Below are 115343 nucleotides of genomic sequence, written 5' to 3'. Positions count from 1 at the left end.
ATTGAAAAAATTCTTTTGAAAGGCAATAATTTAAAATTGCATTTCGTTTCATCAGAAGCTCATCAAAATCTAACCAATAACATCGTTGCGAAGGTGATTGGGTTCGTTAATAAAAGAAAAAATCAATGTCAATTGAGGGAAAAATCAGGGAAATTGATTTTACAAATTGAAAAAATTTATAGTATTCAAGAATTAAATACTATTTTAGTGGATATTTTGGGCTAATTTTGAGCAATTATATCAAATGCCTACCTTTGTTTTTAGAATAAGATCGTAAAGAAAATATAAATGATTGCTAAAATTAAATTGGGTTGCGTTATCATCGCAAGTTTATTCCTACTAACTTCTTGCCCAAGTGGATTAAAGAATAGTAAGCCAAGTAGCGTTAAAATTGGTGGAAAATCGACAACCACCGGAATTGCCTACAATCAAAAAGGCGGATTTCAAGTAGATAAAAAATTCAGTGGACAGTTAATTGGCCCGAATCTCGTATTCATTGAAGGTGGAAGATTTACCATGGGTTCATTGGAAGAAGATGTTTTAGGCATGCATGATAATATTGAGAGAACGGTTTCTGTTCAATCTTTTTACATGGATGAAACGGAAATTGCGAATGTTCATTATTTGGAATATTTGTATTCGGTTCAAAAAGATTCTACACAAGATTTTTATGAATCAGCTCTTCCTGATACCACAGTTTGGCGAAATGATTTGGCATTTAATGATCCTTACGTAGAGCAATATTTGAGATTCCCAGGATTTCGTATGTACCCTGTCGTAGGGGTTTCTTGGAAACAAGCCAATGACTTTTGTACATGGAGAACTGCTGTAGTCAATAAACAAATGGCTGGCGGAGACAAACCTGTTAAATTAAGTAAAGCGGCAGCTAAAAAAGCAGCAGCGACTGGCACCAGAACAAATACTCCAACTCGTATAACCATTGAATCTGGCAGAATTTTACCATCCTATCGTTTAGCTACGGAGGCGGAATGGGAATATGCGGCGAAGGCCATGATTGGTACCCAACAAGAGGATGAAAATCAAGGCAATCAACGTATTTACCCTTGGGACGGTCCTTCTTTACGTCAACCAAATGGAAAAGGTCAAGGTAGCATGCTTGCCAATTTTAAAAGAGGAAGAGGTGATTATGCGGGTATAGCTGGTAAATCGAACGATGGTGCAATCATCACAACGGAAGTTTACAAATACGCTCCGAATGATTTTGGTTTATATCAAATGGCTGGAAATGTTAACGAATGGGTTCAAGATTTGTATCGTCCATTGTCTTTCCAAGATTTCAATGATTTAAATCCTGTTCGTAGAAACGATGTGTTGGATAGACAATCACTTTACGACAAAAAGAATAACAATTCATTGATCGATAATAAAGTTCGTGTATACAAAGGAGGTTCATGGGCCGATGTGGCTTATTGGTTAGCTCCAGGAACTAGACGTTACTTAAACGAAGATTCTTCTACAGCAACCATCGGTTTCCGTTGTGCCATGATTGCGGCAGGTACCAATAAATAGGAATTAGATTTTTGAATAATGGGTTATGAAATAAATTTTTCATAACCCATTTTTTATTTCAATGCAGCCAAAGCTAAAAATGAAATTTTGGCGGCTCCTGCTTCAAGCAATTTTTCTCCTGCAGCAATAAAAGTGGCTCCCGTAGTTAAGGTATCGTCCACTAGTAAAATATGTTTTTCCTTCATTAAATGACTATTTTGAACTTCAAAAACCGAGTTCAATGTCTGAAAACGATCTTGCCTTGATTGGCTAGTCAAGGATTCTGTAAAGGAATTTTTTTTTATGACGTTAGATTCCACAGGAATACCAGTACTCTTTGAAATTCCATCTGCAATACAGGCTGCTTGGTTATAACCCCGTATTTTCAATCTTTTTTCATGGAGAGGGATCGGAATAATTATATCGTAATCAAAGAGATGTTGATATTTATTTAATTCACTTCCACACCATTCCCCCAAAAAATTACCCAAATCTTTTCGACCCTTGTATTTAATTTGATGCATGACGTTTTGTACTTTAGCCCCTTCCGAAAAAATAAAAAAACTGTGAACATCTTGATAATCAATCATTCCACCAAACTTATCCGATAGCCAATTAGGTTTTAAAAGGAACAATCCAGGCCTTGGAAGCTTTAAAATACAGCATGTGCAAATCTTTTTTTCAGCCAAAAGTAAAGGCTCTGCGCACGCTAAACACAATCTTGGATAAATCAAATGTAAAAAGCTTGTAAACATTGATAAAAAACTTTTGTATTTAATTAAGATTCAGTAATTTTGCACCCCTAAATAAGAACCTAAAACGAACAGAGTAAAATTTGTTGTCCAAGTTCTTGATTATTTAGCTTGAGTTTAAAAAAACATATTTATAATCAACCTTTTAAAATGGCACGCGATTTAAAATTTACTAGAAACATCGGTATTGCTGCGCATATTGATGCGGGGAAAACCACCACAACGGAACGTATCCTATATTATGCTGGGGTTAGCCACAAAATCGGTGAAGTTCATGATGGAGCCGCTACAATGGACTGGATGGAGCAAGAACAAGAGCGTGGTATCACGATCACTTCTGCTGCAACAACTGTAGGCTGGAAGTACCGTAATAATGATTACCATGTAAACATCATTGATACCCCAGGTCACGTTGACTTTACTGTTGAAGTAAACCGTTCTCTACGTGTATTAGATGGTCTAGTATTCTTATTTTCTGCAGTTGATGGTGTAGAGCCTCAATCTGAAACTAACTGGCGTTTAGCGGACAACTACAATGTTGCTCGTATTGGTTTTGTTAACAAAATGGACCGTTCAGGTGCTGATTTCTTAAACGTGTGTAAGCAAGTAAAAGAAATGTTAGGTAGCTATGCAGTTCCTCTTCAATTGCCAATCGGTGCTGAAGATACATTTGAAGGTGTAGTTGACTTAGTTAACTTCCGTGGTATCAAATGGAATGAGCATGATAAGGGTATGACATTCACTGAAGTACCTATTCCAGATGATATGATGGAAGAAGCTACGGAATATCGTGAAAAATTATTAGAAGCTGTGGCAGAATTTGACGAATCTTTGATGGAGAAATACTTCGAAGATCCGAATTCAATCACGGAAGATGAAATTTTGGCTGCTTTACGTGCTGCTACCATTTCAATGAAAATTGTTCCAATGCTTTGTGGTTCTTCTTTCAAAAACAAAGGAGTTCAAACAATGTTGGATTATGTAATGGCTATTTTACCTTCTCCAATGGATAAAGAAGGTGTTAGAGGTACTGATCCAAATACAGGAAACGAAGTTTTGAGAAAACCAAGCGAATCAGAGCCATTCTCTGCTTTAGCATTTAAAATTGCAACTGACCCTTATGTAGGTCGTCTTTGCTTTATCCGTGCTTATTCAGGAGGTTTAGATGCAGGTTCTTATGTGTTGAACAACCGTTCAGGCAACAAAGAACGTATCTCTCGTATTTTCCAAATGCATGCTAACAAACAAAACTCGATCGAGCGTTTAGGTGCTGGTGATATTGGTGCGGTTGTTGGTTTCAAAGATATCAAAACAGGAGATACTCTTTCTGATGAGAAAAATCCTATTATCCTTGAGGCAATGGATTTCCCAGAACCAGTAATCGGATACGCTATTGAGCCTAAGAAAACAGCTGATGCTGATAACTTCTCAAAAGCAATCACCAAGTTAATTGAAGAAGATCCAACTTTACAAGTTGAATCAAACGAAGAAACTGGTCAAACGATTATCAAAGGTATGGGTGAGCTTCACTTAGAAATCATCATTGACCGTATGCGTCGTGAGTTTAAAGTTGAAGTGAATCAAGGAGCTCCTCAAGTAGCTTACAAAGAGTCATTAACCAAAACAACGGAACACCGCGAGGTTTACAAGAAACAATCAGGTGGTCGTGGTAAATTTGCTGATATCGTATTTGAAATCGGACCAAGAGATGATGACAAACCAGGTTTGGAGTTTGTTAACAATATCGTAGGTGGTGTTATTCCTCGTGAATTTATCCCTGCTGTTCAAAAAGGTTTCGAAGAAGCAATGAAAACAGGTGCTTTGGCTGGATACCCAATGGATTCAATGAAAGTACGTTTATTCCACGGTTCATACCATGATGTCGATTCAGATTCATTATCATTTGAATTAGCAGCTCGTATGGGTTATAAAGATGCAGCAAAAAGTGCAGGTGCTAAATTGATGGAACCAATCATGGCCGTTGATGTAGTTACTCCAGATGAATATACAGGTCCAATTACAGGCGACTTAAACCGCCGTCGTGGTATCATGAAAGGTATGGATTCACGTCAAGGAGCTGTTATCTTGAAAGCTGATGTACCATTATCTGAATTATTTGGTTATGTAACTGATTTACGTACCATGTCTTCTGGTCGTGCTACTGCTTCATTGACATTCTCTCATTACGAATTCGTTCCACAAAATATTGCTGACGAAGTAGTGAAAAAAGCGAAAGGATTATAATTCTTAATTCGTTCAAATAACAAAAGGCCTTCAAGAAATGGAAGGCCTTTTTTATTGGCAAATTTTACCTATCCACCCATCAGTCCATAGACCAACTCATCCCCCAGAAAGCTCTTTGATAGAAAAATAATCATTTTCTCAATAATTGGATTTAAATTTGAACTTCAGAATTTCTCTGAAAATTAATACCAATTAGACGATGACGAAAATTATTGAAACAATCAATATATCTAAACGCTACGTGATGGGCGAAGAAGTGATAGATGCATTGAAAGACATTAATATTTCCGTAAATAAAGGTGAATACGTAGCTTTTATGGGGCCTTCTGGATCAGGAAAATCCACCTTAATGAATATTGTAGGATGCCTAGATACGCCAACCACCGGCAAATACATTCTTAACAATCAGGATGTAAGTGAAATGTCTGAAAATGAACTTGCAGCCGTTCGAAACAAAGAAATTGGTTTTGTCTTTCAAACATTTAACCTTTTACCTCGACAATCTTCTTTGGACAATGTAGCCTTACCTTTAATTTATGCAGGCTATTCCAAAAAAGATCGAATCGAAAAAGCCATGGAAGCTCTGAGAGGCGTAGGACTAGAAAACAGAGCTTTACATAAACCCAATGAACTTTCTGGTGGACAAAGACAAAGGGTGGCCGTTGCTAGAGCTTTGGTAAATGATCCATCCATTCTACTTGCCGATGAACCAACAGGTAATTTGGACTCAAAAACTTCCTATGAAATCATGGATTTATTTGATCAATTACACAAAAAAGGAAATACAATTGTCATGGTAACCCACGAAGACGATATTGCACAATACGCCCATCGAATAATACGCCTGAGAGATGGCTTGATTGAATCGGATACGATAAATAAAAATGTCAGAAAAGTGGAAAAATCAATTTAGTTTTTTTTAACTGTTTCATTTTTAAAAACATTTTTCTTATCTTTGCAACCCAAATCAGTTTACTTATGTACAAAATGGACCGCTAAGTGCTGATAATCACCAAAGTTGTACTTTACAAAATATATTAAAATGAGTGATTTAATTAAATTAGTAGAAGCAGAAAATGCCGCTCGTAGAGCTGAGCATCCTGAATTCGCAGCTGGAGACACCATCAATGTTCACGTAAAAATTCGTGAAGGTAATAAAGAGCGTATCCAGGTATTCCAAGGATTAGTAATCCAACGTAAAAATTCTGGAGCAGGTGAGTCATTCACTGTTCGTAAAATTTCTAACGGTATTGGTGTAGAGCGTATCTTCCCAATCTTATCACCAAACATCGATAAAATCGAAGTATTACGTCGTGGTAAAGTACGTAGAGCTCGTTTATTCTACATGAGAGGCAAACAAGGTAAAGCTGCTCGTGTTAAAGAAAAGAAAAAATAGGTTTGAAATTTATTTGATAAAAAAGGCCAGCTCGAGAGAGTTGGCTTTTTTGTTTGTGAGAAGATAGTTAAGAGAAATAATTTACCTTACTCTCCTCTCTTCCTAGGGATTCGGTACTAGCCAATTTGAACCATCCTCGTAAAATTCATTTTTCCAAATGGGCACTTCTTTTTTCAAATGATCGATCAGCCATTGGCAAGAAGCAAATGCTTCCGGACGATGAACCGAGGAAACACCAATTAACACCGCAACATCACCGATATTCAAAGCACCTGTACGATGAATTACGACCACATTTTTCAAGGGCCATTGCTCTCTTGCTTCATCAATTAATCGCTCAATTTGCTTGACTGCCATTGGAGAATATGCTTCAAAATCCAATGCTTTTACTTCTTTATCCAGGTTTTTATTTCGGATTGTTCCAATAAATAGACATATACCACCTGCTTCATCATTTTGCAATAAATGGTAATAATCATCTATTCTTATGGGTTCAGAAGAGAGAGCTATTTGGTTCATGAGAGCTTCCGTTGGTAGGTGATAAAACTATATTGATATGGATTTTTCTCATCCGTCTCCCCTTTGACCTTTTCTATAATCTCCCAATTTTCATCCTCAATCTTGGGAAAAAATGCATCTCCCTCAAAAATATCATGCAATTGAGTTAATAAAATTTGATCCGCCATATCCATTGCTAAATGATAAATTTCCGCACCTCCAATCACAAAAATATCGTCCTTGCGCAAACTCTTGGCTTTTAAAATAGCTTCCTCCAATGAATGAACTACTTCTACCCCTTCTACGGCATAATCCTTTTGCCGAGTAATTACAATATTAATTCGATTAGGCAAAGCTTTTCCGATGGAATCGAAGGTCTTACGACCCATAATAATCACATTGTCCGTTGTTAAGGCTTTAAATCTTTTTAAATCAGCAGGTAAATGCCAAATCAAGGCATTATCTTTTCCAATAACCCTATTTTCATCACAAGCAACCAAAATTTTTACCACAGCATTTATTTTTATTGTCAAAAATAAAGGATTTTTTGCAATGCTCTTAGAAGTTTTTTGTCAAGTGAAAAAAGAAGAATTTTATTTTCAATATTCCTTCCCAATTCAAGCTTGATGAACTAACTTTGTACAATTTTTGAGCCTAAGCCAATTAGCTGCAAAAATCACAAGACTTTTTATCATATTTAATTCAACACTGTGCCAAAAGATTCTTCCATAAAATCCGTTCTCATTATCGGTTCTGGTCCTATTGTTATTGGTCAAGCTTGCGAGTTTGATTATTCTGGTTCTCAAGCTGCTCGTTCCTTACGAGAAGAAGGAATTGAAGTAATTTTAATTAACTCGAATCCTGCGACCATTATGACTGATCCCATGAATGCGGATCATGTCTATTTGAAACCTTTGGAACGTGCATCCATCATCCATATACTTGAAAGACATCAAATTGATGCAGTATTACCAACCATGGGTGGGCAAACAGCATTGAATTTAGCCATCGATTGTGATGCGGCTGGTGTATGGGAAAAATATGGTGTAAAAATCATTGGTGTGGACATTAAAGCCATCGAAACAACGGAGGATCGTGAGAAATTTCGTTTGAAAATGATTGAAATTGGTGTAGGTGTTTGTAAAGGTAGAACTGCACGATCTTTCCTAGAAGGAAAAGAGATTGCACAAGAAACGGGTTTTCCTTTAGTCATTCGTCCATCTTTCACTTTGGGAGGAACCGGAGGAGGATTTGTGAATGATCCCAAAGATTTTGATGCAGCTTTAAACAAAGGTTTACACGCTTCTCCTACCCATGAAGTATTGGTAGAACAATCCATCATGGGATGGAAAGAATATGAATTAGAGCTTTTAAGAGACAATCTAGGCAACGTTATTATCATCTGTTCCATCGAGAACTTTGACCCAATGGGTATTCATACAGGTGATTCCATAACGGTTGCTCCAGCCATGACATTACCGGATACCGTTTACCAACGAATGAGAGATATGGCCATCAATATGATGAATGCCATTGGTAAATTTGCGGGAGGTTGTAATGTTCAATTTGCTTTACAACCTGAAACGGATGAAATCATTGCAATTGAAATCAATCCTCGTGTTTCACGATCATCTGCTTTAGCATCTAAAGCAACTGGATACCCCATAGCAAAAATTGCTGCTAAAATGGCTATTGGTTATAATTTAGATGAATTAACCAATGCAATCACAGGGACTACTTCGGCGTATTTTGAGCCTGCCTTAGATTACGTCATTGTTAAGGTTCCAAGATGGAATTTTGATAAATTCAAAGGAGCAGATCGTTCTTTGGGATTACAAATGAAATCGGTTGGAGAAACAATGGGTATTGGTAGAAATTTCCAAGAAGCCTTGCAAAAAGCTTGTCAATCCTTAGAAATTAAAAGAAATGGTTTAGGTGCAGACGGCAAAGAATTGAGAGATCAAGATGCAATTATGCATTCTTTGGCCAATCCATCTTGGAACCGACTTTTCCATGTGTATGATGCCTTCAAAATGGGTATTTCATTTAAAACCATTCAACAATTAACCAAAATCGACAAATGGTTCTTAAATCAAATTGAAGATTTAGTTCGTGTTGAAAAAGAAATTGAAAAATGCACTTTGACGTCTATTTCAAAGGAATTATTAGAAGAAGCCAAACATAAAGGATTTGCTGATCGGCAAATTGCTCATGCTTTGAGATGTTTAGAATCTGAAGTTTATGACAAACGAAACAACTTAGGTATTCAACGCGTTTACAAATGCGTAGATACCTGCGCCGCCGAATTTGAAGCGAAAACTCCTTATTATTACTCCACTTTTGGGCAAAGTGATGGGATAGTTGATAATGAATCCGTGGTTACTACCAAGAAAAAGGTAGTTGTCTTGGGTTCTGGTCCTAATCGAATTGGACAAGGTATTGAATTCGATTATTCATGTGTGCATGGTGTTCTAGCAGCTAAAGAAGCTGGTTATGAAACCATTATGATCAACTCAAACCCTGAAACGGTTTCTACCGATTTTGATATAGCTGATAAATTGTATTTTGAACCCGTTTTTTGGGAACATGTCTATGATATCATTCAACATGAAAAACCAGAAGGTGTTATCGTTCAATTAGGTGGACAAACAGCTTTAAAATTAGCTGAAAAACTGTCTAAATATGGTATCAAAATTATTGGTACATCTTACGAAGCATTGGATTTAGCAGAAGATAGAGGCGCTTTTTCAAGCTTATTAAAAGATTTGGGAATTCCGTATCCTAAATTCGGAGTTTGTGAAGATGCTGACAATGCCGTATTATTAGGCCGCGAATTAGGGTATCCTTTATTGGTTCGTCCAAGTTATGTTCTAGGTGGGCAATCCATGAAAATCGTTATTAACGAACAAGAATTGGAACAACATGTGGTGGATATTTTACGTGATATTCCTGGAAATAAAATTTTGCTGGATCACTTCCTTGAAAATGCCATTGAAGCTGAGGCAGATGCAATCTGCGATGGAGAAGATGTGTACATTATTGGTGTCATGGAACACATTGAACCAGCTGGGATACATTCTGGAGACTCCCATTCGGTTTTACCACCATTCGACTTATCGGAAAATGTCATCAAACAAATTGAAGACCATACCAAAAAAATTGCAGTTGCCTTACGCACCAAAGGATTATTGAACATCCAATTTGCGGTAAAAGATGAAGTAGTATACATCATTGAAGCCAATCCAAGAGCCTCCCGTACGGTTCCATTTATTTGCAAAGCCTACCAAGAGCCATATGTAAATTATGCGACCAAAGTAATGCTAGGTGATAAGAAAGTAAAGGACTTTAATTTCAACCCTACAAAGAAAGGTTATGCAATAAAAATTCCCGTTTTCTCTTTCAACAAATTCCCGAACGTAAATATGGAATTAGGGCCAGAAATGAAATCAACAGGAGAAGCTATTTATTTCATTGATGATCTGAAAGATGAATTCTTCCGAAAAGTATATGGTGAACGAAATTTGTATTTGAGTCGTTAATTCTAAAAACAACGATATGCTAAAAATATTAGGTTTAATTTTCTTGTTCATTTACGTAATAAGGCCATTACTTAAATTTTTATTTAAAGGTTATATTGTTACTCAAGTGCATAAATACCAATCGGAAAATATGTTCCGAGAAAAGGAAAGAGCCAAAAAGGAGGGAACCATCGATGTAGATTATGTTCCACCTAAAAAGAAAACAAATAATTCAAGTAAACCATCAAATGATGGCGATTATGTACCTTACGAAGAAATTAAGTAAAACAATTTACTAACAAAAGCGTTTAAGAGTCATGAAAAAACTCATTGCATTTTATATTTTGACATTCAGCTTCCTTCTTATCCAAGATGGATTAATGCTTAATGTCAAAAAAAATGTAATGAAATGGGATGATTCAACTTCACTTTCCATCATAGATTTGGAAGATGAAACCACCGACAAAGATGATACTGTAAATGAGGATATCAAGGACGTATTTTACTCCGACAATTCCTTTCATTTTTCTAACGAAAAACTTTTAAAAAATTTACAGCATTCCAATTTTGCATTTTTTATTAAGGATATTCATTTAGAGCTCCTTTCACCCCCTCCCCAATTATCTTAATTTTTCAAAAGATAATTTAAGAAACAAAATCAATCATTTCTCGCCAAAAGAATACAACAACTATTGACTTAGTTGTTACTATTCTTCTATAAACATTTACGAAGATGAAAATCAGAAAATTCCTGATTTGCATGCTCCTATTGGTGTTTGAAAACTCTTATGGGCAACATGCAAATTATAAAGCACAATTAAATAGAAAATTACACAGCGATATATATTTAAAAAAAGAAATTAAATACGACAAAAAAGAAGATACAAATCAATTACAAAGTCCAAAATACAGAAAAAGAAAAACTCGAATAATTTGGACGGATAGCTCTAAAATAAAACATCAGTCCTATAAACAACAAACTAGACCTAAGTAAAATGACGAAATTCAATAGACTTCTAATAGGAATTGTGATTCTATCCTTCGCAATTTCCTGTTCAACCGAGAGTTCAAATAGCAATACAGAGGTTCACACCTTAAAAACCAGTACTCCTATACAAATCGATACTGTCATTGATCAAAATTATGTAGCCGATATACATGCCATTCAAAACATTGAAATAAGAGCACGAGTAAAAGGGTATTTGGATAAAATATATGTGGATGAGGGGAAATTTGTCAAAAAAGGGCAAATCATGTTTTCCATCAATAATCAAGATTATCTCTCGGAATTAGCCAGAGCAAAGGCTGTATATAATCAAAGCATTGCAGAGCTTAAAGCAGAAGATTTAAGTTTGATTAATACTAAACTTTTGGTAGAGAAAAATGTCATCTCCCCTAATCAATTAGCCATTGCCTTAACCAAAGTGGATGGATTAAGAGCAAAAAAAGAAGAAGCATTCTCTCATGTCAGAAGTGCAGAATTAAAAGTAGAATATTCAAATATTAGAGCCCCTTTTGATGGTGTGGTGGATCGATTACCGTTTAAAAGAGGAAGTTTAATCGACGAAGGAACATTATTAACCACTCTTTCCGATACGAAGGAAGTATATGCGTATTTCAATGTTTCCGAAAAAGAATATTTGTCGTTTTCCGAAGACACGGAAGATATAAATAAAAAATCACGAGTAGAATTGGTGTTGGCCAATGGTGAAAAATATCTGCATAAAGGTTTAGTGGAGACCATTGAAGGAGAATTTGATAAAAATACAGGAAGCATTGCCTTTCGGGCAAGATTTTCCAATACAGAGTTTTTATTAAGACACGGATCCTCAGGGAAAATTTTATTGCCTAAAAAAATCCAAAAACATTGGATAATTCCTCAAAAATCAGTTTTTGAAATTCAAGAAAAAAACTACGTTTTTGTTAAAGATGAAAATGGTCAAGTAAAAATGAAAAGCATCATCCCGACCATCCGAATCCCCCATTTTTATTTAATAAAATCAGGATTTGGCTTAAAAGATTCCATCCTAATTGAGGGCATACAACTTGTGAAGCAAGGAGACAAAATTAAAAGTCAATTTGTACCCATGAAATCGATTATTCAAGAATTAAAAGGAGAATAAATATGATACAGAAATTAGTTTCAAGACCGGTTTTATCCATTGTAATTTCCATATTTATTGTTTTGCTTGGAATTATCGCTGGTAATCAACTTCCAATTACTCAATTTCCCGAGATAGTCCCTCCTGCTGTAACTGTTACCACCAAATATACGGGCGCAAATGCCGAAGTATGTGCCAAAGCTGTGGTCACACCACTTGAAAGGGCGATTAATGGTGTGGCCGGAATGACTTATATGACCTCTGTTTCAGGAAACGATGGAACAAGTATCATACAAGTATATTTTCAAGTGGGAACAGACCCTGATGTAGCGGCGGTTAATGTACAAACGCGTGTTCAAACCGTTTTAGATGAATTACCAGAGGAAGTTATAAAAGCAGGTGTCATTACCGAAAAAGAAGTGAATAGTATGCTTTTATACGTGAACTTATTAAGTGATGATAAAGAAATCGATGAGAAATTTATCTATAATTTTGCTGACATTAATGTACTGCCTGAATTAAAAAGGATTGATGGTGTCGGTTTCGCCGATATCATGGGACAAAGGGAATATGCCATGCGGATTTGGTTACACCCTGATAGACTTTTCGCCTATAAATTATCAGCTGAAGATATCGTTAATGCTTTAAAGAATCAAAATGTGGAAGCAGCACCAGGTAAAATTGGTGAGAGTTCAGGCAAAAATCCACAATCCATGCAGTATGTATTACGCTATACAGGAAAGTTTACCCAAGTAGATCAATATGAAAAATTGATTATTAAATCCACAGAAGATGGAAAAATTTTACGCCTAAAAGACGTGGCAGATGTCGAATTTGGATCACTAGATTATGATGTATTATCCAAAGAAAATGGTCAACCATCAGCAGCCATATTATTAAAGCAAAGGCCAGGTTCCAATGCCGCTGAAGTTATAACCAACATTAAAAACCGCTTAGATGAATTAAAAACTACATCGTTTCCTCCAGGCATGAAATATACCATCAGCTATGATGTATCAAGATTTTTAGATGCTTCGATTGAGGAGGTAATAAAGACCTTAATTGAGGCATTTATCTTAGTCGCTTTAGTCGTTTTTTTATTTTTACAAGATTGGCGCGCCACTTTGGTACCCGTCATTGCAGTACCTGTCTCCTTAATTGGGACATTTACATTTATGTTAGCATTTGGGTTTTCCATCAACCTATTAACATTGTTCTCATTGGTTTTAGCCATTGGTATCGTCGTTGACAATGCTATCGTAGTTGTAGAAGCAGTTTATGCTAAAATGGAAGAAAAAGATATGCCCGTTTTAGCCGCGACGCAAGAGGCCATGCACGAGATTTCTGGAGCTATCATGGCAATTACCCTGGTTATGGGCGCCGTTTTTGTCCCTGTTGCATTTTTAAGTGGACCTATTGGCGTATTTTTCAGACAATTCTCTGTAACCATGGCCATTTCAATCGCATTATCTGGATTAACTGCACTAACATTAACTCCAGCTTTATGTGTTTTGTTACTTAAAAAACCCCACATTAATCAGCAAAATTTATTGGGGAAATTTTTCATTCAATTCAATACTATTTATGGAAAAATTGCTAACAGGTATTTAAGTATCATAAGTAAAATCATTTCAACAAAATCGATAACCTGGATTACCTTGGTCCTATTTACCATTGGAACGGGTCTCATGGTCAAACTAGTTCCATCAGGTTTTATACCTTCAGAAGATCAAGGGACGATATATGTTAATGCAACTACTCCAGCAGGTGCTACACTAGAACGAACCGAAGCGGTTATGGATCAAGTCAATACGAACATTAAATCCATTTCTTCCATTGAATCTTTTTCTAGTCTAGCAGGATTTAGTTTATTGACAGATGGAGGAGGGGCATCCTATGGAATGGGAATTATCACCCTAAAACCTTGGGAAGATAGAAGCCAAACTATTGATGATATTTTAAATGAAATTAAAACAAAAACCTCCTCTATCAAAGATGCAAGTATTCAGTTTTTCCCTCCTCCAGCAGTACCCGGATTTGGAAATGCATCAGGATTTGAATTTAGAATTCAGGATAGAACAGGAAGCGGCGACTTACAAAAATTAGCCCAGGTTTCTAAAAATTTTGCCAATGAGTTAAATAAACAAAAGGAAATTCAAAATACTTTTTCAAGTTTTGATCCAACATTCCCGCAATATTTATTGGAAGTAGATCAGGAGGCCGCTTCTCAAAAAGGGGTAAGTATTTTATCAGCTATGGACAATTTACAAACCCTTTTGGGAAGCTTCTATGCTACCAATTTCATTCGGTTTGGACAAATGTATAAGGTAATGGTTCAGATTGACCCTCAATATAGAATTAGTCCGGAAGATATTCTAAAATTATACGCTAAAAACAAAAACAATGAAATGGTCCCCTACTCTTCCTTTGTTAAAATCAATCGAGTGTATGGAACAGAGCAATATACTCGGTTCAATATGTTTACCTCTGCGATGGTAAACGGTGAGCCAAAGGAAGGATACAGTTCGGGAGATGCATTAAAAACAATTCAAGCGACAGCTCTTAAAAGTCTTCCGAGTGGATACACAATCGAATGGTCCGGGATGACACGTGAAGAAAATTTAGCTGGTAATCAAACTATTTTCATATTTGCCATATGTCTTTTATTCGTCTATTTGTTATTATCTGCTCAATACGAATCATTCTTACTACCATTTCCTGTTTTATTATTTTTACCAATTGGTGCATTTGGAACTTATTTATTCTTGTACCTTTTTGGTTTACAAAATAATATTTACGCCCAAGTAGCCTTAGTTATGTTGGTAGGATTATTAGGGAAAAATGCCATATTGATTGTAGAGTTTGCAATTGCCAAACAAAAAGAAGGATTAAGTATCATTGAAGCTGCCAAATTAGGAGCATTTTCTAGGTTAAGACCGATTTTAATGACTTCATTTGCCTTTGTAGCAGGACTTATACCATTGATGGTGGCATCAGGTGCAGGTGCCATCGGAAACAAAACCATTGGGACTGCCTCCGCAGGAGGTATGATTTTAGGAACATTGGGAGGGCTACTCATTATACCTAGTTTGTATGTGATTTTCGCCACGATATCAAAAAAAACAGTTAAATAAAATGAAGATGAAAAGAATCTTTTCCATCCTACTGATGGCTAGTTTATTTGTTGCATGTCAACAAAACTTGGTTCGGAGAAATACAAAAATAGATCAAGAACTTAATCAATTGGCATCCAAGGAAGTAAAAAATAGCCCATCTCATGTGTCAACTTTTTGGAAGTCTGATTCATTATTAAGCCAATTGGTTCAAAAAGTCCTAAACAACAACTTGGATGTAAAGATGAATCAATTGACCATTTCTCTTAATCGATTGCAATTCATACAAGACAGAGGTTTATTATCGCCCAATGCTTCGGTTATTGTGCAGCCAGGATTAAGAAAATTTGGTAAATATACGATGGACGGTATTGGAAATTTTGATACCCAATTTTCTCCCAACATTACCAAAGATCAAATAATACCAGATCTGTTACCCGACATAATGCTAGGCTTTCAGAGTTCATGGGAAGTTGACATTTGGGGTAAACTCGCCAAGAAGAAGAAAGCTAGTGCTTATCGATTTTTGGCTAGCGAGGTGGGGCAAAAGTGGTATGAAACCAATGTAGTAGCTGAAGTTGCATCCATGTATGGTCAATTAATTGCCTTAGATAAAGAATTGGAAATACTGAAATTCAACATTGAAATTCAAAAAAATGCATTAGAATTGGTTAAAATCCAAAAATCGGCAGGTATAGTGAATGAGAGCGTTGTTCAACAATTTGAAGCACAATGGTTAAATTCTCAAGCACAGGAGGGTGAAATTTTTCAAAAAATTATCAGCTTGGAAAATACCTTAAAATCTTGGACAAACGACCCTATGGTGAATATTCAACGAAGTTCATTTCCCGAATTTGAAAGAATAAATCAATATGACTTCCAAAAAATCAAAATCGATGATTTAGAAAATAGATTAGACATTCAACAGGCTAAATTAGAATTATTGGCACAAATATCAGATAAAGAAAGTGTTGAAAAATCCTTAAAACCAAGTTTAGTGTTAACAGGTATGATTGGATTACAAGGATTTAGACCTGAATATTTATTCCAAGTGCCCTCTTCTATTGCATTTTCATTTCTTTCAGGATTGAGTAAACCAATATTTAATCGCTCATTAATTTTAACTGAAATAGGAAAGGCTAATACCAAGGTTCAAGCACTAGAAATGAATTATCAGAAAAAGCTAATCACAGGATTTCTAGAATGGGACGCGAATTATAAATCGCTTAATTACCTAAAAACCATGAGCATTTTAAAAGACAGAGAAGTTCATTTAACCAAAGAGTCAATTACAACGGTTAGAACTCTCTTTGCTTCAGCGAAGGCCAATTACTTGGAGGTACTTACCACACAACAAAATGCTTTGAAATCAGAACTTGATTTGCTAGAAATTAGCCGTAAAAAATGGATGAATTCTGTGAATCTTTATCGGATTTTAGGAGGTAGCAATTAATTTATACAAGAAAAATCAACTATCAAAAAACTGATAATTTGTCGAAATTATCAGTTTTTTTTGCGTATTAAAAAAAATACTTCAGATATTTATCAACAATTCGCGAATACAAAGTAACATTATTCAACCTTAACCAAATAAATTACATGAAAAAATTACCTTTTAATCTTGAAACCTGTTCACTTACAGAATTAAATCCTATCGATTATTTAGAAACGAATGGAGGTTCGATGCAAGATATAACAAAACGGTCCTTTTGGGAAAAACTAATTACCATATTAATCATTGCTTCTGTCATCCTATTGTAATATCTACTAATTATCAATAGCTTGATAATCAATAAAATATCCACCTTAATGCTTTTTTATTTAATTATTCTTTTTTCATATTTGTAAAGTATTTCGCGAATACATAAATTTATTTTCTAACCATTAAAATACTTAACCTTATGGAAAAGCAATTTTTAAATTTGTCTTTGATGGGAGCAACCGAACTCTCATATTTTGAATCAATAAGCATCGAAGGAGGGGGATTCTGGAAAGTTCTAGGATTCATTTGCGGGGTAGCCGCCATCGCAGCACTTTGTGTATATGCACCTGTTTTAATAGGTGTTTTAGCTGTATAATATTTTCTAACCATTAATTTAAAATCCAATGAAAAATTTAATTAAAAATATCGAGGGAGTAAATTTCATGAATGATAATGAAATGTTAAACACCTTTGGAGGTGGCTGGTGGAGCGATTTCAAAGATGGCTTTAATGCCGGCTGGAAATGGGCAATCAAAGCCATTCAAGATGTAAAAGAAGCCGCTAAGCAAATTTTATTATAAAATTAACTACCTAACCATCTAATAAAAAGGGAGTGTGCTATGTTCACTCCCTTTGCTAAACCACCAAGCTATTATGTACAAAATTTATCTCCTATTTTCAATCCTGACTATCTGCCAAATCAACGAAATCTTGGCGCAGTCAAAATATATTTACGGACAAGTTATTGATTCAAAGGAAGGAAAACCCCTTCCAAATGCCTCCATTCGTATCAGTACGAAAGGGACGACATCGGATACCAAAGGTAATTTTAAACTATCGGTCACCGAATTTAACATCATCAACAAAAACAAAATTATCATTTCACACGTAGGTTATGAAAGCAAAGAGTTTCCCATTGAATTTTTCACAAAACAGATGCTCATCTCATTAGACGAGAAATCAAAAGATTTGAATGAAGTAATTGTTTCAAGTAGTGCTAGGCAACTCGTAGAAGAAGCCATTCGTAAAATTCCTGACAATTATTCTAACCAAGCTATTCTTATTCGCGGAATTTTATCAGAAAAAAACAAACAAATACGAAACGAAAATCTATATGAATTAAAAGCCATTATTTCTGGGAAAATACCTGCCTACCAAACAAATGAAAAAGAAATTGACACCAAAATTGAAGCATTTGAGAAAAGAAGTGCCTACGAATTAGACACCATAGAATATGTCAGATGGGGTGGAACAGGTAAGATTATTGAATATTTTGATTTTGTAAAACAGAGAGTTTCATGCATCGATTTACATAAAACTAAAAACTACAAGTATTTTATCCAAGATATTATACAAAAAGCGGGAAGACCAACTTATAAAATTCTTGTTAGTAAAGTAAACAAAAAAAAGCAAGTGGTAGGAAACATATTCATAGACCAAGAAAGCCTAGCGTTTGAAAGCTTTGACTTCTTCAAAAATGAAGAAGATAGTACAAATAAGAAAAATTTAGCTACGAAAACAATCAATGAATCCTATATTACACAGTATAAACTTTACCAATCCAAATGGTATCTATCTGAAATAAAAGTAAGTTTAGAGCGAGAACATAAAGGTATTCCAACCTATATCAATGTGAATTTTTTAGCTACAGAATACGATTCTACCAATATAGATCCATTAAGTTATCAAGAGAAATACCAAAATGCAGAATTATTGTCAAATAGAAATAATTCAGGGACCAACGAACAATGGTTGAATATTCAATCAAAAATACCAACGGATAAAAGTGATTATCTTCACTTTGATCCTATCATTTCAAGAAAAAATACCGAAACAACAACCTTAAACAAATCCGTTATTCCATTTAGTAAACTCCCTAAATTATTCTTAAAACTCGGATTAACAAGCAAACTATTAACATCACAATTTCAATCCATTGATCAAACGAGTATGATTAACTCGCCGGTGGGTTATTCAATACCTCTTGAAAGATTTACCCAAACTAATGACCTTCCGAGCTTTAATTATGGATTCCTTATTAGAGTTTGGAAAAATTTAGAAATAGGTTTCGATATGGTCACTGGAATTGGATATTACAATAATTCAAAGCCTACAAATTTGTACTACACGTTACAGTATAGTCTATTTGCCAATAAAAAACATAGACCCATTTCCATAAGTCCAAACATTAATTATGGTAGTCATTCAATTAAAAGAAATCTAGGAGAATTCACCAGTACACAACAACAAAGAGAATTTTTAGGATTAAATGATGAAAAGTTAAAAGTACAAATGCAAACAGAAATTAACTCTTTAACCTTAGGCCTAGACATTGGTTTAGAGTTGAACAAGCGAAAATATTTTCTTCTAGGATTTAAATACACTATCCCTGGTAATGACTTGAAGGAAGATTGGGTATTCAGAGAAACTAAAGGAATATTTTCCAATCATGAGAAAAGAATCAATAATGAAAAACCCTATTACCGTTTCAATCATACATTTTCAATATCTCTAACCTTTAATTTTTCAAACTATGCAAAGTAACAATTTAATTACCTTACAAAATCTCATGGTAAAATTACGTAATGAGCTCCATGAAGAAATTAGTAACGCTGAAGGAAATTTGCTCATAAACATAGATGGTAATTTCCAATTTAGTGGATTGAAAATCACAGGAACCATTTCAAATGATCAACTAGAAAATGATATTCCTAAACTCTTGAATAAGGCCTTTCAGAAAATGGGCGAAAAAATCAAAATAGAATTCGAACAATTATCTTCAAAACCACATTTAAATTAATACCTACCTCTAAACCATAAAAAAAGGGGCTCCAATTGAGGAGCCCCTTTCATTGTTATAAGATTAAGTTATTAGTTACCTGAAGTAGGAGGAGCTAATAAATTAAAGAATTGATCCAATTTAGGAGTAACGATAATTTCAGTACGACGATTCATCTTACGTCCTGATTTGTTGTTGTTAGCAGATTGAGGTTCATATTCGCCACGACCACCAGCAGTCATTCTTTCTGGATTTACAGCAAACTTGGTTTGTAACATACGAACAACAGATGTTGCACGCTTTGCACTTAAATCCCAGTTATCTGTAATACACTCAGTAGAAATAGGTACTGCATCGGTATGTCCTTCGACAAGAATATCTAAATCTTTATGATCATTGATTACCTTAGCAACTTTAGCTAAAACAGTCTCAGCACTAGCGTTCACTTTTGCACTACCTGATGCAAACATTAATTTATCTGAAATAGAGATATAAACGACCCCTTTCTTCACTTCAATAGAAACATCTTCGTCATTGATATCAGCCAATGAACGTTTCAAATTCATGACCAATGATAAATTAACTGAATCTTTACGTTGAATAGAAGAATTTAAATCTTTGATGTATTTTCCTTGATCATTTAATGCATCAAGAGATTTACGGATACTTTCAGCACCTGATTTGTTAATTACGGATAAATCAGATAAACGATCTAATAAATTAGTATTCGTTTTCTTCATGTAATCCAATTGCTCTTGAAGAGATTTCAACTGACCATTTTTTGTTTCTAAATCAGAATCTCTTTTTTTGATTTCACCTTGAAGACTAGCTGTTAAAGATTGGCAATCTGACAAATCAGCCTTAGCCTTACCCAATGCTTGATCACTTCTTGCTTGTAAATCTGTTAATTGAGATTGTAAATCAGCCATTTTCTTTTTACTTGCACAAGAAAAAAAGAAAGGCATCAATGCAAATACCAAAAGTAATTTTTTCATAATAATAATTTAATTGTTGAGTTCAAAGACTTGGTTTAACTGTAATTTATTGCAAAAGTATAAATCTAAACGTAAAACGTATCCTTATTTCTAAAAAAATTACAAATTATACGCATTTTTTTCAATTAATGCATTTGCAATGACTCTTCTAGCCTGAATTAAGTTCTTGGGTTCAATTTTTGTAAATCGCTTTAAACCCATTAACAATATATTTAATTCATCCCCTGTTGCAAATCCTAATATCACCTCACGGCCTTGTTTAGCAACTATTTCTACGGCATGATGTAAATATACTAGCGCACATTCCTTTTGAATATTCGACTTTTCTTCCCCATTTTTCTGTATCAATTTCTCAGCTCTTACTAAGGCCGACTCAGCGACGTAAACCTCAATCATCATGTCCGCAATCGCCATCAAAATTTCTTGCTCTTTTTCAATTTGAACAGTGAATTTTTGCAATGCTGCGCCAGCTGCCAACAAAATGGCTTTCTTTAAGTTCTTTAATACCTCACGTTCCTTACTAAACGTGCCTTCTCCCAAAGACATATTGAAGTCAGGAACCCCTAAAATTTCTTTACCAACATTTAAGGCAGGAGTCATGATATCCAATTCTCCCTTCATGGCTCTTTTCAAAACCGTACCCACTGCAAGCAAACGATTAATTTCATTTGTCCCTTCAAAAATTCGATTAATTCTTGAATCACGATAAGAACGTTCCATCGGAGCGTCTGCCGAAAATCCCATTCCACCAAAAATCTGTACTCCTTCATCTACCACGTAATCTAAAACTTCGGAAGCATGTACTTTCAAAATCGCACATTCTATCGCAAATTGTTCGACACCTTTCAATTTAGCTTCCGCATCTGTTAAACCTGCCGACTTCAAACCTAGAATCGAATTATCAATATCTTGACCTGCTCGGTAGCAAGCTGATTCAGTTGCATAGGTCTTAATAACCATTTCGGCCAATTTATGCTGAATAGCTCCAAATGTATGTAATGAAACACCAAATTGTTTACGATCAATTGAATATTTGGTGGCTGCATCAATCACTCGTTTTGATCCTCCCATCACAGCAGCAGCCAACTTGATTCGACCAATATTTAATATATTAACCGCGATTTTAAATCCACCTTCTCTTTTAAATAATAAATTTTCAATTGGCACTTCGCAATCATTGAAAAAAACCTGACGAGTGGAGCTTCCTTTAATTCCCATTTTATGCTCTTCCTCATTCATCGTGATGCCAGGAAAACTTTTTTCTACAAGGAAGGCCGTCAACGTTTTATCATCATCTATTTTAGCAAACACAATAAATAAATCAGCAAATCCACCATTGGTGATCCACATTTTCTGACCATTGATCAAATAATGCGTTCCTGCTTCATTTAATTTAGCTTTTGATTTAGCAGCATTGGCATCAGAACCAGAATCAGGCTCTGTCAAACAATAGGCTGCTTTCCATTCTCCACTTGCCAATTTGGGCAAATATTGTTGTTTTTGTTCTTCCGTTCCGTAATACAAAATGGGAAGTGTACCGATACCTGTATGTCCTGAAAGCGCTACTGCAAAGGAATGGCCAGATCCACACGCCTCCGCTACCAACATGGACGTATTAAAATCCATCCCAAATCCACCATACTCTTCGGGTACCGAGGTCCCTAATAATCCCAAAGCGCCAGCTTTATCCATCAATGTTGACATCAAAGAATTATCTTTTGCTTCATCTATTTCATTTAAAATCGGTGTAATTTCCGTTTTAATGAAGTCTGAACATGTCTGTTCAATCATACGTTGTTCTTCCGTAAAATCTTCGGGTATAAATACTTCAGAGGGAGATAATTCTCGAATTAAAAATTCACCACCTTTGATGCTTGTGTTAATGCTACTCATGGCTTTATTGTATTTTAATTTGTTTATTTAGCGTTTCCAAAATATCAAGTGAATCATCTTCCAATACCTGGTTAATCGATTCCATAATTTCAAAGAAGTTTTTCCATTTTTCATTGCCCAACTTTTCTCGAACAAGCTCATTGAAAAATATAACTCCACGTTTGGCTTCATCTCTTTTCTTTTTTCCTAAATCGGTTAGAAAGATTTTAACAATCCGTTTGTCGGAATAATTCGCTTCTCTCCGTATCCATTTTTTATCCTCCAAGGATTTTAACATACGAGTTAGACTTCTCACTTCTAAACCCAAAGCAGGAGCAATTTTGGTTGCAGGTGTTCCTTCTTTATCAATATTTAGAAGGACATAACCTATGGCCATAGTCATATCAAATTGGGCAGCATAATTGTTATACATGCGACTAATGGCATACCAACTAGTCTTTATCTGAAAATCTATCGTATTTTCTGCTTTCATATTCATTTACTATTAAATAGTATGCAAGCATACCATTCGTAAATTTGGTGTAAAAAAAAATAGGATGCAAGCATCCTATTTCAATATTTTTAAGGCCTTAAAATTATTTAACCTTATTACCTCTCATTCGCTTACTATTAACCTTTAATCCAGAAAAGGAAGATTTCATAATCATCAAACGAACTTTCTTGGTATTGTAAAGCAAATATTTATTTCCTTCATAAGACAAACGCGAGAAGGTTGGACTACCTGAATCATCTACTAACTGATAAAATGATTCACCACGTTCACCAATAACCGGAGCAAAATGCAAACTTTTCTCTTCACCTGCACCTGCTTCAAAGGAAATCAATAATTGTTTATCAGCTTCCTTCACCAAAACACCTGGAGTTTGTTGTTCCAATGAAACCCGGTTGATATTTTTACCATTCACTAGAATAACTTTTCCTGACTTAACATTTGCGTCAGAGGCATTTAATTCTCTTTCTAGAAATAAGGCATTATCATTATAAAACTGAATTTTATTCAAAGGCAATTGATTGTCTTTAATTAAGGTCATCAATGAACCTGTTAGATACGCTTTTTGAGAACAAGAACTCAACAAAGCAATTCCTAAAGTAAATAAAATTAGTTTTTTCATGATTAATTAACGCCTTCGGCTAAAATAAGAACACGATTATTTAATACTTCAACAACGCCTCCTTCAATTTGAAAAACCTCTTTATCAGCACTTAATTCACCTTTTTGCAAGGTACTAACTAAGGCAGCGTGATCATTCATAATTTGAAAAGAACCATTTACGCCAGGTAAGGTAACTACAGAAGCTTCCGAAGAAAACACTTTACGATCAGGTGTAATTATTTCTACAAACATAGTTTATTATTTAGAAGCCTCAGCTATCAATTTCTCACCTTTAGTAATTGCATCTTCAATAGTTCCAACCAAGTTGAACGCAGCCTCAGGTAAATGATCATATTCACCATCAATAATTGCGTTAAATCCTTTGATCGTATCGTTGATATCAACTAAAACGCCTTTTAGTCCAGTAAATTGTTCTGCCACAAAGAAAGGTTGTGATAAGAACCTTTGAACACGACGTGCACGAGACACCACTAATTTATCTTCTTCCGATAATTCATCTAAACCTAAGATCGCGATGATATCTTGTAATTCTTTGTAACGTTGTAAAATTTCTTTAACACGTTGAGCAGTATCATAATGAGAAGCACCTAAAACTTCTGCAGATAAAATTCTAGAAGTAGAATCCAAAGGATCCACCGCAGGATAAATACCTAATTCAGCAATTTTACGAGAAAGTACAGTTGTTGCATCTAAGTGAGCAAATGTTGTCGCAGGAGCAGGGTCAGTTAAGTCATCGGCAGGAACGTAAACCGCTTGAACAGATGTAATTGAACCTCTTTTCGTGGAGGTAATACGCTCTTGCATCGCTCCCATCTCCGTTGCTAAGGTCGGTTGGTAACCTACCGCTGATGGCATACGACCTAATAAAGCGGATACCTCAGAACCTGCTTGAGTGAAACGGAAGATATTATCAATAAAGAATAAAATATCACGTCCTTGACCTTCTCCATCTCCATCACGGAAATGTTCCGCTACTGTCAAACCAGATAAAGCCACACGAGCACGAGCTCCAGGAGGCTCATTCATTTGGCCAAACACCAAAGTTGCTTGAGATTTACTCAATTCACTTTCATCTACTTTTGACAAATCCCATTGTCCCTCTTCCATGGCATGTTTAAATGCCTCACCATATTTAATTACTCCAGATTCAATCATCTCGCGCAATAAGTCGTTACCCTCACGAGTACGTTCTCCTACACCAGCGAAAACCGAAAGTCCTTCGTATGCTTTTGCAATATTGTTGATCAATTCCATGATCAATACCGTTTTACCTACTCCAGCACCACCAAACAAACCAATTTTACCTCCTTTTACGTAAGGTGCTAATAAGTCGATTACTTTGATACCTGTAAATAATACTTCCGTCGTTGTTGCTAATTCATCAAACTTCGGAGCTGCACGGTGAATCGGCAAACCTTTATCGGATTTTGGCTGAGTGATACCATCAATGGCTTGACCCACTACATTAAACAAACGACCTTTGATCCCATCACCCGTTGGCATGGTCATTGGAGTACCTTTGTCAATTACTTCTTGACCTCTTTGAAGTCCTTCCGTTCCTTCCATTGCAATCGTTCTTACACGATCTTCTCCTAAGTGTTGTTGAACTTCTAAAACAAGTTCTTGTCCGTTTGTTTTAGTGACAGAAAGTGCATTTAAAATTGCAGGTAAATGAGAACCTTCTCCTTCGAAGCTTACATCGACTACCGGCCCAATTACTTGTGCAACTTTTCCTTTATTTATTGGGTTTGCCATTTGAAAATTAAATTTGCTAGCTAAAAAACTAATGATTTAAATAATTCGTTGAATGCTAAATACATTCGAAGTGCAAAATTAGTCGGGAATTTCTAATTAGCAAAATGGAAGTTTGTATTTTTTTGCTATTTTTTGACAAAATCCGCCCTTTTCTTTGAATGAATTAAAGTTTATGCTGAAATTTAGGACTTCGAATTTTTCGACTTTTATGAACAAACCTATTCAAATTCGCTTCCAAAATACACCCATCATCTTTTTTGTTTTGGGGACAATTTTAAGTTTAATCTCTCTAATCACCATAATTTCCGTTTCACCTAGTCTTTTAGCTTGGAATGAATCCTCCGAACTAATTCCAATTTTATCAAAAGTCGATTCCAATAATTCACTCCAACTCGAAAATCAATTATTTTTAATCCGCCAATCCTACTTCATCCAATTTGTTGAAATAAAACCAACAATATTTCTTTTTTACTCCATTGCGAGTCTAATCGGAATAGCCTACCTCTTAATTGGATTTCAAAAATGGTCAAAAATAAATCCCCGACAGTTTATTTTTGGAATTCTTATATGGGTTGGGATTGTCGCATATAAAAATTTAGACCAAGAACTGAATGACTGGATTTTATTGTTCCAACAACAAATAGGATATGTCGGAATCTTAACGGCATTTGTTTGGGCTATACTCACTTCCCAAGCCATTCCAGCATTCATTATTCAAATAAGTTATCAAATCGACAAAAAAAATAATCTTAATTGGTGGATTTTATTTAGCCTATTTTACCTAGTGAATCTGATTTTGAGTTTTGGGAATATGTTGAATCTTTGGGAATCCAATTTTCATCTCCCCTCTTACTTTTTTTGGCTTACTTCTGCTATTTTGTTTTTGTTGCAAACCATGAAATTTCAGGAAAGGACCCAACAGATTATCTATTTTGGAATGTTTTTATTGGTCATTTTCACCTACATGGTGATGTATGAACAACAAAATGATCCAGGGATTAAAGCATTAGAAACATGGAATGTCATGTGCCAAATTGGAATGTTGATTCTATTCCCGGCATTCCTTTACACCAATTTTAAAGAGTTAATTACTCAACATTTACCCATTTATAAGGTTTTTCACAAAGCGCAAAAATTACCGATTTACCTTCTTCATATAGGAATATTTTTAATCTCTTGCGCATGGGTTTTTGCATTAAATACAGCCGTTTTTCATCAAATAATGGCTGGAAAAAGCAATCAAGATGGAGACAACGCATATGTATTGAAGGAATATAGTTTAGCAGAAATTCATTATAAAAATGCATTAACCCATAGCAAATTGAATACGAAATCCAACATGAGCCTTGCCCATTTGGCACAACAAAAAAACCAAGAAGAAGAACAAGCCTACTACCTATCAAATACCTTAGTGAAAAATCCACAAGCTGAAACTTATGTGGCATTGAGTAATTTATATACGAAAAATAATCATCTATTTGAATCCTTATTTAATTTACAACAAGGATTAACCGCATTACCCAATAATCCTTTTTTAATGAACCAAATAGCCATTCATTATGAAAAATTAAACCAACTGGATTCTGCTCGATATTTTTTCCAAAAAGCATTTAAATTGAACTCTCATAACGAAATTGCCACATCCAATTACGTATATTTCGAAAGTAAATACCCGCAAAAGCAACCTATTAAAGAGATAAATAGTTATGAAAATTCTGACAATTTAGCACTTCTAAACAATCAATTTCTTTATTCTTCTCTGCACCAATTAACTTTGCCAAAAGATATTATTTCAAGCTCTTTCCAACCCAACATGGATGTACGAGATTGGGCAATATTGTACAACACAACTACCTTATTAAAAGGAAAAGCTCCTATCTATCAATATTCCAAATGGAAAAAAAATCAAGCACTTTTGCGATTTTTCCCGGAAGTAAACTTCTTGGAAGCATGGCAAAATTATTATCATCAGAAACCATTGGTGGGAATGGATCAATTATCTCTGATTATTTCCCAAGATACTTCGGCGAATAGTATAGGACTTCAAAATATTTTAGGGTTTTGGAAAAACGCCCAAAAATCAAGCAAGCCCAATTTTCAAATAACAAATCTTGCGCTCGCCAAAAAAGCTTTAGAAAGTTACCCTTTCAATATTCAAGTGTTAGAAAAAGCCATCCCGATTTTGAACCAAAACAAAGAAGAAAAATTGGCCTATTACTACGCGCTTTCTGCTTTGCGATACAATGAGGCAACAGCAGTCTATCATGCCATTTACGCACTTCAAGCATTGGAAATTTCTGAGATTCAATATGCTGAAGAATCAATGGAAAACTTGAAAAAATTAGATCCTAATTTATTTGAAAACGAAATTGAAAGGTTCCAAAGAAAGAAGAATGATGTTTTAGATAGACAAAAATTTTAATTATTCAAGCATTACTTTAGTATACAATCCTTTGACATTCTGACATTTGCAAAAACGTTTTAAACGCATTACCTTTGCAAGCAATTATATGGCTGCTGGAGTAAATGGTTCTTTCAACAGTCATCAACTAAATGAACCAAATCTTATGAATCAAAAAATTCGTATTAAGTTGAAATCGTTTGACCATACATTGGTTGACAAATCAGCTGAGAAAATCGTTAAGGCGGTTAAAGCCACAGGAGCTGTTGTTTCAGGACCTGTACCTCTTCCAACAAAGATTGAGAAATTCACTGTTTTGCGTTCACCCCACGTGAACAAAAAAGCGCGTGAGCAATTTCAATTATGCACTTACAAGCGCTTAATTGATATCTTCTCTTCTTCTGCTAAAACGGTTGACGCGCTTATGAAATTGGAATTGCCTTCAGGCGTTGATGTTGAAATCAAAGTTTAATGTGCCCCAATCTCAGAAAAAAAGCCTCTTAGAAATAAGAGGCTTTTTTGTTGTTTACTAATGCAAACAAATCTTATTAAAGCGAATTAAGGGTTAAAATATTCATTAATATCTCAACATTACGTATAGCATTGCATTTTATTGGTTAATTCTTTTTCCATGGTATTTCTTTTTTTTAGAAAAAAAGAAACAAAAAAACTTATTTTCTTCTAGTTAATCCAAGACGAATCCGCAAGCGGCTCGATTTTCACTACGCTTTCGGCTATTTTCTTTGACCCTAACGCACATACCCCATGCGCATTGTCAAAGCTCCGCCTACCGCGTCGCTCAAATCTTTCGTCGGATTAACCGCAAATTCATTTATAAGTCAAAAAAAAGAATAAATAGTGTTAGCTGAGCTCTGTTATTTTGACCCTGTCGATTATAGTTACTTAGCTTGCCGAAGTATCCGAAGCCCAAAGCGGTATGGTAAGAGATTAATAATTGGAAATTTCAACCCTTAATTCGCATTATTATGTTTAATCAAGACAAATGTCTTTTTAAATCTCGATGATCCTTTTTCATTATGAATGTCTTTTTTTTCACCACGGACTAAAGTGTCTAGTGTTTAGGTATTAGTTATTAGTGTTTAGTTATGTTTCTTCTTTTCACTTTTCACTTTTCCCGTTTTCTCTTTTCTCGTTTTCTATCTCCTCTTTTCTAATTCCCCTACAATTTCACTACTCGAGCATCTTCCCAATCGATCAACTGTTCTGCCTCCGCTAAATCCACAAAAGGAAATTTTTTGATTAAAAATTCTAATTTCCCCATGGCCGTCGATAAGCCATAATACGATTTAAACTTTCGTAAATAACTCAAATCTTCAATCATGGGTTGCTCCGCATCAAAATCACGTGGATGAAAATAGGTCATAATGTAGGAATGTTTTTTCCACAATCGATCCAACATAAATGTTGGTAATAATCGAAAATAACCGCCCCCCGAAAAAATCAAAGGAAAATTACCTATCGAAGAAACATTGATGGGAAATTCCTTCAATCGAACTCCATTCATCTCCACCCAACAAGGTTGCTGCTGACCGAAATTTTCAAATCCACCGTGTGCGCGCTTGGCTGGAAATATGGAACAATCTATTTCTATGCCATTTTTCAGCAATTCATCAAAAACCCACTTGTTTTCTTCTTTCAAGGAGAATCCAGGTGCCCGATAGGCCCTAATTTTTTTGCCCGTTAAACTTTCTAGCGATTGAATAGAACGAGTCAAATCTTCTGAAAATTGATTTCGATTTTGTTGATAAGCCAATTGGTGCAGATCACTGTGTGTCGCAATTTCATAGCCTGCATCTGCAATTTGACGAATAATTTCTGGATATTTTCTTGCCACCCAACCTAAGCAAAAAAAGGTGGCTGATTGATTATTTTCAGACAAAACTTCCAAAATTCGATCCATATTTTGATGAATACGAACTGGAAATTTATGCCAATCGGCTTCCGTTCTAGTACCAGGATGATCTAGCAAATGAAACCACTCTTCAATATCAAACGTTAAAATATTCATTTAAAACCACTTGAAAAACAAGGCTCCGTTACGTTTAAATTCTATCACATCCTCCCGGGTCGGAAAGGAAAAATAAGTCATTTCCTCAGCTGGATTAGGCATTAAAACCTCTTTTCCATCTTTCAATAAAGTTATGGCCTCCAAGATACAATCCATTCCTAAATCTTTGGTATATTCAATCAACTCTTCTTGAGTTCTATTCCCAATTTCAATCTTCTTTTGTACAACCAAGGGCCCCGAATCAATACCTTCATCAACCATAAAGACGGATATTCCAGTGTATTTTTCTTGATTTTTCAATACCCAAAAAGAAGGCATCAAACCTCTATATTTAGGTAATAGGGCCGTATGTAAATTGATACAACCTTTGGTCGCAACATTCAACAATGGTCGTTTAAATATCTGATTCCCTCCAATCGAAACAAACAAATCAGGTTTTAAATTAGCCAAAATCGCTAAGTTATGATCCGAATTAATGGAACCCTCCAATTGCAATAAAGGTACATTTGCTTTTTTCAAAACGGCCTTCACCGAATAACCTGGTGTTAATTTGGCCCACAAAAATTTCAAGGAAAAAAACAAAAAGAATTCAAGACCAAACACATCCAACGTTTTTTTCATTTTAGCGAAAAATGACTCTCTCTTGCCAAATGGGGAAACTTCAAACAAAACCGTGGCAATTAATTCGACTCCTGATGGCAATTCCTTTTGTAACTTACCTAAGGCTTTGGGAAGAAAAAAAGGATCATCTTGAGTTAAAATTACGATTCTCATAGGATTTTTATGACTGTTGACGTTTGATTAATTGGGTGATTTTCCGCAAAGGTTTTAAAAACAAAGTGAAAAAATAAGGCTTTAGGCCATTCACTTCCCATGATTGCCTATCTTGCTTATTGGCTTTTAATCGATGCTTCCAACTGGCATTACTGACCCCACCGTTTAACATGTTGACTAACAATTTTGGCAAATAAGCAACCGAAATTTGTTCCTTGTACAAGGCTCGTAGCATCCATTCATAATCTGCTGAGGTAGATAAATCCAATCGAAAACCTCCAAGGCGGTCATAAACAGATTTTTTAACATAAAACGACAAATGTGGAGGCATCCAGCCAAAAAGCCAATTATTTCGATCATACTTTCCTGCAACCCAATATCGAACCACATTCCCTGTCAAAGGATCTACATATTGTTTATCTCCATAAACGGCTTCCACTTGATTAACTTGAAAACAATCCACCACCGACCGAATAACATCATTACTAGGATAACAATCGCCAGAATGAACCATCCCAACAATTTCACCGGTAATTTTGGCAAGTCCTCGATTCATTCCATCATAAATCCCACGATCTTTTTCTGATATAAAATTAATTCTACCTACGTATTCATTCAAAATCTCCAAAGTACCATCCGTTGAACCTCCATCGATTACCCAATAATCGATATCAGAATAATCTTGTGCCAAGACACTTTCGATCGTGGATCGGAGCGTATCTTTGCCATTAAAGACAACAGTGATAATGGAAACCTTCATTTGCATCAAATAAAAAACAAAGATAAGAACTTTATTGAAGGCAATTAAGTAGAAATTTGTCATAACATAATTTTTTTTATCCCTTCCTATTGAATAAAAATATTTTTTTTCCTACCTTTGCAAACCCAATTCGGTCCAACCATCGAATGGTTAAATTTTTAAGATAATGAAAAGAACATTTCAACCCTCTGTACGTAAAAGAAAAAATAAGCACGGATTCCGTGAGCGTATGTCATCTGCCAATGGCCGTCGTGTGTTAACAGCACGTCGTGCAAAAGGTCGTCATAAATTATCCGTTTCTGACGAGAAGAGAGGAAAATAAGCCCGAGACTTTAGGATTAAAATTTCTGGTTTAATTTAAATACATTGAAGTATTGATGCCGTGAAATTTACATTTCCCAAATCCGAGCGATTAACTCAGACAAAAATAATTGATACACTATTCCAAAAGGATAGTCAAATTGTTGCACAACGATTTGTCTATCCTTTTCGAGTTTTGTACCCTTCCACCCTCTCTCAAGAGGAATCCACCAAAATCCTCATTTCCGTTCCCAAACGAAAATTCAAAAAAGCCGTTGATCGCAATTTGATTAAACGAAGAATTCGAGAAGCTTACCGCCTAGCTAAACCACATTACTTAGGTGAATCGTTTAAACAATTACCAGAATACATTGCTTTTGTTTATATTGGATCTAAAATTGAACCCTTTGATTTAATTCAAAAAAGAGTTCATCATATTTTGAAAAATTTTGTAACGAATAGAAAAGAACACGGATCGAATGAAGCATAAAAAAAGAATCATAAGCCTTTCATTAATTATTGGTCTATTTTCCATCTTATCTTTTAGTCCGTCAGGTGAGCGCTTGTTCGATATCGCTAAAAATTTGGACATTTATGCCTCCGTATTCAAGGAATTGAATAAATTTTATGTAGACGATGTAAATCCGAACACGGCCGTTAAAACCTCCATTGATGCCCTTTTAAAGAGTTTTGATCCCTATACCGTTTATTATCCTGAGGATGAATTAGAGGATTACTTAACCATGACAACCGGCAAATACCAAGGAATTGGTATTATCCTAGATGAAATTAATGAGAAATACATCATCGCCTATGTCGATGAAAATAGTCCAGCCGCCAAAGCTAAATTAGGAATTGGCGACCAGATTGTTGCTGTGAATGATATTATCATTTCCGAAAAACCTGAAGCGGAACCCTCCCGATTATTAAAAGGACAAGCGGGAACTAATTTAACCTTGAAAGTTATCAAAAATGGTCAATCCAAAGAAGAAGAAATTCAGGTTACAAGGGAAACTGTTCAAATCAATAATGTCGTTTATTCAGGCATAATTCGTCCAGAAATAGGTTATATTTTATTAGAAGATTTCAACGCTTCGGCAGCAAAAGAACTCAAGGCCGCCCTTCAAAATTTGAAAAAAGAAGGGATGAAAAAATTGATTTTGGATTTGAGAGAAAATCCAGGTGGATTATTAACCCAGGCCGTTGATATATGTAATTTATTTCTCAACAAGGAAACAAAAATCGTTGAGACAAGAGGGAAAGTGGAAGAATGGAACAAAAGCTATTTGGCATTAAATCCAAGTGTTGAACCCAATTTGCCCCTTATCATTTTAATCAATCACCATTCAGCATCCGCTGCAGAAATTGTTGCTGGCGTGATGCAGGATTACGACAGGGCAGTCTTAATCGGTCAAAAAAGCTACGGAAAAGGTTTGGTACAAGTCACTCGCGATTTGCCATATCGAACAAAAATGAAAATCACCACAGCTAAATATTACATTCCAAGTGGCCGATGCATCCAAGCAATTGATTATCAAAACCGAAATAGCGATGGAAGTGCTAGGACCATCAATGATTCGAGTCAAAAGATTTTTTACACCCAAAACAAGCGAAAAGTAGTCGATGGAGGTGGAGTTTCACCAGATATATCCATTAAAAAAGGAACAGAATCGGCATTTGTGCAAAATTTAGTGTATAAAAATTGGATCTTTTTATATGCCTGCTATTATCAAAGCACCCATCCTAGCATAGCATCAGCGAAGGCATTTACCTTTCATGAGGAAGAATTCAATGCCTTCGGTAAATGGTTAAAAAGTCAGAAATTCCAATTTGAAAGCAACATCGAAAAACAAATCAAACAGGTGTTGGAACTTAGTAAAAAAGACCCAGCCTACGTAAGTTTGGAACAAAATTTAAATTCGATCAAGTCGGATTGGGTTTCATCCATCGACAAAGAACTTTTGTCGAACAAAAAGGAAATTGTCAAATTATTGGAATCCGAAATTATCTTACATTTTTACTTCCAAAAAGGTGTAAAAGAATGGTCATTTACCAAAGATGAATCCATTTTAGAAAGCATTAAACTTTTTGAACAACCTGAAAAATATCAATCCATTTTAGCAGGAAACAAATAATGAATACATTAATTCTAAGCATTGAAACCTCAACAAGCGCCTGTTCTGTCGCATTGCATGAAAATGGGCAATTGTTAGGAACTCAACTTATCAACAAGGAAGGGTCACATTCAAAAAGATTAACGCTATTAATTGATCAATTATTTGAAAATTGCGAGCGGCAAATGGCTGAATTAGCGGCTATTGCTGTTTCGGTTGGTCCGGGTTCCTACACGGGATTGCGAATTGGTTTAGCCACGGCCAAAGGATTGTGCTTTGGATTGGACTTACCTTTAATCGCTATTCCTACCTTAAAAATCCTAGCAAATTCCTATCAAGGAGTTAAATCGCCTAACATCGCAATACTTCCCATGTTGGATGCAAGAAGAATGGAAGTCTATTCGGCCATCTACCAATCTGACAATCTACAGGAATTGGATTCAGTCAAACCGGTAATTTTGGATGAGAACTCTTATCAATCCTGCCAAACGGATAAGATCATTGCTTTTGGAAATGGAGCTGCGAAATTCCAATCGATTTGCCAAACGAGACGCATAGAATTTCTGGCTAGCCCCACCTATCCTGAAGCACAATTCATGGGAAATTTGGCTTTGGAATTATTTTTGAACAAAGAATTTGAAAACATTGTTACCTTGGAACCTCAGTATTTGAAAGAATTTGTAGGTACTACACCTAAGAAAAATTTATTGTAACATGGAAGACATCATTGTCAATAAAGTCAATCAAAGTGGACTATTGCAAATTGATTTAGAGGAGTTACGTCCCACGGGCGATCGCATTTTATTGGATGTGACCCCCTTCCTTTTTATGGGACAGGTCGTAAAAGAAAAGGATTTTAGAGCCTTTGTGAATGAGCATGATTGGGCTCAATACAGCCAAAAACATGTGGCCATTTTTTGTTCCGCTGACGCGATCATCCCAACCTGGGCCTATATGTTAATCACGGTACACCTAAGTCCATATGCCCAAACACTTGTTTTTGGCAATTTAGCTGACTTGGAAAAAGTACTTTATCAAAACATGATTACGCATTTGCCCACTGAAAATTTGGAAGGTGCTAGGGTGGTGGTGAAAGGGTGTTCCAAAGAATCCATTCCAACGGACGCTTATGTCCAACTTAGCCACAAACTTCGTCCCATAGTGAAAAGCCTATTTTTCGGTGAGCCTTGCAGTACAGTTCCGATTTTTAAGAGGAAATAATTCATGAATGAGGTAGGAGATAAATATGCGAATCAAGGGTTGAAATCTTAAAAAAAACTGGAATAAGATAGAAATCACACTCATCTTACCCTATTTCATTACAACAATACAACTTGTTGGTTCTTTTTTCTTTGGTATTTCTTTTTTTTAGAAAAGAATAAGCAAAAACCCATCAAAAAATCAAAAAAACAACAAAAATCAGCCAAAAAACTTCAATAATTCAAAGGAAATTCAGAACTGAATCTACCAACCTATTTCTTCAAAAACTTCAACACCTTTTCTTGGTACTTGGGAAGTAAATCAACTGGTATTTGTTGGTATAAATCTTTATTGATGGCTTGCTTTTTTAAATAAGGTAAAAGATTCGGTGGTGGATTTTCGCGCCATTGTTGAATGGCAGATTTGGATGCTCTTTTCGTATCCTCCCCTTGCTCTTTTAAGGATTTTTCAGCCTCCATCAAACGTGGCAATAATTGATCTTGTTTGTTTGGAAGCAAATTATTCAATCGTTTATTGACCATTTCCGTCTCATTTTTATCCAAATCTTTGGCCAAATCTTCTAGATTTTTTTGCAAGTCTTTTAAGCCAGGAAGACCTTTTATATCCTGTATTTTTTGTTCAATTTCTTGCCTAATGCGATATTGCTCTTCAGCCAACTTCATTAATTCTTCATTGGATACGTTTGAACCTCCGTTCTTCATGGACTTCATTTTGTCATTCAACTTTTGTTGCCTTTTGCCCCAATCACCTTTGGCGGATTGACTTTTGCCTTTCTTTTTCCCCGGTTTAGACTGCATTTGTTGATTTTCCATTTGCTTCAATAAATTCGACAATAGCACCGCCAATTGGTTACTTGCCGCCATCCCCTCTTGTTGCCTGTACAACACCAATGACCATTTTCGCTCTTTCAACAACCTGCTCGTTTCATCCATTTTTTGCCTTAATGTCGCACCTTCGTTGATAATCACCTGAGAAACGGGCAAAAGTCGCTTCGCCAAACTTTGTAAACTATCCTCCATCAAATGCACCGTTTCCCCCAATTTTATCTGATCCTGAATCGATTTTCGCAAAGAAAGATCCTCCAAACTACTCCGTCGAAATACTTTTAAGAGTCGCTCCTGCTCAAATGAAATTTGCAATAAATCCTCCATCAATAAGCGTAGCTTGGCTACATCCACATCCAACTCCATCGCCTCTTGAGAATCCATTTGACTCTCCAATTGATCAGCCAACTTTTGAAGCTTTTCGCTCGCTTTTTTCTGCTTTTCTTGCGCTTTCTTAGCTGAATTTTTGCTCAAATTCTCTTTCGCCTCCTCCATCAATTCCTTGATTTCTTCTTGGATCTCTTTTTCGGTATCCATCGACTTCTCCCCTTTCATTTCATTTTGTTCCTTCTCCGCCTCAGAAATATCATTTCGCTCTTGCTCAAACTTGTCGTTTAATTCATTTTGCTTTTCTATTTCCTTTGAACCTTCATTTTTTGGGGCCAATTCCGCTTGCTCCTTTGCCAAATTCCTTAAATCGTCCACGGCGTCTTGTACCATTTTTTGAACCTTCAATTCTTGATAAAATTTTTCCAATCGCTTCAATTCATTCTCTACCGATTTTCCTTGTTTCTTCATTTGATCCAAATGACTTTTCCATAGACTCGGATTCTCCTTTTCAAATTCATTGAACATATCATCCTTTTGTTTATCCATGTCCGGTTTCCAAAGTTTCTGAATCAACTTTTGCAAGTTTTCCATTTTTTGTTGCCAATTAGGATCCATTTTTTGAAAACTCATTTGTTGGCCCATCCATTGATCATTCAAATTTTTTAAATCCTGCAAGGCCTTTTTGAGGGCTTGTTCTTTCATCGACAATTCCTTGATGGCTTGTTCATTTATATCTTTTCCTAACAATACTCGCCGATTCATCTCAGCAATTTCCTGTTTCAATTCTTGGGCTTTTTCAATCGATTTTTTCACCTGATCTTCGATCTTATCCACTTTTTCATTTGTCATCATCGACAATTTTTGCATCGAAGGAAATTCCCAATTTATCCAATCGGTCCGGCCCATTTTAGGACCGTGGAAACCGTCATTATCATATACATCTACATAATACCTTACCTGATCACCAGGTTTCAGATTCAATGAATCCGTACGCCATATAAAATCGGTATGGAATGTTGGAATTCCTCGCGGATAAGAAATTGGTCGGCTTACTGTTATGGATGTAAGATCCCCTTTTCGAATAATGTTCAAATGTAAATTCATCCGACTAATTCCATAATCATCCCCTACTTGCAATTTCAAGACTTTAAAACGATAATAAAGTGTGTCTTCAATTACATCTAGCTTCACTTGTGGCTTCCTATCTGGAATTATTTCAATGGCTTGTTCCAAACTTTTTTGAAGTGACAAATTACTATTCGAGGCAATAATTTGATAAAAACCAGAATGAACCAATTGCTTACTAATATGAAAACTGGAAGAAAAAGGAAAATGATTAGCCCATTGAATAGCTGGATCATGACTAAATAAAATGCCCAAACGATCTGCATGCGAAGAAACCATATCCCAAGTGACCCGTGTACCTTCAGGTACTTTCAATTCGGATACTTGAAAAACTTCTTCATTTTCTTTTTTCAAATACGAAGGAAATTGCAAAAGCATTTTTACTTGTTGGACACCCGGACGATGAATCAAGTCCAAGTTGATAGGTTCAGAATAATAAGAGTCTGCCTCAAATTGTATTTGAATAGCTTTTTGGATAGGTGCTAACAGGACAGAAAAGGTATGGGGTATTTTCCCCAATTTCATTGGAATTTTTTCTCCATTTAATAAAATAAAGACTTGATTAGGCACATTTTTGCCTTTTAAAGTCAATCGAACCTCTGTTTCCTCTCCAGCAATGGCTTGCAATGGATTATTCAAGACAATAAAATCGAAAGGAATCTCTTTTGAATAATGAGAGGTGAAATTCCAAATACGAATGGCTGGTTTTTGAAATAAACTTGGGAGCAGCAATTGCCCCAAACTGAAAAAAAACATTAAGCCTAAAAATACATAAAATGGAAACTTCAAAAACTCTTTTGGTGCAAAATCAGCCAAAGAAATCGGCAATAATTGAGCCTCCTTTTGAGCAATGGCGGCAAAAATCAAATCATTTTTTTGAGTAGCACGTTGCTCATTTAATTGCAAATAATTGATTAATTCATCTGAATGACCTTTCGGCAAGAAGCTCCCCACTTCTAGAGCCAAATTCAGAAAATCCTGTTGTTTTAATTTTCTTAAAAGCTCAAAAATGGGCTTGTAAAGGAAAAAGAGAAAAGTAAAAAAAGATAATAGTGAAAATAGATAAAAGAGAAATTCACGAATAGCTATTGAAAACCAAGCCACATATTCGAGAAAAATGAAAAGAAGAGAAAAAGAAAAAAGCCATATAATGGATTTAATCAACGCTAACAATAGTCGATTACGCCAATAAGTGACGTGATATCGTTTCAGTTGACTGACTATCTGGTTGAAATGGTTATCCAATTTTTTCTCTTAAAATTTGAAAATACACATAAAATTCCAAGGTAAGGAACGAAATCGTGAGAAAATAAAATTGTAGGTAAAGCAGCATTTTGGTAATTTCGTGGAATTATCATTTTTATGTCGCAACAATCACAGGAACAATATCAATTTATTGAAAAAATAATTCAGATTCATGTTGGTGAATTTGACAAAATTGATGAGTTTGAATTTTTCTATGGCGGAAATTTCAATCTGGCTGTTCGTGTCAAATTAACCAAAGGAGAATTTTTCATTAAATGGAACCAAGGTGACCATCCTGGTCATTTTGAAGCTGAAGCAAAAAATCTACAACTAATCCATTCCACCAACACGATTTCTGTACCGCAGGTAATTGGTGTGGGACAATTAGACGAAAAAGAATATTTAATGATGGAATGCATTCCATCGATTGAGAAAAAAGAAAATTATTGGGTCGACTTTGGAGAAAAGCTTGCTGCTATGCACCAAATAAATCATACCAAAGGTCACGGACTCGATTATGATAATTTCATTGGCGCAACCAATCAAAAAAACGATTGGAAAGAAAATGGCGTCGATTTCTTCCTTCAAAATAGGCTTCAAGTACAAATAGATCAAGCCATTTACGATCGAAAAATTGACAAAAACTTGGCGGATCGAATGGAGGAGATTATCCAAAAAATTCCCAACATTATTCCGAATAATTCTTCGGCCTTAATCCACGGTGATTTATGGTCGGGAAATGCCATGGTGAATCAAATTGGATTGGTCACCTTGGTAGACCCATCTTGTTATTATGGTTTAAGAGAATCCGAATTAGCCAATACGACAATGTTTGGTGGTTTTGAAAAAGCCTTTTACGAAGCCTATCATAGCAATTTCCCTATTGAAAAGGGTTTCCACGAACGTATTCCCATCTATAATTTATATCCACTGATGGTACATGTCAACTCGTTTGGAGAAGGTTATTTGGCAACCGTCAAGAAAATTTTAGATACCTATTTGAATTAATATCCAAAAAGATTCAAAGCTATCCAGCAATCACACTGTCAACCAATGCATCCACCTCTTTAGCTTGAGGAAAAAAAGAAACGAGCTTTCTGAAAATTTCCTCAATGACAGCATCCGGGCAAGAAGCTCCGCAAGTCAATAAAACTCGTATTTTATCTTTTTTAGGTATATAATCAAAGCTAATTGTTTCAACTTTGGAATGATTATCGAAATGAGAGATTTCAACATCCGAGAGTAAATTTTCTCGCGAACTAATGAAATAGGTAGGTAAATTTTTGGCACATAAATCGACTAAATGGGCCGTATTAGAGGAATTATAACCACCCGCTACGATAGCAAAATCAGCGGATTCTTTTAATAACGCATACGTTGCACTCTGATTATCATTCGTTGCATAACACAAGGTATCTCGTGTATCAGCGAATCTACTTTGGATATCCTCTTTTTGTAATTGGTAGAAATCCACAAAAACTTGTTTTAAATAATCTGCAATTTCCTGTGTTTCGGTAGCCAACATGGTGGTTTGATTCACCACACCGATTCTTTCCAAATCTTTTGTTGGATCGAAACCCACGGAATATTGTCCTTCAAATTCCACAAAAAAATCTTCGGTAGATTTTTCTTTTTTTATGTAAGGCACCAAAGCCTGAGCTTGATGGATATTCTTTAACACTAAAGTGGGTGTAATCGACTGAGAATGCGAAAAAGTGGCCTTGGTTTCTTCATGTGTAGGTTTCCCATGAACGATGACCGTATAATTTTTTTGACCAATTGTAGCTGCACGGTTCCAAACTTTTTCTACAAAAGGACAAGTGGTATCATAGGCATACGGGTTGATACCAATGGATTGAAGTTTGTGTTGAATTTCGAGTGTAGTTCCAAATGCAGGGACAATGACAATATCATTGGAAGACAATTCCTCCCAATCAACTAACTGATTAGCGCTTGTATCTTGAATAAATCTAATTCCGCGATCCAATAGATCTGCATTTACGGCAGGATTATGGATCATTTCAGACAATAAAAAAATTCTCTTGTCTGGATTTTCATGTAAGATTCGATAAGCTGTTTCTACGGCATTTTCCACACCATAACAAAAACCAAAATGCCTTGACAATAAGATTTCAATTGGACCAAAGTCGAAAACAGATGGTGTAAAATCTTTTTTCAATTTATCATTTACTCGCCTAAACTCTTTTATTCGTCCGATCAAATTGCTTTTAAAAAGCGACGGAATGACAAATGATTTCATTTTTTTGATTTTACGTTTTTCAAATTTCGTATTAAAATGATTGGTTAAAACTTTACCCACTAACGTTGGCTCCCCTTTTTCCATTTCTTCAAGAGTATAAACTAATTTAATAATTAACAGTTTTCAAAATTACAATTCTTTTATGAAACGGTTAAATTTAAATCACCTTTAAATAATTATATTCCAAAAGTGGACAAATATTTTGTTTAATCAGGAATCTTATAATATTTTTGTAATTACCTTTTCCGATTACAACCTAATCACCTCATAAATAATAAATCAATAAGCAATGGAAAATTCTACTTCTGGGTCAAAAATATTGCAGCGAAAATTATTATCGAATCCATTCAGTTCATTCTTTTTGATATTTGTTAGAAACCCTATTAATTTGTTATATGCAGGTTTAGGTTTAGTTTTCTGTCTTTTTAGTTATCAAAATACATTTTCTTTCAAACCAATTGAGCCTGGGATATTCTCAGGTAAAATAGAATTTGGCCAAGGCGAAAAACATCGATTAGATACCAAGAATATTTCTGCTCAACTTAAAAATGAAATGGGAGAAAAAGTATTAAGTCTTACTGCCACTGCGGATGGTAGTTTGGAATCTGTATATGTCAAAATATTCAATTTAAAAGGTCCAGGAACCTATTTTATTCCAGGGGACGGTCAAATTGAGAATATCGGAAATTTGATCAAAAACTTAGATCAATACCAAGACAAAAATAATTTTTACGAAGCTACACTTCCCAACAAAGAGGGTGTTCAAAATGGGGTTGGTAGAGTCAATATTTCCAAGCTTTCTGATCATGAAATCGAGGGTGATTTAATTCTCATTGGAAATAATCCCAAGGGAGAACAAGCAGTTCTAGAAACGGCAAAATTTAAGATCGCATTTTAATTAAATCAAACGAACTTTATGGAATTTGAACCTACCATCATTAGCTCAGAGTGGGAGCAAATTCTTGATTTTCTAGAATTACAATTAAACAAACGACCAACAGATTTAGAATCAGTCCTTTTTTTAATTGGAGTTCAAGAATTGGGTAAAGGTCATGTTCATTTCACCAAAGAACAAAAACAAGATTTAATGCACATTGCTACTTGTAAAGCTTTGAGCTACAGTGGATTTTATGAGCTAGAAGGTTTGGACCAAGAAGGTTGGCCACATTGGAACCTAATTCAAAACCTGCCTTCTTTGCCTTTAAAAGAGCAAGAATTATTAATAAAAGCTCACGTCATTCACTATTTCAAAACTGAAGTTTTTTAAGCCTTAGAGCCCATCTTTACCAACTATGAAATTCATCTCTTACAACGTCAACGGAATTCGAGCAGCCATCCAAAAAGGTTTTATCGATTGGTTGAAGGTGGAAAATCCAGATATTATTTGCCTACAAGAATTAAAAGCTGAAATAGACCAAGTTAATTTGACAGACATTGAAGCTCTGGGTTACCAAATTTATTGGCATTCAGCTCAAAAAAAAGGTTACTCAGGAGTGGCCATTTTTTCCAAAATACAACCCAAGCATGTCGAAATTGGCTGTGGAATAGAAAAATATGATTCAGAGGGCCGAGTAATTCGGTTGGATTTTGAAACTTTTTCTATCATGAGCGTCTATATGCCATCAGGCTCTAGTGGAGATGATAGACAAGCATTTAAAATGGAATGGTTAAGTGATTTCCATGCCTATGCACAAGATTTAATTAGCAAAATTCCTCATTTAATCATTTCTGGAGATTATAATATTTGTCACAAAGAGATTGATATTCATAATCCTAAATCAAATGCAAATAGCTCGGGATTTTTACCAGAAGAACGAGAATGGTTGGAGAATTTTATCCAAACAGGTTTTATTGACACCTTTAGGCACATTAATCCAGATCCTCATCATTATAGTTGGTGGAGTTACCGGGCTGGCGCAAGGGGGAAAAACCTAGGTTGGCGAATTGATTATCATTTAGCGACGAAAGCGCTCGAAAATCGTATCGCACATGCAGAAATTTTACCCCAAATATATCATTCAGATCATTGTCCAATCGTACTTGAAATAAACTAATATGCACTTCGAAAAACACGTTTTTATTTGTTCTAATGACAAAGATGCTCCTAAAAAATGCTGCGGATCTGCACATGGAATGGACTTAGTCAATGCTTTTAAAGCTCAATGGGAGGCCAGCGGTTCCAATCAAAAAATCCGGATTCAACGCGCAGGATGTTTAGATTTTTGTGGAAAAGGACCCACAATGGTCGTTTATCCTGAAGGTGTATTTTACGGAAATGTACATTTAGAAGATGTAAAAGAAATTACTGAATCGCATTTAGTCAATGGAGAAATTGTAAGTCGCTTACAAATTGGATAAATTGCAACATGTTATATCGTCTGTACCCTACCTTATTAAATTCGTATACCCTGTATTTGAGTCAATCGAGAGATTCAAACGGTAAAATTATTGTGGATGAAATTGAGTTGATCGAACGGATCAATCGAGTTCGGAAGCCGACCACTCAATCTCAACAAAAAGGTATCGATTTTGAAAAAGCGGTCACTTTGGGTCATGATGAAGAAGAATTTGCAGAGGGAATCATTGATAAAGCGAGAGATTTATTGCCTGCTAAATACAAAACACAATTTTATTTAGAATCGAGATACAAAAATAGTATCATCTATGGCTATGTAGATGGTGTGGGCGAAAATGTGGCTTTTGACTTAAAAAGTACATCTTTTTATGAACCTGGGAGATTTCAAAAAAATCATCAAAATCTATATTTGCTCGGTTTACAAAAAATTGGCATAGAACAATTGGATTATGTGATTACAGATTTCAAAGATGTATATGTGGAAACCTACCAACTCAATACCTATGATTTTAATCCCTTGTATGAGCAAATAGAATCTTTTACCAAGTTCTTAAACGATCACAAAAGATTCATTACGGATAAAAAAATCTTTGATCGTAAATCAAATGATAATCAATTATCGATTTTTGATTAATCCAAATCGATTAAATATAGCAGATCTGAAAGTTGCGAAATGACTCTTTTGGAATTCGAGATTAAATTTGATGACTGAAAATGAATGGAAGTAATACCGACATCTTCCGCCCCTTGTATATCAGCAATCGCATGATCTCCAATCATAAGTACCTCATTCGCTTGACAATTTGCCAAATCCAAGGCATGTCTAAAAAACAGAGGATCCGGTTTTTTCACGCCAATTTGTTCTGAGGTAATCATTTTTTTGAAATAGTGTCCAATACCGGAACCATCTACTTTAACATACTGAATATCATCGAATCCGTTTGTCAAAATATACAAAGGATATTTTTGGGCTAATTGACTAACTACCATAGCCGCTCCTGGTATCAAATGCTTTTTTCTTGGTGTTCGATACAAATATTCCTTCGAAAAAGCGTCTGTATCTGTTTCTAATTTCAAGGCTTTAAAATAATCTTTGAAGCGATTTTCTCTCAAATAAGTTTGTGAAATCTGGCCAGCTTGGTATTGGTCCCATAGCTGATCATTGATTATCCGAAACGTTTCCCAAGCAACAGGAAAATCAATTATTTGTTTAGGATATAGATTGAGTTCTTCAAATAATTCAAAAATAACCTCTTGTGCATTCAAATCATGGTCCCAAAGGGTATGATCCCAGTCAAAAAAAATAGCTTTCGGTTGAAATTTCATTCAACAAAGGTAATAATAACTTACCTTTGCAAGGCAGATTAAAAACAAGAAATGGAGCACCAACTAAAACTCAAAAAACCATTAGCATTCTTCGATTTAGAAACCACTGGTATTATGGTTCAAAAAGATCGTATTGTTGAAATTTCAATTGCCAAAGCAAATATTGACGGCAGTGTGGAAGTGAAAACAAGAAGAGTCAATCCAGGGATGCCTATTCCACTTGAAGCCTCACTTGTTCATGGAATTTATGATGAAGATGTAAAAGATGAACCTCATTTCAAACAAGTAGCAAAATCGCTTGCCCAATTTTTGGATGGATGTGATTTGGCAGGTTTTAATTCCAATCGATTTGATGTACCGATGTTGGTGGAGGAGTTTTTGCGCAATGATGTTGATTTTGAATTGAAAAACAGAAAGTTAATTGATGCTCAACGAATTTATCATTTAATGGAGCCTAGAAATTTAACTGCAGCTTATAAGTTTTATTGCGATAAAATATTGGTTGGCGCCCATGGGGCGGAGGCTGATGTTTTGGCAACTTTGGAGGTTCTCAATGCTCAAGTGAAGAAGTATGAAAATGTGCCATTGTTGGACGATAAAGGACAAGAATTCTTCCCTGTGAAAAATGACATGGGATCACTGCATGAACTAACTGCTTCTAATTCAGTGGATTTCGCAAACAGAATGAGTTACAACAAAGACCGAGTGATTGTTTTCAATTTTGGTAAGCATATTGGAAAGTCGGTATTGGAAGTAATTAAATCGGACCCGTCTTATTACGATTGGATCATGAAAGGAGATTTTCCTTTGGACACCAAAAGGAAATTAACAGAAATAAAATTGCAAGGTTTTCAGCGTTAATTGATTTTTTTATCGAAAATCTCAGTTTATTTAGTAATTTTGCACGGCATAATAGCACCGTTTGAGTAAGCGTTTTATAGCGCAAAAAATATGTTTCGACAATAATATGCAGTCAATACCAGAAATTATTCGCACAATTCCTTTAATGCATTACATTATATTAAGCTCTGCTTTATTTTGTATTGGAATTTTAGGGGTACTAACTCGTAGAAATGCCATTATCGTATTTATGGCGATAGAATTAATGTTAAATGCAGTTAATTTATTGTTAGCCGCATTTTCCTCTTATTATTCAGATCCTGCGGGTCAAATTTTTGTATTTTTCATTATGGCAGTTGCAGCCGCTGAAGTAGCAGTTGGTTTAGCAATTATTGTCATGATATATCGAAATATACAAACCATTGACATTGGTGTTTTAAACAAGTTAAAAAATTAAGTTAAGCGGAAATATATCGCATATTAATCTATGTCTTCATTATTATTAATTCCTCTTTTACCGCTTTTAGGCTTCGCCATAAACGGATTGTCATTTCCCAAATTATCCAAGCAAGTAGCTGGGATTGTCGGAACCATTCCACCTTTGGTTGCATTTGTTTTATCCCTTCAATTATTTATCAATTTTGAAGGTGAAGCTCAAATCTATCAATTAGCTGAATGGATTAAAATTGGCGATTTAAGCATTCCATTTGCCTTTCAAATCGACCAGCTTTCTATCTTGATGCTTTTGGTCATCACGGGAGTTGGAACATTGATTCATGTTTATTCCATAGGTTACATGTCGCACGATGAAGGTTTTGGTAAATTTTTTGCCTTTCTAAACCTATTTATCTTCTTCATGTTGATATTGGTTTTAGGTGCCAACTTCACTGTATTATTCATAGGTTGGGAAGGAGTTGGATTGTGTTCTTATTTATTGATTGGCTTTTGGAATAAAAAGAACAGTTATGGTGATGCGGCTAGAAAAGCATTTATCATGAACAGAATAGGTGATCTAGGGTTTTTGATTGGTATATTTTTATTAATTCAAGAATTCGGTACAACGAATTACCAAGATATATTTTCAGCCATAAAAGCAGGTTCTGGTTCAAATAATTTAGGATTAATTGCTTTTTGTTTATTCATAGGCGCTATGGGTAAATCGGCCCAGCTACCTCTTTATACTTGGTTGCCAGATGCGATGGCAGGACCTACGCCTGTTTCAGCTTTAATTCATGCAGCTACCATGGTAACAGCCGGAATTTACATGGTTATTCGTGCAAATGCCCTTTTTGAATTAAGTCCAGAAGTATTACATTTCGTTGGTTGGATTGGATTAGCAACGGCTCTATTAGGAGCAGCCATTGGTTTATTCCAAAATGACATCAAAAAAGTGTTAGCCTATTCAACAGTTTCTCAATTGGGTTATATGTTCATGGGTTTAGGTGCTTCAGCCTACTCGGCATCATTTATTCACGTAGTGGCGCATGCATTTTTCAAAGCCTTGTTATTTTTAGGTGCTGGTTCTGTTATTCATGCGATGTCAGATGAACAAGATATTCGTAAAATGGGAGGATTAAAAAGTAAAATGCCAATTACGTATATTACATTTTTAATTGGTACAATTGCCATATCAGGAATTCCACCATTTGCTGGATTTTTCTCTAAAGATGAAATCTTAGCGCACTTATATCATCACGACTTTGCGATGTGGTGTTTAGCTATATTCGGTTCTGCCTTAACCTCATTCTACATGTTTAGAGTGTTGATTTTAACCTTTTATGGTGATTTCAGAGGCACAGATAAGCAAGCAAGTCACTTGCATGAATCACCCATCACCATGACATTCCCATTAATTATTTTAGCCATCTTTTCTGCAGGAGGAGGTTTAATTAATTTACCAGCTTTTGCAGGAGGTGATCAATTTTTAGCAAGGTATTTAGCACCTATTTTACCGGATACCCCGGAATTAGCAGGTGTTTCAATCTTTAGCATAGAAATGGGTGCTGCATTGTCAGCTGCTTTTATTCCTGCATTTTTGGCTATTTATATTTTTGGAGTTCGTAGAAGTATACCTTCGACTGACAATGAAATTAGTGGGATTCAGAAAATCATTTATAACAAATTTTACGTGGATGAATTATACGATACATTGTTTGTTCGTCCCATCAATGTTTTATCTGTCTTTTTCCATCAAATAGTTGATTTTTTAATCATTGATTTACTTGTAGAAGGTGTGGGTCGTTTTGTTAAATACTCGTCCACCGAGTTTAGAAAAGCGCAAACTGGAAATGTAGGGTATTATATTTTTATGATTGTTATATCCATTTCGGTGATATTATTTTTTAGTTTAAAAAATTGGATCTTGTAATTTATTAATAGGCATGTTATTACTATTTATACTTTTTTTTCCGTTGGTGTTAGGTGCAATTATTTTAGTTGCTAAGCCTAAAAATCCCTTCACTATAGCTTTAAGCGGTACCATTATTGAAGCAATCGTAAGTTTTAAGGCCTTATACGATTTTTCTCATTCCATCAAACCAATCACCTATATTCATTCATGGATACCCGATTTTGGTTTAAATTTTTCACTTTGGGTGGATGGTATCAATGGAATATTAATTGGCCTTTGTGCTTTAATGCTTCCTTTTATTATCGGTTCAACGGCAAAAACTGACCGTGCCCATAATTCACAGTTTCTTGGATTAATTTTATTGATGCAGTCGGCACTGATGGGTGCTTTTTTAGCTAAAGATGCCTTTTTATTCTATTTCTTTTTTGAAGCATCTTTATTACCCATCTACTTTTTAGCCGCTATTTACGGCGGGGAAAATAAAAACGCTATCACCTTTAAATTCTTTGTTTATACATTATTTGGGTCATTATTCTTATTGATCGGATTAATTTATGTCTATCTTAGAACTCCTGGTAATACGCATTCTGCAGACATTATCGATTTATATGCTACCGCCAACGCTTTAAATGCGGGTGAACAAGGATTTCTTTTTTTAGCATTCTTTATTGCATTTGCGATCAAAATGCCCATTTTTCCCTTCCATACATGGCAACCAGATACCTATACAACCTCACCGGTTCAAGGGACTATGTTACTTTCTGGAATTATGTTAAAAATGGGTACCTATGGCGTAATTCGATTAATTCTTCCCATGTTTCCTTTAGGAATCGCTGAATGGGGCTTTACAGCAAGTATTTTGTCTATTATCGGAATTGTTTACGGATCCATCATTGCGATACAACAAAAAGATGCAAAGCGCCTTTTAGCTTATTCTTCATTCGCGCACGTTGGTTTAATGGCAGCTGGTATTTTAACCAAAAGCACAGAAGGTATTCAAGGTTCACTTTACCAAATGCTTTCTCATGGAATTAACATCATTGGTTTATTCTTTGTGGTAGAAGTTATTGAAAGAAGAACAAAATCGAGAGAAATTGCCCAATTGGGAGGAATTACCTCTCACTCCTATTTCTTAACAGTTACTTTTATCATTTTGAGTTTAGGTTCGGTGGCCTTACCATTAACTAACGGTTTCATTGGTGAATTTTTATTATTAAAAAGTGTATTTGATTATCACATGATTTTAGGTATCGTGTCAGGGATTACCATTATTCTAGGTGCGGTTTATACCTTGCGATTAATCCAAAAAACACTATTTGGCAATCAATCAAGAATTACAACTGAATTTGCTGATTTGACATTATCAGAGAAATGTGTTTTAATTCCATTAAGTATTTTGGTTATTTTAGGAGGTATTTTACCTAATTATATATTATCATTTAGCGAACCAAGTGTTGCATTATTAACTCAATGGTTCAAATAAACGCGACGTTTTTCAAACTGTATTAAAAGAATATGACGGCTATCATTGCTCTATCACTTTTTGGTATTAGTAATTTGTTTTTAGGATTTTGGTTTTCAAGAAAAACCCTGCAAACAATTTCATTATTATTTCTCGCCATCAGCATCGGTCTTACCGCCTTCGATTGGAACCATGAATATTTTTGGTTCGGAAATATGTTTCGATCAACGAATACATCCATTAATTTTAGTCTAATTATTCAATTAGCAGCCTTTTTGGTCATCGCATTTTCCAATCATTTTGGCAATGATGAAGAACATTCGCACCCAGCCGAATATTATGCAATTATGCTATTTGCAGTCGTAGGAGCCATTTTAATGGTTACATTCGAGCATTTAATCATGTTATTTGTCGGTTTAGAAATATTATCGGTGGCAATGTATGTCTTAACCGGTTCTGATAAAAGAAATTTACGATCCAATGAAGCGGCCATTAAGTACTTTTTAATGGGTTCGTTTGCCACTGGAATATTGCTCTTTGGTATTACCTTGGTTTACGGGGCAACCAAATCATTTTACTTAGCGAACATTGCTTTGACAATCTCTCAAACAGCACCCGATTCAATGCCTATATTTTTATATATCGGGGTAATACTGATGTTGGTTGGTTTGTTGTTTAAGGTATCAGCTGCACCTTTCCATTTTTGGACGCCCGATGTTTACGATGGAGCACCAACTATCTTCACCATGTTTATGTCAACTGTCGTGAAAACAGCCGGTTTTGCAGCCTTATTCCACATTATGGGTGGTATGTTTGGAGGTATTTATTCCAAATGGGTATTAATCGTCTATTTCGTAAGCATTTTGACACTTATCATTGGTAACATCACTGCAGTTTACCAACAGAGCGTTAAACGCATGTTAGCCTTCTCGAGTATTTCTCATGCAGGCTATATGTTGTTGACGGTTTGTGCCTATCAAAAATCCACCACATCCAACATTCTTTATTATTCATTATCCTACACATTAGCTACATTAGGAGCATTTGCAGTGGTTAAAATAGTTTCTGAATATCAAACGGGAAGAAATGAAAAACCAGAAAATTTCAGTTCTTTCAATGGTTTAGCCAAAAATAATCCAGAATTAGCTTTTGCGTTCACAGTAGCACTCCTTTCCTTAGCTGGAATTCCTTTAACAGCTGGATTTTGGGGTAAATTTTTTGTGTTCAACGACGTATTCAACAGAAATATTCTTTACCCTGTCATAATTGCCATTTTGATGTCAGCCGTTGGAATTTATTACTATTTTAAAGGAATTGTCGCTGCCTATTTTAATCAAGGTGATATTGAAAAAATTACGATCCCAACAGTATATCGAATAGCGTTATGGTTAACAACTATAGCTACTTTGGTCCTGGGATTGTATCCAACCATCGTCAAAAATATTTTTTAATCAAAACAATTTGACTACCTCTAAACTATTTAATAAAAAGGATTTAATCGCCTACTTTTTAATAGCAGGAACAGGTGCCTGTGTACAATTAATTTCAGGTGGATTAATCAAGGATTGGTTTAAATTACCATATGAATCGACGATTTTCCCTGCCTATTTGATCGCTCTAGTGGTGGGTTTCATCCTAACTAAATTATTTGCGTTTAATGCCAGACAGTCTAATCAAACACACAGAGAAATGATTAAATTTCTCATGGTTGCTTTGTTCTCTGGTTTTGTCACTTATTTTTTTAGCGTTATTCCATATAAATTTATTCATTCTAATTACAATGATTATTTTTATCAAATACCATTTTCAGTAAAAAAAATCAATTTCACTCAATTATCTACGACCATCTGTGGAATGGGATTTAGTTTTGTCTCCAACTTCGTTTTACACAAAACATTCACCTTCAAAAAAAGTGGATTTTACGATAGATTCAAGAACCTAATTGAGTAATTCGGTCACTTTTATCCAATTGATTCACCTTCATCTTAAATATTCCTTAGAAAATCCTTTTATCAATAAGGCTAAATCTTGGCTTAAATCATGTTTTTGGAATAAAAATTATCACTTCTTAAAAAAAACTTAAAATTTTCAAGGAAATAATTGGTAGATATGTTTTTATCCATTAGTTTTGTAGCTCAAACCTTAAAATATTACAAAAATGAAAAAATTATTCGCTTTAGCATTCGTTGCTGGAATGGTTACTTTGGCTTCTTGTGGAGAGAAAAAAACTGAAGCTGCTGCTGATACTGTAGCTGTTGATACTGCAGCTGCTGCTGTTGATACTGCTGCTGCTGATACTGCTGCTGCTGATACTGCTGCTGCTAAGTAATTAGTACCCAACAAAGAAAAGGTCCTTCGCATGCGGAGGACTTTTTTTATGCCCAAAAAATGTCGAAAAATAAAAGAGTAGAATCCTTCTTCGAACATTTCCCTCCCAAAGTTGCAGAATATTGCTTTCAACTTTGGCACGACCACCCTTTTGATTTCATCATCAGTCGTGCTAGAAATTCCAAATTAGGCGATTATCGATTTACGCCCACAAAAGGTCATCAAATCACCGTTAATCACAACTTAAATCCTTATGCGTTTTTGGTCACCTATCTACATGAAGTGGCACACCTAATTACTTATCAAACCTATAAAAATAAAGTCGCACCACATGGACAAGAATGGAAAAATGCCTTTAAAGAAATATTTGAACCCCTTTTGGAAGAAGATTTACTACCCAATGAATTCATACAAGTATTAAAAAATTACCTAAAAAACCCAACGGCAACCAGTACCGGACATTGGCCTTTAGTGAATATTTTAAAAACATATGATTCCGTTAATTCTGAATTAGTTCCCATTCAATCCTTGGAAGAAAATCAGATTTTTGCCATAAAAAACTTACAATTTACCAAAGGGAAACTTAGACGAACTCGCTACCTTTGTAAAGAATTGAGTACAGGAAAACTATATTTGGTTTCAAAAAATGCACAAGTAAGCCTAATTGATCTTGAAAGCAAAGCAGATTAAATATCTAATCAGTATTCTTTTTTTATCCTTTTCATGGATAACACCTATTCTTGCTCAATCCAATTCAAAATTAGCTTCCGGAAATTGGTTCAAAATTCCAATTTATGAATCGGGTTTTTACAAAATCGATTATGAATGGCTTCAGAGTCAAAAAATAAATCCATCATCCATCAATCCGAAACAAGTAGGTCTCTACACCCAAGGAAATAAATCTTTGCCACAAAAAAACAATCTAACTAGACCTATTGATTTACCTAGCCATGCGGCACAATTCATTGGTGAAAATGATGCTAAATGGGATAAAGAAGACTATCTACTTTTTTATGCTGAAAATACCCATGCTAAATCTTGGAATCAGGAAAAGAATCAGGTAGAAACTAGCATTCATCCCTATTCAGATACTACCTATTATTTTCTTCGAATTGACGACCCGAGTGCAGAACGAATAAAATCAAAAATACTCAAACAAGGTAAATCTCCTTTTTGGGATTTTGGTTATTATGATTTTCACTATGAACCAGAATTAACCAACCTAATTCAATCGGGTAGAGAGTGGCTAGGTGATTCTTTTGCCGCAAATACCGAAAAAAAAATCAGCTATAACTTACCCGATTACAAAACAGGGTTTCCAGCCCAATTGTATGGTAAATTGGCGAATGGTTCCATCAATCCAGGTGAGTTTAGTTTTCAAATTGTTGGCAATTCAATACCCTCCATCCAAATTAATGCCATCAATAATTCAAAATATGATGTAAAAGCAAATGTAAAAGATTTTGAGGCAGAAGTGTTTCCTCAATTAAGTAACAATAATTGGGAGTTGACCTTGAAATTTAACGCCATCAATGGCACCGGGTACATGGACCATTTAAACCTTGTTTATCCAAAAATTTATAATGCAAAAAGTACTTTGGTTAATTATTGGTTACCCAATCAATCAGATTCGACATTTAGTATCAAAATTAATAACCTTGATAATAAGCATCAAATATGGCATTTTGAGAACGGCAAAGATTGGTTTCGCTTCGAGAATCCCATCGAAAATCCCGAAATAACGAGTCAAAAAAATAGCCAACTTTTCATCTTTGATCCGGCAATTGCAAAAAAGCCAAACTCAATTAGTAAGGTGGTAAATCAAAATATACGAAATATATCTCCGCCCACTCTACTAATCATTTCAAGTGAGTCGCTTTTACCTATAGCCAAAAAATATGCTGACTTTAAAAACACGAAACATGCCAACTACAGTACAGCTGTAAGCACCACTCAAATTTTTCAGGAGTTTTCAGGTGGAAAACAAGATATAACAGCCATACGTGATTTTGTTAAACATCTAAAAAATCAACCCAATTCAGATTTAAGATACTTATTAATTTTGGGTGATGCATCCCATGATTTCAAAGGGCGTAATTCCGTTTCTAGCGAAAAAGAAAAATTAGCGATGGTGCCAACTTATGAAAGCATTGAATCCTATCATCCACTATTGAGTTATTGCTCGGATGATTATTTTGGTATACTTGGAGAGGAAGGAGGAGAAATGAGTGAGGGAGAGGACACCAAAAATGAAACAATTAATATAGGAATAGGTCGAATACCCGCTAGAACAGTTGAGGAAGCAAACATGTTTATTAACAAATTAATTTCCTACCAAAGGCCTCAAAAAGATTCAGCATTGCAGCCCTATACATTTTCATGGATTGCGGATGATGGCGATAATAATTTGCATGTTCAAGATGCTGAAGATTTTAGTCAAATATTGAATTCCAAAAACGAGAACTTTCCGACTAAAAAAGTATTTCTTGACCAATACCCACAGCAAGTCAATAATGGCTTTTATACTTCAAAATCAGCACAAAAAGAGAGTTTAGAATTATTCAATTCAAAGGCTGACTTTATTCATTTCATCGGACATGGGGCTGAAACAGGTTGGACAGATGAAAAAATAGTTACCATCAATGAACTACTTAATTTAAAAAATAGCGATCACCTCCCTATCTTGTTAACTGCTACTTGTCAATTTGGTCGATTCGATAATGCCAATCAAATGTCAGGCGCAGAGGTAGCTCTGTTATCCAATCAAGGAGGTGCCATTGCATTAATTAGCACATCTAGGCCTGTTTTCCAAAGTAGCAATTATGTGTTTGGTAAAAAATTCTATCAAAATATCAATGAACATTTACATGACCCCAATTATAAATTAGGCGATCTATTTAAAGATACCAAAAATGAAAGTCAGGCAGGAGTCATCAACCGAAATATTGTTCTACTTGGAGATCCGAGCCTAGAATTACCTTGGACTTATACACCAGCTGAAATAACAAGTTCTTCAATTTCTCCCCAAAGTGCGGAAAAATTCATAGGAAAAATCCCTTACGAAACCACAATAAATGGAATCGGTGAAATTTCGATTTATCAATTACCTGTACCGCAAAAAACATTAGGCACGAAAACTCCCGTTTATCAATATGATACAGAGGGGAAATTGTTGTATAAATCTAGAATCAGTATTAAAAATGGGGCATTCCAATTGGATCAAAAAACACTTCCCATACTAAATGAACAAAATACCCTGGTCCGTTTTAATGGAATATTAGATGATGGGAAAAAGGTTTTGGGAAGTAAAAGAATCCAAATCGTTCAAAGAGAAAGAGTCAATGATAATACTCCACCCGTTATCAACTATGAATTACTTAATGAATCGAACTTAAAAAATAGTGGAAAAAACCCTATCCTAAAAATCAATATAAGCGATAATTTAGGTATATCATTTTGGGGACCTAATGGAGAACAAGCGGAAATCTTGCTCAATGATACTTTAAAAATTGCTGCCATTGAACATTTCATGAATGAAGTAGATCGATCAGATAAAGGTGTTATTGTTTATCCATTTAAAAATTTACCCAATGGTCAATATACCATTAGCTTAAAATGCTGGGATATCAATTTTAATGTGGCGGAAAAAAGTTTCCAATTTATCGTTAATGAGGAAAAAACACCTTTAAAAGCTATCAGCGTATATCCAAATCCTACAAGTGAAATGTTGAATTTTGATTTAGAGACAGAAGATAATTGGACAGATTATGATTATTCCATCATACTTTTCAATTTATCTGGCCAAAAAATTTATGAAAATAACCTCTCATCTAATTCAAATGATACAGGTCATTTAACATTTCAATTGATGATCAATGAGCTTCAGAATACGTTTTCAGATCATGTTTTAATTTATAGTGTAACAATAATAAATCGATTAAATCGTTCAAAATATCAGTATAATGGTAAAATAGGTGTCATTCGATAATTTTTTCAAAACATTTTAATTTTATTAAAAATATTTAGCTAAAAATACCTAATTTTGACTTTAGCTTTTTACAAAGACAAGACTCTCTAATTTTATAAATAAACAATGATGACAAATAATTCATTTTTCCCAAAAGCAGTCTTAACCTTGGTTACGGTTTTAATTTGCAACATTGCATTTTCTCAAACGTTGGTATCTGGTCAACAAAATGAAGGAAGAATTCCTACTCCGACCATGTTATTCATGAACGTTACACCTGATGCTAGATCAGCTGGAATGGGAGATGCGGGAGCTGCTATTTCTTCAGATGTGAATGCAATCTATTGGAATCCTGCAAAATTAGCGACATCTGATAAAGATTTAGGCTTTGCTATTTCGTATACTCCTTGGTTGAGAAATTTAGTGAATGACATGGCATTGTATAACATATCAGGTTATAAAAAATCAACTAAAGATCAAGCTTTCGGATTCTCCATCAACTATTTTGACCAAGGAACATTCCAAGCAACCAATAACCTAGGCCAAAGTAATGGAAATTATAATTCTAAAGAATATGCCATTACAGGTACATATGCGAAGAAATTATCCAACACACTTTCTTTGGGAGTTAATTTAAAATACATCAATTCAAACTTATTAGGTAATTTTCAAAGCTCTACTGTAGCAATGAAACCAGCGCAAACTGTTGCTGCAGATGTTGCCTTGTATTGGAATACCAACTCAGCAAAAAATTGGAATTATACATACGGCTTAGTTTTATCTAATATCTCAGGTAAGGTTTCTTATGGGGGAAATGAAAAGAATTTCATTCCTACTAACTTACGTTTCGGAGTAGCAACTACCAAGGAAATTTCGGAAGGAAATAGATTAACCTTCACTTTAGATTTGAATAAATTAATGGTTCCTACACCTGGTATTTATAATCCAACAACGAAAAAATACACATCAGGAACAGATCCAAATGATGTTACAGCGATTGGAGGCATTTTTACTTCGTTATTTGATGCTCCAGATGGATTTGGTGAAGAATTACAAGAAATTTCAACATCTATAGGAGCTGAATATTTAATGAACAATGCTTTTGCTTTAAGAGCAGGTTTCTTCAATGAAAGCGCTACCAAAGGAAATCGTAAATATTTTACATTCGGAGTAGGATTTAAATTAGACCAAAAATACGGTTTTGACTTTGCTTACTTAGTACCAACAGGATCTAATAGTCCTTTAGCGAATACATTAAGAGTTTCTTTATTAGCTGCCATTAATAGCACAGCTAATTCGAAGTAAACAAATAAGAATTTTATAGTTCGTACAAATGACATTCCTTCAAGAATGTCATTTGTTTTTTAACCCTACAACATGTTAAACCGTAAATTAGCTCCCAGTTCATACCCATTAGAGCCTATCGCATTTCCAGACTATCAACTTTTTCATTTAGACAATGGAATTGAAGTTTGTGTCATTGCGTTAGGAGAACAAGATGTATTTAAATTTGAATTAAATACAGACGCTGGAGCCTTGAATTCAGACAGACCAGGATTGGCGGGTATGACTAGTCAATTGATGAAACGTGGAACTATTTCTAAATCAGCGAAAGAACTCAATGAATCATTTGACTTTTATGGAGCATTTTGGGATATTCAATCAAATTTTGACTTAGGCACGATTACCATCTACAGTCTTAAAAAATATTTTGAAACATTAATTCATCTACTTGTTGATATTTTACAAAATTCCAATTTCATTGAAAGTGAATACAAAAAAGAGCTAGAAATTGAAATTCAAAGAACCCACTTAAATTGGGAAAAAACATCTTTTGCGGCCAATCAATATTTCAGAAACGCGGTTTTCGGAAATGATCCCTATGGAAGATATGCTACCCTAGACACCATAAAAAATATCCAATTAGATTCCATCAAATCATTCTATCAAAATTTCTGGTCAAAAAGTATTCCTAGCATTATACTATCCGGTAAGGTAGGAGAAAACGAAATTAACCTTTTAAACAAAACGATTGGACAAATTTCTCTGCAAAAGAGCAATTCAAGGATACCATTTGAAAATAGTATCAAATCTGAAAAAAGAATACATCATCCAAAAGCTACGGCTTTGCAGAGTTCAATCCGGTTTGGTAAAATAGGTATGACACGACAAAATCCAGATTACTTCAAATTTAACGTTCTAAATACTATATTAGGAGGGTATTTTGGGTCTAGATTACAAAAAAATATTCGAGAAGAAAAAGGATTTACCTATGGAATTTCATCTTCGATGATTCCTTTACAGCGGACAGGATATTGGGTGGTAGGAACGGATGTCAATAAAGATAAGGCAGAAGAAACCATCTCCGAAATCAGAAAGGAAATTGGCCTTTTGCAAACAGATTTAGTACCTGAAACTGAATTAGAATTGGTGAAGAATTATTTGATGGGAAGCTTTATCGGGGAGTTAACTCAAGCCTTTGATATTGCTGAAAAAGTTAAAATCATACAATTAGAAAATCTTAATAAAGATTTTTATAATGAATTTCAACATCAGATAATGACATGTAAATCTTCAGAGCTTAGAGATTTAGCCAATAAATACCTAAACCTTGAAGATATGACAGAAGTAATCATTGGCTAGATTAAAATCTAGCCAATTCTCTGAATTCATTGACCCGAGCCTCTAATTCAGCCTCTGTGATTTGCAACAATCGTTCTGTTCCAAATTTCTCTACACAGAAAGATGCCATAGCTGAACCATAAACAACTGCTTTTCTCATACTTTCAAAGGAAATATCATCTACTTTCGATAAATATCCGATAAATCCACCTACAAACGTATCACCTGCACCGGTTGGATCAAAAACATCCTCTAAGGGGATCGCAGGGCAATAAAACATCTTGTCTCCTTGGAATAACAAGGCACCATTTTCTCCTTTTTTGATAATTAAGGTTTTAGGTCCCATTGCCATGATTAACTTCGCAGCTGTTCTTAAAGAATATTGTTCAGATAATTGACGAGCCTCTTCATCATTGATACAAAGCACATCTACCATGGTTAAGACTTTCTTTAAATCATCCATGGCAACATCCATCCAAAAATTCATCGTATCCATAACGATTAATTTCGGTCGATTTTTCAATCCTTTGATTGCATCAATTTGAACTTGTGGCGTTAAATTACCTAACATCAAATATTGACAATCTTGGTACGATGTTGGAATTACAGGCTGAAAATCTGCTAACACATTTAACTCCGTTACTAAGGTATCTCTCGAGTTCATGTTATTATGGTACTTTCCAGCCCAGAAAAAAGATTTTTCACCTTTTTTGATTTGTAAGCCTTCTAAGTTGATGTTTTTTGACTCCAACGTTTGAATATATGCTTGTGGAAAATCATCTCCAACAACGGCAACCACATTTACTTTGGGAACAAAAAAAGCGGCGGATAAAGCAATATAAGTGCAAGACCCTCCAATAATTTTATCTGTTTTTCCGTAAGGAGTTTCTAATGCATCGAACGCTACGGTTCCAATTGATAATAAGCTCATATGTTAAATTTTAGCCAACTTTAGGACAACGACTAAAAGGCTGATTGGGATTAAATAATAAACGATAGGTAATAAAAGTTTTGTCGTTTGTAGCACCTAATTGAGAAACAAAACGCAACATTTTTGGATTAAAGTCACCGACCCAATTCATATCCATGGTGGTGTATGGGTAAAAAGGATTTTCTCTTCCTGCACTTCTAAATCTTAAGGCAATAGCAGATTCGACTCCCTTCCCTTGGTGCTCAGGAACAACACCGAAAATTAAACCGCAAGTACGAGTCAATGTTCCTTTTAATTTGAGTAACAAAAATTTAATCATACCCCAAAGATTCAATTTCCCATTTAAATGTTTGACAATTTGATTCAAATCTGGAATAACGATAAAAAATGCGACAGGTTCTCCAGTGGAGGTATATGCAAACCACAATAATTGCTCATCCAAAATGGGTTTCATTTGCTTAACCAATTTTTGTGCTTGTTCAGAGCTCATTTCCTTTACTCCTGGAAATTTCGCCCAGGCCGCATTGAAAATAACACGGAAATCTTCTGCATACTGATTCAATTTTGACTTTTCGATATGACGAAATTCGTAATTGGGATTTTGATAAATTCTTTCCGCTTTTTCTTCGATAGCTTCCGTCACATTCGCACCTCGAATGGAGGAAACAAATACTAATTGTTGAAAATAATCCTTAAATCCATAATTTTCAAAAAATGCAATATAGTATTCCTTCGTCCAAGGCATTTTATAGGTAGGCTCAAATTCCCATCCTTTAATCATCAATCCCCAAAAACTATCTCGTTCACCAAAATTGATAGGACCGTCCATGGCATCAAAACCCTGATTTTTCAACCAAGTTTGACAGGCCTCGAATAACATGAATGCTGCATTCTGATCTTCAATGCATTCAAAAAAACCCATTCCGCCGGTTAGGGTTTCTTCTTTCGAAGGTTCTTTGCTATCATAAAAAGCTGCCACCCTTCCAATTACCTGATCTTCGTCTGAAAACAAAATCCATCGGATGGCATCCCCTTTTTTAAAATGCGGATTTTTTTTGGGGTCAAAGATGGAATTGATATCATTATCTAAAGGACGAATCCAATTGGAATCGTTGGAATAAAGCTTTACGGGAAACTCTAAAAATGCTTTCTGAAGAACTGAATCTGATCCTACTTCCTTTAAATACATATAATTCAATATAAAAAAACAAAGATAATGGATAGAATTGACCAAACCGAACAAATCAATTTTTCAGGGAATAGATATTTGATTCCACAATTTAAATTTTAATTAGTAATTTTATTCTCTTCTAAGAAATCTGAAAATCCAGAAGGAATTTATTCTATGCAACCCCTTAAAATTTATAATACATTAAGTAGAGAAAAGGAATTGTTTGAAGCACTTAATGCTCCTTATGTGGGCTTATATGTTTGCGGCCCTACCGTTTACAATTATGTGCATTTAGGAAACCTACGCACCTTTACTTCCTTTGATATTTTACATAGATACCTTATTCATGTAGGATATAAGGTTCGTTATGTACGAAATATCACAGATGTTGGCCATTTAGTTGGAGATGGTGATGAAGGAGAAGACAAAATTGCAAAAATGGCAAAGCTTGAAAAGTTAGAGCCAATGGAGATTGTCCAACGATACACCAATGATTTCCATGATGTATTAAAAGAATTTAATTTATTACCACCAAGCATTGAACCAACTGCCACAGGCCATATTGTTGAACAGATAGAAGCTGCTCAAACATTGATTCAAAAAGGTTTAGCTTATGAATCCAATGGATCTGTATATTTTGATATTGAAAAATACAATCAAGAAGGTGGTGAATATGGTAAATTATCGGGCCGTATTTTAGATGATTTACTTTCAGAAACAAGAGACTTAGAAGGTATAGGTGAAAAACGAAATCCTTTGGATTTTGCCTTATGGAAAAAAGCTGCACCTGAACATATCATGAGATGGAATTCTCCCTGGGGGGAAGGATTTCCAGGTTGGCATTTAGAGTGTACTTGCATGAGTCACAAATACCTCGGAGATACATTTGATATACATGGCGGTGGAATGGATTTAAAATTCCCTCACCATGAATGTGAAATAGCACAAGCCAAAGGGACATATGGTCATTCGCCAGCTAAATATTGGATGCATACCAATATGTTAACCGTCAATGGACAAAAAATGAGTAAATCTTTGGGTAATTCTTTTTTACCTAACGAATTATTTACCGGCAATCATCCTTTGCTTGATCAAGCGTACAGTCCCATGACTGTTCGTTTTTTCATGTTGCAATCGCAATACAGAAGCACCTTAGATTTTTCCAATGAAGCATTGAAAGCAGCGCAAAAAGGTTACAAGCGAATTGCTAATGGATTGAAAATTATCAAAAATTTAAACTATCCAAATGACTTGCAGGGTATAGAGGCCGGGAAGCATGATGAAGAAATTGATCTTGCCGTTCAAGGATGTTATGATGGATTGAATGATGATTTAAATACCGCTGTAACGATTGCCAATTTATTTAATTTATTGAAAAAAATCAATCAATTACAAACAGGACAAGTAACTTTTGAACAAATTAGTCGCAAAGGTTTTGAAAGATTAAAATCTAGTTTTAACGGAATTCTCATAGATGTATTAGGAATTACCGAAGAAATACCTGAAAATTGGGATGTTTTAAGTAAAGGATTATTAGAACTTTACAAACAATTTAAAGAAAACAAACAATACGATAAAGTAGATGAAATTCGAGCTACATTTAAGTCGATGGGATTATTGATCAAAGACATGAAAACAAGTATTGATTGGGGATACGAAGAATAATTATGCTACAAAACTTAACACCTACTGTCAGAAATTTAATTCTAATCAATGTGGCCATTTTTGTCCTATCAGGCCTAATTATTCCACAAGAATATTTGACATTGCATTATTATGAATCCCCTGATTTTCAATTTTATCAGTTAGTTACCTATTTATTCGTACATGCCAATTTCATGCATTTACTGGGTAACATGTTTGGTTTATTTATGTTTGGTTCCCTATTGGAGCGAATTTGGGGTGCTCAGCGCTTTCTCTTTTTTTATTTTTTCTGTGGAATAGGGGCTGGTTTATTATACATGGGCATTCAATATTACATTGATTATGCTGATATAAGAAGAGCAACTGATTTGGTTCTTTCAGATCCTAATTCAGCGACCTTGTTGGATTATTGGCAACATTATGGGGCCATTAATGCACCTAATGGATTAGTTAACATTGATTTAATAAAACAAAACTATTTACAAATAGTTAGTACTGGTGTTCTAGGAGGAGCATCAGGTTCCGTTTTTGGAATATTAATGGCATTTGGCTATTTATTTCCAAACTCTGAAATGTTTCTATTTCCTATACCCATACCTATTAAAGCAAAATATTTTGTTAGTGGTTATGGATTGTATGAATTATATGCAGGTATGCAACAAAATCCTGGGGATAATGTGGCTCATTTCGCCCACCTTGGAGGTATGTTTTTTGCTATAATTTTGATTTTTGCATGGAAGACCAATCGAAATAATTTTTATTGATATGAAAAGTATTTGGCAAGATATTAAACTTATTTTTCAACAGTCTGATAATGGCTTGATGAAAATTATCATTGTTAATATCGCCATTTTTATTGTATTGAACGTCGCAAAGGTTGGCTTACTTTTAGCGGATCAGGGAGGTATTTTCAATGAAATCTTGCAAAATATAACACTGTCATCTCAACCGAAGTTAGCTTTATTTAAGCCTTGGACTTTCATTTCTTACTTTTTCGTACATATTGAATTATTCCATTTGATCTTCAATATGATGTTCCTTTATTGGTTTGGACAAATATTATCAGACTATATTGGCGAAAAAAAAATAACACAAGTGTTTTTTCTGGGTGGCTTGGCGGGTGCTATTTTTTACTTACTTCTACTTAATAGTTTTTCTTATTTCATTTCACGAGGGCCGACTTTCCTAAATGGTGCATCAGCAGGCGTTTATGCCGTTGTTATTGCAGCAGCTACCCTTCGGCCGAATTACGGGGTATTCCTTTTTATCATTGGTGAAGTGAAAATTAAATACATCGCATTTTTTTATGTCATTTGGTCATTTATTGAAACGATAGGCAGTAATGCTGGAGGAAATATTGCTCACTTGGGTGGTGCGGCTATTGGATTAATATATGCCTTAAACTTTCAAAGACCCAAGAAAATAGTTAATAAAAAAGAGTCTGTGGTTTTTTCCTATGTTCAAAACGCCCAGAAAAAAACAGCAGAATTATTGGACTTACCTGATAATCGTGATATTCAAGAAGATGAACTAAATCAAATTTTGGATAAGATTTCGAAATCTGGATATGATAGTTTATCCAAATACGAAAAAAGACGATTATTTAAAGCGAGTCAAAAAAATGATTAAGGTTCCAAAACATTTTTACCTTTGTAAGGTTTTCATTCAACATATTAAAAATTAACGTATGCAGTTTCAGGCCGGTCCTCTTTTAAGTAAGATTCAAAGTCCTAAGGATCTTCGCGGACTACAAGCTTCACAGTTACCACAGGTCTGTGATGAATTACGTCAATTCATTATTGATCATGTGTCTGTGAATGGAGGCCATTTTGGAGCTTCTTTGGGAGTTACTGAATTAACGGTTGCCTTGCATTATGTTTTTAATACACCTGATGACCAGTTGGTATGGGATGTGGGCCATCAAGCATATGGACACAAGATATTAACCGGCCGTCAAGAAAGTTTTCATACCAATCGTTTAATTGGAGGTATTAGTGGATTTCCTAAAAGATCGGAAAGTGAATACGATGCATTTGGTGTGGGTCATTCTTCCACCTCCATCTCCGCTGCTTTAGGAATGGCAGTGGCTTCTCGATATAAAAAAGAATTTGATAGACAACATATAGCGGTCATTGGAGATGGTTCAATGACAGCCGGTATGGCTTTTGAAGCAATGAATCATGCCGGGGATATCCCTAATAATATGCTCATTATCTTAAATGATAATTGCATGGCGATTGATCCCAATGTGGGAGCTTTAAAAGAATATTTAACGGATATCACGACTTCTCATACCTACAACAAGGTGAAGGATGATATTTGGAATTTATTGGGCAAAATGTCAAAATTTGGCAAATCTGCACAAGAAATTGTTTCAAAAATCGAAAATGGTTTAAAAGCCACCATTTTGAAACAAAGTAATTTATTTGAATCTTTAAATTTACGCTATTTTGGGCCCATTGATGGTCATGATGTGGATTACCTAACGACCGTTTTAAAAGATTTAAAAGACATCCCTGGTCCTAAAATCCTTCATGTAATTACAACCAAAGGAAAAGGATATTCTTTAGCTGAAAAAGACCAAACATTGTGGCATGCACCTGGTAAATTTGACAAAACCACGGGTGAAATACAGAAAAAAACGTACGATAATCCTCAGGCACCTAAATACCAAGAGGTATTTGGGTATACATTATTAGAATTGGCAGAAAAAAATCCAAAAATCATGGGAATTACACCTGCTATGCCTTCCGGTTCTTCCATGAATATCATGATGCGAGCTATGCCTGACCGAGCATTTGATGTGGGAATTGCGGAACAACATGCGGTCACATTTTCGGCTGGATTGGCTACACAAGGACTAACAGTATTTTGTAATATTTATAGTTCGTTTATGCAAAGGGGTTATGACCAAGTCGTACATGACGTTTGTCTTCAAAACCTACCAGTGATATTTTGCTTAGATCGCGCAGGTTTAGCTGGAGCAGACGGACCAACCCACCATGGAAATTATGATTTTGCCTATATGAGATGTATCCCCAACATGATCGTAATGGCACCAAGAAATGAACAGGAATTGAGAAATATCATGTACACCGCTTCTCAAGATTCATTTAAGGAACGTAAACAAGCTATTACCATTCGTTATCCAAGAGGTGAAGGCGTTATGCCCGCTTGGCGTACTGATTTTGAAACAATTGAAATTGGGAAAGGTCAAAAAGTATTAGATGGTGAAAAAATAGCTGTACTAAGTATTGGACATATTGGCAATCAAGCACAAATAGCTTGTGAAATGGCCAGAAAAAATGGATTAGAACCGGCACTTTTTGATATGCGTTTCGTAAAGCCTTTGGATGAAAATTTACTTCACGACATATTTTCACAATTTGAATCTGTCATAACCGTAGAAGATGCTGCGATTCAAGGTGGCTTTGGATCTGCCATTGCTGAATTCATGATTGACCACCATTATTCCAATAAAGTAATTCGTTTAGGTATTCCGGATACGGTTATTGAACATGGAGAACAAATTGAACTTTATCGGGTTTGTGGTATTGATTCAGATAGTATTCTAGAAAAAATAATGAGTCTCTCAGACATCAAAAATTACGCAAATATTACCAAGGCATTAATTCCTTAATCGCCTACCATTCAAATTTAATCATTATAGTACTTTTCAAAGAAATAATCCGTACCTTTGCACCTTAATTTCCTGGAGTCTAGGAATTTATTTCATTAAAGAGACTAATTTTTTATGCAAAGCATTCGCAACATTGCCATCATTGCCCACGTTGACCACGGTAAAACAACCTTAGTTGACAAAATTATTCATGCATCCAAGATCTTTAGAGAAAATCAAGAATTTGGAGATTTGATCCTAGATAATAACGACCTAGAAAGAGAAAGAGGAATCACTATCGTTTCCAAAAACGTATCTGTTCGTTACAATGGGGTAAAAATCAACATTATTGATACTCCTGGTCACGCCGACTTTGGCGGTGAGGTAGAGCGTGTATTGAGAATGGCTGACGGTGTACTTTTATTAGTCGATGCATTTGAAGGCCCTATGCCTCAAACTCGATTCGTATTATCCAAAGCAATTGCTTTAGGTTTAAAACCTATTGTTGTTGTTAACAAAGTAGATAAAGAAAACTGTCGTCCGGACGAAGTTCACGAGCAAGTATTTGATTTAATGTTTAACCTAGATGCAACAGAAGACCAATTGGATTTCCCATGTGTATATGGTTCTTCTAAACAAGGATGGATGTCGGATGATTGGCAAAAACCAACAGACAATATCATCGCATTATTAGATGCCATTGTTGAGCATATTCCCGCTTCAAAAGTGCAAGAAGGAACTCCACAAATGCAAATTACTTCCTTAGATTATTCATCTTTCGTAGGTCGTATTGCAATTGGCCGTTTAGAACGTGGAACTTTAACTGAGGGAATGCAAATTTCTCTTTGTAAAGCTGATGGCTCAACAAAGAAAATGCGTATCAAAGAACTTCAGGTTTTTGAAGGATTAGGAAAAGTAAAAGTGGACACAGTAGAATGTGGTGAAATTTGTGCGGTAACTGGAATTGAAGATTTTGAAATTGGAGATACAATTGCAGATGCAGAAAACCCAGAGGCTTTAGCACGTATAGCCATTGACGAACCTACGATGAATATGTTGTTTACCATCAACAACTCTCCTTTCTTTGGAAAAGAAGGTAAATTGGTAACTTCTCGTCACATTCGTGAGCGTCTATTCAAAGAAACAGAAAAAAACTTAGCTTTAAAGGTTTTAACAACGGAGAGCGAGGATAAATTTTTAGTGTTTGGTCGTGGTATTCTTCACTTATCTGTTTTGATTGAAACGATGCGTCGTGAAGGATATGAACTACAAGTTGGACAACCACAAGTTATCTACAAAGAAGGTGAAAATGGTGAAAAATTAGAACCAATAGAAGCTTTAGTAGTAGACGTACCGGATGAGGTTGCGGGTAAAGTGATTGAATTAGCGACTCAAGGTAAAGGTGAATTGTTAATCATGGAACCTAAAGGAGATTTACAACACTTAGAATTCAAAATTCCATCTCGTGGTTTGATCGGTTTACGTTCAAAGGTATTAACTGCAACATTTGGTGAGGCAATCATGGCCCACCGTTTCGTTTCATATGAACCATTTAAAGGACCAATTCCTGGTCGTATCAATGGGTCATTGATTTCGATGAATACAGGCCCTGCTATTCCATATGCGATTGATAAATTACAAGATAGAGGGGTGTTTTTCATCGATCCAGGTGAAGAAGTATACACAGGAATGGTTGTAGGTGAGCATAATCGCCAAAATGATATTGAAGTAAATCTTCAAGCATCTAAGCAATTAACAAATATGCGTGCCTCAGGTACAGATTCAAATGTTAAAATCGCACCTAAATTGAATTTCTCATTAGAAGAATGTATGGAATTTATCCAAAAAGATGAATACCTAGAAATTACTCCTAAATCTTTACGTATGCGTAAAATTTTCTTAGACGCCAACGAACGTAAGAGAAACGAGAAGAAATAAATTAATGTAAGATGTAAGACGTAAGAGGGTAATTCACTTATGTCTTACATCTTTACTATACAAGTATCCAGAGCCATCGCTGCTCCTTCATTTTCACTAATTTCTACAGCCAATTTTCTAGAATAGTATGGGCTCGGTGTTTTAACAAAATACCAATTAGATCCTTTCCAAGTGCTAAGCCAATAGGCATTCTTCCATTTTAGATTAGCTCCCAAAAACACCGCATCTACTTTTTCTATATTCCATTTTTCTGAAGGTTTTTGTAAGTAATAAAAACGTTTGCCTTTCCAATTCCACCCAACATTCACATTTGACCTCAGCTGTTTCACCAATGTATCCCGAATATGATGATAGGAACATAATGGCGAAATATGAGCCTGCAGCCATGCTCCATCGTTGATCATATTTTTAGATCCAAACACAAAGGCTTTACCTCGATCTATTTGAATAATCACAAGTTCCTTTTTATAAACAGCATAATAGGCCAATTTTTGCTGTGAAATATTTCTTGGGATTAGATATTGATGGTAAAAAATTAAGGTTAATAAAATCACCACGTTACCATATAGTAAATACTTAATTCGGTAATGTCTCCAAATTTCTAACATCACTAAAAAGCATACACATAAAATCATTTCCCAATATTCCATTTGAAGAAATGGAATGACTGGATTGACTCCTTTTACCACATAAAACATCAGCGCGTGTAGTACATCAAAACTTTTGTCCAATAAAAATCCTAAACCATCATATAGCCAATCCCAGTGAAACTGAAAAAGTAATTCCGAAACCGATACAAACAACAATCCAACACATAAGGAAATCGAAGATAGTAAAATCAAAAAAGGGTTTAGAAGAAAAAAGTAAAAAGGATGTGGGATTTGATGGAAATAATAAATCACCAAAGGCAAAGTGAAAATTTGAGCTGCAATGGCAACCATGGTCAAATTCCATAGCTGCGTTATTGAAAAATTTAAAAGTCGATTTTTCATTTTCAGCTGAAGTAATTTTGCGAATTTTGATTGGTAAATCAATAAACCTAAGACGGCTAAATAAGATAATTGAAAGCCACTTTGGTACAAATTATTTGGATCAAGGACAAGCAGAATAAAACAAGAAAATGCCAGAATATTGATGGTGTTTTGTTGAAATTGAAAGCATTTGGCAAAAAGCATCAAGGAAAACATCCAAGCTGACCGTAAAACCGGTGCAGAAAAGTCCGATATACCCGCATAAAGCCAAAGTAATATCATCATGAATGCAAAAAATAACCAAGTGCCCCATTTGCCTTTTTTAAGCAAAAAACCAAAAATGAAGCTTAATCCCATATACAAAAGTCCCACATGCATTCCAGAAACCGACAAAATATGTATGGCACCCAAAGAAGCATAACTTTGCATGGTTTCAAAATCGATGGATGAACGTGCTCCCAATAACATGGCTGAAGCAACTTCTCTATTCCTCTCCGACTTCAAGGTTTGATTTAAATGATACTTCAAACGTTGTTGAATCTGATAAAAAAACTGCTCAAAGTTGAAATTGGGACTAGCTTGACCTAGTTGAATAAAATCCTGCCCCCTCAGAAAAACATTTCCAACAATACCTTTTCGCTGATAATACTCTTTCCAATTCTGCTCATTGGGAAACATAGAACTTGCAATAGGTTTAATTCGTGCGATGGAGAGATACTCATCCCCTATTTGTGGCTGATGATGTTGGATAGGAATATAAATTTTTAATTTTCCAGAACTCTTTTTCCAATGTTCAGAATACTTACAAGCAGTGATATCACCAATCAAGGACCAAGATTGTTGCTTCAATTGGGGAACTTCTCTAACCCGAAACACAAATGCTTGGCTATTTAGATTAAATGGTTGATTTTGTTTTAAGAAAATCGAAGAATTATAGAAAAAAGAGAGTCCTGAAAACACGCAAAATAACAAAAAGGATAACCGTAAAACCTGCTTAGGAAAAAAAAGAAAACAAACAAAAGCACTAGCAACAAAGGCGATAAAAATAGGCCAGGAATAATGATAAAAAGAATCAGCAATGACTATTCCAAATACCCAATAAAGGACAATGCGCAGGAAAGGGAAACGAACAAATAATGAATACAATGGTTAGGCGGATTTTGCCTAAAGGTAGAATTTTTTCTGAGAAATAAGCTGCTCTACATTATCAGGAAGTAGATATTTAATAGAACTACCATTTTTTATGCATTCCCGAATATAGGTAGCCGAAATATGTAAAATTGGTGCAGAGACAGTCAAGACTTTAGGATGATTCCATAAATCAGAACTTTTATCCTCATCCCTTGGATAAACAATCAACTGAAAATAATCAAGAATCTTATCATAATTTTTCCAACTTTTAAATTGCTTCAAGTTATCTCCCCCAATGATTAAAGAAAATTCATGTTCCAGATGTTTCTCAGATAAATGAATTAAAGTATCAATGGTATAGGAAGGCTTGCTTAGTTGAAATTCAATATCACAACTCTTAAATTGAAAATTATCTTCAATGGCACGTTCAACCATATCCAATCGATCAAATTCATGTAACAGAGTTTTGCTTTTTTTATGCGGGTTTTGGGGGGAAACTACAAACCAAATTTGTTTCATATCAGTCTGATTAAGCACTGCTTGCGCAATGATTAAATGCCCATGGTGAATGGGATTAAACGAGCCGAAAAACAAACCCACTTTCATATTAGTTGGTAAAATTTGTAAACAATTCTTGCGCTTCCTTCACTGCCTTTTCCAATTCATCATTGACTAAAACTACATCAAATTTATCTTGAAAAGACCATTCGAATTTCATTTTAAAAATCCGTTTCGATAAAGATTCTTCTGTTTCAGTTCCTCTTGCCCTTAATCTATCTTCTAAAATTTCTAAACTTGGAACTTTAACAAAAATAGCCAAAGCCCTTTCTTTGTAATAATTTTTCAAAGCCAAACCTCCCTTAACATCCACATCAAAAATAACATGTTTACCAGATTCCCAAATACGTTCAATTTCTGATTTTAACGTGCCATAATAGGCTCCAGGATATACTTCTTCCCATTCTACAAAGGCATCTTCGTCTATTTTTTGACGAAATTCATCTGGAGTCATGAAGTAATAATCTTGTCCATTTTGCTCTGAACGACCCCGTTTATCACGAGTGCAGGCAGAAATAGAAAAACCCAAATTAGAATTATGGGCCAAAAGTTCTTTAACAATGGTTGTTTTACCAGACCCCGAGGGCGCAGAGAATATGATTAATTTACCTTCCAAATTTTTCGCTTTTAATAAGCTAGCAAAGTAACGGAATTAAGATGGAAATTAGGATTAAAATTAAAAAAAGTTTGGCTTTGATTTGTTCAAAAATCGAATCTGGACATTTTTGATGACATTTTGACTTGATAGCTTTTTTTAAGCTCAATTCTAATTCGTAGCCTTCTTGGCAAGGTAAACATTGATCCTTATTTGCTAAAAATGCTGCTTCTTCCTTAGAAGTAGCTTCTCGATCCAATATCCTTTGAATCAATTTCATGCAATTTTTATGATGCTCACAACTCGTTTTCATTTATTTAATATTTCTCTGTTCAATGGATAACACTAACATAATTACATAAGTTCCAGCTCATCTGACAAACTGTCAGAGCCATAACCTCTCTTTCGTGCATAATCGGCTAATTTTTCTTTTAAAACCGCCCTTGCTCGGTGCAAACGTGAACGTACCGTTCCGATAGGGATATTTAATATTTTTCCCATTTCCTCGTAACTAAATTCTTCTAAATCACATAAAATAATAATCATCCGAAAATCGACAGGTAAAGCCTGAATAGCAGCTGTAATTTCATCTCCTAACATCTCATTGACTGATTCAGCTTTTAAATCTGCTTGAAAAGCCGGTTCCGAATCCTCATCACCTGCATAGGATTGTTCTACCCATTCAAATTCTACTTTGGAAGGTCCTCGTGATTTTTTTCGGTAATCATTGATGAAATTATTCTTTAATATTCTAAATAGCCATGCTTTGGCATAGGTTCCTGGCTCAAATGAGTCGACAAAACGATATGCCTTTAAACAGGTGTCTTGCACTAAGTCATTGGCATCATCTTCATCATTGGTTAATCTTAATGCAAAATTGTACATCGCATCAAGATGAGGCATAAATTCCTTTTCAAAAACCTCCTTAGCTTTACTCGGAGGAGTGATTGTTTCTTCTACTTGGACTTCCATGAGATCGTATTTAATCATAAAAACAATTCGTATTTCTATGAACGAAACTTGTCACTACAAATTTGAAACCAAAGGATATATTATGACAAAAGAGGTAATGAGTAAGAAAAAAGGGAAGAAAGAGAAATCATGAAGAGCGAAAAGAGAAAAAGAGAAAAATAGATGTGCTTCGACAAGCTCAACAACTAGGCAATAGATGAGAACGTTGGCTGAGGCTCGAGAAGCAAAAAACAGCAAATTGCTATCACTTAATTTTATCAAACAACTTAACTATTAAACCCTTAAATTGCAGGGGGTAAGGGGCCCCATTCCCCATAAAAAATGGCCATCGGATTTGCTAATTGAAAACTTATATTTATTACCTATTAACTGATTTTTTCTACCCTTTAATCTTTTTGATACTTCAGGGAAGCAAGGTGGGGTGAGGAAATAGATAATAGGTAATAATGCGAATCAAGAGTCAAAATCCTATTTGAAAAAAAATCCATGGTAGTCGGGTTTAATAATCGTTGTTCCTTTTGTATTAATAACAAATTCCTTATTTCGCATTAATACCTATTACCTTTTACCTATCAATGCCATTTATTGGCTAATTTATTTTTTAAGGCATTTCTTTTTTAGAAAAGAAGAAACAAAAAAACTTATTTTGTGCCAGTTAATCCAAGACGAATCAATTTAATTATGAAGTTGAATTATGAGCGTTTTTAAAAATTCATAACTCATAATTTAATTCTTTTCTTTCGTCGGATTAACCATGAATGACGAGATATAATTAGCTTTAAGAACAAAGGTTTTTATGATTACGAACAGTGGCTGTACGCGGTTACTAACTCTGTCAAAGTATGGTTAATGAGCTTACCGAAGTATCGAAGCCATGTTTATAATGATTGTTTCAAAGAGCAGCAATAAAAAAATAATGATAATTTCAGTTATAAACATATGTTTAAAAGCGAATTTGAATTTGTTATTTCCAAAACACTTTTATAGAAATGCAATTGATAGGCTAATTCTATTTAGATGGTATTTCATTTTTTTTGCTTAATTCCCAGCAATAGGTCAGATTTAAAATTATTCCACTTCATTTTTGGAAAATAATTCCAATACCACAAATAGAACCAAATTAAGTACTGAACTGCTGATTGCGCGAATTACACTTATACCTAAAAGAGATGAATCGCTTGATTCTAATAAGAATATAATCAAATGGTGAATGATTAAAAGAACAAAAACATAGGGTAGAAACCACAACCAAGTCATGTCTTTTAAGCTGATTTGAGACCTCTCATCATATCCATTTGCAGGTGTTAGTTTATTGATTAAATAAGGCCTTAGATAGGCGATGGCTACACAAGCAACAGCATGAATACCATGTGTATTGTAAAAAATATCCACCATCCAACCTAGCGTAAAGGCTAGTAAAATTAATGGTACCGGCTTAAATTCAAATGGTGCTTTAAGGATAGACCAAAGATAAATAAAGCAAAAGGCATAAGACCCGAAACTTAAATCCCTTAAAAAGACAATTTGGCAAACAATCGTAAGTAAAACTGCTAAAAAAGTTCTGAAATTGAATTTAAATGCCATTACTATTCTGTTTTTGGAATCGATTGGTTTAATTTCTCTTGTTGCCAAGCCAAGGAATTCTTGATCACATAGACATATTGAAGCGTTGAAAATTTGGTCATCAACATCAATTTTATGTCATGAAAATTTCCATCTTTTTTCAAACCCACCTTGGCGACAATCCCAATGGGAATATTCGGAGGAAACACCGCGTTATAATCGGACGTAACAATGGTATCTCCTCGAACTACTTTTTTGTATTTGGAAACATCCATTAAGTCTGCCACTTCCGTTTGAATGCCACCCCATTTGACATAACCAAGTTCTCCATTGGATTTTATTTTCGCAGAAATGGAATTGGAGGTATTTAATACCGAAATGATAAGTGACAAATCCTTAGAACATGACATCACTTTCCCAACTACACCTGTAGAAGAAATCACAGCCATTCCAGGACGAATACCGTCAGACAATCCTTTGTCAATCGTTAAATAATTCTGAGTCAGAGCTGTACTCTGATCCACCACCTTCGCTAAGGTTGCTTGATATTTATTTAACGAAGCCAAACTCGCAAAATAAGGTATTTCACTTTTGGGATGAATTTGTGATTTTAATCGAAAAAGTTCATTTCGAAGTTGGGTATTCTCCATGGCAAGTGTTTGATTAACCACTCGCAAATTATGATAAGTTTTGACTGCGTCAACATCCTCCATGATGCTAGCCACCCACTTATTAGTGGTATTAAAATACAAGGTATGTTGGTAATCATTGTACTTGAATACAGACCAAAGACTGACCAATTCCAATATAACGAACAAAAGTAGTGTCCTTTGTCGCAATAAAAATTGGAATAATTGAATCATAAGTAAATGGAGCTAAATAAGCGACTAGGTAATTAAAACAGGCTTATATTTTTCTAGATTTTTCAAGATTTCACCAGTTCCACGAACAACGGCTTTCAAAGGATCGTCTGCAACGTGCACTTTCAATTGCGTTTTCTTTTCAATACGTTTATCCAATCCATGTAACATAGCACCACCGCCCGCAAGATGAATTCCATTATGGAAAATATCACCTGAAAGTTCCGCTGGAGCTCTTTGAAGCGTCTCCATAATGGCAACTTCGATTTTGGTAATTGAACTATCCAATGCATAAGCAATTTCAGAATAGTTAATCAAAATTTCTTTAGGTATACCGGTCATTTGATCTCTACCTCGAATTTCAAAATCAGCAGGAGGATTTTCTAATTCTGGCAAAGCCGCCCCTACTTGAATTTTAATTTGCTCAGCAGAACGCTCACCGATAACCAATTTATGTTCTCTTAATAAATAATCTTTGATGTCACGCGTAAACTCATCACCAGCCACGCGGATTGAATTCTCTACAACGATGCCACTCAATGAAATGATAGCAACCTCAGTTGTACCACCACCAATATCAACCACTAAAGAGCCATTCGGTTGTTCAATATCAATTCCAATTCCAATAGCAGCTGCAATTGGCTCATGAACCATATAAACTTCTCTAGCCCCAGCATGTTCAGCCGAATCCTTTACCGCTCTTTTTTCTACTTCGGTGATTCCTGAAGGAATACAAATCACCATACGTAGCGCTGGAGTAAAAAATGAATTCCCTTTATCCATCATTTTAATTAAACCACGCATCATTAATTCGGCCGCGGTAAAATCAGCGATAACGCCATCCTTCAAAGGTCGAATGGTTTTTATATTGTCATTGGTCTTTTCATGCATCATCATTGCTTGACGACCCACCGCTAAAACTTTATTGGTATTTCTATCTAAAGCAATTATCGATGGTTCATCTACAACCACTTGATTTTTGTGAATAATTAAGGTATTTGCTGTACCTAAGTCGATCGCAATGTCCTTGGTTAGAAAATTAAATAATCCCATGAGTTGTTTCTAAAATATTGGGTAATAACTAGCTTGCTAAAAGCTAATTAACAAATTTACTTATAAAATATGAGCTAATAATTTATTTTACATGAAATTTCTACCATTCCTCAAAATAATTATAAATCTGCCCTAACGTATCATTGTGATACTTTAAAAAAACTATTATTCACTTTTATAAGTTTATTACAAATATTTCTCGTCGATTCATTTCCACTTTTGGTCAAAAAAAACAGTAAAATAATTTGGAATTATTACTTGATTTATTAGTTTTGTCCAAATTAATTTAAAAATCCGAGTAGAAATCGGAAAAATCTCTTCAATATGGAAGATTATAACAAGATAATTGAGTCCTTAGGCGTAAAATTCATTAAGTCTAGAAACATTAGAATATTACAACCTATACGTATCAAAAATTTCTACGATGTTGAAAATTCACTCTTGATTTTGTACAAAGGCGAGGTTTCGTTTGGAGAAGAAGATACTTCTGTAGAAGAAGGTGATATGCTTTTTATCCCAGGTGGAAAAATGGTTAGCGTTACCTACGGTAATTCCGAAAAACCAAAACCCGTGAACAACGAAGAATTCATGACGCATCGTGAATTATATTTCGATTTGAACATGGATGCTAATGCCATTGGAAAGCACGAAAATTCTTTTGGGATGGTGGCTTTTGAAGCAAAGGTTTTTGATTCAGTGAATTTCTTTACTTCTTTGGACATCCCTCCTTTCTTGATTAAGAAGGACGAAAAATTGGCTCAGACGATCAAAGAAATTTTAACAGAAGATTTATCTGACCAATTAGGAAAAGGACGTATCATCAAAATCAAAACGGAAGAAATTGTTATCGAAATCATTCGATACATCATCCAAAATAGATTATTCGTTGAGCAATTAGCCACCAATAGTACTTATTTCAAAGATCCTCGTTTAATTGATATTTTTGCTTTCATCAAAGATCATTTGGGTGGTGATTTATCAAATAAAGTTTTAGCCAATGTGGCCAATGTATCAGAAGATTATGTTGGACAATATTTCAAAATGCTAACAGGGATTAATCCACAGGATTATATCGAGTACCAAAGAATGGAAGCTGCAGTTGGACTTTTACGGACAACTAAAAAATCCATTCGTGCGATTGGCTCAGAAGTAGGATACAAAGACACTGCGTATTTCTGTCGTCGTTTTAAAATGATGTTCGGAATTCCAGCTGGAAAAATGAGAAGAAGAGAATCCTTAATGAATATTTAAGTTCTTATAGTTACTAACATTAAAAAAGGCCATCTGTCAACTGACGAATGGCCTTTTTTTATTTTAAATAAATTAAAATCTAAACAAAATATTTCAACTTCACTAATTCACGTTCTGTCAAATATCTCCAATTACCTCTTGGTAAATCTTTCTTGCTTAAGCCCGCAAATGACGTTCTGTCAAGTTTGGTTACTTCATAACCTAGGTGTTCAAAGATTCTTCTAACAATACGGTTTTTACCCGAATGTATTTTCACGCCAATCACATAACCGTCAGGTGTTACCTTAGCTAATTCATCAACTTTGATTTCGCCATCTTCTAATTGCAAACCTGCAACTATTTTCTCGAAATCTTCATCACTTAATGGCTTATCCAATTCCGCTTGATAAATTTTAGTCACTTCGTTCGAAGGATGAGTCAATTTATCCGCTAATTCGCCATCATTTGTTAACAATAACAATCCTGTCGTATTTCTGTCCAAACGACCTACCGGATAAATTCTTGCTTCACCAGCATTTTTCACCAATTCCATCACCGTTTTACGATCATTCGGATCTTCCGTGGTGGTTAAGAAATCTTTAGGCTTATTCAATAAAACATAAACTGGTTTTTCACGATTCAATTTACGATTACCATATTTAACAATATCCGTAGGGCCAACTTGGTATCCCATTTCTGTGATTACTTTGTTGTTCACTTTTATTTCTCCCGCTTCAATTAATTTATCCGCATCTCTCCTTGAACATATTCCCGCATTGGCAATAAAACGGTTCAAACGAATAGAATCATTTTGACGTTCTTCTTTACGCAAAACCCGTTGTACACGTGCTGGCGCATTTTCTTTAAAACGATCTAATTTATATTGAGGTGTGTAAGCAGGTTTTTCCTCAAAACGATTTCTACTTTTGAAAGTCTCCTTTTTGGAAAATTTCACCGGACGACCATCTCTAGTTCTTGGTGCCTCCTCTTCACGTGGTACACGCGGAGTAAATGAAAATTTCGGTTCGCTGCTTGTTCCATCCTCATTGGCTGGTACATTTTCAAATGAAGTATTTTCAGGTCTTTTATCGTCATAACGATTGTTTGGACGATCAAATCGATTAGAGCGGCTTCTTTCGCCATCAAATGGTTTACGATCACCTGAATAAGGCTTTCTTTCGCCGTCAAATGGTTTACGATCGCCTGAATAAGGTTTTCTTTCGCCGTCAAATGGTTTACGATCGCCTGAATACGGTTTTCTTTCGCCGTCAAATGGTTTACGATCGCCTGAATATGGTTTTCTTTCGCCGTCAAATGGTTTACGATCGCCTGAATATGGTTTTCTTTCGCCGTCAAATGGTTTACGATCGCCTGAATATGGTTTTCTTTCGCCGTCAAATGGTTTACGGTCGCCTGAATACGGTTTTCTTTCGCCGTCAAATGGTTTACGATCGCCTGAATATGGTTTTCTTTCGCCATCAAATGGTTTACGGTCGCCTGAATACGGTTTTCTTTCGCCGTCAAATGGTTTACGATCGCCTGAATATGGTTTTCTTTCGCCATCAAATGGTTTACGATCGCCTGAATATGGTTTTCTTTCGCCATCAAATGGTTTGCGATCGCCTGAATATGGTTTTCTTTCGCCATCAAATGGTTTACGATCGCCTGAATATGGTTTTCTTTCGCCATCAAATGGTTTACGGTCGCCTGAATATGGTTTTCTTTCGCCATCAAATGGTTTACGGTCGCCTGAATAAGGCTTTCTTTCGCCATCAAATGGTTTGCGATCGCCTGAATATGGCTTTCTTTCTCCGTCAAATGGTTTGCGATCTCTGAAATTTCCTGTGCTTGAACTTCGTGGGCTAGAATTGCCATCACGACTACCGAATCGGTCGCCTCCGCGACGATTGGAATTTTCTGAACCTCTTTTTTCGCTTGAAAATCTGCGAGGTGAATCCGAACGACTATTTTCGTCCTTGTTAATTCTTTTTCTCATATTAGTTTACAACATCACTGCTGGATAATTTTTATAGACACGTTTGTCTATTTTATACTTCGATTTTCGAAATTTATGCAAAGGTACGAGAAATAAATGAGCATAGCTTATTACATTTGAAAGAACTTTTCCACATTATGAAATTCGCCGACAAAATTTTTACAGGAAATACAGGAATAAAGACCTTATTTTACTCTATTTTGACCATTTTGATCCTTTCGTGCCAAGGTGATGAATTTCAATTTCATCAAGCACAAAAACAGTTTGATAAAGGGGAATACGATCTAGTCATTCAAAAATTAAAACCTTTGGCAAATAAAGGTTTTCAAATCGCTGAAACCAATTTTTTAATTGCCGAGTCGTATAGATTATCCAACCGAATCAATTTGGCATTCAATTATTATCAAACAGCACTTGAAAAAGGCAACACCGATAAAATGATTCCTTATCATTTGGCATACTCTGCCAAAGCTAATGGCAATTACGAAGCTACTAGAAAGTTCCTAACTCAATTTATTCAATCCAAACCCAACAAAAGTTATCGATTGAAATCCGAGATTGAATTGGAATATTTACCGCAAATTCCAGAATTACAAAAGAAAATAAGTCCGGTTGACATTCAAAACTTAAAAGGAAACACGGCTCAGGCTGAATTTTCCGCACGTAAATTGGGAGAAGATTTGATCATTTCTAGTACACAAAAACCCGAAGTTTATAAGAATAATGGATTACCATTTGTAGGACTGTATAAGGCTACTCTTAAAAATCCTGATGAAATAGGGAAAATGGAATTGTTTAGTTCCCAAATTTTCAAAGAAAATGCGAACGAAGGGACACCTGCATTTTCAAAAGATGGAAACACCGTTGTTTTTGCTAGAGGAAATACAGGAAAAAACAAAGATGTTTCTCCCGATGTGGATTTATACATTTCCAAAAAAGACGGTGCAAATTGGTCAATACCTGAAAGATTAAGCATATCCGATTCCATTGCATGGGATGGAAGTCCGAGTTTTTCTTCTGATGGCAAAACGCTGTATTTTAGTTCCAATAGAAGAGGAGGTAAAGGTGGCTTGGATTTATACCGAGTGGCCATGGATAATTCGGGTAGATTTGGAAGGCCGATTAACATGGGTTCTTCCATAAACACTCCCGGAGATGAAATTTTTCCCTTCGTTTCAGAAGATGGTAAAATGTATTTTTCATCTGATGGCCATCCGAGCATAGGTGGTTTGGATTTATATGTAGCAACAAGAAACGATGATGATATAATAGTGGAGCATTTAGGTGTACCCATGAACTCGATATCAGATGATTTTGGTATTATATTGGTGGATGAAAACCATGGTTATTTTAGTTCAAATAGACCAGGAGGGAAAGGAGATGATGATATTTATTATTTCTCAGGCAAAGGTCCAGAAGACAGATGGTGGTCCAATGAAGCTCCTCCACTCGCCAAAGATGAGGAAGACAAAATTGTTCATTATAGTTTAAAAACTCAATTCATTGATCCTACAGGAAAACCAATTGAAGGAGTTAAATTTTCTTTGAGAAGAAATGGGCAAACGGTCGAAGGAGGTAAAAGTGACAAAAAAGGTTTTGCTCCTAATCTAGAATTAGCTCCCAATGATGAATTAGATTTCTTAAGTGAAAAAGAAGATTATTTAACAAAGCGTTCGAATTTTTCCATGGAAGGAAGAGAAATCCCTGCAATTTTATTAAAAAAAGAAATCACCGACACCACATTTACCTTCCAGATTGTGATGGACAAACCTGAAATTGGAAAAGAAATCACTGAATTGTATCAAATAAATCCGATTTTTTACGATTTAGACAAATCCGATATTCGAACGGATGCCACGGAAGAGTTGGAGAAAATTGTTCAATTCTTAAAAGATAATGAATATGTATCCATCGAATTAGGTTCTCATACAGATTCCAGAGCTAGCGCGGCATACAATATTAAACTGTCTCAACGAAGAGCTGAATCTGCGGTGAAATACATTACAGGCAGAGGAGTTAGTGCAGAAAGAATAAAAGCCAAGGGATATGGGGAAACTCAATTGATCAATGAATGTGGAGATGGAGTTGATTGTTCTGAAGAACTACATCAACAAAACCGTCGAACAGAATTTAAAATTACCCAAATTAAAGAGGATTAATATGTCAACGTATTTATTAAAAAATGGTCAAATCGTTAATGAAGGCAGAATTATTCAAGCCGACATTCGTATTTATAACGGTAGAATAGACCGAATTGACGCAGAAATAAAACCCAAAGGTGATGAACGAATCATTGATTTAAAAGGGAAACATGTATTTCCTGGCATGATTGATGACCAAGTTCATTTTAGAGAACCGGGTTTAACTCATAAGGCTACTATCGCGAGTGAGGCTAGAGCTGCAGTTGCAGGTGGGGTTACCAGCTTTATGGAAATGCCCAATACGGTGCCCAATGCATTGACTCAAGAATTATTGGCAGATAAATATGCCATAGCGAGTAGAAGTTCCCTTGCTAATTACTCCTTTTTTATGGGAGCTGGAAATGATAATTTGGAAGAGGTTTTACGAACCTCCAAAACGGATGTTTGTGGAATTAAAATTTTCATGGGATCATCCACTGGAAATATGTTGGTAGATAATATTAAAACCCTTGAAAATATATTTTGTCAGAGTGAGATGCTCATCGCCACTCACTGCGAAGATGAACCAACGGTAAAAGCAAGAACCGAATTATTTAAATCGCAATTTCCAGAGGAAGCTCCGGCTTATATTCATCCTTTAATTAGAAATGAAGAAGCCTGTTATTTATCTAGTGAAAAAGCCATTGAATTAGCTAAAAAATGTGGCTCCCGATTGCATATTTTACACATAAGTACGGAAGAGGAATTGGCTTTGTTTGACCACACGATTGCCTCAAAAGACAAAAAAATAACGTCAGAGGTTTGCGTACATCATTTATGGTTTGACGCTTCGCAATATGACGAATTAGGTAATTTGATTAAGTGTAATCCAGCCATCAAAGATGCTCGACATAAAAATGCCTTACGAAAAGCATTGCTTTCAGGGCATTTGGATATCATTGCAACAGACCATGCACCACATACTTGGGAGGAAAAACAACAAAATTATTGGAAATCGCCTTCTGGTTTACCCTTGGTTCAACATCCCTTATTAATGATGATTGAGTTATCAAAAGAAGGCCATTTATCATTGGAAAAAATAGCTGAAAAAACAGCTCATGCGGTTGCCGACATCTTTCAAATTGAAGATAGAGGATACATTCGTGAGGGTTATTGGGCGGATTTAGCGATTGTAGATTTGGAAAAACCACATCAAGTAAACAAAAACTCCATTCATTACCAATGCGCTTGGTCACCTATGGAAGGTCATACTTTTGCCAGTAGCATTGAATACACCTTTGTTTCAGGTCATTTGGCCTATTCATTAGGTACTTTCGATGAATCGAATTTAGGTAGAAGGTTATTATTTCAGCGAGGTTAATTGACATTAGATGAAAACCACCTTACAAGCATACTATAGTCCCAATGCCATAGAAGCTGGATTAGATGAAGCTGGAAGGGGTTGTTTGGCGGGGCCAGTGGTAGCGGCGGCCGTTATTTTACCCAAGGATTTTCATCATCCATTATTGAACGACTCAAAGCAACTAACAGCAAAGCAGAGGGATCAATTGCGAAAAGAGATTATAGAATTCGCTATCGATTTTGCAATTGCGGAAGTAGATGCTGAGACAATTGATCAAATTAATATTTACAAAGCGAGTGTATTAGCCATGCACCGTGCTGTTGATCAATTGAAACAAATTCCTGAGCATCTGTTGGTCGACGGAAATAGGTTTATTAGCTACCCTTTGATTCCACACACTTGCGTTGTCAAAGGTGATTCCAAGTTTTTTTCCATCGCCGCGGCATCCGTTTTAGCCAAAACCTATCGGGATGAATGGATGGAAAAAGCTGCTCTAAACTATCCAGAATACGCTTGGGAGCGAAATGCAGGATATCCAACCCTGCATCATAGAAAAGCAGTTTTGCATTTTGGCCCTACTCCTTTGCACCGAAAAACATTTCGTGTAGAATTAAAAGAAAAAGATTAATTTCATAGTCATATTTGTTTCAACCTAAACCTTAATAGCTTGCGTCATTTTACTTTATTTATTTTGTTGTCAATACTAATTTCTCCTATTCTATTATTTGGACAAAGTGAGATATATAGTAAATCGAAAAAATCCCAAATGGCGGAACGTATAAAAACATTGAGCCAAAAAGCGGATAGTATTTCAAAACGCAGTTTTCGGATTGCCAAGGAAAGGGGAATCAAGCTCAAGGATACATTAAGTAAGGATCGCGTCTTGCATTTTCAACAGATCAATGAAATCGGGGAAGCACTTTATATAGGCAATCACTCCAACGCAATAGCTGCTAATCAGACCAGAACGAATCAATTGTATATGGATGGAATTTTAGGATTGAATCTCACGGGAAAATCCGATACTATGTCCGGGAAATTAGGTATGTGGGATGGTGGTGGAGCGATGGTCAATCATCAAGAATTAATCGGACGTGTCACTACCGAGGACGCAGGAATAGCTTCAGACTCACACGCCACTCACGTAAGTGGAACGTTAATTGCCCAAGGAATCAATTCCAATGCAAAGGGAATGTCGAATGGTGCCAATGTTCGGGTTTGGGATTTTAATGGAGATGCCAAAGAAATAAATGAGAATTCGAAAAGTCTATTGGTTAGCAATCATTCATATGGCTATGTAGCAGGTTGGGAGTTTAGTGACACCAAGAATAAATGGGTTTGGTATGGATATGACAAAGTAAGCAGTACGGAAGATTATAAATTCGGTTTTTACGATGACAATACAGCGGCTCTTGATCAATATGCTTATAATGCTCCCAAATTTTTAATGTTTAAGTCGGCTGGGAATAATCGTAATTCAAATGGTCCGACTACTGCAGGAGAATTATATTATTTGCATACCCCTATCAATGGAGTAGATACATCTCGCGTGGCTAGATCGAAAAATAATTCATATGATATTATTTCGACCACCGGAAACGCCAAAAATATTTTAACGGTTGGTTCGGTAGATTTAATGGGTTTTGCCCCTACCAAGGCATCTGATGTGACTATTTCCGCATTTTCGAGTTGGGGTCCTACAGATGATGGAAGAATTAAGCCTGATATTATGGGAGTAGGAACTAATATTTATTCGACATCAAATTCCTCTACAACAGCCTATGCCACCTCTAGCGGCACATCCATGTCGAGCCCCCAAGTTGCTGGATCAGCTTTTTTACTTCAACAATTATACAATCGTCTAAATAATAATAATTTTATGCGTGCAGCAACCTTGAAAGGATTGCTTTTGCATACGGCGATGGACATTGGACCCCTTGGTCCGGATTATAAATCTGGCTGGGGATTGCTGAATGCTGAAAATGCAGCCAAAGTGATCATGAACAAAGATAATTCGTATAAAATTATTGAAGGTACTTTGGCCAATGGACAATCAGGAAGTATTCCATTGATTGCTTCAGGAAAAGGGGATTTGACGGCCACAATTTCATGGACAGACCCTGAAGGTAAGGTTGGGTCAGCTATTCTAAATGACCGAACGCCTCGATTGGTGAACGACCTTGACATTCGAATCAAAGATAATGCGGGCACCTATCTTCCATTTATTTTAGATCCGGCGGCACCAGCCAATTTGGCCAAACCGGGTGACAATATTCGTGACAATATTGAGAAAATTATTATCGTTGGTGCGATACCTGGAAAAAGTTATGAGTTAAGTTATTCTCACAAAAAAACGTTAAAAGATAATGCACCGCAAGATTATACGATTATTTTGTCGGGTATTGGAGGTCAAAAATATTGTTCATTAAGCAATACAAATCCAAGTAATGCTGTTCAATCCATTTCTTTGAATAAAAATATCTTTACTTCTTCTTCCATAAGTGATTTTATGGATAAACCATTCATTACCGAATTAGGACAAACTATTCCTGTTGAAATAACGTTTAGTGATGCACAAGCTAAACATTCTAAATTGTATGTCGACTGGAATCAAGATGGAGATTTTGATGATTTAAATGAATTATGTCTTAATACCGGCAACATTACTACTTCTACTTTTTCGAGTACATTTCAAATTCAATCAACAAGTTCAATTAATCAGTATTACCGCATTCGACTTGTTACAGAATTTGGTTCTAACAATAGCTTAGCGAAGTCGTGTGGTTCTATCTCTGCCGGTGAGGTAGAAGAATATTTAATGCAAATTACAGAACCTTCCAATGATGTAGGAGCTTTAAGTTTCAGCCAATCAACTCCCAAAATTTGTGCAACAAATGGCAGCATGACTTTTATTGCCAAAGTGAAAAATCATGGAACTGCTGACCAAAACGAGGTAAAAGTCCTATTGAAAATAACGCAAAAAGGACAAACGATATCCACATTAACTGGCACCATTCCTACTGTTTATTCTAAAACGGAGGAAGAAATTGCATTGACCGGATCGATGGTCTTGAATGCTGGAGAAACTTACCAATTTGAGTTATCCACGAATTTAACCAATGATCAGAATGGGCTAAATAATAATTACTTAAAAGAAATTACAGTAGATAATCCAAATCCACCTGTGGTGAGTGGGGAGTATTGCACGGGAGCGAGCACGCTAACTTTAAGAAGTACGGATCCTAACGCACTTTGGTACAATAACAATATGTTGGTTGGATCTGGCCAAACAGTTTCTTTACCCGCAAATAAGCCTTACTTCGCTGCCAGTGGCGACTTTTCAGCATCTTATGGACCGAAAACAAAAAAAGAATTTGGATTAGGAAGTTATTACGCCAATTTTGGCCCGATTCCAATCGTAGATGTAAAAAGTCCAATCGTTTTAGAATCTGCCAGAGTCTATGTGGGAACCTCAGGCACAATTGTGTTTAGTGTTTATGACTTTAATACTGGCATGTTGGTGGGATCTGTAGTAAGAGAATTAACAGCAACACGTATTCAAAAGAATATTCCAACCGATCCAAGTATTCAAATACCGGACGACAAAAATGATCCAGGACAAATTGTCCAATTGAATCTTTCTTTCCCTGCAGCTGGCTCTTATGCCATCACTCAAGAATGCTACAATGGGGCAAGTATTTACCGAAGTAATCGATCTTTAAAAGATACCGCCAATGCAGTTACAAACATTGGTTATCCTTACGAAATATCCAATGTCATCAAGATGGATGGTGTACTTTACAACAATGAGATAATCCAATCAGGTTACTATTACTTCTACGACATGAAGCTCCGCTCTTACAATTGTGCGACCAAACGTGTGGAGGTCCCGGTAAAAGTAAACACTTCTCCTATCATTAAAATAACTCCCAGTGGTAAGAAAACCATTTGTACCTCCGATCAACCTAGTTTAGCCATTGTTGCAAATTCAGGTGACAATCCAAGTTACCAATGGCAATTGAATGGCGCGGATATCAAAGGAGCAACGAATTCGACCTATACAACTAGTTTGTCAGGTAAGTATTCTGTCAAAGGAAGTGTTTCCGGAGGAGCTTGTCCTGCCATTTCAGATACATTGGATTTGAAATTCAGCACCCCGATTCCGCCATTTATTTCCTACAGTCAAGGAATTTTAAGTACCTCCGCTGGAACCAATATTCAATGGTTATTGGGTGGATCTGCGATTCCGAATGCCAACAGCAATAAATACATCCCAGTTACGTCAGGAACCTATAAAGTTCAGCTAAAAGACACGAATGGTTGCCTAGCAACTTCTGATATCATTAATGTCAATATATTAGCAACCGAAAACGAGAATCCATTCAAGCAGATTGTGGCATTTCCAAATCCCGTTAGCCAATCCATTAAAATAGGATTACCAGATGGATTAACTGCTAACATGTATGATGTTGAAGTGATGGATATAGAAGGAAAATTAGTATTAACCAAACAATGTGTGGTAGATTCAATTGAGAAAACCATGTCATTGGATGTATCCAAATTAAGCGAAGGAACTTACATTTTACGTATTCCTGCTACCCAAACACAAGCGGTTAAGATTATTAAATTTTAACTAATTTCCTGCCAAAAGAAGCTCCTTTAAGCATTTCCGATAATTCATAAGGGGCTTCTTTCAAGGTAATTTCTTGAACAATGCTAGAGCAATCGATTGACCATTCGTTAGCAAATTTCTTCCATATTTCAGCTTTTTTTTCAGCAGTAGCATCTGCAGAAAAAATTCCTAGTAAACGAGCTCCCCTTAGGATAAAAGGATAGATTTGTAAATTTAAATCCGTTCCTGAGGCCATCCCACAGGCAGCAATGGCACCTGAAAATTTCAGCGATTTTAACAGTTTAACCAAGACTTCCCCTCCAACAGTATCAATGGCTCCAGCAAATTGCATAGGATACATGGCACGGTGTTGTTCCAACAAAAAATCTTCACGAAAAATCACTTCATCTGCCCCAAGATTCAACAAAAATGATTTTTGTCCTTGCTTGCCTGTCAAGGCTATCACTTTATAACCTAGCTTTTTTAAAAGTAATATACTCAGCATACCCACTCCGCCAGTGGCGCCTGTCACGACAATCGGACCAGAATGTGTTTGAATATTATTTTCTTGTAAAGCACTTAAAGCCAATCCAGCAGTTAATCCTGCAGTTCCCAACTCCATGGATTTTCGAAGTCCCATTTTAGGAGGAAGTGGCAACACCCAATTAGCTGGCACCGAAATTCGCTCGGATAAACCGCCGTTGGTATTCATGCCTAAGTCAAAACCTGTGACAAGTACTTCTTGCCCCTGAATAAATCTTCCAGAAGAATCACTCAGCACTCGGCCAGCCGCATCAATTCCTGGGATATGAGGAAATGTTTTGGTAATTCCTTTATGGCCATTAGCGGATAAGGCATCTTTGTAATTCAATGAAGAAAAATCAACTTGAATCATCACTTCATGCGAAGACAAAAAATCAATGGGAAGCGTTGCTAGATCAGTTAGATATTGGCCTGAATCAACTTCTTTAGTCAATAATGCGTTAAATGAATCCATTTTATTTCTTTTTAGCCCAGAAAAAAATCATTCTTTGGGAATTTTTCTCATCAAAGGGCCCCAGTTTATAATCGCCTAATAAATCAATTAAATTCAACCCAGCCAAACTAGCGTAAGAAATAAAATCATTTTTAGAGATCAGTTCCACTTTTTCTAGAAAATGAAATTTTTCTGCTTGATCTTCAAAATCGATGGATTTATAAAGGTACCCGTTTTCTTCCCAACGTTGAATGTGAAATTTGATACCTTGCCGAATAATGGTCTCTTTTTGAACCAAATTGGCCAAAACATATACCGGATTGAAGAAATCTAACACTAGAATTCCGCCTTTTTTTAATGCATTGGCCAAGACATAAAAAGCTTTTTGATTTTCTAATTTTTCATCAAAATACCCAAAACTGGTAAAAAAATTAAAAATGGCATCATAAAAATTCGCCTTCGGTAAAGCCTGTCTTAAGTCGTGTTCAAAAAAATATAAACCTGGACATTCCGATAATTTTGCTTCTAAAATATTACTTGGGGAAAGATCGAATGCTGAAACATGCAAACCTAAGTCAAATAAGGTTTTGGCATGCCTACCTTTTCCACAAGCGGCATCCAATACCTCTGCATGAAGTGGTATGGATAATTTATGTTGAAGAGTTTTGATAAAATTAGCAGCTTCCTCTTCATCCCTTTGAGCATATAAGATATGGTAATAAGGTGAATCGAACCAGGCGCTAAACCACTCATCTTTCTCTTCCATTATTTTCGGATACTAGGATTTGTTAAAAAATCATGAAAAGCCAATTCAATGCCCTGAGCTAATTCAATTTGATGATGCCAACCTAAAGCATGTAATTTACTGACATCCATTAATTTCCGTGGAGTCCCATCAGGTTTGGAATAATCCCATTTGATCTCTCCTTCATATCCAACAATCCGTTTCACATTTTCTGCCAAATCTTTGATGGATACCTCAAGACCAGTTCCTATATTCACCAATTCAGAATCTTGATAATTTTCCATCAAAAACAAACATGCGGCTGCTAAATCATCGGCATGTAGGAATTCTCGCATTGGCGAGCCTGTCCCCCACAGCTCCATAAAGGGTTTATTTTCCAATTTTGCCTCGTAAAATTTACGAATCATGGCAGGCAAAACGTGTGAATTCTCTAATGAATAATTGTCATTGGGACCATATAAATTGGTAGGCATAACAGAAATGAAATTGCAACCGTATTGGTCACGATAGGCCTCACACATTTTAATTCCAGCAATTTTTGCTATGGCATACGGTTCATTGGTAGGCTCCAAATAGCCGCTTAACAAATAAGATTCCTTCAGAGGTTGAGGGGCTAATTTCGGATAGATGCAGGAAGACCCCAAAAACATCAATTTTTTGACATTAGATACATAAGCCTGATGTATAACGTTGTTTTGAATTTGTAAATTTTCGTAGAGAAAATCAGCTCTATATGTATTGTTAGCAACTATTCCACCCACTTTTGCGGCGGCTAAAAAGACATAATCTGGTTTTTCCATTTGGAAAAAAGTAGCCACATCTACCTGATTTTTCAAGTCCAATTCGGATGAACTTTTAAGAATCAAATTATGGTAACCTAATGATTGTAATAGACGAACGATGGCTGACCCAACCATCCCTCTATGACCTGCAACATATATTTTCGCTTGCTTTTCCAAAAGAATTTATCTCGTTTTACTAAAGAATTAATCACAAAAAATCCTTGCAAAAATACACAAACTACCTCATGTAATCATTTAAATTCCTATTTTTGGAAAATTTTTTTGAGACAAACACGTTTCTAATCACATGATTCAAAAATTATCCATCTTATTTATTCTTTTTGCCGCTATCCACATTTCCGTATTAGGACAAGATAAGGCTGTTTTTTCCGACAAAAAACCCTTGATAGATACAACAGTCAAATCCAAAGGATTATTCGGTGGGCGAGTTGAAACGGGACTTGAAAAAGGAGTTGAGAAGGTTAAAAACCTAAAAAAAGAAAGTGCTGAATGGAAAAAAGAATCCAAGGCATTCATTGAAGAAATGGGTTTAAACAATTTAGGAAAGAAGTCGGCCAAATTGGTAAAAAACATCAAGAAAAAAATCATCGTAAAAGATGAATACGAAGGTGTAAAGACCGAAAAAAGATTGGGACAATATGGTAGTGGAAATAGAGCTGGCTATGAAGAAATCAATGTGGTCAAATACGTAGAGGATGAAGCAATCAATCCATACAATCAAGAAATTTGGTGGTTTGATCCAGCACAATCCCGAATTGTCAATAGTTCATTAAAAGACAATAAAACTGCTCAAATTTGCCATGGACCATTTAAAAGATACCTTAACCAAGTATTAGTGGAACAAGGTTATTTTTATATGGGTGCCAAAGATGGACGTTGGGAAAATTATGGACCCGAATTTGAATTAGAAAACAAACAATACTTTAAAAGAGGACTCACGGCTGAGTCGAGCATCTCCTATTATGATATTGAAAAAAAGAAAATCAAAGAGGTAATCCCAAAGGTCTATGGGAAAATTGTCGGCCAATACCTTTCATTTTTTCCTTCTGGATTAATGAAAGAAGAGGGAAAGTTTGATGATAGTGTAAAAATAGGCCGCTGGAGGGAATTTCACGAAAAAGGTACCGGAGGACGTTTAAAAAAGGAATGGCGTTTTGGAAAAGATAAATTTGACACGCAAGAAGGAATCTTAATTCAAGAACGTGATAATCAATCCAAAATCATTTTTCAAAATCCACAGAAATTTGATTAACATTGCGACATGAAAAATATAGGACTCCTATTATTACTTTTTTTTATGCAAAATCTCAGCTCTTTTTCAACAAGAGAGTCTGAAAGTAGTGTAGGCCTTTCTGTTATTTCAAATATTTCCCAAACATATTTATCCAACAATACAAGACCCCTTAATTATTCTTCTCATATCCCATTTACCTCTAATTTAGCTGAAGGAGAAGATGAAGATCAGGATGAAAATGAAAACGAAAATGACATTCATCATGCGGAGCTTGTAAACCATTTCAAACATAAATCTTTTTTCTTTGCCGAATCTAAGTCCCTATTCCAAACACACAAAAGTGACTTATCTCAGGCTTTTATCAACCAAATCTTTTCACCTCCCGAAATGAATAGTTAATCGTAATATCTAAAAAAAACTTTTAACAATTCAATTTCATGAAATTCAATAATTATCTATCTGCCTTCCTTAAAGGCGATTGGAAATCAGGCATAGCCGTATTTCTCGTTGCATTGCCATTATGTCTTGGTATTGCCTTAGCGTCAGGGGCACCACTTTTATCTGGTTTAATTGCTGGGATCATAGGAGGAACAATTGTTGCTCTATTATCTGGCTCTGAATTATCTGTTAGCGGACCTGCAGCAGGATTAACCATTATCGTAGCCAATGCTATTCATTCACTAGGTTCATTTTCTGGTTTTCTAGTTGCAGTGATCATAGCAGGGGCTTTACAAGTACTATTAGGATTATTCAAACTAGGCAAAATAGGTAGCTTTTTTCCTTCCTCTGTTATTCGAGGAATGTTGGTTGCCATCGGTATTGTTATTATCCTGAAACAAATCCCGCATGCATTAGGTGATGACTTGGACTTTATAGGCGAGTTTGAATTTTTTCAAGCGGATGGTGAAAATACCTTTAGCGAGTTATTCAACTCACTTCATTTATTAAAGCCAGGTGCTATCTTAATTTCAGGGATAGGTTTAATTATTTTATTTTCTTGGCCGGTTATTTCAGAAAAAATCACTTGGATAAAAGCCGTACCAGCCTCCTTAATGGTAGTTTTGATAGGTGTGGGAGTCAACCAATTGTTATTCATCTTTGAACCATCTCTTTATCTAGGTAATTCACTTGACCACATGGTCAACTTACCCATTTTTAACTCTTTAGGTGAAATCACAGAAGGCATCGTGAGTCCTGATTTTAGTTTTTTATCCAATCCTAAAATTTACACTATCGCAATCACCTTAGCCATCGTTGCAAGTTTGGAATCCTTACTTTCATTAGAAGCGACCGAATCATTGGATCCATTGAAAAGGATAGCTTCTGCCGACAAAGAATTAATTGCACAAGGGGTGGGTAATTTAACTAGTGGTTTATTAGGTGGACTTCCTATTACCTCTGTCATTGTTCGTTCTTCTACCAATATTTATGCAGGAGGAAAAACTAGGATGTCGGGATTTTTCCATGGAGTCCTTTTACTATTGGCTATTTTAGTTATTCCAATCTATCTAAATTTGATCCCATTGTCTTGTTTGGCAAGTATTCTACTGTACACCGGATACAAATTAGCACATCCTAAAGAAATCAAAAAAGTATTTAAGGAAGGATGGAAACAATGGATACCTTTCGCAATAACTATTTTAGTAGTCGTAGGTGTCGATTTATTATGGGGAATTTTTATTGGAACTATCGTAGGTTTGATTTTTGTGATATTCACCAATTATTCATCGGTATTTTCTGTTTTTGAAAATAACAATGAGATATTAATCAAATTTCAAAAAGATGTTACTTTTTTACACAAACTAGCATTAAAAGAAGCTTTGAGAAAAATAAAACCGGGTCAAACGGTTTATATAGATGCATCTAAGGCTCATTTTATGGACCATGACATACATTTATTAATTGAAGAATTTATCAGTACTGCCCAAGAAAGAGGCATTGAAGTTGACTATAAAAAGAAATAATCATGAAGGAATACAAAAAATTATTACTTAGTAATAAAGCTTGGGCAAGTGACCGCCTAGATGTGGATGAACATTATTTCGACGATCTATCCAAAGAGCAAAACCCGCTATTTCTTTGGATAGGATGTGCAGATAGTCGTGTACCGGCTGAAGAAATTACTCATGCTGATCCAGGAGAAATTTTTGTTCATCGAAATGTGGCCAATTTAGTTGTACACACAGACATTAATTTGTTGTCAGTTTTGCAATATGCCGTAGAGGTATTAAAAGTAAAACACATCATTGTCTGTGGACACTACAATTGCGGAGGTGTTAAAGCAGCAATGTCTAACCAAGATTATGGGTTAATCAACAAATGGTTGAGAAACATTAAAGAAGTGTACGAAAAGAATTATGATAACTTACAATTGATCAAAGATGAAGAACAACGCTTCAATCAATTGGTCGAATTGAATGTACAAGAACAAGTTCGAAACTTAGCCAAAACTAGTATCGTGCAAAAATCTTGGGGAAAAGACAAATACCCACACTTACATGGGTGGGTATTTGACATTCACTGTGGAGAGATCAAAGAAGTATTAAATATATCAGCAGGTGAATGGACGAATCCAGTCTTCACCTACGATTTTTAATTACAAATTGGTTTTAATTTTCAACTCATCCAATTGAGCTTGCGCCAATGGAGAAGGTGAATCAATCATCACATCACGGCCGGCATTGTTTTTTGGGAAAGCGATAAAATCACGGATAGACTCCGAACCGCCAAACAAAGAACAAAGTCGGTCGAAACCAAAGGCTAAGCCACCATGTGGAGGTGCTCCATATTCAAAGGCATCCAATAAAAATCCAAATTGTGCTTTTGCCTCCTCTTCCGTAAAACCTAATAATTGGAACATTTTAGATTGCAATTCCTTTTGGAAAATACGAATCGATCCACCACCAACTTCCACACCATTCACCACTAAATCATAGGCATTCGCTCTGACCTTCGCTAAATCACCCGCTTCCATCGCTGCAAGATCTTCTGGTTTTGGACTTGTAAATGGATGATGCATCGCAAACCAGCGATTTTCTTCTTCACTGTATTCCAATAATGGGAAATCAACTACCCAATGAACACTATAATTATTTGGATCACGTAAACCTAAACGGTTACCCATTTCTAAACGCAATTCATTCAATTGCTTGCGAACTTTATCGCCTTCACCTGGCAAGATCAAGATTAAATCACCTTTTTCTGCACCAAATGCTTCTGCCCACTTTTTCAAATCTTCTTCGGCATAAAATTTATCCACGGAAGATTTTAAAGCGCCATCTGCTTGGTAGCGCATATTGATCAATCCTTTAGCCCCAATTTGAGGACGGCGTACAAAATCAGTTAATTCATCGATTTGTTTACGTGTATATTCTGCTGCACCTTTCACACAAATCCCTACCACCAAACTAGCTGAATCAAATACAGCAAAATCTTTTCCTGATGTTAAATCAACATCCTCCCCTTTCAATTCGACAAATTTCATATCAAATCGAATATCTGGCTTATCAGAACCATAATATTTCATAGCATGCGCGTAAGTCATCCTAGAAACCTCACCAATATCCAAACCTTTGACTTGAATAAATAAATGACGAATCAAGCCTTCAAACATATTCAAAATGTCTTCTTGTTGCACAAAAGACATCTCACAATCGATCTGAGTAAATTCCGGCTGGCGATCAGCACGTAAATCTTCATCTCTAAAACATTTGACAATTTGATAATATCGATCAAAGCCAGAAACCATCAATAATTGCTTAAATGTTTGTGGCGATTGTGGCAGGGCATAAAATTCCCCCGGATTCATTCGGGAAGGCACCACAAAATCGCGTGCTCCTTCAGGCGTAGATTTAATTAAAACAGGAGTTTCTACTTCTATAAAATTCTGAGCATCTAAGTAATTTCTTACTTCTCTACCTACTTTATGTCTTAATTGTAAACTCTCACGAATTGGATTCCGTCTCAAATCCAAATAACGATATTTCATGCGGATATCATCCCCACCATCCGTTTCATCCTCAATCATAAATGGAGGTAATTTAGCCGGATTAAGCACTTTTAATTCTTTTACCTTTAATTCCACATCACCTGTCGGTAATTTGTCATTTTTAGCCAATCGCTCTACCAATGTACCTGTCGCCTCTATCACAAATTCACGACCTAAGCTTCTAGCTAAAGTCAAAGCCTCTGGTGTCGATTTACCTTCTTCCAACATTAATTGAGTAATGCCATAACGGTCGCGAAGATCAATCCAAATCATACCTCCTTTATCTCTTGAACGTTGTACCCAGCCACATAATGTAACTTCTTGTCCAACATGCTCTAATCTTAATTCACCGTTTGTATGTGTACGTAACATATTAAATGATTGGTAATTTTAAATTTTGCACAAAATTACAGAAATAGAATGGTAGTAGCAAAAGTGAAGTATTAATGCGAATTAAGAGTTGAAATATTCATTATTATTTCAACTTTCGTTATCGCATTGCCATTTATTGGTTAATTTATTTTCTATGGCATTTCTTTTTTTTAGAAAAAAAGAAACAAAAAAACTTAAATTCATAACTCATAATTCATACCTCATAATTTATTTCGTTTCTTTCTTCGGATTAACCCTTAGTATCGAGATATATTTAGCTTTAAGAACAAAAGTTTTTGTGATTTCGAACAGTGGCAGTACGCGGTTACTGACCCTGTCAAAGTAGGGTTATTGAGCTTGCCGAAGTATCGAAGCCATGTTTATAATGATTGTTACAAAGAGCAGCACGAAAAAAATTAATTAGAAGTTTTAACCCTTCATTCGCATTATTATGTTTCAAGAATGAATTAGAAGAAAGAAAAGAGATACAAGGTGTTTGTAGAAGTTAACATCAGCATTCAGACAACTAATTTTATCAAACAACTGAACTTTCTAAACCTTAAATTGCAGGGGGTAAGGGGGCCCATTCCCCATAAAAAATAGCCGTCTTAATAGCTAACTGAACACTTATATTTTTTATCAATTAACTAATTTTTCTATTTCTTATCTCTTTTTGAAATTACAATTATAGAGGTGATTGGAGCCAAAAAAAAGTGCTTGATTGCTCAAGCACTTGATGGAATAAATTTTAGGGTTAGGATTTAATTTTAACTTAGGTTAATTTAAGGGGTTGGTTAGGTATAATTTTGGGTTAGGTAAGTACTAATAACAATCTAATTAATTTTGTAGGGTTAGGTAAATTTTTAAGGGTTGGTTAGGCAATTAAAATATTAAGTGGTTTTGTTTCTGATTGTGATACAAATTTACAAGGTGTTGATTTTTGTCAACTTGTCTTTTTGCAACTTTTTGAAAAATAATTGATTTTTTTTCAAATAATTAAAAAACAGCCAAAATGGGCAATATAGGCATTATTGGAGCTGGAATTGGAGGAATATCGCTTTCCATCCGTTTGGCATGCCAAAATGAAAAAGTGGAAATTTTCGAAAAAAACGAATTCCCTGGTGGGAAATTAAGCTCCATTCAAAAGGATGGATTCCGCTACGATGCAGGGCCTTCACTGTTTACACTTCCAACATTAGTGGATGAATTATTTACCTTGGCTGGTAAAAACCCAAGGGATTATTTTAACTACCAGCGTTTACCAGAAATTTGCAAATACTTTTGGGAAGATGGCACCCGTTTATCCACCTTAGAAAATCCAACAGATACAGCAGAGGAAATGGCATCCCAACTTGGGGAGGACAAAGAATTAATCATTCAATTTTTAGCAGGACTTAAGCACAAATATGAAATCATCAGTGATTTGTTTTTAGGAAATTCTTTGCATGAATTAAGTACTTGGACAAGCAAAAAAGCCATGAAAGGCTATGCTAACATCCCTTCTTTAGGTTTATTTTCCAAAATGCACCAATACCATACCTCCTTATTCAAAAACCCTAAAACAGTACAATTATTCGATCGATATGCCACATACAATGGCTCTGATCCCTATCAAACCCCAGCTACTTTATCCATCATTCCACATTTAGAATACAATATTGGCGCATTTTTCCCTGAAGGTGGCATGATATCTATCACCAAAGCTTTATATCAATTAGCCATCGACCTAGGAGTTACCTTTCATTTTAATACTGCGGTAGAAAAAATATTACTGCAGGAAAATACAGCTGTTGGTTTGAAAACAAGCAAAGGAGAATTTCGTTTTGATGCCATTGCTAGCAATTCCGATATTCGACCAAGTTATTTAGGCTTATTGTCAGAAATTCCAGCACCCAAAAAATTATTAAATCAAGAAAAATCAAGCTCAGGAATCATTTTCTATTGGGGAATGAACAAAAATTTTGACGAATTAGGTGTCCATAATATCTTTTTTTCTGACAACTACCGTTCCGAATTTGACGCCATCTTCCAATCCAAAACCTTATTCGAGGATCCTACAGTCTACATACACATTTCTAGTAAATTAGAAAAAACAGACGCTCCACCCAATTCTGAAAATTGGTTTGTGTTAATCAATACCCCCGCAAACGAAGGTCAAGATTGGGAGAATCTTGTGAAAGAAACCAAAGAAAGAGTCTTGGATAAAGTCGGACGAATACTAGGCTATTCCATCAGAGAATATTTAATCTCCGAAGATTCCTTGGATCCCATAAAAATTGAACAACGCACCACTTCCTCTGGAGGAGCCTTGTACGGAAATGCTTCCAATAATCAATTTGCCGCATTCTTGCGACATCCCAATTATCGTCCTGCCATCAAAAATCTATATTGGGTTGGAGGTAGCGTTCACCCAGGAGGAGGAATCCCCTTATGTTTATCGTCCGCAAAAATTGCTGCTGATTTGTATCAAAAAAATGCTTATTTTCGCAAAAAATAAAGAAAAAACATGATTCAACGCCCACAATCCATTTTTTTACTCATTGTCATTTTCGCAGAAATAGTAGTTTGCACCGGTTTTCCCATTTGGGCGAAAACGGGAACTCAAGGACAACTTGTAGAACTTTTCATCACGCAATGGACACAATCATTGAATGGTAAGGAAGTAGCAAGTCAAGGAAACTACCTATTATTAATCATTGTCTTAGCCTCCGCTATCTTGAGTTTAGGAATATTATTTTCTTATAAAAACAGAATCCAACAAATGACCTTGGGATTGATCAATTCCGTCCTAATAGCCATTACCATGGGATATACGTTTTACATCATTTTCAAAGAAACCATCCCTTTGTTTGACCCAACCTTGAATGGCCAATATGAATTGGGATTTTATGCATTGGTTGTTGCCTTATTGGCTAACATGATTGCCAACCGATTGATTAGAAAAGACGAAATGTTGGTACAATCATCCAATAGAATGCGATAGAAAAACCATTCTAATGCTCGGCTTTGCCAAGATTAGATTATTGAAATCTCATTTTGATTTTATGCTGCTTGAATTATACAATTCCTTCCCTTAAAAGGTCGTGTAGATGAATAAATCCCACGGCCTTTTTATTTTCCATCACAACCAATTGAGTAATATTTTTTGATTGCATCAAGGCTAAAGCTTCCGTCGCAAAGGCATCTGCATCAATCGTCTTGGGATTTGGATTCATCATCTCTTGGATGTTGATATTAGCCCAATCCGATTTAGATTCTAACATCCGCCTCACATCTCCATCGGTTATGATACCAATCAAATTTTGATCCATATCCAAAATAGATGTCGCACCTAAACGCTTGGAAGATATTTCATGAATGGCTTCTTGAATGGTTGCATCAGGGGAGATATGTGGAAATTGATGTTGAGGATAAATATCAATGACTTTCAAATACAAACGTTTTCCCAATGCACCGCCCGGATGATATTTGGCAAAATCTTGAGCTGTAAATCCTTTACATTCCAATAAACAAACGGCCAAGGCATCTCCTAAGGCCAACGCCACTGTCGTGGAGGTTGTTGGTGCCAAATTTATCAAATCAGCTTCCGATTCTGCTAAAGCATGAAGAACGAAATCCGATTGTTGAGCTAGGTAAGAATTTTTATTGGAAACCATCGCAATTAAACAAACTCCCAATCGCTTAATGAGTGGCACCAACACCTTAATTTCTGGTGTATCGCCAGATTTAGAAATACAGATAACGGAATCTCCATCTTGAATCATACCTAAATCTCCATGAATAGCATCTGCTGCATGCATAAAAAGTGCTGGCGTACCCGTTGAATTCATAGTAGCAACGATTTTTTGAGCTATTATGGCGGATTTACCAATTCCTGTAAAAACGATGCGGCCATTCTGCGACAATAAATGTTCTACACAAGCTTCAAATTCAGAATCAATTAATCTACTAACTTGTAAAATGGCTTCTGCCTCTTGAGATAAAACTTTTTTTGCTGTGGATTGGATATTTTTGCTTAATTTCAATTTAAGATTGTTTTGCGACTTCAAAGATAACCAAGTCCACGAACATTTTTAACCTAAATTATTGAAATAGCCCATTAAGTATTGAAAAATATGTATAGTTCAATTTCCAGCGATGTGTTAAAGGAGCAGCTAAAAAAAACCTTTGGATTTAGTCAATTTAGAGGTGAGCAAGAACTCATCATACAAAATACCCTAAAAGGACTTAATAGTTTTGTTTTAATGCCTACCGGCGCCGGCAAGTCGCTTTGCTATCAATTACCCGCCATTGTTATTGAGGGCACTGCAATTGTTATTTCACCCTTAATTGCATTGATGAAGAACCAAGTGGATCAATTGATTGCCTTTGGTGTGAATGCACAATTTCTCAATTCATCCTTAACCAAGGCTGAAATAAATAAAGTAAAAAGTGAAGTATTGAAAGGAGAAGTAAAATTGCTTTACATTGCTCCTGAATCCCTAAATAAACAAGATAATTTAAATTTTCTTAAACAAGCCAATATATCATTTGTTGCGATAGATGAGGCACATTGTATTTCGGAATGGGGTCATGATTTCCGACCTGAATACAGAAAAATACGAGGTATCATTGAATCCATCAATGAAAAATTGCCCATCATTGCTCTAACGGCTACTGCGACACCAAAAGTACAGCAAGACATCCAAAAAACATTGAATTTAGAAGATGCACAGGTTTTCAAATCTTCTTTCAATCGGAAAAACCTTTATTACGAAATACGTTCCAAAGTGGACATTGATAAACAATTGATTCGTTTTATCAAGTCACATACTGGCAAAGCGGGCATTATTTATTGCTTGAGTAGAAAACGGGTGGAAGAAATTGCAGAATTACTTCATGTTAATGGCATAAAAGCTCTTCCTTACCATGCTGGCTTAGAGCCTCATGTGAGAATGGCCAATCAAGAAGCATTTTTAAATGAAGAAGTAGAAGTAATGGTTGCGACCATTGCTTTTGGAATGGGAATAGATAAACCCGATGTTCGATTTGTAATACATTATGATGCTCCAAAATCTCTAGAGGGTTATTATCAGGAAACTGGCAGAGCAGGAAGAGATGGTTTGGACGGAACATGTATCTTGTTCTATACCTACGATGATATTTTAAAATTAGATAAATTCAATAAGGACAAAGCTTTTACCGAAAAAGAAAACGCCAAGTTATTATTGAGTGAAATGGTTTTCTACACCAATTTAGGAGTTTGCAGAAGAAAACAATTACTGAGTTATTTTGGAGAATACATGGCTGATAATTGTGGGTTCTGCGACAATTGTTTACATCCTACGCCTACCTTCAAAGCCGAGGAAGAAGTTTCATGGGTATTGGAGGCTGTAAAAGAAACTGGAGGTAAATTTGATGCTGAACACATTGCGGATATTTTGGAAGGAACCACCAATCAATATGTGGAAAGTTATGGTCATGAAAAATTAAATGTCTTTGGAAAAGGAAAAATCGCACCATGGAATGTGGTGAAAGATGAAGATGATGATGATGACGAGGATGATGACGAAGAAAATGAGACTCCAAAAAAACCTAAATTAAAAGCAAAACCGAAAAAAGAAAATCCAGAAGACGAAATCAAATCTCCATGGATTTCATTTATCAAACAAGTAACCATTTTCGGATTACTAGATAAAGACATCGAAAACTATGGCGTTTTGGCGATTAGCGAAAAAGGTGAGGCATTTTTAAAAGACTCCTATCCTTTAACTTTCTCCAAAGACCATGATTATGAACAAGAAGGAAAGCCGATAGAATCAGATGATGAATCAAATGGTATTTCTGCGAAGGCTTATGATGATGCTTTATTTGAGCTATTAAAAAATCTTCGGAAGAAAATTGCCAAAGAAAAGAATTTACCTCCTTATGTCATTTTTCAAGATCCTTCATTGGAAGAAATGGCGACCACTTATCCGAGCAACCAAGAAGAAATGGCTCAGATCAACGGTGTCGGAATGGGGAAAGTTGTGAAGTTTGGAAAACCATTTTTAGACGTTATCAATCGATATGTGGAAGAAAATGAGATCGAAACGGCAAGAGAGGTAGTGGTAAAATCGACCGTCAATAAATCTAAAATTAAAATATTCATCATTCAACAAGTCGATCGAAAAATTGATTTAGATATTATTGCGGAGCAAAAAGAACTTGGCATGACAGAATTGATTCAAGAAATTGAAGCAATTTGTTATTCAGGCACTAAATTGAATTTAGACTATTTTATCAATCAAGTTATTGAACCCGATAAACAAGAAGAAATTTACGAATATTTCATGTCCTCAGATACAGATAACATCGCTGAGGCATTAGACAATTGTAATATTGACGATGTAAGCGAAGAAGAACTTCGTTTAATGAGAATTAAGTTTTTAAGTGAATTAGCTAATTAGAATATAATTTATGAACGTTTTATTATTGGGATCAGGAGGTAGAGAACATGCATTTGCTTGGAAAATTTCCCAAAGTCAGTTATTAGACAAATTATTCATTGCCCCAGGTAATCCTGGTACCGCAGAAATAGGGACGAATGTTGGTTTTGGTGTCAATGATTTTGAATCCATTGTTCAATGCATTAGAGAAAACCAGATTGAATTAGTTATCGTAGGACCGGAGGAACCTTTGGTTCGTGGTGTTCGTGATTATATCGAATCTCAATCTGATTTAAGCCATGTAGGGATTGTAGGTCCTGGAAAAGAAGGTGCTCAAATTGAGGGAAGCAAAGATTTCTCTAAAAAATTCATGCATAAATATGGAGTTCCAACTGCTGGATCCAAAACTTTTACAATTGAGAATGCTGAGGAAGGTTTAACCTATTTAAGCGAACAATCTTTCCCAATTGTGTTAAAGGCAGATGGTTTAGCTGCTGGAAAAGGGGTCATTATTGCTCAAACTTTACAAGAAGCGCAAGATTCATTTAAAGAAATGATTTACGATTCTAAATTTGGAGCAGCTAGTGAAAAAGTTGTGATCGAACAATTTTTACGAGGAATAGAACTTTCAGTTTTTGTTTTGAGTGATGGGGAAAATTATGTGGTACTGCCTGAGGCAAAAGACTACAAAAGAATAGGAGAAAATGACGAAGGTTTAAATACAGGTGGCATGGGAGCTGTTTCTCCTGTTCCATTTGCTACGGAAAAATTCATAAGTTTGGTGAAAACGAAAGTTATTGATCCTACCATACAAGGATTGAAATCGGAAGGTATCAGCTACAAAGGATTTATATTCATAGGTTTAATGAACCACGAAGGAGAACCCTATGTCATTGAATACAATGCTCGGATGGGTGATCCAGAAACTGAGGTGGTATTGCCTAGAATCAAATCGGATTTCCTATCTTTGTTAGTTGATTCCGCTCATGGCCGCTTAGAAGGACAAACTTTGGAAATAAATGACCAATATGCGGTAACTACTATGTTAGTAGCAGGTGGTTATCCTGAGGAATATAGAAAAGGGGATGAAATGTCTGGCATGGAAAGTGTAAAAGATGCACTTATTTTCCATGCAGGCACCAAGGAAGAAAATGGTAAAATAATTACCCAAGGAGGTCGTGTTATGGCTTTAACGGGAACTTCAAATACCTTAGAGAATGCAATTCAGAAATCTCAAAAAGCTGCAATTTCTATTCAATTTGAAGGTAAAAACTTTAGAAGAGATATTGGATTAGATGTATTAAGATATCAATCTTAACTCTAATTCGATTTTCATACATCAATTATGGCATGTAAATCGTGTTCAACGGGATCTTGTGGTTCCAAGGCATTAGCAGAAGGAGAAGTAGCAGTTTCAGGCTGTCAAAGTAATGGCGGTTGTGGTAGTGGAGGCTGCAATAAAATGAACGTTTTTGATTGGCTGTCCGACTTAGATGTGCCTCAGTTTCAGAGGTATCATATTGTGGAAGTGAAATTCAAAGGCGGCAGAAAAGAATACCTAAAAAATTCCAATCAAATAGAATTACACACGGGTGATGCAGTGATGGTCGAATCGACAAGCGGCATTCATTTGGGAGTAGTATCCTTACAAGGTGAATTGGTTCGTTTACAATTGCTTAAAAAGAGTATCAAAGACGATGAGAACATTAAATCCATTGTTCGGATTGCCACAGATAAGGATATTGAAAAACATGAACAAGCTTTAGCGAGAGATTTACCTACCCTATATCGTTCTCGTCAAATCATCGGAGATTTAAAACTAAACATGAAATTATCCGATGTAGAATTTCAATCAGATGGAACAAAAGCCATTTTTTATTATTCTTCAGACGACCGTGTTGATTTCCGAGAGTTGATTAAGCTTTTGGCCAATGAATTCAAAATTCGGGTGGAAATGAAGCAAATTTCGCTTCGTCAGGAAGCTGGAAGGCTTGGAGGAATTGGAATATGTGGTAGAGAATTGTGTTGTTCAACATGGTTGAGTGATTTTAAAAATGTAACAACTTCAGCCGCTAGGTATCAGAATTTATCTTTAAATCCTGTGAAACTAAGTGGGCAGTGTGGTCGATTGAAATGTTGCCTTAACTATGAATTAGAAACCTACATGGATGCCCTCAAAGGCATCCCAACCATAGAAGGACGTTTAAAAACCAAAAAAGGTGACGCTATTCTGCAAAAAACAGATATTTTTAAACGAATGATGTGGTTTGGAATAGTGGGTGAAGAAAGCATTTGGATTCCGGTTTCATGTGATCGCGTCAAAGAAATTATTGATTTAAATAAAAAAGGAATTATTCCTGAGTCGTTTGAGAATCTATCTCCAGATGCTCCAGTGGTGGAGAAACTGAAAGCTTCTGAATTGAATTCAGATTTAGATCGTATGGATAAAAAATACGGCAAATCAAAAAATGGAGGAAATGCGAAAAAAGGTGGTTTCGAAAACAGAAATAGAGAAAACCCCAATAAAGGTCCAAAACCAAATCAAGGAAATAATCCCAATAAAAACGCAAATCCGAATAGAAATAATTCGGTTAACAACGGGCCAAAAGCTCCAACGAATTCCAATGTTGAAAACAAAGAAAATACAGGTGCAATCGCTCCTACTTCAGGTGTAGAAGGTTCGACTCCCAAACCATTTAAAAAGAAATTTAAAAAGAAATTTAAACCAAGACCGGCAGGAGGAAATTCAGATGCTCCCACCACGCCAAGTGCTTAATTATTCGAACGAATGAAAGGTTATTTTGTCATTATTCCCCTTATTGTTTGTGTGTGTTTCCTTTTTTCTTGCGAGGAATCCTCAACAATCATGGATGAGACAAAATCATTCGCGAATGTTGGATGGCCAATGAAGGACAAAGTTGTCCTTCCATTTGAAATTGAAGATGAAAGTCAATCCTATGACCTAAATGTCGCCATTCGACAAACCAATGATTACCCCTATCATAATTGCTTTTTTTTAACCAAAATTTTGGATTCAAAAGGCACCTTAATCAAACAAGGATTAGCAGAATCTTTCTTTTATGATGCAAAATCAGGGAAATCTAAAGGGCAAAGTTCCGGATCGATTATCAGCCATAAATATTTGATATTCAATGGATTAAAATTCCCCAAAAAACAAAAATACTTCGTTCAAATTGAGCAATATATGCGAAAAGATACCCTTCTTGGAATTGTATCTGTCGGCGCATCTATTACTCCTGTTTCCAATAAAAATGGCTAAGATAGACGACGTAGATAAACAAATATTGGGATTCTTGCATGAAGATGCATTTTTATCCAACAAAGAAATGGCCCTCCGATTAGGTATGAGTGCTACGCCTGTCCATGAACGAATAAAACGCATGGAAAAAGAGGGAATTATTACAGGCTATAAAGCAATCGTAAATCCAAATAAATTGGGAAAATCGCTAACTGTATTTTGTGATATTTCCTTAAAAGAACATGCAGCCGACTATCTAAAGCAATTTGAGGAAGATGTCATGTTATTGAATGAGGTTCAAGAATGCTATTGTGTATCCGGACACAGTGATTTTTTATTAAAAATCGTTGTGGAGGATATGGATGAATACCGAAATTTCATTTTACACAAACTAGCCAGTATTAAAAATATTGGTAATGCACAAAGTCACTTTGTTATGAATCAAATTCAAAATGACAATTTTTTACCTTGGAAAAACAATTAAACCGATAAATGAGGATATAAGCTTCAAAAATAAATTTTAACTTGAAAAATTAAAGAACCGTTTGACATTGAAAAAATATGAATAAGATTACAAAAACACTCGTTAGCCTTTTAATCATTCTTTTTGTTGTAGGCTTGGCATTTTATCCCAAAATCAAAAAATCCTATTTTACTGACGAAAAAGCGGGATCCAAAAAGGAAAAAGAAAAAGGTCCTGGCGGTAAAGGTGGTAAAACAGCCGTTATTGTTAGTGTTGTCAAATCCACTCGTTTGGATGATATGATTACCTCCACAGGGAGTATTTTACCCAATGAAGAAGTAGAAATACACTCGGAAATTGCAGGTAGAATTATCCAATTGAATATCCAAGAAGGAGACAATGTTCAAAAAGGAACTATCTTATTTCGCATAAATGACGATGACCTTCAAGCTCGATTAAAAAAACTTGGTTACAATAAAAAATTAGCTGAAGATAATGAAGCTCGTCAAAAAGTGTTATTGCAAAAAGAAGCTATTTCACAACGTGAATATGACATAGCTGTCAATTCTGTGAATACCATTTCAGCCGATATTGAAGATTTAAAAGCGCAAATTATTAAAACAACCGTCAGAGCTCCTTTTTCAGGAACTATTGGTTTTAGATATGTAAGTATTGGAAGTTATATTTCTCCATCTACGAAAATCGCTACCTTGACTAATACGAATCCAGCCAAAATTGAATTCTCTATTCCTGCAAAATATGCAAGTGCGATTAAAAAAGGTAATACGATTGAATTCGAAACAGAAAATGAATCGAAAACCTTTATCGGTAAAGTTTATGCAATTGACCCTAAAATCGATGCCCAAACGAGAACGCTACAAATCAGAGCGTTAAGTCCAAATCCAGGCAACAAATTAGTGGCAGGAGCCTTTGCGAAAGTTAATTTAATCTTAAAATCAAAAGGATCAGCCATTTTGATCCCAACCGAAGCCGTGATTCCAGAAGCAAAAGGAAGCAAAGTTTTTGTTGTTAAAAATGGAAAATCGGTACCGACTAAGGTGGTATTAGGTACTCGTGGAGAAAAAACCGTTGAAATACTTTCTGGATTAAAACTAGGTGATACTTTAATTACCAATGGAATCATTCAAGTGAAACCAGATGGTGAAGTTGAAATCAAGGAGGTTGTTGAATAAAAATTGAATGGCAAGTATCTATTTTAAGAAAGCTCTTTGGGAATATAAATTCAAAAAGGTAAGCCATCTATTATTGGCCTTAAAATACTATGTACAAACATGTCTGATCGTACTTAAAGATAAAATTCTTCATCCCAATAATACTACTATTGGTATTTTATTGGCTGAACATTTTGGAGATATTATTGCAGCTGAACCCATAATTCCAGCCCTGTGCGACAAATTCCCAAATGCTAAAATTTATTGGATTGTCAAGCCTAGTTTTCGAGCGGTTTTAGCAAATCATCCACACATACATCACTTAATAGAGGAAAAGAATTTGTTAACCAGTATCTTTCTTAGCAAATGGAATCCTTTTGATCAGTTCTATAATTTACATCTGAATGATTTACGAAAAGATGCCTATTTTCAATCAGAATTAATCAATGAAAAGGCCATTTCATTGAATATTTTGAAAGAAAATTATTTGGTAAACAATAATTTATTAACTGTATTTTCTCAACTAGCAGATTTAGGAAAGATTAATGGTTATCCGAAAATTTATCTCGGAAAAGAAAAAATGAAATTACCTTTTAAAGGATCATATTGGGTCATCAACCCTAAATCAAATAATATTAGTAAAGAATGGCCAAAGGAAAAGTGGTCAGCAATCCTTTTAAGAGCCATTGAAGAATGGAATGTACAAATTGTTGAACTGGGCTTACATGATGCCTTAGAAATCAGTCATCCTAATTTCATTTCACTCGTTGGAAAAACCACTTTGGAAGAAAGCATGAAAATTATCCAAAATGCTTCTTTTTTTATAGGAGTTGACACAGGACCTACCCATTGTGCCAATGCATTCCAAATTCCTGGATTGGCCCTTTTTGGAAATTTTGTCAATTTTAAAAATTATCAGGTTTTTTCAGGTTCTTATCAATTAGACGGAATTGCAACTATTTATTTTAATCAAAACGGCCCCGCTTCCGAATTAACTATAGAAGAAGTTTGGGACGAACTAAGTAAAACATATTTAAAACATCATCACTTGGAGTTAATTTCAAGTCATAACCTATAAAACTATGTCTTCATTATCAGAAACCAGTATTAAAAGACCCGTTCTTTCCATTGTCATGTCCATAACCATTATTCTATTTGGAATTATTGGTTATACCTATCTGGGTGTTCGGGAATATCCATCTGTCGATCCACCAGTTGTAACAGTTCAAACAAGTTATACAGGAGCCAATGCGGATATCATTGAATCCCAAATCACAGAACCCCTGGAAGAATCCATCAATGGAATTGCGGGTGTTAGAACTTTAGCAAGTTCTAGTAGAGATGGACGTTCCAATATTACAGTTGAATTTGACTTAGCCGTGAACATTGAAGATGCTGCTAATGATGTAAGAGACCGTGTTTCTCGTGCCATGGCATTGCTTCCGAAAGACGTTGATCCACCCGTTGTAGCCAAAGCAGATGCCGATGCCAGTCCCATTTACAACATCAATGTATTTTCATCCTCGAGAAGCCTTTTAAGTTTAAATGAATTGGCGACCCGAAATATCAAAGAAAAATTCCAAACCATTCCTGGAGTAAGTTCTGTTCAATTATGGGGCGAGAAAAAATACGCCATGCGTTTACACATCGATCCGGAAAAATTAGCTTCTTTTCGATTAACAGCTCCCGATATTGCTAATGCACTAAGTAAACAAAACATTGAACTTCCTTCAGGAAGTATCGAAGGCGCGAACACAGAATTAACCGTTCGTACACAAGGCCGACTAACCACCGTAGATGACTTCAATAATCTAATCATCAAGGAAGAAGGTGATAGAGCCGTTAAATTTTCAGATGTAGGTTCTGCTGAACTTTCGCCAGAGAATGAAAAAACATTCTTCAAAAGAGATTTAACACCCATGATTTCTATTGCTGTAATTCCACAACCAGGATCCAATCAAATTCAAATTGTGGATGCATTACACAAAAAAATCGAACAAATCAGAAAAACTCTTCCGGAAGACGTTGAAATGAAGGAAGGTTTTGACAATACACGTTACGTTCGAAAATCCATCGAAGAGGTACAAGAAACTATATTAACTGCCATCTTATTGGTAACCATCATCATCTTCTTGTTTTTAAGAGATTGGAGATCTACTATTATCCCATTAACTGCCATTCCTGTGAGTTTAATTGGGGTATTTTTCTTCATGTATTTGGTTGGCTTCTCTGTCAATGTACTAACTCTATTAGGTGTAGTTCTTTCCATTGGACTAGTTGTTGATGATGCCATTGTGGTGCTTGAAAATATCTATTCCAAAATTGAAGAAGGCATGACTCCATGGGACGCCGCTTTGGAAGGTTCGAAAGAAATCTATTTTGCCGTTATTTCAACCACGGTAACTTTAGCAGCTGTGTTTTTACCAGTGATTTTTTTACAAGGAATTACAGGACGACTTTTCCGTGAATTCGGAATTGTTGTAGCAGGCTCAGTGGTTATATCAGCCTTTGTTTCATTAACCTTAACGCCGATGTTAAGTTCTAAATTACTCAAAGGCAATCATGATAAGCCATGGTTTTACCGAGTAACAGAACCTTTCTTCATCGGACTGACAAAAGCCTATGAAAATTCCTTAGCATCCTTTTTGAAAATTCGTTGGATGGCTTGGGTGATCATGGTTAGTTTGATTGGTATTATTTATGCATTGTTCAAATATGAGGCAATTCCATCTGAATTAGCCCCCATGGAAGATAGAGGTTCCATTCGAATAAATGCAACTGCCCCGGAAGGTTCTACATTTGAATACATGCTTGCTTATACAGATGCAGTAGCTAAATTCTTGTTGGATGAATTACCGGCTAAAGACCGTTTTGCCGTTTATTCCATTACCTCTCCTCCATTCGGAAACGGTGGTTCGAATACAGGAAGTATGAGAATATTACTTTCTGATCCTGAGCATCGCCGATCTCAACAACAAATTGCTGATGAACTTCAGCCCAAAATTAAAAAATTCACGGGTGCTAAAGCGATTGTCATTCAAGAACCAACCCTTTCTACTGGCCAAAGAGGTGGAGGTGGATTACCTGTTCAATTCGTTATTCAGGCATCAAACTTCGAAAGTTTAAAGAAAATGATGCCTCAATTTTTAGCTAAAGTTAGAGAAAGCTCCAAATTTGAGAACTCAGATGTGAATTTAAAGTTTACAAAACCTGAATTACGCATTGAAATTGATAGAGCTAAAGCTCAAAATCTAGGAATCTCTATCCAAGATGTTGCTCAAACACTGCAATTAGGTTTGTCCGGTAGACGATTTGGTTATTTTATCATGGATGGCAAACAATATCAAGTGATTGGCCAAATTGATCGACCAATGAGAAATGATGTGAATGATTTAAAATCGCTTTATGTTAAAAATAACCGTGGCGATTTAATTCAATTAGACAATTTGGTCAAAGTAACTGAGCAAAGTACTCCTCCACAATTATTTAGATATAACCGTTATGTTGCTGCAACGGTTCAAGCTCAAATGGCAAAAGGGGTAACTCTGGGAGAAGCATTGAATGAAATGGATAAATTGGCGAAAGAGACCTTTGATGTGACTTTTTCAACTGCCTATGATGGACAAAGCAAGGAATTCAAAGAATCCAGTTCTTCATTATTATTTGCCTTTGCTCTCGCTATATTATTAATCTATTTGATTCTATCAGCTCAATTTGAAAGTTTCGTTGATCCATTCATTATCTTGTTTACGGTACCTTTAGCTGTAGCTGGCGCCTTATTGAGTTTATGGGATTTTAGTCAGACCTTGAATATTTTCTCTCAAATTGGAATTATTGTCCTCATTGGTTTAGTTACCAAAAATGGAATATTAATCGTGGAATTTGCGAATCAAAAGAAAGAATCGGGACTAGACAAACATAACGCCGTAAAAGAAGCAGCATCAGCCCGTTTCAGACCCATTGTAATGACCTCCCTTTGTACAATCTTAGGTATTTTGCCTATCGCATTAGCATTGGGTTCTGGTTCACAAAGCCGGGTTTCTATGGGTATAGCAGTAGTCGGTGGCATGTTATTTTCAACGACCTTGACCTTGTACATCATTCCAGCTATTTATAGCTACATGTCGAGTAATTTAAAAAAAGTACATTCCGAGACTGAAAAAGTTGAATTAGTGCATGAATAAACCAATGGATTGGATGCAACGTGCCTTTGATTTGGCACTTTTAGGAGCAGGCAATGTTGCACCCAATCCATTAGTCGGTTGCGTAATTGTAAAAAATGATGGCATCATTGGAGAAGGATATCATACATCCTTTGGTAGTCCTCATGCAGAGGTAGAAGCCATTCGATCTATTTCACCAGACGAAAGTGCGGAGAATGCGACAGCCTATGTCACTTTAGAGCCATGTTCTCATCATGGCAAAACGCCACCTTGTGCCGACTTACTGATTGATCAAAAAATCAAAAAAGTGTACATCGCAAATTTAGACCCCAACCCTCTTGTGGCTGGCAAAGGAATTCAAAAACTCCAAGATGCTGGCATAGAAGTCGAAACGGGTTTATTAAGTGAGGTAGGTGAACAAATGAACGAAAAATTCTTCACCTATCACCGCAAAAAAAGACCCTTTATCACTGTAAAATTTGCCTGCTCCAAAGACCAGTTTATTGCTCAAAAAGATGGAAAAGCTGTTCAGTTTTCCAATGAATTGAGTAAAATTTTTGTTCACCAATTAAGAGCCGAACACCAAGGAATATTAATTGGAGTGAAAACCGCCAACGCAGATAATCCAAGTTTAACAACCAGGCATTGGCCGGGGAAATCACCAATTAGATTAATTATAGATCCAAATAATCGAATGAATCGTGATTTGCAAATTTTGAAAGACGAACATCCATGTTTTATTTTTACCAGAGATTACTCACACAAAGAATCTCATAAAATTTGGATCGCTGTGGGAAATTTCCAAGGTGCTGAATTTATTGAAAAAGTAATGAGCAAGTGTTTTGAATTAGGTATACAATCCATCTTGGTGGAAGGAGGTAGTCAAACCATTCAATATTTGTTGGAAGCCAAATTGATCGACAAGATCTACAAAATCGAATCTAACCTTGTCTTGAAGGAAGGGATTTTAGCACCGCAACTATCTATCCAATTTAGTCGGGAACAGCAATTAGGATCAGACAATTGGATAAAAATGGGAAAATTAAATTTTTAAAATAAAATCTGCCCAAGCAAATAAAGATTCAATCCCAGAATAACAGCACTAATAAGCCAAGCTAATAGAGTTAACCATAAAGGATTGACATATCTACCCATTTTCATTTTATCACTGGTAAACCAAACCAAAGGAATAACAGCAAAACTTAATTGCATAGAAAGCACTACTTGGGAAAAAATCAATAAATCGTTTATTTTTCCTTCTCCCCACCACAAGGTGACAAAAAATGCAGGAAGAATAGCTAAAAGCCTAGTAAGTAATCGACGAATCCAAGGTGCTAATTTTAAATCCAAAAAGCCTTCCATGACAATTTGACCCGCCAAAGTTCCTGTTAAGGTAGCATTTTGACCAGATGCTAGCAACGCAACAGCAAACAAAGTGCTGGCCCATTTACTCCCAAGAACGGGATCCAATAAATGATAGGCATCATGAATATCCCCTACTTGACTATTCCCGGAAGAATGGAAAGCAGCTGCAGCTAAAATCAGTATGCTGGCATTGATAAAAAAGGCAAATCCCAAAGAAATCGTTGAATCAATAGTAGCATATTTGATGGCTTTTTCTTTTCCTAAATCGTTATCAGCGATCGCTCTGGTTTGAACGATACTTGAATGCAGATATAAATTATGAGGCATTACCGTAGCACCCAATATTCCAATCGCAATATACAGTTGACCCGAATTTTCATAAATGGAAGTGGATGGAATCAAGCCCGAAACGACAGCTCCTATAGCAGGTTGAGCCACCGCAATTTCATATATAAAACAAATGGAAATAACACCAAGTAACGACATCACGATGGATTCCAACACCCGAAATCCTTTATTTTGGAAGTAGAGAATTAAGAATACATCTAAAATAGTGATAATGATGCCATATAAAATGGGGATATCAAATAACAATTTCAACGCCAAAGCGGAACCAATAACTTCAGCTAAATCACAAGCAGCAATGGCTAACTCACACAATACCCATAGAACAAAAGTAACTGGCTTTGAAAATGCATCTCCACATGCTTGCGCCAAATCACGTCCAGTGGCTAATCCAAGTTTTAAGGCTAAATGTTGAAGTAATATCGCAAATAAACTAGAAATTAATACGACTGAAAGTAATGTATATCCAAATTGAGATCCCCCTGCTAAATCAGTGGCCCAATTACCTGGATCCATATAGCCAACAGCCACCATAAAACCGGGTCCCATAAAAGCTCTCAAATTTTTCCAAAACCCTTTTCCTTGAGGCACAGGTATTGTACCAAATACTTCGGATAAGGATTTTTTAGAGTTTTCGTGACGCCAAGCTTTTGACATAGGTAGAGATATAATTCGTCAACAAATGTACTACTTTTTGCGACTATTCAAAAATAATTTTTAGTCATGTCTAAAAATTATATCTAATTAATCCAAAAAAATAAAATGTTAATTAAAAAAAAAGTCCTAATTTCGGCCACATTAATGTCCCAATATGGCTACTTCATTAGCGGAAGAGAATTATTTAAAAATCATTTATCGTCTTTCCAATGGCACGGAGGAAGAAATTTCTACCAATGCTGTTGCAGAGCTAGCGCAAACAAAAGCAGCCTCTGTAACAGATATGTTGAGAAAATTAGCTGAAAAAGGTTGGGTGAATTACCAGAAATATCAAGGTGTACGATTGACGAAGGATGGTGAAAAGATAGCCTTATCCATTGTCCGAAAACACCGATTATGGGAGGTTTTTTTGGTTGAAAAAATGGGTTTCAATTGGGATGAAGTACATGAAATTGCTGAACAATTGGAACACATCGAATCAGATGAATTGATCAATAAATTAGATGCCTTTTTAGACTTTCCAAAAACGGATCCGCATGGAGACCCCATTCCAAATAAAGAAGGAATAATCCCTGAACTCGGTTATTTGCATTTGTCCGAGATAAAGGTCAATAAAAACTGCGTATTAATGGGCGTAGCAAAGGATTCGGCTGTTTTTCTTCAGTTATTAACCAAACTTAATCTTGGGCTTGGATCCAAATTGTTGATTTTAGAAATAAATGATTTTGACAGGTCTTTACTCCTGAAAGCTGAAAATCTTGATCCGGTATTTATCAGCCATGAAGTGGCTAAAAACATCTTAGTGAAAATCTATTAAATCACCAGTTTTTTGGCACTTGCTTAACCGCTGTATTCGGGACAATTAAGTTTCGCTGATGAAAATCCAATATTTTTTGCCCATCCACCAATTTCAATTCATATTCACCAGGCAATATTTCGCTTTCCTTTAAATTCAACGTCAATTCCGCCGAATTGACGAAATAAGTTGAATAATTCAAGAGGTTCCGAATGCTATGTTTTCTAGATTGAACAAAAGGAAAAACATATCGATTGGAAGAGTTTACTAACAATACATACAATCCTCCTTCTCCCAAAAGCTGATTAGCCCCATACGGCTCGATAAAATTCAGTGAATGATTTTCATTGAATTTTAAAAACGGATAGTTGGCATTTACCGCTTTTCGATGGGAACTGACAAAATCGAGGGGAAGAGGCGAAGCCTGGTATATTTGTAAATCTTTTGAAGAAGTCGATTTTTCAGAAGGTTTCAAATAATTAAATGCAAAGGAGATCAAAAATCGTTTTTGGTCAACGACATTTTTGATAAAATAATGCTGGATACTCAAGTACCAAAAAAGACAAAAAACCGATACAATAATCTGCCAACGAAGCTTTAATGGATTTTGATAGGCATTTGAAAAATAAAGGATCAATAAAGAAATCAATAAAATGGAGTAAATTTTATAGCGACTAACCAGTAAACTATTTACGCCATAATTTCCAACACGACTAAAACTAACCAAAAAAATGGTGGAACACGTAAATAGCAAACCCAATAAGATAAACTTTTCTACCTGACTTAGAGGTTGTTTTTGAACAAGATTTTTGATCAATAAACGTATTATTACAAATGTGGAAAACAGCATGAATATGCCCCCAAAAACAAGTAAAATTGAAAAGAAATTCCCTTGAATAGGCAAACCTTCAATCATAGAACCAGCCATAACAAAAACACCTTTCATGAAATCAAATAGATGAAAATTGGAATGGGCTGTATCAGGTGGTGGGGAATAAGAAAAGAAATACAAGACAATGAGCACAATGGAGAAAATACTCCAATAGGCCAATTTTTTAAAATTTTGGTCAATCAAATAATAAAACCCTACAATTGGTATGACCAATAATCCATTACCAGAAGTAAAAATGGAAATAAATCCAATGAAACAAATCAGGAGAAAATGTTGACTTTTGAATGAAAGCAAATAAAAAAGCAACAAAATCAAAGTGATTACCCAGAAGTTTTGAATGGCAGCCATTCCCCAAAAGGTATTTTCGTAAAATGCCAGGCTAAACCAAAGAAATGAAAGGATGGTGATCAATAAATAATTTTGAATATTATTTTTTGCCACTGCAATGAAAACTCCAAATATCCCCAACAAGCCCAAACTTCCCACAAACATCAAATGAACAAAATTGAGTTGTCCAAAAATATAATAATCCGAAATGGCCAAAAATCTACTCAGGGCAATGCGATGTTCGTTATGTTGTTTGAATAAAAGCCTGAATTTATCGAATAAGCCATCGGTTGTATGGAAATCTCGTGTGCTCTGAATCAATGCAAAATCATCCCATTTAGGGATATTTATGGCAAACTCGAAAAACGAAGCAAAAAAGATACCAATTACACAGATAATGGTCAAAAGAAATAGTCGATGAATGAAAAGAGACATAGCGTAAATTAAGTCAATAAATCCAAGACCTCATCCTCACTCAATGCTCGTAAAATACTTTCATCAGAAGTAACCAGGTCATTCGCTAAATCCAATTTTCTTTGTTGCAAGGCTAAGATCTTCTCCTCCACCGTTTCTTTGGTGATAAATTTGTAAGTAAATACGGTTTTTACTTGTCCGATTCGATGCGCTCGATCGATTGCTTGAGCTTCCGCAGCCGGGTTCCACCATGGATCTAGTAAAAATACATAATCAGCCGCTGTCAAATTCAAACCAACCCCACCCGCTTTCAATGAAATTAAGAATACCGATTGTCCATCATCCTTCTGAAAACTCTCTACTTGGCCTTTCCTATCGGAAGTACTTCCATCTAAATAGGCATAATTAATACCTCGTTTATCCAATTCGCTTTTAATAATCTGTAAATGCTGTACAAATTGGCTAAATATTAAAACCTTATGATGTTGTTCTAACACCGTTTCCAATTTTTCAAGAACGGCCTCCATTTTACCTGATTCTCCTGTAAAACCCTCTTCACAAAGTCCTGGATGATTCGCTAATTGCCTCAGTTTGGTTAGACCTTGCAACACCGAAAAACGCGATTTTTGAATAC

General features: G+C 35.5%; 101 protein-coding genes (2 of these 101 only partly in view). 67 read left to right on the top strand and 34 right to left on the bottom strand.

Features of this window, described 5'->3' with window-relative positions:
- Together mfd and gldJ are read left to right on the top strand one after the other, a co-directional pair.
- Window positions 1-225: the 3' end of a transcription-repair coupling factor gene (gene mfd / locus V7S76_RS00830; protein WP_459508102.1), read on the top strand. 3123 nt of this gene lie to the left of the window's left edge; only the last 225 of its 3348 coding nucleotides appear in the window; its start codon lies off the left edge, out of view; it ends in the stop codon at window positions 223-225.
- 63 nt (window positions 226-288) lie between these two features.
- Window positions 289-1530 (top strand): gliding motility lipoprotein GldJ, encoded by a 1242-nt coding sequence (gene gldJ, locus V7S76_RS00825; protein WP_459508101.1) that lies wholly within the window; start codon window positions 289-291, stop codon window positions 1528-1530.
- A 53-nt stretch (window positions 1531-1583) separates the two neighbouring features.
- Here gldJ and V7S76_RS00820 read toward each other — a convergent pair whose 3' ends face one another.
- Entirely contained in the window at window positions 1584-2264 is a 681-nt protein-coding gene (locus V7S76_RS00820) for a ComF family protein (protein ID WP_459508100.1), read from the bottom strand.
- Window positions 2265-2411: 147 nt separating this feature from the next.
- Between V7S76_RS00820 and fusA the strand changes: the two genes are divergently transcribed.
- The 3 genes from fusA (at window position 2412) to rplS (ending at window position 5901) form a co-directional block, all read left to right on the top strand.
- Entirely contained in the window at window positions 2412-4505 is a 2094-nt protein-coding gene (gene fusA / locus V7S76_RS00815; RefSeq protein ID WP_459508099.1) for an elongation factor G, read from the top strand.
- Between the two features lie 199 nt (window positions 4506-4704).
- Window positions 4705-5418: an ABC transporter ATP-binding protein gene (locus tag V7S76_RS00810; RefSeq protein WP_459508098.1), complete on the top strand. Its 714-nt coding sequence runs from the start codon at window positions 4705-4707 to the stop codon at window positions 5416-5418.
- Between the two features lie 129 nt (window positions 5419-5547).
- Window positions 5548-5901 (top strand): 50S ribosomal protein L19, encoded by a 354-nt coding sequence (gene rplS, locus V7S76_RS00805; RefSeq protein WP_459489694.1) that lies wholly within the window; start codon window positions 5548-5550, stop codon window positions 5899-5901.
- A 102-nt stretch (window positions 5902-6003) separates the two neighbouring features.
- On the opposite strand, the gene V7S76_RS00800 is transcribed toward rplS, so the two are convergent.
- Together V7S76_RS00800 and V7S76_RS00795 are read right to left on the bottom strand one after the other, a co-directional pair.
- Window positions 6004-6420: a molybdenum cofactor biosynthesis protein MoaE gene (locus V7S76_RS00800; RefSeq protein WP_459508097.1), complete on the bottom strand. Its 417-nt coding sequence runs from the start codon at window positions 6418-6420 to the stop codon at window positions 6004-6006.
- The gene (locus V7S76_RS00795) at window positions 6417-6932 is read right to left on the bottom strand and encodes a dihydrofolate reductase (RefSeq protein ID WP_459508096.1); all 516 of its coding nucleotides are present in this window, start codon (window positions 6930-6932) and stop codon (window positions 6417-6419) included. The genes V7S76_RS00800 and V7S76_RS00795 overlap by 4 nt, the downstream gene beginning before the upstream one ends.
- 177 nt (window positions 6933-7109) lie before the next feature.
- Here V7S76_RS00795 and carB point away from each other — a divergent pair, with 177 nt between their 5' ends.
- The 12 genes from carB (at window position 7110) to V7S76_RS00735 (ending at window position 19634) form a co-directional block, all read left to right on the top strand.
- Complete coding sequence (gene carB / locus V7S76_RS00790; protein ID WP_459508095.1) at window positions 7110-9938, top strand: carbamoyl-phosphate synthase large subunit; 2829 nt, start codon at window positions 7110-7112, stop codon at window positions 9936-9938.
- 16 nt (window positions 9939-9954) lie between these two features.
- Window positions 9955-10203, top strand: a complete 249-nt coding sequence (locus V7S76_RS00785) for a hypothetical protein (RefSeq protein ID WP_459508094.1) — start codon at window positions 9955-9957, stop codon at window positions 10201-10203.
- A gap of 31 nt (window positions 10204-10234) precedes the next feature.
- Window positions 10235-10546, top strand: coding sequence for a hypothetical protein (locus tag V7S76_RS00780; protein ID WP_459508093.1), 312 nt, complete (start codon window positions 10235-10237; stop codon window positions 10544-10546).
- 104 nt (window positions 10547-10650) lie between these two features.
- On the top strand, window positions 10651-10911 hold the full coding sequence (locus V7S76_RS00775; RefSeq protein ID WP_459508092.1) for a hypothetical protein: 261 nt from the start codon (window positions 10651-10653) through the stop codon (window positions 10909-10911).
- 1 nt (window position 10912) lies between these two features.
- The gene (locus V7S76_RS00770) at window positions 10913-12040 is read left to right on the top strand and encodes an efflux RND transporter periplasmic adaptor subunit (RefSeq protein WP_459508091.1); all 1128 of its coding nucleotides are present in this window, start codon (window positions 10913-10915) and stop codon (window positions 12038-12040) included.
- Between the two features lie 2 nt (window positions 12041-12042).
- Window positions 12043-15153, top strand: a complete 3111-nt coding sequence (locus V7S76_RS00765; RefSeq protein ID WP_459508090.1) for an efflux RND transporter permease subunit — start codon at window positions 12043-12045, stop codon at window positions 15151-15153.
- A 7-nt stretch (window positions 15154-15160) separates the two neighbouring features.
- On the top strand, window positions 15161-16585 hold the full coding sequence (locus V7S76_RS00760; RefSeq protein WP_459508089.1) for a TolC family protein: 1425 nt from the start codon (window positions 15161-15163) through the stop codon (window positions 16583-16585).
- Between the two features lie 146 nt (window positions 16586-16731).
- Window positions 16732-16893 (top strand): hypothetical protein, encoded by a 162-nt coding sequence (locus V7S76_RS00755; protein ID WP_459508088.1) that lies wholly within the window; start codon window positions 16732-16734, stop codon window positions 16891-16893.
- Between the two features lie 140 nt (window positions 16894-17033).
- Window positions 17034-17210, top strand: a complete 177-nt coding sequence (locus tag V7S76_RS00750; RefSeq protein ID WP_459508087.1) for a hypothetical protein — start codon at window positions 17034-17036, stop codon at window positions 17208-17210.
- A gap of 28 nt (window positions 17211-17238) precedes the next feature.
- On the top strand, window positions 17239-17415 hold the full coding sequence (locus tag V7S76_RS00745; RefSeq protein ID WP_459508086.1) for a hypothetical protein: 177 nt from the start codon (window positions 17239-17241) through the stop codon (window positions 17413-17415).
- A 130-nt stretch (window positions 17416-17545) separates the two neighbouring features.
- The gene (locus V7S76_RS00740; protein ID WP_459508085.1) at window positions 17546-19378 is read left to right on the top strand and encodes a carboxypeptidase-like regulatory domain-containing protein; all 1833 of its coding nucleotides are present in this window, start codon (window positions 17546-17548) and stop codon (window positions 19376-19378) included.
- Window positions 19379-19403: 25 nt separating this feature from the next.
- A complete protein-coding gene (locus V7S76_RS00735) occupies window positions 19404-19634 on the top strand; it encodes a hypothetical protein (RefSeq protein ID WP_459508083.1) in 231 nt (76 codons plus the stop codon).
- 71 nt (window positions 19635-19705) lie between these two features.
- Here the strand turns inward: V7S76_RS00735 and V7S76_RS00730 are convergent, their stop codons facing one another.
- The 6 genes from V7S76_RS00730 to atpD all read right to left on the bottom strand — a co-directional run bounded on the left by V7S76_RS00730 (window position 19706) and on the right by atpD (window position 25370).
- On the bottom strand, window positions 19706-20608 hold the full coding sequence (locus V7S76_RS00730; protein ID WP_459508082.1) for an OmpA family protein: 903 nt from the start codon (window positions 20606-20608) through the stop codon (window positions 19706-19708).
- Window positions 20609-20707: 99 nt separating this feature from the next.
- Complete coding sequence (locus V7S76_RS00725) at window positions 20708-22501, bottom strand: acyl-CoA dehydrogenase family protein (RefSeq protein WP_459508081.1); 1794 nt, start codon at window positions 22499-22501, stop codon at window positions 20708-20710.
- A 4-nt stretch (window positions 22502-22505) separates the two neighbouring features.
- Window positions 22506-22973: a MarR family winged helix-turn-helix transcriptional regulator gene (locus V7S76_RS00720; protein WP_459508080.1), complete on the bottom strand. Its 468-nt coding sequence runs from the start codon at window positions 22971-22973 to the stop codon at window positions 22506-22508.
- 103 nt (window positions 22974-23076) lie between these two features.
- Window positions 23077-23613: a hypothetical protein gene (locus V7S76_RS00715; protein ID WP_459508079.1), complete on the bottom strand. Its 537-nt coding sequence runs from the start codon at window positions 23611-23613 to the stop codon at window positions 23077-23079.
- Window positions 23614-23615: 2 nt separating this feature from the next.
- Window positions 23616-23846, bottom strand: a complete 231-nt coding sequence (locus V7S76_RS00710) for a F0F1 ATP synthase subunit epsilon (protein ID WP_459508078.1) — start codon at window positions 23844-23846, stop codon at window positions 23616-23618.
- Window positions 23847-23852: 6 nt separating this feature from the next.
- A complete protein-coding gene (gene atpD / locus V7S76_RS00705; protein WP_459508077.1) occupies window positions 23853-25370 on the bottom strand; it encodes a F0F1 ATP synthase subunit beta in 1518 nt (505 codons plus the stop codon).
- A gap of 208 nt (window positions 25371-25578) precedes the next feature.
- On the opposite strand from atpD, the gene V7S76_RS00700 reads away from it, so the two are divergent.
- Entirely contained in the window at window positions 25579-27792 is a 2214-nt protein-coding gene (locus tag V7S76_RS00700; protein ID WP_459508076.1) for a tetratricopeptide repeat protein, read from the top strand.
- A gap of 145 nt (window positions 27793-27937) precedes the next feature.
- Window positions 27938-28243 (top strand): 30S ribosomal protein S10, encoded by a 306-nt coding sequence (gene rpsJ / locus V7S76_RS00695; RefSeq protein ID WP_459489673.1) that lies wholly within the window; start codon window positions 27938-27940, stop codon window positions 28241-28243.
- A gap of 708 nt (window positions 28244-28951) precedes the next feature.
- Here rpsJ and V7S76_RS00690 read toward each other — a convergent pair.
- The 3 genes from V7S76_RS00690 to V7S76_RS00680 are packed head-to-tail and all read right to left on the bottom strand — an operon-like array spanning window position 28952 to window position 31397.
- Window positions 28952-29800, bottom strand: coding sequence for a polysaccharide deacetylase family protein (locus V7S76_RS00690; RefSeq protein ID WP_459508075.1), 849 nt, complete (start codon window positions 29798-29800; stop codon window positions 28952-28954).
- A complete protein-coding gene (locus V7S76_RS00685; protein WP_459508074.1) occupies window positions 29801-30574 on the bottom strand; it encodes a methionyl-tRNA formyltransferase in 774 nt (257 codons plus the stop codon). It lies immediately after the preceding gene.
- Window positions 30575-30581: 7 nt separating this feature from the next.
- Window positions 30582-31397: a glycosyltransferase family 2 protein gene (locus tag V7S76_RS00680; protein WP_459508073.1), complete on the bottom strand. Its 816-nt coding sequence runs from the start codon at window positions 31395-31397 to the stop codon at window positions 30582-30584.
- A gap of 103 nt (window positions 31398-31500) precedes the next feature.
- On the opposite strand from V7S76_RS00680, the gene rpmH reads away from it, so the two are divergent.
- The 5 genes from rpmH to V7S76_RS00655 are packed head-to-tail and all read left to right on the top strand — an operon-like array spanning window position 31501 to window position 34969.
- Window positions 31501-31656, top strand: coding sequence for a 50S ribosomal protein L34 (gene rpmH, locus V7S76_RS00675; RefSeq protein WP_459508072.1), 156 nt, complete (start codon window positions 31501-31503; stop codon window positions 31654-31656).
- Window positions 31657-31716: 60 nt separating this feature from the next.
- The gene (rnpA, locus tag V7S76_RS00670; RefSeq protein ID WP_459508071.1) at window positions 31717-32124 is read left to right on the top strand and encodes a ribonuclease P protein component; all 408 of its coding nucleotides are present in this window, start codon (window positions 31717-31719) and stop codon (window positions 32122-32124) included.
- Window positions 32114-33769 (top strand): S41 family peptidase, encoded by a 1656-nt coding sequence (locus tag V7S76_RS00665; RefSeq protein WP_459508070.1) that lies wholly within the window; start codon window positions 32114-32116, stop codon window positions 33767-33769. Before rnpA ends, V7S76_RS00665 begins: the two co-directional genes overlap by 11 nt.
- The gene (gene tsaB, locus V7S76_RS00660) at window positions 33769-34461 is read left to right on the top strand and encodes a tRNA (adenosine(37)-N6)-threonylcarbamoyltransferase complex dimerization subunit type 1 TsaB (protein WP_459508069.1); all 693 of its coding nucleotides are present in this window, start codon (window positions 33769-33771) and stop codon (window positions 34459-34461) included. The genes V7S76_RS00665 and tsaB overlap by 1 nt, the downstream gene beginning before the upstream one ends.
- A 1-nt stretch (window position 34462) precedes the next feature.
- Entirely contained in the window at window positions 34463-34969 is a 507-nt protein-coding gene (locus V7S76_RS00655) for a DUF2480 family protein (RefSeq protein ID WP_459508068.1), read from the top strand.
- Window positions 34970-35220: 251 nt separating this feature from the next.
- Here V7S76_RS00655 and V7S76_RS00650 read toward each other — a convergent pair whose 3' ends face one another.
- Window positions 35221-38202, bottom strand: a complete 2982-nt coding sequence (locus V7S76_RS00650; protein ID WP_459508067.1) for a hypothetical protein — start codon at window positions 38200-38202, stop codon at window positions 35221-35223.
- A gap of 408 nt (window positions 38203-38610) precedes the next feature.
- On the opposite strand from V7S76_RS00650, the gene V7S76_RS00645 reads away from it, so the two are divergent.
- Complete coding sequence (locus tag V7S76_RS00645) at window positions 38611-39501, top strand: fructosamine kinase family protein (RefSeq protein WP_459508066.1); 891 nt, start codon at window positions 38611-38613, stop codon at window positions 39499-39501.
- Window positions 39502-39520: 19 nt separating this feature from the next.
- On the opposite strand, the gene V7S76_RS00640 is transcribed toward V7S76_RS00645, so the two are convergent.
- The gene (locus tag V7S76_RS00640) at window positions 39521-40837 is read right to left on the bottom strand and encodes a 4-hydroxy-3-methylbut-2-enyl diphosphate reductase (protein ID WP_459508065.1); all 1317 of its coding nucleotides are present in this window, start codon (window positions 40835-40837) and stop codon (window positions 39521-39523) included.
- A 205-nt stretch (window positions 40838-41042) separates the two neighbouring features.
- Here V7S76_RS00640 and V7S76_RS00635 point away from each other — a divergent pair, with 205 nt between their 5' ends.
- From V7S76_RS00635 to V7S76_RS00615, 5 genes are read left to right on the top strand one after another with little or no spacing between them, the layout of a single operon-like run.
- Window positions 41043-41651: a hypothetical protein gene (locus V7S76_RS00635; protein WP_459508064.1), complete on the top strand. Its 609-nt coding sequence runs from the start codon at window positions 41043-41045 to the stop codon at window positions 41649-41651.
- Window positions 41652-41669: 18 nt separating this feature from the next.
- Window positions 41670-42020, top strand: a complete 351-nt coding sequence (locus V7S76_RS00630; RefSeq protein ID WP_459508063.1) for a hypothetical protein — start codon at window positions 41670-41672, stop codon at window positions 42018-42020.
- A gap of 25 nt (window positions 42021-42045) precedes the next feature.
- Window positions 42046-42807, top strand: a complete 762-nt coding sequence (locus V7S76_RS00625; protein WP_459508062.1) for an exodeoxyribonuclease III — start codon at window positions 42046-42048, stop codon at window positions 42805-42807.
- 1 nt (window position 42808) lies between these two features.
- Window positions 42809-43111 carry a (2Fe-2S) ferredoxin domain-containing protein gene (locus tag V7S76_RS00620; RefSeq protein WP_459508061.1) on the top strand — a complete coding sequence of 101 codons (303 nt, stop codon included), beginning with the start codon at window positions 42809-42811 and terminating at the stop codon, window positions 43109-43111.
- Between the two features lie 8 nt (window positions 43112-43119).
- Window positions 43120-43743, top strand: coding sequence for a hypothetical protein (locus V7S76_RS00615; RefSeq protein ID WP_459508060.1), 624 nt, complete (start codon window positions 43120-43122; stop codon window positions 43741-43743).
- Here the strand turns inward: V7S76_RS00615 and V7S76_RS00610 are convergent.
- Complete coding sequence (locus V7S76_RS00610; protein WP_459508059.1) at window positions 43740-44435, bottom strand: YjjG family noncanonical pyrimidine nucleotidase; 696 nt, start codon at window positions 44433-44435, stop codon at window positions 43740-43742. The genes V7S76_RS00615 and V7S76_RS00610 overlap by 4 nt on opposite strands.
- Before the next feature lie 51 nt (window positions 44436-44486).
- On the opposite strand from V7S76_RS00610, the gene V7S76_RS00605 reads away from it, so the two are divergent.
- From V7S76_RS00605 to V7S76_RS00555, 11 genes are all read left to right on the top strand, one after another.
- On the top strand, window positions 44487-45296 hold the full coding sequence (locus V7S76_RS00605; RefSeq protein ID WP_459508058.1) for an exonuclease domain-containing protein: 810 nt from the start codon (window positions 44487-44489) through the stop codon (window positions 45294-45296).
- Window positions 45297-45402: 106 nt separating this feature from the next.
- A complete protein-coding gene (nuoK, locus tag V7S76_RS00600) occupies window positions 45403-45732 on the top strand; it encodes an NADH-quinone oxidoreductase subunit NuoK (protein WP_459508057.1) in 330 nt (109 codons plus the stop codon).
- Between the two features lie 30 nt (window positions 45733-45762).
- Complete coding sequence (nuoL, locus tag V7S76_RS00595; protein WP_459508056.1) at window positions 45763-47643, top strand: NADH-quinone oxidoreductase subunit L; 1881 nt, start codon at window positions 45763-45765, stop codon at window positions 47641-47643.
- Between the two features lie 13 nt (window positions 47644-47656).
- Window positions 47657-49108 (top strand): complex I subunit 4 family protein, encoded by a 1452-nt coding sequence (locus V7S76_RS00590; protein WP_459508055.1) that lies wholly within the window; start codon window positions 47657-47659, stop codon window positions 49106-49108.
- A 32-nt stretch (window positions 49109-49140) separates the two neighbouring features.
- Window positions 49141-50538: an NADH-quinone oxidoreductase subunit N gene (locus V7S76_RS00585; protein WP_459508054.1), complete on the top strand. Its 1398-nt coding sequence runs from the start codon at window positions 49141-49143 to the stop codon at window positions 50536-50538.
- 10 nt (window positions 50539-50548) lie between these two features.
- Window positions 50549-51037, top strand: coding sequence for a GtrA family protein (locus V7S76_RS00580; protein WP_459508053.1), 489 nt, complete (start codon window positions 50549-50551; stop codon window positions 51035-51037).
- A gap of 208 nt (window positions 51038-51245) precedes the next feature.
- On the top strand, window positions 51246-51416 hold the full coding sequence (locus V7S76_RS00575) for a hypothetical protein (RefSeq protein WP_459508052.1): 171 nt from the start codon (window positions 51246-51248) through the stop codon (window positions 51414-51416).
- Window positions 51417-51475: 59 nt separating this feature from the next.
- A complete protein-coding gene (locus V7S76_RS00570; RefSeq protein ID WP_459508051.1) occupies window positions 51476-52105 on the top strand; it encodes a SprT-like domain-containing protein in 630 nt (209 codons plus the stop codon).
- Window positions 52086-55403, top strand: coding sequence for a type IX secretion system sortase PorU (porU, locus tag V7S76_RS00565; protein ID WP_459508050.1), 3318 nt, complete (start codon window positions 52086-52088; stop codon window positions 55401-55403). The genes V7S76_RS00570 and porU overlap by 20 nt, the downstream gene beginning before the upstream one ends.
- A 105-nt stretch (window positions 55404-55508) precedes the next feature.
- The gene (gene porV, locus V7S76_RS00560; RefSeq protein ID WP_459508049.1) at window positions 55509-56687 is read left to right on the top strand and encodes a type IX secretion system outer membrane channel protein PorV; all 1179 of its coding nucleotides are present in this window, start codon (window positions 55509-55511) and stop codon (window positions 56685-56687) included.
- Between the two features lie 72 nt (window positions 56688-56759).
- Window positions 56760-58025: a M16 family metallopeptidase gene (locus V7S76_RS00555; protein ID WP_459508048.1), complete on the top strand. Its 1266-nt coding sequence runs from the start codon at window positions 56760-56762 to the stop codon at window positions 58023-58025.
- A 1-nt stretch (window position 58026) separates the two neighbouring features.
- Here V7S76_RS00555 and V7S76_RS00550 read toward each other — a convergent pair whose 3' ends face one another.
- Both V7S76_RS00550 and V7S76_RS00545 read right to left on the bottom strand, forming a co-directional pair.
- Entirely contained in the window at window positions 58027-58935 is a 909-nt protein-coding gene (locus V7S76_RS00550; RefSeq protein WP_459508047.1) for a PfkB family carbohydrate kinase, read from the bottom strand.
- Between the two features lie 10 nt (window positions 58936-58945).
- Complete coding sequence (locus V7S76_RS00545) at window positions 58946-60124, bottom strand: hypothetical protein (protein WP_459508046.1); 1179 nt, start codon at window positions 60122-60124, stop codon at window positions 58946-58948.
- A gap of 156 nt (window positions 60125-60280) precedes the next feature.
- Here V7S76_RS00545 and cysS point away from each other — a divergent pair, with 156 nt between their 5' ends.
- From cysS to typA, 5 genes are all read left to right on the top strand, one after another.
- A complete protein-coding gene (gene cysS, locus V7S76_RS00540; RefSeq protein ID WP_459508045.1) occupies window positions 60281-61771 on the top strand; it encodes a cysteine--tRNA ligase in 1491 nt (496 codons plus the stop codon).
- Window positions 61772-61773: 2 nt separating this feature from the next.
- Entirely contained in the window at window positions 61774-62514 is a 741-nt protein-coding gene (locus tag V7S76_RS00535) for a rhomboid family intramembrane serine protease (protein WP_459508044.1), read from the top strand.
- 1 nt (window position 62515) lies between these two features.
- The gene (locus tag V7S76_RS00530) at window positions 62516-63379 is read left to right on the top strand and encodes a rhomboid family intramembrane serine protease (RefSeq protein WP_459508043.1); all 864 of its coding nucleotides are present in this window, start codon (window positions 62516-62518) and stop codon (window positions 63377-63379) included.
- Between the two features lie 58 nt (window positions 63380-63437).
- On the top strand, window positions 63438-65390 hold the full coding sequence (gene dxs / locus V7S76_RS00525) for a 1-deoxy-D-xylulose-5-phosphate synthase (RefSeq protein WP_459508042.1): 1953 nt from the start codon (window positions 63438-63440) through the stop codon (window positions 65388-65390).
- A 114-nt stretch (window positions 65391-65504) separates the two neighbouring features.
- A complete protein-coding gene (gene typA / locus V7S76_RS00520) occupies window positions 65505-67307 on the top strand; it encodes a translational GTPase TypA (RefSeq protein WP_459508041.1) in 1803 nt (600 codons plus the stop codon).
- 44 nt (window positions 67308-67351) lie between these two features.
- Here the strand turns inward: typA and V7S76_RS00515 are convergent, their stop codons facing one another.
- The 8 genes from V7S76_RS00515 to V7S76_RS00480 form a co-directional block, all read right to left on the bottom strand.
- Complete coding sequence (locus V7S76_RS00515; protein WP_459508040.1) at window positions 67352-69424, bottom strand: ComEC/Rec2 family competence protein; 2073 nt, start codon at window positions 69422-69424, stop codon at window positions 67352-67354.
- Window positions 69425-69442: 18 nt separating this feature from the next.
- Window positions 69443-70015 (bottom strand): nicotinate (nicotinamide) nucleotide adenylyltransferase, encoded by a 573-nt coding sequence (gene nadD / locus V7S76_RS00510; protein WP_459508039.1) that lies wholly within the window; start codon window positions 70013-70015, stop codon window positions 69443-69445.
- A gap of 1 nt (window position 70016) precedes the next feature.
- Entirely contained in the window at window positions 70017-70583 is a 567-nt protein-coding gene (gene gmk, locus V7S76_RS00505) for a guanylate kinase (protein WP_459508038.1), read from the bottom strand.
- A gap of 19 nt (window positions 70584-70602) precedes the next feature.
- Window positions 70603-70875, bottom strand: a complete 273-nt coding sequence (locus tag V7S76_RS00500) for a phosphohydrolase (protein ID WP_459508037.1) — start codon at window positions 70873-70875, stop codon at window positions 70603-70605.
- Window positions 70876-70916: 41 nt separating this feature from the next.
- Window positions 70917-71534 carry a sigma-70 family RNA polymerase sigma factor gene (locus V7S76_RS00495; RefSeq protein ID WP_459508036.1) on the bottom strand — a complete coding sequence of 206 codons (618 nt, stop codon included), beginning with the start codon at window positions 71532-71534 and terminating at the stop codon, window positions 70917-70919.
- Window positions 71535-72602: 1068 nt separating this feature from the next.
- Window positions 72603-73118, bottom strand: coding sequence for a hypothetical protein (locus tag V7S76_RS00490; protein ID WP_459508035.1), 516 nt, complete (start codon window positions 73116-73118; stop codon window positions 72603-72605).
- Between the two features lie 2 nt (window positions 73119-73120).
- Window positions 73121-73960 carry a rod shape-determining protein MreC gene (mreC, locus tag V7S76_RS00485; RefSeq protein WP_459508034.1) on the bottom strand — a complete coding sequence of 280 codons (840 nt, stop codon included), beginning with the start codon at window positions 73958-73960 and terminating at the stop codon, window positions 73121-73123.
- A gap of 24 nt (window positions 73961-73984) precedes the next feature.
- Window positions 73985-75010: a rod shape-determining protein gene (locus V7S76_RS00480; protein WP_459489653.1), complete on the bottom strand. Its 1026-nt coding sequence runs from the start codon at window positions 75008-75010 to the stop codon at window positions 73985-73987.
- Window positions 75011-75334: 324 nt separating this feature from the next.
- Between V7S76_RS00480 and V7S76_RS00475 the strand changes: the two genes are divergently transcribed.
- Entirely contained in the window at window positions 75335-76261 is a 927-nt protein-coding gene (locus V7S76_RS00475; RefSeq protein ID WP_459508033.1) for a helix-turn-helix domain-containing protein, read from the top strand.
- Between the two features lie 79 nt (window positions 76262-76340).
- Here V7S76_RS00475 and V7S76_RS00470 read toward each other — a convergent pair whose 3' ends face one another.
- Complete coding sequence (locus tag V7S76_RS00470; RefSeq protein WP_459508032.1) at window positions 76341-78236, bottom strand: pseudouridine synthase; 1896 nt, start codon at window positions 78234-78236, stop codon at window positions 76341-76343.
- A 137-nt stretch (window positions 78237-78373) separates the two neighbouring features.
- On the opposite strand from V7S76_RS00470, the gene V7S76_RS00465 reads away from it, so the two are divergent.
- The 4 genes from V7S76_RS00465 (at window position 78374) to V7S76_RS00450 (ending at window position 86352) form a co-directional block, all read left to right on the top strand.
- Window positions 78374-80395 carry an OmpA family protein gene (locus V7S76_RS00465; protein WP_459508031.1) on the top strand — a complete coding sequence of 674 codons (2022 nt, stop codon included), beginning with the start codon at window positions 78374-78376 and terminating at the stop codon, window positions 80393-80395.
- Between the two features lies 1 nt (window position 80396).
- Complete coding sequence (locus V7S76_RS00460) at window positions 80397-81737, top strand: dihydroorotase (RefSeq protein ID WP_459508030.1); 1341 nt, start codon at window positions 80397-80399, stop codon at window positions 81735-81737.
- Window positions 81738-81747: 10 nt separating this feature from the next.
- A complete protein-coding gene (locus tag V7S76_RS00455; RefSeq protein ID WP_459508029.1) occupies window positions 81748-82347 on the top strand; it encodes a ribonuclease HII in 600 nt (199 codons plus the stop codon).
- Between the two features lie 138 nt (window positions 82348-82485).
- Entirely contained in the window at window positions 82486-86352 is a 3867-nt protein-coding gene (locus tag V7S76_RS00450; protein ID WP_459508028.1) for a S8 family serine peptidase, read from the top strand.
- Here V7S76_RS00450 and V7S76_RS00445 read toward each other — a convergent pair.
- Genes V7S76_RS00445 through V7S76_RS00435 form a run of 3 tightly spaced genes read right to left on the bottom strand, consistent with a single transcriptional unit; the run spans window position 86342 to window position 89011 of the window.
- Window positions 86342-87328: a YhdH/YhfP family quinone oxidoreductase gene (locus V7S76_RS00445; protein ID WP_459508027.1), complete on the bottom strand. Its 987-nt coding sequence runs from the start codon at window positions 87326-87328 to the stop codon at window positions 86342-86344. The two genes, V7S76_RS00450 and V7S76_RS00445, sit on opposite strands and share 11 nt — an antisense overlap.
- A 1-nt stretch (window position 87329) precedes the next feature.
- Complete coding sequence (locus tag V7S76_RS00440; RefSeq protein ID WP_459508026.1) at window positions 87330-88073, bottom strand: class I SAM-dependent methyltransferase; 744 nt, start codon at window positions 88071-88073, stop codon at window positions 87330-87332.
- The gene (locus tag V7S76_RS00435; RefSeq protein WP_459508025.1) at window positions 88073-89011 is read right to left on the bottom strand and encodes a GDP-L-fucose synthase family protein; all 939 of its coding nucleotides are present in this window, start codon (window positions 89009-89011) and stop codon (window positions 88073-88075) included. Before V7S76_RS00435 ends, V7S76_RS00440 begins: the two co-directional genes overlap by 1 nt.
- A 130-nt stretch (window positions 89012-89141) precedes the next feature.
- On the opposite strand from V7S76_RS00435, the gene V7S76_RS00430 reads away from it, so the two are divergent.
- Genes V7S76_RS00430 through V7S76_RS00415 form a run of 4 tightly spaced genes read left to right on the top strand, consistent with a single transcriptional unit; the run spans window position 89142 to window position 92685 of the window.
- Entirely contained in the window at window positions 89142-90107 is a 966-nt protein-coding gene (locus V7S76_RS00430; RefSeq protein WP_459508024.1) for a toxin-antitoxin system YwqK family antitoxin, read from the top strand.
- A gap of 9 nt (window positions 90108-90116) precedes the next feature.
- Window positions 90117-90488 carry a hypothetical protein gene (locus V7S76_RS00425; protein ID WP_459508023.1) on the top strand — a complete coding sequence of 124 codons (372 nt, stop codon included), beginning with the start codon at window positions 90117-90119 and terminating at the stop codon, window positions 90486-90488.
- A 38-nt stretch (window positions 90489-90526) separates the two neighbouring features.
- Window positions 90527-92053 (top strand): SulP family inorganic anion transporter, encoded by a 1527-nt coding sequence (locus V7S76_RS00420; protein WP_459508022.1) that lies wholly within the window; start codon window positions 90527-90529, stop codon window positions 92051-92053.
- Between the two features lie 2 nt (window positions 92054-92055).
- A complete protein-coding gene (locus tag V7S76_RS00415; RefSeq protein WP_459508021.1) occupies window positions 92056-92685 on the top strand; it encodes a carbonic anhydrase in 630 nt (209 codons plus the stop codon).
- On the opposite strand, the gene aspS is transcribed toward V7S76_RS00415, so the two are convergent.
- Window positions 92686-94449: an aspartate--tRNA ligase gene (gene aspS / locus V7S76_RS00410; RefSeq protein WP_459508019.1), complete on the bottom strand. Its 1764-nt coding sequence runs from the start codon at window positions 94447-94449 to the stop codon at window positions 92686-92688.
- Between the two features lie 1012 nt (window positions 94450-95461).
- Here aspS and crtD point away from each other — a divergent pair.
- Entirely contained in the window at window positions 95462-96946 is a 1485-nt protein-coding gene (gene crtD, locus V7S76_RS00405) for a 1-hydroxycarotenoid 3,4-desaturase CrtD (RefSeq protein ID WP_459508018.1), read from the top strand.
- A gap of 9 nt (window positions 96947-96955) precedes the next feature.
- Entirely contained in the window at window positions 96956-97432 is a 477-nt protein-coding gene (locus V7S76_RS00400) for a DUF4293 domain-containing protein (RefSeq protein ID WP_459508017.1), read from the top strand.
- 73 nt (window positions 97433-97505) lie between these two features.
- On the opposite strand, the gene V7S76_RS00395 is transcribed toward V7S76_RS00400, so the two are convergent.
- Entirely contained in the window at window positions 97506-98474 is a 969-nt protein-coding gene (locus V7S76_RS00395; RefSeq protein WP_459508016.1) for a KpsF/GutQ family sugar-phosphate isomerase, read from the bottom strand.
- Between the two features lie 90 nt (window positions 98475-98564).
- Here V7S76_RS00395 and V7S76_RS00390 point away from each other — a divergent pair, with 90 nt between their 5' ends.
- The 9 genes from V7S76_RS00390 (at window position 98565) to ribD (ending at window position 110967) form a co-directional block, all read left to right on the top strand.
- Entirely contained in the window at window positions 98565-100877 is a 2313-nt protein-coding gene (locus V7S76_RS00390; protein WP_459508015.1) for a RecQ family ATP-dependent DNA helicase, read from the top strand.
- A 10-nt stretch (window positions 100878-100887) separates the two neighbouring features.
- Window positions 100888-102174, top strand: coding sequence for a phosphoribosylamine--glycine ligase (gene purD, locus V7S76_RS00385; RefSeq protein ID WP_459508014.1), 1287 nt, complete (start codon window positions 100888-100890; stop codon window positions 102172-102174).
- Between the two features lie 27 nt (window positions 102175-102201).
- Window positions 102202-103632: a PSP1 domain-containing protein gene (locus tag V7S76_RS00380; protein ID WP_459508013.1), complete on the top strand. Its 1431-nt coding sequence runs from the start codon at window positions 102202-102204 to the stop codon at window positions 103630-103632.
- Window positions 103633-103644: 12 nt separating this feature from the next.
- Window positions 103645-104136 carry a gliding motility lipoprotein GldH gene (locus V7S76_RS00375; RefSeq protein ID WP_459508012.1) on the top strand — a complete coding sequence of 164 codons (492 nt, stop codon included), beginning with the start codon at window positions 103645-103647 and terminating at the stop codon, window positions 104134-104136.
- Window positions 104129-104599: an Lrp/AsnC family transcriptional regulator gene (locus V7S76_RS00370; RefSeq protein WP_459508011.1), complete on the top strand. Its 471-nt coding sequence runs from the start codon at window positions 104129-104131 to the stop codon at window positions 104597-104599. Before V7S76_RS00375 ends, V7S76_RS00370 begins: the two co-directional genes overlap by 8 nt.
- A gap of 77 nt (window positions 104600-104676) precedes the next feature.
- Window positions 104677-105771, top strand: a complete 1095-nt coding sequence (locus V7S76_RS00365) for an efflux RND transporter periplasmic adaptor subunit (RefSeq protein WP_459508010.1) — start codon at window positions 104677-104679, stop codon at window positions 105769-105771.
- Window positions 105772-105778: 7 nt separating this feature from the next.
- Entirely contained in the window at window positions 105779-106828 is a 1050-nt protein-coding gene (locus V7S76_RS00360; protein WP_459508009.1) for a glycosyltransferase family 9 protein, read from the top strand.
- A gap of 4 nt (window positions 106829-106832) precedes the next feature.
- The gene (locus V7S76_RS00355) at window positions 106833-109934 is read left to right on the top strand and encodes an efflux RND transporter permease subunit (protein WP_459508008.1); all 3102 of its coding nucleotides are present in this window, start codon (window positions 106833-106835) and stop codon (window positions 109932-109934) included.
- The gene (ribD, locus tag V7S76_RS00350; protein WP_459508007.1) at window positions 109927-110967 is read left to right on the top strand and encodes a bifunctional diaminohydroxyphosphoribosylaminopyrimidine deaminase/5-amino-6-(5-phosphoribosylamino)uracil reductase RibD; all 1041 of its coding nucleotides are present in this window, start codon (window positions 109927-109929) and stop codon (window positions 110965-110967) included. Before V7S76_RS00355 ends, ribD begins: the two co-directional genes overlap by 8 nt.
- On the opposite strand, the gene V7S76_RS00345 is transcribed toward ribD, so the two are convergent.
- On the bottom strand, window positions 110964-112280 hold the full coding sequence (locus V7S76_RS00345; protein ID WP_459508006.1) for an Nramp family divalent metal transporter: 1317 nt from the start codon (window positions 112278-112280) through the stop codon (window positions 110964-110966). The genes ribD and V7S76_RS00345 overlap by 4 nt on opposite strands.
- A gap of 154 nt (window positions 112281-112434) precedes the next feature.
- On the opposite strand from V7S76_RS00345, the gene V7S76_RS00340 reads away from it, so the two are divergent.
- Complete coding sequence (locus tag V7S76_RS00340; RefSeq protein WP_459508005.1) at window positions 112435-113097, top strand: metal-dependent transcriptional regulator; 663 nt, start codon at window positions 112435-112437, stop codon at window positions 113095-113097.
- Window position 113098: 1 nt separating this feature from the next.
- Here the strand turns inward: V7S76_RS00340 and V7S76_RS00335 are convergent, their stop codons facing one another.
- Together V7S76_RS00335 and V7S76_RS00330 are read right to left on the bottom strand one after the other, a co-directional pair.
- On the bottom strand, window positions 113099-114730 hold the full coding sequence (locus V7S76_RS00335) for a hypothetical protein (RefSeq protein WP_459508004.1): 1632 nt from the start codon (window positions 114728-114730) through the stop codon (window positions 113099-113101).
- An 8-nt stretch (window positions 114731-114738) separates the two neighbouring features.
- Window positions 114739-115343 carry the final stretch of a DEAD/DEAH box helicase gene (locus V7S76_RS00330; RefSeq protein ID WP_459508003.1) on the bottom strand. 2350 nt of this gene lie beyond the right edge of the window, so the window shows 605 of its 2955 coding nt (coding positions 2351-2955); its start codon lies off the right edge, out of view; the stop codon is at window positions 114739-114741.

Source organism: Aquirufa sp. ROCK2-A2 (genome assembly GCF_054558485.1).
Note: the sequence above shows the minus strand (reverse complement) of the source record. Positions and strands in the feature narration are given on the sequence as shown.

Excerpts from the sequence above, each read along its gene's own strand:
- gldJ (WP_459508101.1), top strand. The coding sequence starts at position 289 with ATGATTGCTAAAATTAAATTGGGTTGCGTTATCATCGCAAGTTTATTC.
- V7S76_RS00820 (WP_459508100.1), bottom strand. The coding sequence starts at position 2,264 with ATGTTTACAAGCTTTTTACATTTGATTTATCCAAGATTGTGTTTAGCG.
- fusA (WP_459508099.1), top strand. The coding sequence starts at position 2,412 with ATGGCACGCGATTTAAAATTTACTAGAAACATCGGTATTGCTGCGCAT.
- V7S76_RS00810 (WP_459508098.1), top strand. The coding sequence starts at position 4,705 with ATGACGAAAATTATTGAAACAATCAATATATCTAAACGCTACGTGATG.
- rplS (WP_459489694.1), top strand. The coding sequence starts at position 5,548 with ATGAGTGATTTAATTAAATTAGTAGAAGCAGAAAATGCCGCTCGTAGA.
- V7S76_RS00800 (WP_459508097.1), bottom strand. The coding sequence starts at position 6,420 with ATGAACCAAATAGCTCTCTCTTCTGAACCCATAAGAATAGATGATTAT.
- V7S76_RS00785 (WP_459508094.1), top strand. The coding sequence starts at position 9,955 with ATGCTAAAAATATTAGGTTTAATTTTCTTGTTCATTTACGTAATAAGG.
- V7S76_RS00780 (WP_459508093.1), top strand. The coding sequence starts at position 10,235 with ATGAAAAAACTCATTGCATTTTATATTTTGACATTCAGCTTCCTTCTT.
- V7S76_RS00775 (WP_459508092.1), top strand. The coding sequence starts at position 10,651 with ATGAAAATCAGAAAATTCCTGATTTGCATGCTCCTATTGGTGTTTGAA.
- V7S76_RS00770 (WP_459508091.1), top strand. The coding sequence starts at position 10,913 with ATGACGAAATTCAATAGACTTCTAATAGGAATTGTGATTCTATCCTTC.
- V7S76_RS00765 (WP_459508090.1), top strand. The coding sequence starts at position 12,043 with ATGATACAGAAATTAGTTTCAAGACCGGTTTTATCCATTGTAATTTCC.
- V7S76_RS00760 (WP_459508089.1), top strand. The coding sequence starts at position 15,161 with ATGAAAAGAATCTTTTCCATCCTACTGATGGCTAGTTTATTTGTTGCA.
- V7S76_RS00755 (WP_459508088.1), top strand. The coding sequence starts at position 16,732 with ATGAAAAAATTACCTTTTAATCTTGAAACCTGTTCACTTACAGAATTA.
- V7S76_RS00750 (WP_459508087.1), top strand. The coding sequence starts at position 17,034 with ATGGAAAAGCAATTTTTAAATTTGTCTTTGATGGGAGCAACCGAACTC.
- V7S76_RS00745 (WP_459508086.1), top strand. The coding sequence starts at position 17,239 with ATGAAAAATTTAATTAAAAATATCGAGGGAGTAAATTTCATGAATGAT.
- V7S76_RS00735 (WP_459508083.1), top strand. The coding sequence starts at position 19,404 with ATGGTAAAATTACGTAATGAGCTCCATGAAGAAATTAGTAACGCTGAA.
- V7S76_RS00730 (WP_459508082.1), bottom strand. The coding sequence starts at position 20,608 with ATGAAAAAATTACTTTTGGTATTTGCATTGATGCCTTTCTTTTTTTCT.
- V7S76_RS00725 (WP_459508081.1), bottom strand. The coding sequence starts at position 22,501 with ATGAGTAGCATTAACACAAGCATCAAAGGTGGTGAATTTTTAATTCGA.
- V7S76_RS00720 (WP_459508080.1), bottom strand. The coding sequence starts at position 22,973 with ATGAAAGCAGAAAATACGATAGATTTTCAGATAAAGACTAGTTGGTAT.
- V7S76_RS00715 (WP_459508079.1), bottom strand. The coding sequence starts at position 23,613 with ATGAAAAAACTAATTTTATTTACTTTAGGAATTGCTTTGTTGAGTTCT.
- V7S76_RS00710 (WP_459508078.1), bottom strand. The coding sequence starts at position 23,846 with ATGTTTGTAGAAATAATTACACCTGATCGTAAAGTGTTTTCTTCGGAA.
- atpD (WP_459508077.1), bottom strand. The coding sequence starts at position 25,370 with ATGGCAAACCCAATAAATAAAGGAAAAGTTGCACAAGTAATTGGGCCG.
- V7S76_RS00700 (WP_459508076.1), top strand. The coding sequence starts at position 25,579 with ATGAACAAACCTATTCAAATTCGCTTCCAAAATACACCCATCATCTTT.
- rpsJ (WP_459489673.1), top strand. The coding sequence starts at position 27,938 with ATGAATCAAAAAATTCGTATTAAGTTGAAATCGTTTGACCATACATTG.
- V7S76_RS00690 (WP_459508075.1), bottom strand. The coding sequence starts at position 29,800 with ATGAATATTTTAACGTTTGATATTGAAGAGTGGTTTCATTTGCTAGAT.
- V7S76_RS00685 (WP_459508074.1), bottom strand. The coding sequence starts at position 30,574 with ATGAGAATCGTAATTTTAACTCAAGATGATCCTTTTTTTCTTCCCAAA.
- V7S76_RS00680 (WP_459508073.1), bottom strand. The coding sequence starts at position 31,397 with ATGACAAATTTCTACTTAATTGCCTTCAATAAAGTTCTTATCTTTGTT.
- rpmH (WP_459508072.1), top strand. The coding sequence starts at position 31,501 with ATGAAAAGAACATTTCAACCCTCTGTACGTAAAAGAAAAAATAAGCAC.
- V7S76_RS00665 (WP_459508070.1), top strand. The coding sequence starts at position 32,114 with ATGAAGCATAAAAAAAGAATCATAAGCCTTTCATTAATTATTGGTCTA.
- tsaB (WP_459508069.1), top strand. The coding sequence starts at position 33,769 with ATGAATACATTAATTCTAAGCATTGAAACCTCAACAAGCGCCTGTTCT.
- V7S76_RS00655 (WP_459508068.1), top strand. The coding sequence starts at position 34,463 with ATGGAAGACATCATTGTCAATAAAGTCAATCAAAGTGGACTATTGCAA.
- V7S76_RS00645 (WP_459508066.1), top strand. The coding sequence starts at position 38,611 with ATGTCGCAACAATCACAGGAACAATATCAATTTATTGAAAAAATAATT.
- V7S76_RS00640 (WP_459508065.1), bottom strand. The coding sequence starts at position 40,837 with ATGGAAAAAGGGGAGCCAACGTTAGTGGGTAAAGTTTTAACCAATCAT.
- V7S76_RS00635 (WP_459508064.1), top strand. The coding sequence starts at position 41,043 with ATGGAAAATTCTACTTCTGGGTCAAAAATATTGCAGCGAAAATTATTA.
- V7S76_RS00630 (WP_459508063.1), top strand. The coding sequence starts at position 41,670 with ATGGAATTTGAACCTACCATCATTAGCTCAGAGTGGGAGCAAATTCTT.
- V7S76_RS00625 (WP_459508062.1), top strand. The coding sequence starts at position 42,046 with ATGAAATTCATCTCTTACAACGTCAACGGAATTCGAGCAGCCATCCAA.
- V7S76_RS00620 (WP_459508061.1), top strand. The coding sequence starts at position 42,809 with ATGCACTTCGAAAAACACGTTTTTATTTGTTCTAATGACAAAGATGCT.
- V7S76_RS00615 (WP_459508060.1), top strand. The coding sequence starts at position 43,120 with ATGTTATATCGTCTGTACCCTACCTTATTAAATTCGTATACCCTGTAT.
- V7S76_RS00610 (WP_459508059.1), bottom strand. The coding sequence starts at position 44,435 with ATGAAATTTCAACCGAAAGCTATTTTTTTTGACTGGGATCATACCCTT.
- V7S76_RS00605 (WP_459508058.1), top strand. The coding sequence starts at position 44,487 with ATGGAGCACCAACTAAAACTCAAAAAACCATTAGCATTCTTCGATTTA.
- nuoK (WP_459508057.1), top strand. The coding sequence starts at position 45,403 with ATGCAGTCAATACCAGAAATTATTCGCACAATTCCTTTAATGCATTAC.
- nuoL (WP_459508056.1), top strand. The coding sequence starts at position 45,763 with ATGTCTTCATTATTATTAATTCCTCTTTTACCGCTTTTAGGCTTCGCC.
- V7S76_RS00590 (WP_459508055.1), top strand. The coding sequence starts at position 47,657 with ATGTTATTACTATTTATACTTTTTTTTCCGTTGGTGTTAGGTGCAATT.
- V7S76_RS00585 (WP_459508054.1), top strand. The coding sequence starts at position 49,141 with ATGACGGCTATCATTGCTCTATCACTTTTTGGTATTAGTAATTTGTTT.
- V7S76_RS00575 (WP_459508052.1), top strand. The coding sequence starts at position 51,246 with ATGAAAAAATTATTCGCTTTAGCATTCGTTGCTGGAATGGTTACTTTG.
- V7S76_RS00570 (WP_459508051.1), top strand. The coding sequence starts at position 51,476 with ATGTCGAAAAATAAAAGAGTAGAATCCTTCTTCGAACATTTCCCTCCC.
- porV (WP_459508049.1), top strand. The coding sequence starts at position 55,509 with ATGATGACAAATAATTCATTTTTCCCAAAAGCAGTCTTAACCTTGGTT.
- V7S76_RS00555 (WP_459508048.1), top strand. The coding sequence starts at position 56,760 with ATGTTAAACCGTAAATTAGCTCCCAGTTCATACCCATTAGAGCCTATC.
- V7S76_RS00550 (WP_459508047.1), bottom strand. The coding sequence starts at position 58,935 with ATGAGCTTATTATCAATTGGAACCGTAGCGTTCGATGCATTAGAAACT.
- V7S76_RS00545 (WP_459508046.1), bottom strand. The coding sequence starts at position 60,124 with ATGTATTTAAAGGAAGTAGGATCAGATTCAGTTCTTCAGAAAGCATTT.
- cysS (WP_459508045.1), top strand. The coding sequence starts at position 60,281 with ATGCAACCCCTTAAAATTTATAATACATTAAGTAGAGAAAAGGAATTG.
- V7S76_RS00535 (WP_459508044.1), top strand. The coding sequence starts at position 61,774 with ATGCTACAAAACTTAACACCTACTGTCAGAAATTTAATTCTAATCAAT.
- V7S76_RS00530 (WP_459508043.1), top strand. The coding sequence starts at position 62,516 with ATGAAAAGTATTTGGCAAGATATTAAACTTATTTTTCAACAGTCTGAT.
- dxs (WP_459508042.1), top strand. The coding sequence starts at position 63,438 with ATGCAGTTTCAGGCCGGTCCTCTTTTAAGTAAGATTCAAAGTCCTAAG.
- typA (WP_459508041.1), top strand. The coding sequence starts at position 65,505 with ATGCAAAGCATTCGCAACATTGCCATCATTGCCCACGTTGACCACGGT.
- nadD (WP_459508039.1), bottom strand. The coding sequence starts at position 70,015 with ATGAAAGTGGGTTTGTTTTTCGGCTCGTTTAATCCCATTCACCATGGG.
- V7S76_RS00500 (WP_459508037.1), bottom strand. The coding sequence starts at position 70,875 with ATGAAAACGAGTTGTGAGCATCATAAAAATTGCATGAAATTGATTCAA.
- V7S76_RS00495 (WP_459508036.1), bottom strand. The coding sequence starts at position 71,534 with ATGGAAGTCCAAGTAGAAGAAACAATCACTCCTCCGAGTAAAGCTAAG.
- V7S76_RS00490 (WP_459508035.1), bottom strand. The coding sequence starts at position 73,118 with ATGGCATTTAAATTCAATTTCAGAACTTTTTTAGCAGTTTTACTTACG.
- mreC (WP_459508034.1), bottom strand. The coding sequence starts at position 73,960 with ATGATTCAATTATTCCAATTTTTATTGCGACAAAGGACACTACTTTTG.
- V7S76_RS00480 (WP_459489653.1), bottom strand. The coding sequence starts at position 75,010 with ATGGGATTATTTAATTTTCTAACCAAGGACATTGCGATCGACTTAGGT.
- V7S76_RS00475 (WP_459508033.1), top strand. The coding sequence starts at position 75,335 with ATGGAAGATTATAACAAGATAATTGAGTCCTTAGGCGTAAAATTCATT.
- V7S76_RS00470 (WP_459508032.1), bottom strand. The coding sequence starts at position 78,236 with ATGAGAAAAAGAATTAACAAGGACGAAAATAGTCGTTCGGATTCACCT.
- V7S76_RS00465 (WP_459508031.1), top strand. The coding sequence starts at position 78,374 with ATGAAATTCGCCGACAAAATTTTTACAGGAAATACAGGAATAAAGACC.
- V7S76_RS00460 (WP_459508030.1), top strand. The coding sequence starts at position 80,397 with ATGTCAACGTATTTATTAAAAAATGGTCAAATCGTTAATGAAGGCAGA.
- V7S76_RS00455 (WP_459508029.1), top strand. The coding sequence starts at position 81,748 with ATGAAAACCACCTTACAAGCATACTATAGTCCCAATGCCATAGAAGCT.
- V7S76_RS00450 (WP_459508028.1), top strand. The coding sequence starts at position 82,486 with ATGGCGGAACGTATAAAAACATTGAGCCAAAAAGCGGATAGTATTTCA.
- V7S76_RS00445 (WP_459508027.1), bottom strand. The coding sequence starts at position 87,328 with ATGGATTCATTTAACGCATTATTGACTAAAGAAGTTGATTCAGGCCAA.
- V7S76_RS00440 (WP_459508026.1), bottom strand. The coding sequence starts at position 88,073 with ATGGAAGAGAAAGATGAGTGGTTTAGCGCCTGGTTCGATTCACCTTAT.
- V7S76_RS00430 (WP_459508024.1), top strand. The coding sequence starts at position 89,142 with ATGATTCAAAAATTATCCATCTTATTTATTCTTTTTGCCGCTATCCAC.
- V7S76_RS00425 (WP_459508023.1), top strand. The coding sequence starts at position 90,117 with ATGAAAAATATAGGACTCCTATTATTACTTTTTTTTATGCAAAATCTC.
- V7S76_RS00420 (WP_459508022.1), top strand. The coding sequence starts at position 90,527 with ATGAAATTCAATAATTATCTATCTGCCTTCCTTAAAGGCGATTGGAAA.
- V7S76_RS00415 (WP_459508021.1), top strand. The coding sequence starts at position 92,056 with ATGAAGGAATACAAAAAATTATTACTTAGTAATAAAGCTTGGGCAAGT.
- aspS (WP_459508019.1), bottom strand. The coding sequence starts at position 94,449 with ATGTTACGTACACATACAAACGGTGAATTAAGATTAGAGCATGTTGGA.
- crtD (WP_459508018.1), top strand. The coding sequence starts at position 95,462 with ATGGGCAATATAGGCATTATTGGAGCTGGAATTGGAGGAATATCGCTT.
- V7S76_RS00400 (WP_459508017.1), top strand. The coding sequence starts at position 96,956 with ATGATTCAACGCCCACAATCCATTTTTTTACTCATTGTCATTTTCGCA.
- V7S76_RS00390 (WP_459508015.1), top strand. The coding sequence starts at position 98,565 with ATGTATAGTTCAATTTCCAGCGATGTGTTAAAGGAGCAGCTAAAAAAA.
- purD (WP_459508014.1), top strand. The coding sequence starts at position 100,888 with ATGAACGTTTTATTATTGGGATCAGGAGGTAGAGAACATGCATTTGCT.
- V7S76_RS00380 (WP_459508013.1), top strand. The coding sequence starts at position 102,202 with ATGGCATGTAAATCGTGTTCAACGGGATCTTGTGGTTCCAAGGCATTA.
- V7S76_RS00375 (WP_459508012.1), top strand. The coding sequence starts at position 103,645 with ATGAAAGGTTATTTTGTCATTATTCCCCTTATTGTTTGTGTGTGTTTC.
- V7S76_RS00370 (WP_459508011.1), top strand. The coding sequence starts at position 104,129 with ATGGCTAAGATAGACGACGTAGATAAACAAATATTGGGATTCTTGCAT.
- V7S76_RS00365 (WP_459508010.1), top strand. The coding sequence starts at position 104,677 with ATGAATAAGATTACAAAAACACTCGTTAGCCTTTTAATCATTCTTTTT.
- V7S76_RS00360 (WP_459508009.1), top strand. The coding sequence starts at position 105,779 with ATGGCAAGTATCTATTTTAAGAAAGCTCTTTGGGAATATAAATTCAAA.
- V7S76_RS00355 (WP_459508008.1), top strand. The coding sequence starts at position 106,833 with ATGTCTTCATTATCAGAAACCAGTATTAAAAGACCCGTTCTTTCCATT.
- ribD (WP_459508007.1), top strand. The coding sequence starts at position 109,927 with ATGAATAAACCAATGGATTGGATGCAACGTGCCTTTGATTTGGCACTT.
- V7S76_RS00345 (WP_459508006.1), bottom strand. The coding sequence starts at position 112,280 with ATGTCAAAAGCTTGGCGTCACGAAAACTCTAAAAAATCCTTATCCGAA.
- V7S76_RS00340 (WP_459508005.1), top strand. The coding sequence starts at position 112,435 with ATGGCTACTTCATTAGCGGAAGAGAATTATTTAAAAATCATTTATCGT.
- V7S76_RS00335 (WP_459508004.1), bottom strand. The coding sequence starts at position 114,730 with ATGTCTCTTTTCATTCATCGACTATTTCTTTTGACCATTATCTGTGTA.